Source organism: Catenuloplanes niger (genome assembly GCF_031458255.1).
Classification (GTDB): domain Bacteria; phylum Actinomycetota; class Actinomycetes; order Mycobacteriales; family Micromonosporaceae; genus Catenuloplanes; species Catenuloplanes niger.
Genome location: NZ_JAVDYC010000001.1, coordinates 9,238,894 through 9,349,871, shown reverse-complemented (window position 1 = coordinate 9,349,871; position 110,978 = coordinate 9,238,894). Strand labels below are relative to the sequence as shown.

Annotated in this window: 110 protein-coding genes, 3 pseudogenes and 1 riboswitch (2 of these 114 only partly in view); of the genes and pseudogenes, 57 read left to right on the top strand and 56 right to left on the bottom strand. The window is 73.9% G+C overall.

Features of this window, described 5'->3' with window-relative positions; translation table 11 throughout:
- Positions 1 to 877: the 3' portion of a hypothetical protein gene (locus J2S44_RS41100; RefSeq protein WP_310428785.1), read on the top strand. The gene continues 146 nt to the left of window position 1, outside the view; the window shows 877 of its 1,023 coding nt (coding positions 147–1,023); the start codon falls outside the window, past its left edge; its stop codon occupies positions 875 to 877.
- Here J2S44_RS41100 and J2S44_RS41095 read toward each other — a convergent pair.
- From J2S44_RS41095 to J2S44_RS41070, 6 genes are all read right to left on the bottom strand, one after another.
- Complete coding sequence (locus J2S44_RS41095; protein WP_310428783.1) at positions 849 to 1,643, bottom strand: GNAT family N-acetyltransferase; 795 nt, start codon at positions 1,641 to 1,643, stop codon at positions 849 to 851. The two genes, J2S44_RS41100 and J2S44_RS41095, sit on opposite strands and share 29 nt — an antisense overlap.
- 9 nt (positions 1,644 to 1,652) lie before the next feature.
- On the bottom strand, positions 1,653 to 2,267 hold the full coding sequence (locus tag J2S44_RS41090) for a nucleotidyl transferase AbiEii/AbiGii toxin family protein (RefSeq protein WP_310428781.1): 615 nt from the start codon (positions 2,265 to 2,267) through the stop codon (positions 1,653 to 1,655).
- Positions 2,159 to 3,166, bottom strand: coding sequence for a hypothetical protein (locus tag J2S44_RS41085; protein ID WP_310428778.1), 1,008 nt, complete (start codon positions 3,164 to 3,166; stop codon positions 2,159 to 2,161). Before J2S44_RS41085 ends, J2S44_RS41090 begins: the two co-directional genes overlap by 109 nt.
- Positions 3,167 to 3,236: 70 nt before the next feature.
- Complete coding sequence (locus J2S44_RS41080) at positions 3,237 to 4,094, bottom strand: bifunctional 5,10-methylenetetrahydrofolate dehydrogenase/5,10-methenyltetrahydrofolate cyclohydrolase (RefSeq protein ID WP_310428776.1); 858 nt, start codon at positions 4,092 to 4,094, stop codon at positions 3,237 to 3,239.
- 15 nt (positions 4,095 to 4,109) lie between these two features.
- A riboswitch (ZMP/ZTP riboswitch) is annotated at positions 4,110 to 4,192 on the bottom strand.
- A gap of 64 nt (positions 4,193 to 4,256) precedes the next feature.
- Positions 4,257 to 5,027 (bottom strand): maleylpyruvate isomerase family mycothiol-dependent enzyme, encoded by a 771-nt coding sequence (locus J2S44_RS41075; protein WP_310428774.1) that lies wholly within the window; start codon positions 5,025 to 5,027, stop codon positions 4,257 to 4,259.
- A gap of 39 nt (positions 5,028 to 5,066) precedes the next feature.
- A complete protein-coding gene (locus tag J2S44_RS41070; RefSeq protein ID WP_310428772.1) occupies positions 5,067 to 5,984 on the bottom strand; it encodes a LysR substrate-binding domain-containing protein in 918 nt (305 codons plus the stop codon).
- A 69-nt stretch (positions 5,985 to 6,053) separates the two neighbouring features.
- Here J2S44_RS41070 and J2S44_RS41065 point away from each other — a divergent pair, with 69 nt between their 5' ends.
- Positions 6,054 to 7,067 carry a DMT family transporter gene (locus tag J2S44_RS41065; RefSeq protein WP_310428770.1) on the top strand — a complete coding sequence of 338 codons (1,014 nt, stop codon included), beginning with the start codon at positions 6,054 to 6,056 and terminating at the stop codon, positions 7,065 to 7,067.
- Here the strand turns inward: J2S44_RS41065 and J2S44_RS41060 are convergent.
- Positions 6,968 to 7,864, bottom strand: coding sequence for a helix-turn-helix domain-containing protein (locus J2S44_RS41060; protein ID WP_310428768.1), 897 nt, complete (start codon positions 7,862 to 7,864; stop codon positions 6,968 to 6,970). The two genes, J2S44_RS41065 and J2S44_RS41060, sit on opposite strands and share 100 nt — an antisense overlap.
- Before the next feature lie 88 nt (positions 7,865 to 7,952).
- Positions 7,953 to 8,990 carry a hypothetical protein gene (locus tag J2S44_RS41055; protein WP_310428766.1) on the bottom strand — a complete coding sequence of 346 codons (1,038 nt, stop codon included), beginning with the start codon at positions 8,988 to 8,990 and terminating at the stop codon, positions 7,953 to 7,955.
- A gap of 48 nt (positions 8,991 to 9,038) precedes the next feature.
- Between J2S44_RS41055 and J2S44_RS41050 the strand changes: the two genes are divergently transcribed.
- Both J2S44_RS41050 and J2S44_RS41045 read left to right on the top strand, forming a co-directional pair.
- On the top strand, positions 9,039 to 9,653 hold the full coding sequence (locus J2S44_RS41050) for a TetR/AcrR family transcriptional regulator (protein ID WP_310428764.1): 615 nt from the start codon (positions 9,039 to 9,041) through the stop codon (positions 9,651 to 9,653).
- 5 nt (positions 9,654 to 9,658) lie between these two features.
- Complete coding sequence (locus tag J2S44_RS41045; RefSeq protein WP_310428762.1) at positions 9,659 to 10,396, top strand: PP2C family protein-serine/threonine phosphatase; 738 nt, start codon at positions 9,659 to 9,661, stop codon at positions 10,394 to 10,396.
- A 92-nt stretch (positions 10,397 to 10,488) separates the two neighbouring features.
- Here the strand turns inward: J2S44_RS41045 and J2S44_RS41040 are convergent, their stop codons facing one another.
- Positions 10,489 to 10,989, bottom strand: a complete 501-nt coding sequence (locus J2S44_RS41040) for a DUF6624 domain-containing protein (protein WP_310428760.1) — start codon at positions 10,987 to 10,989, stop codon at positions 10,489 to 10,491.
- A 148-nt stretch (positions 10,990 to 11,137) separates the two neighbouring features.
- On the opposite strand from J2S44_RS41040, the gene J2S44_RS41035 reads away from it, so the two are divergent.
- Positions 11,138 to 12,103 carry a tyrosine-type recombinase/integrase gene (locus J2S44_RS41035; RefSeq protein ID WP_374727951.1) on the top strand — a complete coding sequence of 322 codons (966 nt, stop codon included), beginning with the start codon at positions 11,138 to 11,140 and terminating at the stop codon, positions 12,101 to 12,103.
- Between the two features lie 27 nt (positions 12,104 to 12,130).
- Here the strand turns inward: J2S44_RS41035 and J2S44_RS41030 are convergent, their stop codons facing one another.
- From J2S44_RS41030 to J2S44_RS41010, 5 genes are all read right to left on the bottom strand, one after another.
- The gene (locus J2S44_RS41030) at positions 12,131 to 12,799 is read right to left on the bottom strand and encodes a hypothetical protein (protein ID WP_310428758.1); all 669 of its coding nucleotides are present in this window, start codon (positions 12,797 to 12,799) and stop codon (positions 12,131 to 12,133) included.
- Between the two features lie 232 nt (positions 12,800 to 13,031).
- On the bottom strand, positions 13,032 to 13,916 hold the full coding sequence (locus J2S44_RS41025) for an endonuclease domain-containing protein (protein WP_310428756.1): 885 nt from the start codon (positions 13,914 to 13,916) through the stop codon (positions 13,032 to 13,034).
- 507 nt (positions 13,917 to 14,423) lie between these two features.
- Complete coding sequence (locus J2S44_RS41020; protein ID WP_310428754.1) at positions 14,424 to 14,912, bottom strand: hypothetical protein; 489 nt, start codon at positions 14,910 to 14,912, stop codon at positions 14,424 to 14,426.
- Positions 14,913 to 14,958: 46 nt separating this feature from the next.
- Positions 14,959 to 15,987 (bottom strand): tyrosine-type recombinase/integrase, encoded by a 1,029-nt coding sequence (locus J2S44_RS41015; protein WP_310428752.1) that lies wholly within the window; start codon positions 15,985 to 15,987, stop codon positions 14,959 to 14,961.
- A 564-nt stretch (positions 15,988 to 16,551) separates the two neighbouring features.
- Positions 16,552 to 17,466, bottom strand: coding sequence for an alpha/beta fold hydrolase (locus J2S44_RS41010; protein ID WP_310428750.1), 915 nt, complete (start codon positions 17,464 to 17,466; stop codon positions 16,552 to 16,554).
- Positions 17,467 to 17,545: 79 nt separating this feature from the next.
- Here J2S44_RS41010 and J2S44_RS41005 point away from each other — a divergent pair, with 79 nt between their 5' ends.
- From J2S44_RS41005 to J2S44_RS40980, 6 genes are all read left to right on the top strand, one after another.
- Entirely contained in the window at positions 17,546 to 18,103 is a 558-nt protein-coding gene (locus J2S44_RS41005; RefSeq protein ID WP_310428747.1) for a TetR/AcrR family transcriptional regulator, read from the top strand.
- A gap of 47 nt (positions 18,104 to 18,150) precedes the next feature.
- Complete coding sequence (locus J2S44_RS41000; protein ID WP_310428745.1) at positions 18,151 to 18,519, top strand: hypothetical protein; 369 nt, start codon at positions 18,151 to 18,153, stop codon at positions 18,517 to 18,519.
- Between the two features lie 7 nt (positions 18,520 to 18,526).
- Positions 18,527 to 19,168, top strand: a complete 642-nt coding sequence (locus J2S44_RS40995; RefSeq protein ID WP_310428743.1) for a nucleotidyl transferase AbiEii/AbiGii toxin family protein — start codon at positions 18,527 to 18,529, stop codon at positions 19,166 to 19,168.
- A 97-nt stretch (positions 19,169 to 19,265) separates the two neighbouring features.
- A complete protein-coding gene (hemC, locus tag J2S44_RS40990) occupies positions 19,266 to 20,186 on the top strand; it encodes a hydroxymethylbilane synthase (RefSeq protein WP_310428741.1) in 921 nt (306 codons plus the stop codon).
- Positions 20,187 to 20,313: 127 nt separating this feature from the next.
- On the top strand, positions 20,314 to 20,748 hold the full coding sequence (locus J2S44_RS40985) for a hypothetical protein (RefSeq protein ID WP_310428739.1): 435 nt from the start codon (positions 20,314 to 20,316) through the stop codon (positions 20,746 to 20,748).
- Positions 20,749 to 20,922: 174 nt separating this feature from the next.
- Positions 20,923 to 21,639, top strand: a complete 717-nt coding sequence (locus J2S44_RS40980; RefSeq protein WP_310428737.1) for a hypothetical protein — start codon at positions 20,923 to 20,925, stop codon at positions 21,637 to 21,639.
- Between the two features lie 11 nt (positions 21,640 to 21,650).
- Here J2S44_RS40980 and J2S44_RS40975 read toward each other — a convergent pair whose 3' ends face one another.
- The 3 genes and pseudogenes from J2S44_RS40975 to J2S44_RS43145 all read right to left on the bottom strand — a co-directional run.
- A complete protein-coding gene (locus J2S44_RS40975; protein ID WP_310428735.1) occupies positions 21,651 to 22,457 on the bottom strand; it encodes an SDR family NAD(P)-dependent oxidoreductase in 807 nt (268 codons plus the stop codon).
- Positions 22,454 to 23,077, bottom strand: a complete 624-nt coding sequence (locus J2S44_RS43150; protein WP_445343979.1) for an ATP-binding cassette domain-containing protein — start codon at positions 23,075 to 23,077, stop codon at positions 22,454 to 22,456. The genes J2S44_RS40975 and J2S44_RS43150 overlap by 4 nt, the downstream gene beginning before the upstream one ends.
- Before the next feature lie 405 nt (positions 23,078 to 23,482).
- A pseudogene (locus J2S44_RS43145) lies at positions 23,483 to 23,971 on the bottom strand (ATP-binding cassette domain-containing protein); the annotation flags it as partial.
- A gap of 254 nt (positions 23,972 to 24,225) precedes the next feature.
- On the opposite strand from J2S44_RS43145, the gene J2S44_RS40965 reads away from it, so the two are divergent.
- Positions 24,226 to 24,603, top strand: a complete 378-nt coding sequence (locus J2S44_RS40965; protein WP_310428731.1) for a VOC family protein — start codon at positions 24,226 to 24,228, stop codon at positions 24,601 to 24,603.
- 9 nt (positions 24,604 to 24,612) lie between these two features.
- Here J2S44_RS40965 and J2S44_RS40960 read toward each other — a convergent pair whose 3' ends face one another.
- Both J2S44_RS40960 and J2S44_RS40955 read right to left on the bottom strand, forming a co-directional pair.
- Positions 24,613 to 26,370: an SMI1/KNR4 family protein gene (locus tag J2S44_RS40960; protein ID WP_310428729.1), complete on the bottom strand. Its 1,758-nt coding sequence runs from the start codon at positions 26,368 to 26,370 to the stop codon at positions 24,613 to 24,615.
- Positions 26,371 to 26,424: 54 nt separating this feature from the next.
- Entirely contained in the window at positions 26,425 to 26,997 is a 573-nt protein-coding gene (locus tag J2S44_RS40955; protein ID WP_310428727.1) for a GNAT family N-acetyltransferase, read from the bottom strand.
- A gap of 105 nt (positions 26,998 to 27,102) precedes the next feature.
- Here J2S44_RS40955 and J2S44_RS40950 point away from each other — a divergent pair, with 105 nt between their 5' ends.
- Entirely contained in the window at positions 27,103 to 27,711 is a 609-nt protein-coding gene (locus tag J2S44_RS40950; RefSeq protein ID WP_310428725.1) for a pentapeptide repeat-containing protein, read from the top strand.
- A gap of 1 nt (position 27,712) precedes the next feature.
- Here the strand turns inward: J2S44_RS40950 and cydB are convergent, their stop codons facing one another.
- Positions 27,713 to 28,756, bottom strand: coding sequence for a cytochrome d ubiquinol oxidase subunit II (gene cydB, locus J2S44_RS40945; RefSeq protein ID WP_310428723.1), 1,044 nt, complete (start codon positions 28,754 to 28,756; stop codon positions 27,713 to 27,715).
- Positions 28,757 to 28,776: 20 nt separating this feature from the next.
- Complete coding sequence (locus tag J2S44_RS40940) at positions 28,777 to 30,189, bottom strand: cytochrome ubiquinol oxidase subunit I (protein WP_310428721.1); 1,413 nt, start codon at positions 30,187 to 30,189, stop codon at positions 28,777 to 28,779.
- A 221-nt stretch (positions 30,190 to 30,410) separates the two neighbouring features.
- Here J2S44_RS40940 and J2S44_RS40935 point away from each other — a divergent pair, with 221 nt between their 5' ends.
- The 5 genes from J2S44_RS40935 to J2S44_RS40915 all read left to right on the top strand — a co-directional run bounded on the left by J2S44_RS40935 (position 30,411) and on the right by J2S44_RS40915 (position 35,100).
- Positions 30,411 to 31,181 carry a lysophospholipid acyltransferase family protein gene (locus tag J2S44_RS40935; protein WP_310428719.1) on the top strand — a complete coding sequence of 257 codons (771 nt, stop codon included), beginning with the start codon at positions 30,411 to 30,413 and terminating at the stop codon, positions 31,179 to 31,181.
- Positions 31,182 to 31,226: 45 nt separating this feature from the next.
- The gene (locus J2S44_RS40930) at positions 31,227 to 32,186 is read left to right on the top strand and encodes a helix-turn-helix transcriptional regulator (protein WP_310428718.1); all 960 of its coding nucleotides are present in this window, start codon (positions 31,227 to 31,229) and stop codon (positions 32,184 to 32,186) included.
- Positions 32,187 to 32,253: 67 nt separating this feature from the next.
- Positions 32,254 to 32,922, top strand: coding sequence for a Type 1 glutamine amidotransferase-like domain-containing protein (locus J2S44_RS40925; protein ID WP_310428716.1), 669 nt, complete (start codon positions 32,254 to 32,256; stop codon positions 32,920 to 32,922).
- A gap of 59 nt (positions 32,923 to 32,981) precedes the next feature.
- A complete protein-coding gene (locus tag J2S44_RS40920) occupies positions 32,982 to 33,896 on the top strand; it encodes an RNA polymerase sigma factor (RefSeq protein ID WP_310428714.1) in 915 nt (304 codons plus the stop codon).
- A gap of 97 nt (positions 33,897 to 33,993) precedes the next feature.
- Positions 33,994 to 35,100, top strand: coding sequence for an acyl-CoA dehydrogenase family protein (locus J2S44_RS40915; RefSeq protein WP_310428712.1), 1,107 nt, complete (start codon positions 33,994 to 33,996; stop codon positions 35,098 to 35,100).
- A gap of 45 nt (positions 35,101 to 35,145) precedes the next feature.
- Here J2S44_RS40915 and J2S44_RS40910 read toward each other — a convergent pair whose 3' ends face one another.
- Positions 35,146 to 35,637, bottom strand: coding sequence for a YcxB family protein (locus J2S44_RS40910; protein WP_310428710.1), 492 nt, complete (start codon positions 35,635 to 35,637; stop codon positions 35,146 to 35,148).
- A gap of 69 nt (positions 35,638 to 35,706) precedes the next feature.
- Here J2S44_RS40910 and J2S44_RS40905 point away from each other — a divergent pair, with 69 nt between their 5' ends.
- The gene (locus J2S44_RS40905; RefSeq protein ID WP_310428708.1) at positions 35,707 to 36,498 is read left to right on the top strand and encodes an SAM-dependent methyltransferase; all 792 of its coding nucleotides are present in this window, start codon (positions 35,707 to 35,709) and stop codon (positions 36,496 to 36,498) included.
- A 15-nt stretch (positions 36,499 to 36,513) separates the two neighbouring features.
- Here J2S44_RS40905 and J2S44_RS40900 read toward each other — a convergent pair whose 3' ends face one another.
- Positions 36,514 to 37,176: a response regulator gene (locus tag J2S44_RS40900; RefSeq protein WP_310430134.1), complete on the bottom strand. Its 663-nt coding sequence runs from the start codon at positions 37,174 to 37,176 to the stop codon at positions 36,514 to 36,516.
- Complete coding sequence (locus J2S44_RS40895; protein WP_310428706.1) at positions 37,161 to 39,695, bottom strand: sensor histidine kinase; 2,535 nt, start codon at positions 39,693 to 39,695, stop codon at positions 37,161 to 37,163. The genes J2S44_RS40900 and J2S44_RS40895 overlap by 16 nt, the downstream gene beginning before the upstream one ends.
- A 97-nt stretch (positions 39,696 to 39,792) precedes the next feature.
- On the opposite strand from J2S44_RS40895, the gene J2S44_RS40890 reads away from it, so the two are divergent.
- Positions 39,793 to 40,710, top strand: a complete 918-nt coding sequence (locus tag J2S44_RS40890; RefSeq protein WP_310428704.1) for a CPBP family intramembrane glutamic endopeptidase — start codon at positions 39,793 to 39,795, stop codon at positions 40,708 to 40,710.
- A gap of 1 nt (position 40,711) precedes the next feature.
- Here the strand turns inward: J2S44_RS40890 and J2S44_RS40885 are convergent, their stop codons facing one another.
- Both J2S44_RS40885 and J2S44_RS40880 read right to left on the bottom strand, forming a co-directional pair.
- The gene (locus J2S44_RS40885) at positions 40,712 to 41,242 is read right to left on the bottom strand and encodes a LuxR family transcriptional regulator (RefSeq protein ID WP_310428702.1); all 531 of its coding nucleotides are present in this window, start codon (positions 41,240 to 41,242) and stop codon (positions 40,712 to 40,714) included.
- Entirely contained in the window at positions 41,239 to 43,983 is a 2,745-nt protein-coding gene (locus J2S44_RS40880; RefSeq protein WP_310428700.1) for a LuxR C-terminal-related transcriptional regulator, read from the bottom strand. Before J2S44_RS40880 ends, J2S44_RS40885 begins: the two co-directional genes overlap by 4 nt.
- 228 nt (positions 43,984 to 44,211) lie before the next feature.
- Here J2S44_RS40880 and J2S44_RS40875 point away from each other — a divergent pair, with 228 nt between their 5' ends.
- The 3 genes from J2S44_RS40875 to J2S44_RS40865 are packed head-to-tail and all read left to right on the top strand — an operon-like array spanning position 44,212 to position 49,831.
- Positions 44,212 to 45,897: a dynamin family protein gene (locus J2S44_RS40875; RefSeq protein ID WP_310428698.1), complete on the top strand. Its 1,686-nt coding sequence runs from the start codon at positions 44,212 to 44,214 to the stop codon at positions 45,895 to 45,897.
- On the top strand, positions 45,894 to 47,825 hold the full coding sequence (locus J2S44_RS40870; RefSeq protein WP_310428696.1) for a dynamin family protein: 1,932 nt from the start codon (positions 45,894 to 45,896) through the stop codon (positions 47,823 to 47,825). The genes J2S44_RS40875 and J2S44_RS40870 overlap by 4 nt, the downstream gene beginning before the upstream one ends.
- Entirely contained in the window at positions 47,822 to 49,831 is a 2,010-nt protein-coding gene (locus J2S44_RS40865; protein ID WP_310428694.1) for a hypothetical protein, read from the top strand. Before J2S44_RS40870 ends, J2S44_RS40865 begins: the two co-directional genes overlap by 4 nt.
- A 120-nt stretch (positions 49,832 to 49,951) precedes the next feature.
- Here the strand turns inward: J2S44_RS40865 and J2S44_RS40860 are convergent, their stop codons facing one another.
- Complete coding sequence (locus J2S44_RS40860) at positions 49,952 to 50,416, bottom strand: TetR/AcrR family transcriptional regulator C-terminal domain-containing protein (protein ID WP_374728056.1); 465 nt, start codon at positions 50,414 to 50,416, stop codon at positions 49,952 to 49,954.
- 221 nt (positions 50,417 to 50,637) lie between these two features.
- Between J2S44_RS40860 and J2S44_RS40855 the strand changes: the two genes are divergently transcribed.
- The 4 genes from J2S44_RS40855 to J2S44_RS40840 all read left to right on the top strand — a co-directional run bounded on the left by J2S44_RS40855 (position 50,638) and on the right by J2S44_RS40840 (position 54,722).
- Entirely contained in the window at positions 50,638 to 51,495 is an 858-nt protein-coding gene (locus J2S44_RS40855) for an FAD-dependent oxidoreductase (protein ID WP_310428692.1), read from the top strand.
- A 95-nt stretch (positions 51,496 to 51,590) separates the two neighbouring features.
- Positions 51,591 to 52,034 carry a GNAT family N-acetyltransferase gene (locus tag J2S44_RS40850; protein ID WP_310428690.1) on the top strand — a complete coding sequence of 148 codons (444 nt, stop codon included), beginning with the start codon at positions 51,591 to 51,593 and terminating at the stop codon, positions 52,032 to 52,034.
- Positions 52,035 to 52,087: 53 nt separating this feature from the next.
- Positions 52,088 to 52,711, top strand: a complete 624-nt coding sequence (locus tag J2S44_RS40845; protein WP_310428688.1) for a TetR/AcrR family transcriptional regulator — start codon at positions 52,088 to 52,090, stop codon at positions 52,709 to 52,711.
- Between the two features lie 499 nt (positions 52,712 to 53,210).
- Positions 53,211 to 54,722: an FAD-dependent oxidoreductase gene (locus J2S44_RS40840; RefSeq protein WP_310428686.1), complete on the top strand. Its 1,512-nt coding sequence runs from the start codon at positions 53,211 to 53,213 to the stop codon at positions 54,720 to 54,722.
- Here J2S44_RS40840 and J2S44_RS40835 read toward each other — a convergent pair.
- Genes J2S44_RS40835 through J2S44_RS40815 form a run of 5 tightly spaced genes read right to left on the bottom strand, consistent with a single transcriptional unit; the run spans position 54,671 to position 59,203 of the window.
- Positions 54,671 to 55,390 carry a DUF8817 family protein gene (locus tag J2S44_RS40835; protein WP_310428684.1) on the bottom strand — a complete coding sequence of 240 codons (720 nt, stop codon included), beginning with the start codon at positions 55,388 to 55,390 and terminating at the stop codon, positions 54,671 to 54,673. The two genes, J2S44_RS40840 and J2S44_RS40835, sit on opposite strands and share 52 nt — an antisense overlap.
- A 35-nt stretch (positions 55,391 to 55,425) precedes the next feature.
- Positions 55,426 to 55,815, bottom strand: coding sequence for a GntR family transcriptional regulator (locus J2S44_RS40830; protein ID WP_310428682.1), 390 nt, complete (start codon positions 55,813 to 55,815; stop codon positions 55,426 to 55,428).
- Positions 55,816 to 55,865: 50 nt separating this feature from the next.
- Complete coding sequence (locus tag J2S44_RS40825) at positions 55,866 to 56,687, bottom strand: NAD-dependent epimerase/dehydratase family protein (RefSeq protein WP_310428681.1); 822 nt, start codon at positions 56,685 to 56,687, stop codon at positions 55,866 to 55,868.
- 37 nt (positions 56,688 to 56,724) lie between these two features.
- Positions 56,725 to 57,750 (bottom strand): LD-carboxypeptidase, encoded by a 1,026-nt coding sequence (locus J2S44_RS40820; RefSeq protein WP_310428679.1) that lies wholly within the window; start codon positions 57,748 to 57,750, stop codon positions 56,725 to 56,727.
- A 4-nt stretch (positions 57,751 to 57,754) separates the two neighbouring features.
- Positions 57,755 to 59,203, bottom strand: a complete 1,449-nt coding sequence (locus J2S44_RS40815; protein ID WP_310428676.1) for an Hsp70 family protein — start codon at positions 59,201 to 59,203, stop codon at positions 57,755 to 57,757.
- Between the two features lie 132 nt (positions 59,204 to 59,335).
- Between J2S44_RS40815 and J2S44_RS40810 the strand changes: the two genes are divergently transcribed.
- From J2S44_RS40810 to J2S44_RS40790, 5 genes are read left to right on the top strand one after another with little or no spacing between them, the layout of a single operon-like run.
- Positions 59,336 to 60,094 carry a glycerophosphodiester phosphodiesterase family protein gene (locus tag J2S44_RS40810; protein ID WP_310428675.1) on the top strand — a complete coding sequence of 253 codons (759 nt, stop codon included), beginning with the start codon at positions 59,336 to 59,338 and terminating at the stop codon, positions 60,092 to 60,094.
- A gap of 16 nt (positions 60,095 to 60,110) precedes the next feature.
- Entirely contained in the window at positions 60,111 to 61,478 is a 1,368-nt protein-coding gene (locus J2S44_RS40805; protein ID WP_310428673.1) for an MFS transporter, read from the top strand.
- A 41-nt stretch (positions 61,479 to 61,519) separates the two neighbouring features.
- Positions 61,520 to 61,861 carry an ArsR/SmtB family transcription factor gene (locus tag J2S44_RS40800; RefSeq protein ID WP_310428671.1) on the top strand — a complete coding sequence of 114 codons (342 nt, stop codon included), beginning with the start codon at positions 61,520 to 61,522 and terminating at the stop codon, positions 61,859 to 61,861.
- 3 nt (positions 61,862 to 61,864) lie between these two features.
- Complete coding sequence (locus J2S44_RS40795) at positions 61,865 to 62,317, top strand: SRPBCC family protein (protein ID WP_310428670.1); 453 nt, start codon at positions 61,865 to 61,867, stop codon at positions 62,315 to 62,317.
- Positions 62,314 to 62,937 (top strand): dihydrofolate reductase family protein, encoded by a 624-nt coding sequence (locus tag J2S44_RS40790; protein WP_374728055.1) that lies wholly within the window; start codon positions 62,314 to 62,316, stop codon positions 62,935 to 62,937. Before J2S44_RS40795 ends, J2S44_RS40790 begins: the two co-directional genes overlap by 4 nt.
- A 13-nt stretch (positions 62,938 to 62,950) precedes the next feature.
- On the opposite strand, the gene J2S44_RS40785 is transcribed toward J2S44_RS40790, so the two are convergent.
- Positions 62,951 to 63,247: a YdeI/OmpD-associated family protein gene (locus J2S44_RS40785; protein ID WP_310428666.1), complete on the bottom strand. Its 297-nt coding sequence runs from the start codon at positions 63,245 to 63,247 to the stop codon at positions 62,951 to 62,953.
- Positions 63,248 to 63,315: 68 nt separating this feature from the next.
- Here J2S44_RS40785 and J2S44_RS40780 point away from each other — a divergent pair.
- Both J2S44_RS40780 and J2S44_RS40775 read left to right on the top strand, forming a co-directional pair.
- Positions 63,316 to 63,762, top strand: a pseudogene (locus tag J2S44_RS40780) (Tn3 family transposase); the annotation flags it as partial.
- A gap of 151 nt (positions 63,763 to 63,913) precedes the next feature.
- Positions 63,914 to 66,709, top strand: coding sequence for an MXAN_6230/SCO0854 family RING domain-containing protein (locus J2S44_RS40775; protein WP_310428664.1), 2,796 nt, complete (start codon positions 63,914 to 63,916; stop codon positions 66,707 to 66,709).
- Between the two features lie 127 nt (positions 66,710 to 66,836).
- Here the strand turns inward: J2S44_RS40775 and J2S44_RS40770 are convergent, their stop codons facing one another.
- The 6 genes from J2S44_RS40770 to J2S44_RS40745 are packed head-to-tail and all read right to left on the bottom strand — an operon-like array spanning position 66,837 to position 71,070.
- Positions 66,837 to 67,493: a GAP family protein gene (locus J2S44_RS40770; protein ID WP_310428662.1), complete on the bottom strand. Its 657-nt coding sequence runs from the start codon at positions 67,491 to 67,493 to the stop codon at positions 66,837 to 66,839.
- Positions 67,490 to 68,020: a TetR/AcrR family transcriptional regulator gene (locus J2S44_RS40765; RefSeq protein WP_310428661.1), complete on the bottom strand. Its 531-nt coding sequence runs from the start codon at positions 68,018 to 68,020 to the stop codon at positions 67,490 to 67,492. The genes J2S44_RS40770 and J2S44_RS40765 overlap by 4 nt, the downstream gene beginning before the upstream one ends.
- 58 nt (positions 68,021 to 68,078) lie before the next feature.
- Positions 68,079 to 68,513: a hypothetical protein gene (locus tag J2S44_RS40760; RefSeq protein ID WP_310428659.1), complete on the bottom strand. Its 435-nt coding sequence runs from the start codon at positions 68,511 to 68,513 to the stop codon at positions 68,079 to 68,081.
- Positions 68,514 to 68,540: 27 nt separating this feature from the next.
- Positions 68,541 to 69,380 carry an SDR family NAD(P)-dependent oxidoreductase gene (locus tag J2S44_RS40755; RefSeq protein ID WP_310428657.1) on the bottom strand — a complete coding sequence of 280 codons (840 nt, stop codon included), beginning with the start codon at positions 69,378 to 69,380 and terminating at the stop codon, positions 68,541 to 68,543.
- A gap of 14 nt (positions 69,381 to 69,394) precedes the next feature.
- A complete protein-coding gene (locus tag J2S44_RS40750) occupies positions 69,395 to 70,327 on the bottom strand; it encodes a nucleoside hydrolase (protein ID WP_310428655.1) in 933 nt (310 codons plus the stop codon).
- On the bottom strand, positions 70,315 to 71,070 hold the full coding sequence (locus J2S44_RS40745) for a sulfite exporter TauE/SafE family protein (protein WP_310428653.1): 756 nt from the start codon (positions 71,068 to 71,070) through the stop codon (positions 70,315 to 70,317). The genes J2S44_RS40750 and J2S44_RS40745 overlap by 13 nt, the downstream gene beginning before the upstream one ends.
- A 179-nt stretch (positions 71,071 to 71,249) precedes the next feature.
- Here J2S44_RS40745 and J2S44_RS40740 point away from each other — a divergent pair, with 179 nt between their 5' ends.
- Positions 71,250 to 72,032, top strand: a complete 783-nt coding sequence (locus tag J2S44_RS40740; protein WP_310428651.1) for an endonuclease/exonuclease/phosphatase family protein — start codon at positions 71,250 to 71,252, stop codon at positions 72,030 to 72,032.
- Here J2S44_RS40740 and J2S44_RS40735 read toward each other — a convergent pair.
- On the bottom strand, positions 71,943 to 72,899 hold the full coding sequence (locus J2S44_RS40735; protein WP_310428649.1) for a LysR family transcriptional regulator: 957 nt from the start codon (positions 72,897 to 72,899) through the stop codon (positions 71,943 to 71,945). The two genes, J2S44_RS40740 and J2S44_RS40735, sit on opposite strands and share 90 nt — an antisense overlap.
- Before the next feature lie 76 nt (positions 72,900 to 72,975).
- Between J2S44_RS40735 and J2S44_RS40730 the strand changes: the two genes are divergently transcribed.
- Positions 72,976 to 73,884: an EamA family transporter gene (locus J2S44_RS40730; protein ID WP_310428648.1), complete on the top strand. Its 909-nt coding sequence runs from the start codon at positions 72,976 to 72,978 to the stop codon at positions 73,882 to 73,884.
- 150 nt (positions 73,885 to 74,034) lie between these two features.
- Here J2S44_RS40730 and J2S44_RS40725 read toward each other — a convergent pair whose 3' ends face one another.
- Positions 74,035 to 74,532 carry a hypothetical protein gene (locus tag J2S44_RS40725; RefSeq protein ID WP_310428646.1) on the bottom strand — a complete coding sequence of 166 codons (498 nt, stop codon included), beginning with the start codon at positions 74,530 to 74,532 and terminating at the stop codon, positions 74,035 to 74,037.
- A gap of 230 nt (positions 74,533 to 74,762) precedes the next feature.
- Between J2S44_RS40725 and J2S44_RS40720 the strand changes: the two genes are divergently transcribed.
- The 3 genes from J2S44_RS40720 (at position 74,763) to J2S44_RS40710 (ending at position 79,290) form a co-directional block, all read left to right on the top strand.
- Complete coding sequence (locus J2S44_RS40720) at positions 74,763 to 76,403, top strand: IucA/IucC family protein (RefSeq protein ID WP_310428643.1); 1,641 nt, start codon at positions 74,763 to 74,765, stop codon at positions 76,401 to 76,403.
- On the top strand, positions 76,400 to 78,049 hold the full coding sequence (locus J2S44_RS40715) for an IucA/IucC family protein (protein WP_310428641.1): 1,650 nt from the start codon (positions 76,400 to 76,402) through the stop codon (positions 78,047 to 78,049). Before J2S44_RS40720 ends, J2S44_RS40715 begins: the two co-directional genes overlap by 4 nt.
- A gap of 92 nt (positions 78,050 to 78,141) precedes the next feature.
- On the top strand, positions 78,142 to 79,290 hold the full coding sequence (locus J2S44_RS40710) for a type III PLP-dependent enzyme domain-containing protein (RefSeq protein WP_310428639.1): 1,149 nt from the start codon (positions 78,142 to 78,144) through the stop codon (positions 79,288 to 79,290).
- Between the two features lie 194 nt (positions 79,291 to 79,484).
- Here the strand turns inward: J2S44_RS40710 and J2S44_RS40705 are convergent, their stop codons facing one another.
- A complete protein-coding gene (locus J2S44_RS40705) occupies positions 79,485 to 80,153 on the bottom strand; it encodes a DNA alkylation repair protein (RefSeq protein ID WP_310428637.1) in 669 nt (222 codons plus the stop codon).
- 102 nt (positions 80,154 to 80,255) lie between these two features.
- Between J2S44_RS40705 and J2S44_RS40700 the strand changes: the two genes are divergently transcribed.
- Positions 80,256 to 80,705: a hypothetical protein gene (locus J2S44_RS40700; RefSeq protein ID WP_310428635.1), complete on the top strand. Its 450-nt coding sequence runs from the start codon at positions 80,256 to 80,258 to the stop codon at positions 80,703 to 80,705.
- Here J2S44_RS40700 and J2S44_RS40695 read toward each other — a convergent pair.
- On the bottom strand, positions 80,677 to 81,447 hold the full coding sequence (locus J2S44_RS40695; protein WP_310428633.1) for an alpha/beta fold hydrolase: 771 nt from the start codon (positions 81,445 to 81,447) through the stop codon (positions 80,677 to 80,679). The genes J2S44_RS40700 and J2S44_RS40695 overlap by 29 nt on opposite strands.
- Positions 81,448 to 81,505: 58 nt before the next feature.
- Here J2S44_RS40695 and J2S44_RS40690 point away from each other — a divergent pair.
- From J2S44_RS40690 to J2S44_RS40680, 3 genes and pseudogenes are all read left to right on the top strand, one after another.
- Positions 81,506 to 81,742, top strand: a pseudogene (locus tag J2S44_RS40690) (LLM class flavin-dependent oxidoreductase); the annotation flags it as partial.
- Between the two features lie 61 nt (positions 81,743 to 81,803).
- Positions 81,804 to 82,328: a SigE family RNA polymerase sigma factor gene (locus J2S44_RS40685; RefSeq protein ID WP_310428631.1), complete on the top strand. Its 525-nt coding sequence runs from the start codon at positions 81,804 to 81,806 to the stop codon at positions 82,326 to 82,328.
- 22 nt (positions 82,329 to 82,350) lie between these two features.
- On the top strand, positions 82,351 to 83,046 hold the full coding sequence (locus J2S44_RS40680; RefSeq protein ID WP_310428629.1) for a hypothetical protein: 696 nt from the start codon (positions 82,351 to 82,353) through the stop codon (positions 83,044 to 83,046).
- Here J2S44_RS40680 and J2S44_RS40675 read toward each other — a convergent pair.
- From J2S44_RS40675 to J2S44_RS40655, 5 genes are all read right to left on the bottom strand, one after another.
- Positions 83,015 to 84,955, bottom strand: coding sequence for a sigma-70 family RNA polymerase sigma factor (locus J2S44_RS40675; protein WP_310428628.1), 1,941 nt, complete (start codon positions 84,953 to 84,955; stop codon positions 83,015 to 83,017). The two genes, J2S44_RS40680 and J2S44_RS40675, sit on opposite strands and share 32 nt — an antisense overlap.
- Before the next feature lie 2 nt (positions 84,956 to 84,957).
- Entirely contained in the window at positions 84,958 to 85,284 is a 327-nt protein-coding gene (locus J2S44_RS40670) for a YciI family protein (protein WP_310428626.1), read from the bottom strand.
- A gap of 191 nt (positions 85,285 to 85,475) precedes the next feature.
- Positions 85,476 to 85,964 (bottom strand): SAM-dependent methyltransferase, encoded by a 489-nt coding sequence (locus tag J2S44_RS40665; protein ID WP_310428624.1) that lies wholly within the window; start codon positions 85,962 to 85,964, stop codon positions 85,476 to 85,478.
- A 62-nt stretch (positions 85,965 to 86,026) separates the two neighbouring features.
- Positions 86,027 to 86,419 carry a hypothetical protein gene (locus J2S44_RS40660; RefSeq protein ID WP_310428622.1) on the bottom strand — a complete coding sequence of 131 codons (393 nt, stop codon included), beginning with the start codon at positions 86,417 to 86,419 and terminating at the stop codon, positions 86,027 to 86,029.
- Positions 86,420 to 86,521: 102 nt separating this feature from the next.
- Positions 86,522 to 86,668, bottom strand: a complete 147-nt coding sequence (locus J2S44_RS40655; protein WP_310428620.1) for a hypothetical protein — start codon at positions 86,666 to 86,668, stop codon at positions 86,522 to 86,524.
- 103 nt (positions 86,669 to 86,771) lie between these two features.
- On the opposite strand from J2S44_RS40655, the gene J2S44_RS40650 reads away from it, so the two are divergent.
- Together J2S44_RS40650 and J2S44_RS40645 are read left to right on the top strand one after the other, a co-directional pair.
- Positions 86,772 to 87,974 carry a cytochrome P450 gene (locus J2S44_RS40650; RefSeq protein WP_310428618.1) on the top strand — a complete coding sequence of 401 codons (1,203 nt, stop codon included), beginning with the start codon at positions 86,772 to 86,774 and terminating at the stop codon, positions 87,972 to 87,974.
- 509 nt (positions 87,975 to 88,483) lie between these two features.
- Positions 88,484 to 89,440 (top strand): lysylphosphatidylglycerol synthase transmembrane domain-containing protein, encoded by a 957-nt coding sequence (locus tag J2S44_RS40645; protein ID WP_310428616.1) that lies wholly within the window; start codon positions 88,484 to 88,486, stop codon positions 89,438 to 89,440.
- Positions 89,441 to 89,649: 209 nt separating this feature from the next.
- Here the strand turns inward: J2S44_RS40645 and J2S44_RS40640 are convergent, their stop codons facing one another.
- Positions 89,650 to 91,920 carry an immune inhibitor A domain-containing protein gene (locus J2S44_RS40640; RefSeq protein ID WP_310428615.1) on the bottom strand — a complete coding sequence of 757 codons (2,271 nt, stop codon included), beginning with the start codon at positions 91,918 to 91,920 and terminating at the stop codon, positions 89,650 to 89,652.
- A gap of 141 nt (positions 91,921 to 92,061) precedes the next feature.
- Here J2S44_RS40640 and J2S44_RS40635 point away from each other — a divergent pair, with 141 nt between their 5' ends.
- Positions 92,062 to 92,340 carry an Rdx family protein gene (locus J2S44_RS40635; RefSeq protein ID WP_307234597.1) on the top strand — a complete coding sequence of 93 codons (279 nt, stop codon included), beginning with the start codon at positions 92,062 to 92,064 and terminating at the stop codon, positions 92,338 to 92,340.
- Here J2S44_RS40635 and J2S44_RS40630 read toward each other — a convergent pair.
- Positions 92,275 to 93,120: a nucleotidyltransferase domain-containing protein gene (locus J2S44_RS40630; protein WP_310428613.1), complete on the bottom strand. Its 846-nt coding sequence runs from the start codon at positions 93,118 to 93,120 to the stop codon at positions 92,275 to 92,277. The genes J2S44_RS40635 and J2S44_RS40630 overlap by 66 nt on opposite strands.
- 121 nt (positions 93,121 to 93,241) lie before the next feature.
- Between J2S44_RS40630 and J2S44_RS40625 the strand changes: the two genes are divergently transcribed.
- A complete protein-coding gene (locus J2S44_RS40625) occupies positions 93,242 to 94,213 on the top strand; it encodes a pectate lyase family protein (protein WP_310428611.1) in 972 nt (323 codons plus the stop codon).
- Between the two features lie 92 nt (positions 94,214 to 94,305).
- Here J2S44_RS40625 and J2S44_RS40620 read toward each other — a convergent pair whose 3' ends face one another.
- The gene (locus tag J2S44_RS40620) at positions 94,306 to 95,286 is read right to left on the bottom strand and encodes an Acg family FMN-binding oxidoreductase (protein WP_310428609.1); all 981 of its coding nucleotides are present in this window, start codon (positions 95,284 to 95,286) and stop codon (positions 94,306 to 94,308) included.
- A 480-nt stretch (positions 95,287 to 95,766) separates the two neighbouring features.
- Positions 95,767 to 96,693 carry a LysR family transcriptional regulator gene (locus tag J2S44_RS40615; protein ID WP_310428608.1) on the bottom strand — a complete coding sequence of 309 codons (927 nt, stop codon included), beginning with the start codon at positions 96,691 to 96,693 and terminating at the stop codon, positions 95,767 to 95,769.
- Positions 96,694 to 96,841: 148 nt separating this feature from the next.
- Here J2S44_RS40615 and J2S44_RS40610 point away from each other — a divergent pair, with 148 nt between their 5' ends.
- Complete coding sequence (locus J2S44_RS40610; protein ID WP_310428606.1) at positions 96,842 to 96,970, top strand: hypothetical protein; 129 nt, start codon at positions 96,842 to 96,844, stop codon at positions 96,968 to 96,970.
- A gap of 8 nt (positions 96,971 to 96,978) precedes the next feature.
- Here J2S44_RS40610 and J2S44_RS40605 read toward each other — a convergent pair whose 3' ends face one another.
- Positions 96,979 to 97,269 (bottom strand): hypothetical protein, encoded by a 291-nt coding sequence (locus J2S44_RS40605; protein WP_310428604.1) that lies wholly within the window; start codon positions 97,267 to 97,269, stop codon positions 96,979 to 96,981.
- 23 nt (positions 97,270 to 97,292) lie between these two features.
- On the opposite strand from J2S44_RS40605, the gene J2S44_RS40600 reads away from it, so the two are divergent.
- Positions 97,293 to 98,177: a phosphotransferase enzyme family protein gene (locus tag J2S44_RS40600; RefSeq protein ID WP_310428602.1), complete on the top strand. Its 885-nt coding sequence runs from the start codon at positions 97,293 to 97,295 to the stop codon at positions 98,175 to 98,177.
- Between the two features lie 111 nt (positions 98,178 to 98,288).
- On the top strand, positions 98,289 to 99,785 hold the full coding sequence (locus J2S44_RS40595; RefSeq protein WP_310428600.1) for an MFS transporter: 1,497 nt from the start codon (positions 98,289 to 98,291) through the stop codon (positions 99,783 to 99,785).
- Between the two features lie 41 nt (positions 99,786 to 99,826).
- Here J2S44_RS40595 and J2S44_RS40590 read toward each other — a convergent pair whose 3' ends face one another.
- Positions 99,827 to 100,345 (bottom strand): TrmH family RNA methyltransferase, encoded by a 519-nt coding sequence (locus J2S44_RS40590; protein WP_310428598.1) that lies wholly within the window; start codon positions 100,343 to 100,345, stop codon positions 99,827 to 99,829.
- 160 nt (positions 100,346 to 100,505) lie between these two features.
- Here J2S44_RS40590 and J2S44_RS40585 point away from each other — a divergent pair, with 160 nt between their 5' ends.
- Complete coding sequence (locus J2S44_RS40585) at positions 100,506 to 100,832, top strand: TraR/DksA family transcriptional regulator (RefSeq protein ID WP_310428596.1); 327 nt, start codon at positions 100,506 to 100,508, stop codon at positions 100,830 to 100,832.
- 3 nt (positions 100,833 to 100,835) lie between these two features.
- Here the strand turns inward: J2S44_RS40585 and J2S44_RS40580 are convergent, their stop codons facing one another.
- The gene (locus J2S44_RS40580; RefSeq protein WP_310428594.1) at positions 100,836 to 101,945 is read right to left on the bottom strand and encodes a hypothetical protein; all 1,110 of its coding nucleotides are present in this window, start codon (positions 101,943 to 101,945) and stop codon (positions 100,836 to 100,838) included.
- 75 nt (positions 101,946 to 102,020) lie between these two features.
- Between J2S44_RS40580 and J2S44_RS40575 the strand changes: the two genes are divergently transcribed.
- Positions 102,021 to 102,596: a mycothiol transferase gene (locus tag J2S44_RS40575; protein ID WP_310428592.1), complete on the top strand. Its 576-nt coding sequence runs from the start codon at positions 102,021 to 102,023 to the stop codon at positions 102,594 to 102,596.
- A gap of 386 nt (positions 102,597 to 102,982) precedes the next feature.
- On the opposite strand, the gene J2S44_RS40570 is transcribed toward J2S44_RS40575, so the two are convergent.
- Complete coding sequence (locus tag J2S44_RS40570) at positions 102,983 to 103,996, bottom strand: GNAT family N-acetyltransferase (RefSeq protein ID WP_310428590.1); 1,014 nt, start codon at positions 103,994 to 103,996, stop codon at positions 102,983 to 102,985.
- Positions 103,997 to 104,456: 460 nt separating this feature from the next.
- Here J2S44_RS40570 and J2S44_RS40565 point away from each other — a divergent pair, with 460 nt between their 5' ends.
- From J2S44_RS40565 to J2S44_RS40545, 5 genes are all read left to right on the top strand, one after another.
- Positions 104,457 to 107,264 (top strand): M36 family metallopeptidase, encoded by a 2,808-nt coding sequence (locus J2S44_RS40565; RefSeq protein ID WP_310428588.1) that lies wholly within the window; start codon positions 104,457 to 104,459, stop codon positions 107,262 to 107,264.
- Between the two features lie 34 nt (positions 107,265 to 107,298).
- Positions 107,299 to 107,928 carry a nicotinamide riboside transporter PnuC gene (gene pnuC / locus J2S44_RS40560; protein ID WP_310428586.1) on the top strand — a complete coding sequence of 210 codons (630 nt, stop codon included), beginning with the start codon at positions 107,299 to 107,301 and terminating at the stop codon, positions 107,926 to 107,928.
- On the top strand, positions 107,925 to 108,989 hold the full coding sequence (locus J2S44_RS40555; protein WP_310428583.1) for an AAA family ATPase: 1,065 nt from the start codon (positions 107,925 to 107,927) through the stop codon (positions 108,987 to 108,989). Before pnuC ends, J2S44_RS40555 begins: the two co-directional genes overlap by 4 nt.
- A complete protein-coding gene (locus J2S44_RS40550) occupies positions 108,986 to 109,411 on the top strand; it encodes an integrase (RefSeq protein ID WP_310428582.1) in 426 nt (141 codons plus the stop codon). Before J2S44_RS40555 ends, J2S44_RS40550 begins: the two co-directional genes overlap by 4 nt.
- A gap of 114 nt (positions 109,412 to 109,525) precedes the next feature.
- Positions 109,526 to 110,978 carry the 5' portion of a serine/threonine protein kinase gene (locus tag J2S44_RS40545; protein ID WP_310428580.1) on the top strand. 839 nt of this gene lie beyond the right edge of the window, so the window shows 1,453 of its 2,292 coding nt (coding positions 1–1,453); the start codon lies at positions 109,526 to 109,528; its stop codon lies off the right edge, out of view.

Below are 110,978 nucleotides of genomic sequence, written 5' to 3'. Positions count from 1 at the left end.
GCCGCCGAGCGAGCAGAACGGACCGGTCGCGCTGACTCCGCGCCCGCAGCCGCTCCTCATCTCCGCACCGCCCCAGCCCGCGCTCACCACGACGCCGGCGAGCGTGCCGGCGCCGAACGTGCCGGCGGTGAGCGCTGAATGTGAGCGTGCCCTCGGCCGCCAGCAGCAGGAGGCATCGACGATCCCGGCGCCGGCAAGCGCGCCACCGGCGAGCGTGGCGTCGCCCGTCCCGGCGCCGGCGAGCACAACGGCAGCCAGCCCGGTCGCGGGCGGCCCGGTCGCGGGCGGCCCGGTTGAGGCGGGCCTGGACGGGGTCGGCCCGCGGCGTGCCCGGCCGCGCGCCGGAATCGTCGCCGTCGTGGTGGTCGCCGCGCTGGTCGTTGTCGCGGTCACCGGCCTCCTCGCCGTGCTCCGGATGCCGGCGCCCGCCGAGCCGGTCGGCGCCCCACCGGCGCCGGGCGCGTCCACGCCGGACACCACCGCGTCCGTGCCGGGCGGTGCCGTAGCCGCGCCGGACGGCGCAGCATCCGCGCCGGACGTCGCCGCGTGGAACCGGCGGGTGCTGGCCGCGCTGGACGCGCGCCTGTCCCGGTGTGCGACGCGGACCGACCCGTACATGACCGACTGCCCGTTCGATCTGCGTGCCGCGCCGGTGCCGCTCGCGAACGCGGCGGCCTGGACGCTGCTGCGCGCGCCGCGCGTGGAGGTGCGCGGCACCGAGCTGGTCACCACGTCGCCGGGCACGGTCGGGTTCCGCGCGACGCTGCTGGACGGCACCCGGCGGGACGGCACGCTGGAGTTCCGGGTGACCGGTTCCGCCGCGGTCGCCGCGGACGGCGTGATCCGGCTCAGTCTGGCGGAGTCAGTGGCTTCGTGAGCGCGAGCTGCGTGGTGCGCACGGTGTAGCCGCGCCGGCCGTAGAACCCGTGCGCCTCCGTGCGGTGCGCACCGGACCGGACGTACATGCTGGTCGCGCCGTGCCGTACCGCCCACCGTTCCGCGGTGGCCAGCAATGCGCTCCCGGCCCCGGCCCGCGTCTGCGCGACCGCGAGCCCGCCGAGTTCCGCGCGGGTGCCGACGATCAGGCTGTGCGAGATGAGTACGTGCACCCATCCGGTGATCCGGTCGGTGACGGCCACGTAGACGGCGTGCCCGCTGTCCGGCAACGTCCGCAGCCGCCCGGCCACGTCGGCCGCGCCCACCTCGTACCCCATGGTGGCGATCAGGGTGGTGAGGTCCTCGGCGTCGTCGGCGGTCGCCCACCGGATGGCGGCCACCGGCTCCGGCCGCCACGCGTGCGCCGGGAACTCCGGGTACGCCGCCTGAGCCGCCCGCACGGCCGGCAACCCGGCCGCCGCCGCGGCGCCCGGTGTCGCCCCGGAGGCCAGCAGCGCCGCGTAGTCGTCGAGGTCGGCCGCGAGCACCGCCGCCTCCCCGTCCGCGCCGAGGTAGACGACCGGCGGGTTCGCGTCGACCAGCCACAGTGCCACGCACCCGCCGGTGGTGTCGCGGGCCAGCACCCGGAACTCCGCGCCGGACACCCGCGTCGACGCGGTCCACGCCCGCCACCAGTCCCGTGTCCGGTCCGGACCCCACACCACCGGCTCGCAGCCGGCGGCCTCGTGCAGCTCGATCAGGCTCACGCGTCGACGCTAGTCCATCCCGTACGACCGGCGCAGTGCGGTGATCAGGCGTTGTTTCCAGGCGCTGTCGTCGCCGGTGATGTGCGGATATTCCAGGCGGAAGTTGTCCCAGTCGACGGACCATCGTTCCACCGAGTCCGGCCCGAACCGGTCGGCCTCGTGCATGATCTCCGGGCGGAGCAGGTCCCGGACCATCGCCGGGTCGACCGTGGTGTGCTCGGCGAGCAGTACCGCGTCGTAGAGGTCCTTGCCCTGCGGGTAGGAGTCCGACTCCAGCCAGCGCAGCTTCCAGCCGAGCGCGAGCGCCGGCGGGGCCGCGAGCACGACCGTGTCCGGCGCCAGGGCCAGCGGTTCCGGGGCCATCGGCAGCGCCTCGCCGAAGACGACGTCGATCTGCACGGACGTGTCCGGTGCCCCGTCGACCGGGACCGGGCAGACCAGCCGCCAGCCGGGCGCGTCGTCGTACGCCCAGATGATCTCCCAACGGACGCGTTCCGGCACGGGCGCCGCCGCGGTCAGGAACTCGCGCAGGTCCGGGTGGTCCGCCACGGTCTCCGGGATGACGACCAGGTCGACGTCGCCGGGTTCGCGGGCGGCGTCGCCGAGCTGGGCCCGGAGCGCCACGCTGCCGCGCAGCACGACCTGCGTCGCCCACTCGGACCCGGCGATCGCGTGCAGCATACGGTGCATGGCGGCGCGGCGGGCGCCGAGCCAGCGGGCGGCCCGCTGCGGGTCGTCGAAGACCGGCTCACCCGGTTTGATCGCCTCCTGGATGTGGACGGCCATCCGCGGTTCGAAGACGGCGTGCTGCCGGACGCCGGGCGTGCCGGGCTCGATCGGCAGGTAGGTGGCGGGGTGCCGGCCCGGCCCGGCCGGGGCGGCGGTGCGGAGCGGGCCGGCGGTGCCGGTGCATCGAGCCAGCCGTCGTCGAGGTGCAGCGCGGTGTCGTGGACGACGTACTCCTCCTCGACCTCGACGATCTCGTAGCCGGCCAGCGCGTCGCGCAGCGCGGCCAGCCGGGACCGGGCGGTGATCCGGCCCACCCGGTGGCAGCGCTGGGTGACGAACCGGTGCTCGCCGTCGGCGTCGCGGCGCCGGGCGTTGCGGGACAGCCGGGCCTGGTGCGGGGTGACGAGCGCGGTGATCGCGGCGAGCCGATCCGGTGCGGCGTCCGGCAGTCGCAGCTTGAGGTGGTGCTCGAAGTACCGGTGGTCGGGATCGGCGGCCGCGTCCGCGTCCGTCCGGGGCACGGCCGGGTTGTTCGGATCCGCCTCGATCTTCTCCCGGACGGCGTACACCCCGTGCTGGGCGAGCCGGTGCCGGCGGTCCTGCACCTGGGCGCGCACCTCGTCCCAGGAACCCTTGAGCGTGAAGGTGAGCATCGGCTGTGCCGGGGTGCGCCCGCGGTCGAGGACGATGTCGGTCAACTTCATGCCCTCGGGTGCGGCGACCTCGGCCATCCGGTGGTGGTCGTCCGCGCGCCCGGTCAGATGGACCTCGAAGTTCCCCGTCATGCCTCGCATGCGGGAAACCCTCTCACGGCCCGCAACCGAAACAGCCCGGGAGCACGGTGTGCTCCCGGGCGTGAACGGGTCAGGCGGTGGCGCGTTCCGCGGCCGCGACCGCGTTGCGGAACAGCATCGCGACCGTGGTCGGGCCGACGCCGCCGACCCGCGGGGTGATCGCGCCGGCGACCTCGGCGCAGCTCTCGTCGACGTCCGGCAGGATCCGGCGGCCCTCGTAGCGGACGCCGCCGCCGACCACGACCGCGCCCGGCTTGACGTGCTCCGGCTGGATGATGCCGGGCACGCCGGCGGCGGCGATCAGCACGTCGGCGCGCTGCGTGTACCGCGGCCAGTCGGCGACGCCGGTGTGCACGACGGTGACGGCCGCGTTCGCGGTCGGCCGCTTCTGCGCCAGCAGCATCGCGAGGGGACGGCCGAGCGTGGCGCCGCGGCCGAGGATGACGACCTCGCGGCCGGCGACCGGGATGTCGTAGTGGGCGAGCAGCGCCTCGATGCCGGCCGGTGTGCACGGCAGCGGGCCGGGCAGGCCGAGCGCGAGCCGCCCCATGTTCAGCGGGTGGAGGCCGTCGACGTCCATGTCCGGGTCCATCACCTGCAGCGCCCGGTCGTAGTCGAGGTGGCCCGGGATCGGGTACTGCACGAGCAGGCCGTGCACGTCCTTGTCGTCGTTGAAGCCGCGGATGACCCGCTCCAGCTCCTCCTGGGTGACGTCGCCGGGCAGGTGCGCGTGCGGCGACACGAAGCCCAGCTCGCCGGCCTGCTTCTGCTTGATGCGGATGTATCCGGCGCTCGCGTCGTCGTCGCCGACCAGGATCGTCGCGAGCGCGGGCGTCACGCCCTTGGCCTTCAGTGCGGCGACGCGCGCGGTGACGTCCTCCAGGACGGCGTCGGCGACGGGCTTGCCAGGGAGAAGTCGGGCAGACATGAGAACTCCTGCACCCGTGGGCGCCCAGGCGGTCGACGTCCCACGACGAGCTCCCCGATGGTCACTGCCATCCCCGTGCCGCCAGTCGCTGTCGCGTCCCAATATGCACCATGAGCACGCGCGGGCGCCAATCACACCAGCTGTTCTCCCGCTTCCGGGCCCCTACAGGGTGGTTGCCCGTGACCACTGGGCGACCAGGTCCGGGGAGCCCATCACGGTCGGGGCCGGGACGCGGTGCCACAGGTAGAGGTAGAGCTCGGCGATGCCGCCGAGGACGACCGCGTCGCCGTCGGCGGTGCTGGTGACGCGGCGCCAGCGGGAGCCGGCCGGGCCGAGGTCGACCCGCCAGATCTCGCCGGTGTCCGCCGCGGCCAGGATCAGCGTGCCGGTCAGCGGTGTGCCGTCGGCCGGCTGCAGGCGGCGCTGGATGGTGGGGTGGTGCAGCATCGTGCCGAGGAACTCCTCGATGCCGTCCCGCGCTATCGCGGCGTCGACCTGGGTCGGCTGCCGCAGCGCCTCGGCCGCGTCGAGGCCGTGCACGACCGCCTCGTGCAGCATGCGCCGGGGCCAGCCGGCCGCGCGCCGGTCGTGACCGAACGTCCAGACCGGCCGGTCCGGGTCGGTCGACTCGAGCGTGGCGAGCAGGCGCTGCGCGCCGACGAGCAGCCAGACGGTCAGCTCGCCGGCCTCGTGCGGGACCTCGGCGGCGAACGCGTCGAACGGCAGCCGGCGCGGCATGCCGGAGGCGACCATGGCCTCGGCCCAGCGGTGGGTGGCGCCGATGTGGCCGGAGAGCGTGCCGAGGTCCCAGCCGGGGCAGGCGGGCACGGCGGTGGCCGGGTCGGCGTCCGCGACGAGATCGACGAGGCGGCCGACGGCGCCGCGCAGGGCGGACAGGTGCCCGGCGTAGTCCAGACCCAACTCGGTACTCATTCGCAAAAACCTACCGGCGTACGGACGGTCGTTGCCACATCAGCTTCGGACCTGCGCGTCCAGGTCCCGCATGCGGGTGGTGACCAGCTCCGCGACCGCGCGGACCGCGGGGGAGAGCACGGCGTCGGGCCGGTGCGCGATCGCGAACGTCTCGTATCGGCGGGGCCGCAGCGACGTCCAGCCGAGCCCGTCCGGCAGCCGGTGGGCGCGCAGCACCCCGCGCCAGGTGACGGTGTCGGCGAGGCCGCGGGCCGCGATCTCCAGCGCGGTCTCCGGGTCCTCGACCTCCACCCGCGTGGTCAGCTGGTGGCCGTGTGCCTGCAGGTCGCGGGCGAGCCGGCGCCGGGTGGTGTCGTCGTCGCGGAAGCTGACGTCCGGCAGCACCAGCGGCGCGGCCGCGAGCCGGGCGGGCGTGACGGCCTGGGTGAGGCGCTCCGGGTCGGCGCTGACGTAGACGAGTTCGTCGCGCATCACCGGCGTGACCGCGAGCCCCTGGGTGGACGACCCGGACAGCGCGATCACGGCCGCTTCCAGCGTGCCGCGGCGCAGCTGGGCGGCGATCTGCGCGGAGTTCAGGCCGGCGAGTTCGAGCCGGATGCCGGGATGCCGGCGCAGCACGTCCTCGACCAGGCCGGCGCCGAGATAGAGGCGCGCGGTGCCGAAGACACCGAACCGGACCGTGCCGGTGAGGACCTCGCGGACGCCGGCGACCGCGCGGGTGCCGGCGTCGACCGCGGCCAGCGCGGCGGTGGCGTGCGGGATCAGCGCGTGCGCGGCCTCGGTCGGGGTCAGGCCGCGCCCGGCCCGCCGGAACAGGCGTGCGTCGATGCCCTGCTCCAGCAGTCTGACCTGCTCGGACAGCGACGGCTGGGCGTAGCCGAGCGCGGCCGCGGCGGCGGTGAACGAGCCGTGTTCGACGGTGGCCAGGAAGCACCGGAGCTGATGCAAAGTGACCAAGGTTTTTCCTTCGGCTGGTCAAGGAAACCAAGGCTACCTCTCTAGATCGTCGCTGCTTACCGTCATCCGGTGGGATTCGTGTTGTGCCTGGTCGCGGCGTCCGGCTTCGGGCTGGCGCCGCTGTTCGCGAAGCAGGCGTACGCCGGTGGACTGTCCGTGACGACGATGCTGACGGTCCGGTTCGCGCTGGCCGCGCTGCTGCTGTGGGCGATCGTCGCGATCCGGCGCCGCCCGGTCCGCCTGCCGGGCCGCACGCTCGCGGTCTGCGTCGGGCTGGGCGCGATCGGCTACGCGTTGCAGGGCGCGGCGTACTTCGGCGCGGTCTCGATGATCGACGCGTCGCTGGCCGCGCTGCTGCTCTACACGTACCCGGCGCTGACCCTGATCCTGGGTGTGTCGCTGCGCCGGGCGCGCGCGGACCGGCGGCGGGTGCTCGCGCTGGCCGTGTCCGGCGGCGGGCTGGTCATGCTGCTCGGTGCCGGCTTCGACGGCGGGCTGGGTGTGCTGCTCGCGTTGACCGCGGCCGGTACGTACGCGGTCTACCTGACCGTGTCCGAGACGCTGCCCGCGGACCTGGACGTGTTCCTGCTGACCGCGATCGTGTGCTCGTCGGCCGCGGTCAGCCTCGCGCTGGGCGGCGCGGCGACCGGGGGACTGCACGCCCCCGGCGCCGCGTCGGCCTGGCTGTGGGTGCCGGTGATCGCGGTGATCGGCACGGTGCTGCCGATCGCCGCGATGTTCGCCGGCGTGCGTCTCGTCGGCGCGTCCACGGCCGCGATCCTGTGCGGCCTGGAACCGGCGATCACGGTCCTGTCGACCGCGCTGGTGTTCGGTGAGCGGCTGACCGCGGCGCAGCTGGCCGGCGGCGCCGCGATCCTGGCCGCGGTGGTGATCCTGCAGCTGCCGGCCCGGAAGCCGGCGCCGGCCGCCGTGGCACCGGCCGCCCTGGCACCGGAACCCGTCGCCGCGCCGGTGCCGGCCGGTCAGGCCCCGGCGCGCAGCGCGTCGATCAGCCAGAGGAACGCGGGCACCTTCGGGGTGAACGGCTCCCAGCCGTTGATCGTGCCGAGCAGCGTCCAGTAGCGCTCCACCCGCAGGTCCGTGAAGATCGCCATTTCGTCCGCGAGCCGCCGGCGCTCCTCCGTCCCGAGATCGCCCACCAGCTCCCGGGCGATCTCCTGGCCGCGCGCGGAGTCCGGCGCGACCCCGCCGGCGAGCGCGCCGCCGGCCTTCTCCTGGACCGCGTTGAAGTCGTAGGCCGCCGTCAGCCGCGCCTGCGACGTCTCGCCGGCCACCGCCATCTGCCGGGTCCGGGCCCGGAAGTCCGCGTCGGTGACCAGCTCGGCCAGCTCCACCCACGCGTCGACCTGCGCGGGCGTCGGATCGTCCGGCAGGGACAACTGCCGCATGCCGGCCGCGATCCCGTAGCCCGGGCTCTGCGGGTCGACGCCGCCGAACGTGGCGTCCACGTACTCGTCGATCAGTTCCTGCCGCTCCCGCGCGGACAGCTGGGCCAGCTTGTGCATGAGTCTCATCTCCTCCGTCGTGCTGTTCCGGGCCGCGACCGACGCCAGCACCGCCCGCCGCACCCGCAGCAACTGGATCTCGGCGTCCAGCGCCCGCACGTGCGCGGCCGCCACGTCCGCGACGGTCCGCTGCCGGGCCAGCACCTGCTGCACCACGTCCAGGCCGAGGCCCAGCTCGCGCAGCGTCCGCACCAGCTCCAGCCGGGCCACCGCGGCCGCGTCGTAGAGCCGGTAGCCGCCCGCGGACCGCGTGGTCGGCGGCAGCAGGTCGCTGTCCGACCAGAACCGGATGGTCCGCACCGGCAGTCCGGTGCGCCGGGCCAGCTGCCCGATCGTGTAGAGCTCGTCGGTCACGGCGATCAGCCTGCGGCTTCCAGTGGGTGGAGAGTCAAAGCCCATTCTTGACGACGTGCCTGACCTGCGGGTACGCCGGGGCGGCCGCTCAGGAGGCAGCCGCGGCACGGGCGCGGCCGTACTCGGCCAGCGCGTGGAAGGCGGCCTTCGGCTCCCACGGCATCCCCGGGTACGCGGTCCCGGTGCGGCCCGGCGGGAGCACCCGCACGATCCCGAAGCTGCCCAGGTCGAAGTCGCGGTCCGGGTCGTCGGAGGTGGGCAGGTGCCGGCAGGCGAACGTGTACACGAAGGCGGTGTCCACGCCACCGGCGTCGTAGACGTCGAGCAGCTCACGAACGTAGCGGGCCTGCTCGGGTTCGTCACGCGTGACGGTCTCGGTCAGCCGGGCGGGCCGGGCGGTGCGTGCGTCGTAGCCGATGATGTCCGAGCGGCTGCCCCGGTCCGCGGCGCCGGTGAAGGCCGCGCAGCCGAACTCCGTGATCGCGACCGGTTTGCCGTGCGCGGCCAGGGCGGCGAGGTTCGCGGGCAGGGCCGCGGCGGTGCCCGCGTCGCGGTAGCCGGCGTCGGTGGCGACGATGTCGAACGGCGTCCAGTCCACCGCCTCCACAGGGAGCGACGCGTACCCTATGAGACCGCCGAACCGCTCGCGCGCACCCGCGGCGGCGCGGGCCAGCAGCGCGTTGGTCGCCCGCTGCACGCCCGGCAGGACGGCGCGGATCCGCGCCGGGTCGGTGACGGCCGCCGCCCGCTCGGTGAGGGTGTCGCCGGGCATCAGCCCGATCGTCATGATGCTGATCTCCGAGCCGGTGAGGAAGCGGACGGTCGCTCCGTCGCGCCGGATCCGCTCGGCGCGCTCCGCCGCGTCCAGGACGAATGCCAGCAGCTCCTCCGTGGTCAGGTCATTCGTGAAGGGGCAGTACCAGACCTCCAGGCCGGCGGCGGCCGCGGCCCGCGCGGCGACCTCCAGCCGGTCCGCGACGCCGCCGGTGATCCGGACCGCGTCGGCGTGCAGGTCCTCGCGGATGATCCGCATGTCCCGGGCGACGACGACCGGGTCGAACGGCTCGTGCGTGGTGGTGCCGAGATGGGTGAAGCCGGTGTCGTAGGTGACGCCCCAGGCGCGCATGCCAAACCTCCAATAGGGTACGGGGCGTACCGTAGTAGACTTCGTGCCATGGCGGAAGGGCAGCGGCGGCGGGGCACCGAACTGGAGACGGCGATCCTCCGCGCCGCCGCCGAGGAACTCAGCACGTCCGGATACGCGGGCATGACCATGGACCGGGTCGCCCGCCGCGCCGGCACCAACAAGAACGCGATCTACCGCCGCTGGCCGCACCGCGCCGCCCTCGGCATCGCCGCCTACAAACACCTCGCCGTCGCCCGCACCCCCGCCCCGGACACCGGCAGCCTGCGCGCCGACGCGCTGGAACTGCTCCGCCGCGCCAACGCCACCTGGTCGTCCCCGCACGGCACCGTCCTGCGCGACCTGCTGGCCGCGGCCGCCGACGAACCCGCGCTGCTGGACCTGCTCCGCGACCAGGCCGGCGCCGGCCCGATGAACGCCGCCTGGCTCACCCTGCTCAGCCGCGCCGTCGCACGCGGCGAGGCCGCCCCCACCGCCGTCCACCCCCGCGTCGCCGCGCTCCCGATGACGCTGCTGCGTGGCGAGTACGCGCTGCGCGGCATCCCGTCCGTCCCGGACGACGTCCTCGTCGAGATCATCGACGAGATCTTCCTGCCGCTGGTCCACGGCCGTGGCGCGCCGGCCCACGACCGCCCGGCAGGATGAGCGGCATGCGCACGACCATCCACGACGAGCGCCGCCTGCCGCACCCGGCCCTGCGGCTGACCGTCGCAGGCGCGACCTGTGCGGGCAACCGGTACCCGGCCAACTTCGACGTGCTGCACATCGGCGACTTCGCCGCGGTCGCGGACGGGATGGGCGCGGGCCGGGGAAGCGCGGCGGCCGGCCGGACCGCGATCACGACGTTCGTCGCGGCGGTCCCGGCCCGGCCGAGCGCGGAGACGCTGCGAGACGCCGTCGCGGCCGTGCAACGCGAGGTACGGGCGGCCGGGCGCGCGCTCGGCGGTGAACTCACCGGATGCACGCTGACCGCGCTCGTCCCCGGCCACGGCGACCTCGCCTGGATCGTCCAGCTCGGCGACTCCCGCGTCTACCGCCGCCGGGGGACACTGCTCGAACTGCTCACCACCGACCACACCGCCGCCTGGCTGGGCGCGGTCAACGGCTGGTACCCGCACGACTCGCCGCAGGCCCACGCGGCCCGCTACCAGCTGCACCGATACGCCGGGCACCCCGACGAACCCGAGGCGGACCTGATCGCGGTCACGCTGCGACCCGGCGACACCTATCTCGTCTGCACCGACGGAGTCGCCGAACAGGTCGACCATCACCGCATCGACGAGCACCTGCGCAAGCCGCTCGGCGACGCGGCCCGCGGCCTGATCGACGACTCCCTCACGGCCGGCGGCCACGACAACGCCACAGCCGCCCTGCTGCGCGTCGGTTAGACCGGCACGCCGGTCAGGCCGCGTCCCGGTCTGACCGCGCTGGGGCCCGGCCCGCGTCGGGTTTGCTGTGCGCCGGCCGGGCCGCGCGTGGGTCAGGCGGCCGGCACGCCGGTCTGCGCCGCGAACGACTCGATGCCCGCGGCGGCGCGCAACTCCTCCATCCGCTCCGGCTCCTCCAGCGGCCACGGCACCGGCCGGCCGTCACGAACCCCGGCGATCTGCGTGCCGTAGACCTGCCGCCGGCCCTCGTTGACCCGCACCCGGTCGGTCAGGAACGCCAGGTCACGCGCGGCGGCGCGGCCCTCCGCCACCGCCTCGGCCAGCATGGTCAACGCCAGCCGCTGCACGTCGAGGCGGTGATCGGCGTGCTGCGCCACCTTCCACGCGGCCTGCGACGCCTCCCGGCCGACCAGGTCGTCACCGGGCCAGCCGTGCACCTCCAGAATCTCGGCGAGCCGCTCCGCGTGCGCGGCCGTCACCCGCCGCCACGCCAACTGCGCCTCATGATCCTCCTGGTCGAGGGCCGCCCTCGTGACCTCCAGGTCGACGCGGCCCATCTCGATCAGCTCCGACTGCAATGCGGTGTCCGTCACCAGGCCACCCTAGGCACGGCCGGACGGCAAAAAATCGGACCAGGGTACGAGGGAAACCGGTCCCGGCCACCGATAGAGTTGAGGAACAGCGGGGGACACGAGGCCCCCGGGCGGGCGCTCCCGGGCGTACCGTGGCATGGTTTTGCTCGTGGAGATCGGCACCGTCATCCCCGCCGCCCGCCGTGAGCTCGACACCGGCGGCGCGGCCGACTTCACCGACGCGTGGCTGGCCAACCGGCGGCTGTCCGCGCACACCCGCGCCGCCTACAAACGCGACATCACCGGCTGGCTCGCCTGGTGCGACACCCACGGCCTGTCCCCGCTCGCGGCCACGTTCCTGCACGTCAACGCATATGCACGGCAGCTGGAGACCACGCTCGCCGCGACCACCGTCGCCCGCAAGCTCTCCGCCATGTCCAGCTGGTACGAGTTCCTGCACCGCCTCGACGCCGTCCCCGGCAACCCGGTCTCCGGCGCCGACCGGCCGCACGTCGACCGTGACCACTCCGGCACCGTCGGCCTCGCCCCGGCCGAGGTCGACGCGCTCCTCGCCGCCGCCGACGCCGCCACCGGCCCGACCGCGGACCGTACCCGCGCGGTCATCGCCCTCCTCGCCGACCTCGGCCTGCGCGTCGGCGAACTCTGCGGCCTCGACGTCACCGACCTCGGCTACGAACGCGGCCACCGCGCGGTCCGCTTCACCGGCAAGGGCGGAAAGGCCAGACGACGCGCCCTCACCCCGGGTACGTCCGCGGCCGTCGACGCCTACCTGCACGCCCGCGCGGCCGCCGCCGGCGTCGCGGTCGGCGACCTCGACGGGCCACTGTTCGTCACCGCCCGCGGCGGCCGCCTCGACCGGCACGCCGTCTTCCGCCTGGTCCGCCAGCTCGCCCGGGACGCCGGCATCCCCGCATGGGAACAGCTGTCCCCGCACTCGCTGCGGCACGCGTTCGCGACCACGGCCCGCGCCGAGGGCGTACCGCTGGAGGACGTCCAGGACGCGATGGGCCACGCCGACCCACGCACCACCCGCCGCTACGACCGCGACCGCCACAACCTCGACCGCGACCCGGCCTACACCATCTGGGCCGCCCGCGCCCGACGCCGCAGCTGACCACACCCACCCACGACCGGTGACCGGTCAGGGAGTGGCTATTGCCGGGATGATGACCCCGCCGGGCCGGATGGACACCGTGACGCCGATCGCCCGGGATACGGCCTCCGCGAGCGCCGCGTCCGCCTCGGTGCGGCCTCCGGCGGGCGGGTTGATGTAGTCGCCGTAGACGATGATGCCGTCGAAGTCGGCCGTGACGCCCGAGGTGGAGTTGACCGTGAAGTTGGCGAACAGCCCGCGGCCGCTGAGGCCGTGCAGAGCTCGCTGCCCGCGATTGATGTCGGCCAGGCTGTGCTTTCGCTGCTGGACGGTCACGGTGATGCCGAGCCCGACCGCCTTCTCCGTGATGGCCCGCTGCGTCCGGTTCGCCGCACCGTGCCAGAGCAGGACCGTGGAACCCGCCTGCGCGTCGTTCACCGACGCGACGTAACCGTTCGCGTGCACGTCGGGCTGCGTGATGATCCAGGTGTTGAGCTCGGAGAGCCGGTTCTGCATCACGGTGCTGTCCGGCAGCGTGGACGGGACGGCGGGCTCGGGTGGGGCGGCCACGGGCTCGGCGGCCGCGCCGGCCATCACTCCCACCCCGGTGAGCGTGCCCGCGGTCATCACGGCGGCCGCGACGAAGACCGTACGGCGACGCCACCGCTTCGCTGCCGTGGAAACCGACGGGTCATCGGCCGTCTCGTTGAAGGTCACGTTCTTCGCCAATCGACGTATGGATCGAGCCCGTCCAGGCGCTTCTCGATCACGGGGGGCCATAAGACTCCCCGATCACGGCGAGGAGCACGTCGGCCGAGAGGCGTTCATCGCCCGGCTACGAGACCGACCCGCCGTCACCCGTCACGGCAATACTTCGAGCGATCGGAGGTAACCGCTGAAGGCGCAGATCCCACCGGCACCTTGGGCAACTCCGCTCACGACAGCGCCGTCACCGGCACCCCATCGCGCGCCGCACGTCGTCGACGATCTTCTGCGGCCGCTGGAACACGTCGTCCGCCGTGAACCGGAGCGCGGTCCACCCCGCCGCCTGCATGCGGTTGAACCGCACGACGTCCTTCCGGAAGGTCGCCCTGCCGCGGTGGTGGTCACCCTCGTACTCGATCGCGAGCTCCAGCTCCGGGTAGGCGAGGTCGACCCGGCCGATCAAGCGTCCCTCCCGGTCCCGGACGTGCCACTGCGCCACCGGCCGCGGCAACCCGGCGTCCACGATGATCAGCCGCAGCCGGGTCTCCATCGGCGATTCGGCGTTCGGCTCCGCCTCGGCGACGACTCCGCGAAAGCGCATGACGCCACGCCAGCCCGGGTGCGCGTCGGCCACCCGACCCAGGTCCGCCACGGTGACCAGCCCGCGGTGCAGCATGGCGTCCACCGCGATCACGGCCTGCACCCGATCGGCGGCGCGCCCCAGGTCGAAGGCCGTCCGCAACGGCGTGGTCACCCGCAGCCCGATGAACGACTCCGCGTCCCCGCGCGACAGCTCACCCCGGATCACGCGCAGCATCGGCTGGGCGCGCAGGCTCGTGCGGTGGGGGACGACCACGGTCACCGGCGCGCCGCGCTCCAGGAGATCGACGTTCCGGAGGTGCGCCGCGCTCCGGCCGCCGATCGCCGCGCCGGGTGGCAGCAGCAGCTGGGCGGCCTCGCACCACATCCGGTGGTTGCCGGGCTCGAAGGCGGAACGCTCGATGTACACCCCGTGGTAGAGACGGTGCCACTGCGGCCCCCGGAGCTCCGCCGCGGTCAGCAGGCCCGCGCCGACCGCGTCCCTGCGCCGGAACGGGGTCAGCCGACACTGCCAGGGCACCGCACGCATCCCGCCATCGTGCCGAATCCCGCACGTGTTGCGCCGCCCCTGTGGACAACCCACCTGCGTGGATCATTGACCGATGCGAAAACGAGGTCCACAGCCCCGATTCGGCGCGTTTTCGCATCGGTCAATGATCCAGCGGGGTTTCGGGTGCGCGTCGGTACGGGCGATCACCCTGCTTTAAGGCGATATTTCGGACACGGAGGCGAGGCACGCTCTGGACCTCGGATAACCGGACCCTGGCCCGGCCGAGCGTGGCTCAGCCACGGTCCGTTCGGCCGAGCGCGGCCAGGCCGCGGCAGGTCAGCCAGCCTCGGCTCAGCCAGCCTCGGCTCTCGGCCAGGCCCGCCTCAACCAGCCAGGCCGGGCCGGGCCGGGCCGAGCACGGCCGGGCCGAGCGTGGCGGAGCATGGGTCGGTGAATCGCGTGGTTGCGGGCGGTGGCGCGGTGACTACCCGGGTCCGTCCCGGCGTGAGCGCGGTCGCGAGGGGAGGTGGCCGCGAAGGGGGAGCTTCAGTAGGCGTTGTGCTGGTCGACCGCGCGAGCTGCCAGCACCGGGGCCATGACCATGTAGAAGAGCCAGGTCAGCGGCCCCGTGACCAGCCCGATCAGCACGAACGCGAGCGCCACGTTCACCCAGAACAGCAGCCAGTAACTCACCATCAGCGTCACGCCCAGCCCGGCCCGCCCGGCATACAGCGCACCGACGCCGAACAGCCCGAACAGGCCCAGGAACAGCTCCAGCATCACCGCCGCCCCGGTCGACTTCACCGGCCGCGCCGGCGGACCGTACGCCGCCGGCGGCGGATAGAACGGCTGCACCTGCTGAAACACCGGTGGCGACGGCACCGGCGGCACCGGAGCCGGAATCGGAGCCGCGGGCGGCGCGCTGTAGGGCGCCAGGTCGTGCTTCGTCGGATCGGGCTCGCGCCACGGAGACGAACCGGGGGAGAGGCGCGCCGTGTCCCCGAACGGATCCTGCGGCTGCGGGTCATAACTCACACCCACCAGTGTGCACCCCGGCGCTACCCCGGGCACGGGACCGGTGCTACTCGGCGGCGAGGCGGGCGAGCGCGCGGTTCGTACGGTTGGCCTTGATGGCGGCGCGCTGCTGGCCGGCGGTCACGTCGATGTAGTTCTGGCTCGTCGTCAACGTGGCGTGGCCCAGCAGCCGCATGATCTCGGAGGCGCTGGCGCCGTCCTCGGCCAGCCGGGTCGCGAACGTGTGCCGCAGCGCGTGCAGCTGGGCGCCGGCCGGGACCCGGTCGACGATGCCGGCCCGCCGGTAGCAGGACTCCACCAGGTACTGCAGGCCGCCACGGCGCAACGGCGCGGAGAACCGGTCCACCAGCAGCGGCGACTCGCGCGTCACCGTGCGCGTGCCGAACCGCCGGCGCCGCGACTCCAGGTAGCGTTCGACCAGCGCGTCCAGCTCCGGCTCGATCGGCACCGACCGCGGCCGGCCGCCCTTGCCCAGCACCTCCACCCGGCGCTCACCGGCACGCCCGACGACCGAGCCGACCCGCAGGTCGAGCAGCTCGGCCAGGCGCAGGCCGGCACACAGCGCCAGGGCCAGCACGACCAGGTCCCGCTCCGGCCACGGGTGCCGCTGCCGGCCGTCCGGGGCCTCGGCCACCGCCTCCAGCAACTTCTCCGGCGTCTCCTCGCCACGCAACGGTTTCGGCGTGGGCGTCGGCACGCGCGGCTTGTCGACCGCGGACATCGGGTTGCCCGGCACCCGCCCGTCCGCGACCAGGAACGCGAAGAAGCTGTTCCACGTCGACCAGGCGCGGTAGACCGACGCGGCGGCACGCGGCGCGGCGAAGTGCGCGAACGCGGAGCGCAACGACCGCGCGGTCACGGCCGAGATGGGCAGCGTGGCCAGGGGGAGGGGAGCGGTGCCGTCGGGGACGAGATCACCGTCGGCGAGCAGCCGGGCGATCGCGGTCAGGTCACGCCGGTAGGCGGCGAGCGTGTGCGCCGACGGCTTCCGGATCGCCCGCGCCGCCAGGAACTCGTCGATCAGCACGATGAGCTTCTCGTCACGTTCGCCCGTTACGTCCGGTATGTGCTGCATAAGGAATATTATGCAGCAAAAACCCGTAAAAGCCAGAAAATCCTTCGCCGGTACGGTCGGCCACACGTCCGACCCGTACCCGCACTCCCACGACACCGCGGCCGACGCGCACGGCCACCCGGACCGGCCACGACACGCGCGCGACGATCACGCACCGCCCGTTCCGGGGCCCATTCGAGCGGGGCAGGGGCGCGAGGCCCTCGTGCCACGAAGCCACCTCCGGGCACCCGCGGAATCGGCCGGCGCGCTCGCATGTCCAGCGCATGCGTGCCGCTGGACCGTGCTCGCGCGTCGTCGGTGTCGTCGTGCACCTCCCGCCGTGAGTGCGGATCGCCGTCGCGCGCGTCTCGTGGCCGGCCGGTGCGTCACCGGCGGCCCGGCCGCGACGCCGTGGGAGTGCGGGCGCCGCCGGGGACGCGTGGCCGGCCGTACCTTCGAATGATCTTCCGGGTTTGGGTCCTCGGGGTTTCCGGGTGCTTTCGGGGAGCGCCTCTCTCGCCCGCCGAGGTGTCAAGTTGACATAATGTACATTATCGAACTTCGCCGGAAGCGCGCCGGACCGGGTCAGGCAGCCGGCCGGGTCTCCGGAACGCTCCGGCGGTCAGCGAGCGCGCGGATGTCCGCCGCCAGCGTGCCCCACAGATGTTTCGGCAGGTCGTGCCCCATGTCGGGATAGAACCTGATCGGGGCCCGCAGGCGGCGGGCCAGGTCTAGGCCGCCGGTGGCGCGGATCATCGGATCGTCGAGGCCGTTGATGATCTGGATGGGTACGTCGGGCAGAGCATCGAACGGCCACGGTTCGCCGGTGCGGCCGGCCGCGATCTGGCGGCGGTCGGCGGCCGGGTCGTGCGGGTGGCGGGCGTGGCTGCGGCGGCCGATGTCGCGGGCGAGGTCGTCGTCGAAGCGGTCGAGTGCGTGCGGTGAGGCGAGCATGCGCATGACGGCGACGGTCATCTCGGCCTCCCCCTCGGGGCCGGGTGGGAATCGGCGTCCGGCGATGCTGAGCAGTGTGGCGAAGCGGGTGTAGCGCAGGATGCGGTGTTGGTGCATGTAGCCGCCGGTGAGCAGGTTCATGCTGTGGACGCGGTCGGGTGCGCGGGCGGCGAGGAGCAGCGCGATGCCGATGCCCATGGAGCCGCCGACGAGGTGGGCGGCGGGCCAGTCGTTGGCGTCGAGGACCGCGGCGGCGTCGTCGGCGAACGCGGTGACCGGGTACGGCGGGCGGCGGGTGCGGCGCAGGACGGCGCTGACGTATCCGGCCGCGGTGTGCGAGTCGAAGTGGGTGGAGAGGCCGCTGTCGCGGTTGTCGAAGCGGACGACGGTGAAGCCGGCGTCGACGAGCGCGTGGCAGAAGCCGTCCGGGATCCAGGTGGAGGGTCGTCCGTGGCCGCCGATGAGCAGCAGTGGGTCGCCGGTCTCGCCGAACCGTTCGTAGGCGATGCGGACGTCACCGTAGTGGGCGTACTGGACGGTGGTCATGGTGCTTCTCCCCTCGTTCGATACAGGTGTATCGTATAGGCGTTGTCAATACGCTTGTATCGGTTAGGAGGTGATCCGCGTGCCACGAGCCGTGGATCTGGACGCCCGCCGCGCCGAGATCGCCGACGCGCTGCTGCGGCTGGTCGAGGAACGCGGCCTGGCCGCCGCGACCATGCGCGAGACCGCGGCCGCGGCGGGCGTGTCGCTCGGCGCGGTGCAGCGCTGCTTCGCGACCCGGGAGGAGATGGTGCTGTTCGCGCTGACCCGGATCAACGAGCGGTTCCGGGCCCGCGTGCTGGCCGCGGTCTCCCCCACCGCCGGCCCGCGCGAGTCGGCCCGCACGCTGGTCACCCAGATGCTGCCGTTCGCCGAGCCGGGCCGGGCCGACGCCCGGGTCGCGCTGGCGTTCCTGGGCGTGGCCGCCGGTGATCCGCAGGTGGCCGCGGCGCTGCGCGTCGGTGATCGCGGCGCCCGCGAGTTCTTCACCCGGCACCTGGCCGGTTTCGGTCATCCGCCGGTCGCGGCGACCCGGTTGCTCGCCCTGATCGACGGTCTCCGCGCTCCCCTGCTGCTCGGTCACCTGGCGCCCGACGACGCGCTCGCCGCGATCGACGCCCACCTGGACGAGCTGTTCTGAGACGTCACGGCTTCTTCCCTGGTCGGGGCGGGGGTTACCATGACCGCATGGCGACCACCACCGCACTGCGCTCCCCCGGCCGCGCCCGGCCGGGCCGGGCCGCGCTCGTGGTGGACGCGCTGGACGAGCTGGCCGGTCCGGAGGCGGGCCTGGTCGAGCTGCCGCACCGGATGGTGTGGCAGGCCGTCGACCAGCGGCGGTTCGACCTGGACGACCCGTGGTCGCGCGGCCGGGCGTACGAGATCGTGCTGCGTGAGGCGGTCCGGCACGAGGAGCTGCGGTCGCTGCTGAGCGCGCGCCTGCTGCGTGCGGCCTGGTCCGACCTGCACCTGCCGCGGGGTGTGCGCACCGCCTGGCAGGAGCGTTTCCCGCAGCTGGCCGCGGTGCGCGACCTGGCCTGGCCCGCCGCGGCCTGACCCACGGATGCGGCTGCACCCCGCGCATGCGCGCATCGCCCGGATCGCGCTCGCCGTGGCGAACCGGCACGGTTTCGCGCTCGGCGGCGGTCTCGCGCTGATCGCGCACGGCGTGGTGCACCGGCCGACCGAGGACGTGGACCTGTTCAGTGACGTGGCCGGCTCGGTTCCGGCCGCGACGCGGCTGGTGGCCGAGGCGCTGCGGGCCGACGGGTTCCTGGTCGCGGAGATCGAGGACGAGACCGGCTACCTCGGGTATCACCTGGCCGAACTGGAGATCACCGATCCGGGGCGGTCCGGGATCGTGATCCGGGTCAGTCTCGGTGAGCTGCACCGGGCGCGTTCACCCGTGGTGCTGGACCTGATCGGGCCGGTGATGGACCTGGCGGACCTGCGGGCGTGGAAGGTGTCGGCGCTGGTGTCCCGGGCGGAGCCGCGCGACTACATCGACGTGGCCGCGTTCCTGGCGGACACGGACGCGGCCACGCTGATCGGGCTGGCCCGCGCGGTCGACCCGGAGATCGAGGCGGAGGACATCGCCCGGATCCGGCCGCGGCTGGACCGGATGCCGGACCGGGAGTTCCACGCGTACGGGCTGAGCGACGATCAGATCGCCGAGGTGCGGAAACGGTTCACGGCCTGGCCGTGACACCCTCCCACGAGGCGTTCCGGTGGCGTACGCGGGATCGTGCTCTTTCCGGCGGGCTGGCTGCCGGGGGCCGGGGGTGAAGGACTAATCTGCGGGCATGTCTGTTTCGCGTGTGGTGCGCGTCGGGACGCGGAACTCGCCGATGGCGCTCGCCCAGGTGGAGCGGGTCAAGGCGCGGCTGGCGGAGGCCCATCCGGACGTCGCCGTCGAGGTCGTGTCGATGACGACCAGCGGTGACCGGTGGCAGGGCAGCCTGGCCGCGCTCGGTGGGAAGGGCGCGTTCACCAAGGAGGTCGACGCCGCGCTGCTGGACGGCCGGGTCGATCTCGCGGTGCACTGTGTGAAGGACGTGCCTGGTGACCGGCCGGCGCCGGCCGGGACGGTGATGGCCGCGTTCATGGCGCGCGACGACGTCCGGGACTGTCTGGTGCATCCGGGTGGGCTGTCCATCGACGCGCTGCCGGCCGGGACCCGGGTGGGTACGTCGGCGGTGCGGCGGGTGGCGCAGATGGCGCTGCACTGGCCGCATCTGACGCCGGTGCCGATCCGCGGTAACGCGAACTCGCGGCTGGCGAAGCTGGACGCCGGTGAGTACGACGCGTTGCTGCTGGCGGTGTCCGGGCTGGAGCGCATCGGGCGGCCGGAGCGGATCACGCATCCGATCGGGACGGACACGATCGTGCCCGCGGTCGGCGCCGGCACGCTGGTGATCCAGGTCCGGCAGGACGACTCCGAGCTGCGGGATCTGGTGGCGTGCCTGGACGATCCGCGGGCGGTGCGGGAGACCACGGCCGAGCGGACGATGCTGCACATCCTGCAGGGCAACTGTCACAGTCCGATCGGGGCGCTGGCCCGCACCGAGCCGGACGGCCGCCTGAGCCTGCGCGCCCGGGTGATCAGTCTGGACGGCAAGACCGTGCTGGACGTGCACGAGTGGGCGTCCGACCCGATCACGCTGGGCACGTCCGTCGCGGCCGCGCTGCTGCGTCAGGGCGCCCGGGACGTGCTCGGTCTGTAGCCAGCTCCCGCGCGGACGCCGCTGTACCCGCAACAGGTGTCGTGAGGTGCGTGCCGCTTCTCCGTAACGTCGCTGCCGGTAAGGCATCGATGTCGGCGACGATGTCGCCGGGACGTGAGGAGAGCGCATGCGTGTGTTACGACGGCTCGGGACTCTGGCCGCCTCGGCGGCGGTCGCGGCCACGCTCATCGTCGGATTCCCGCAGGCCGCGCAGGCGGCCGCGTGGACCTGCCCGGCGGGCCCCGACGCGGGGGTCTGGGACCCGGCCCTGAACCGGACGCCGGTGCCGGCGGTCTACGTCTGGAACCGGAAGATCGAGCTGCGGTACCACACCTCGACACGCTGCGCCTGGGGCCGCATCTCCAACGGGGTGTGGGGAGACCAGATCTGGGTGGACTGGGCGCCTACCCGCGGTGCCGGGCACACGCAGCTGGGTGTGGACAGCATCCCGTACGGCGGCACCCAGGACTACACGACCGCGTACAACGACGCCGGCCATGTGATGCGGGCGTGCGGTAAGGCCCACGACCGGGTCGAGATCGCGTGCACGGGCTGGTACTGAGGTCTTTCGCGACCCGCTGATCGACGTGTGAACGTGCCGGCCGGTGCCCCGTGCGACGGGTGCCGGCCGGCACGTGCGCGTTCGGAAGTCCTTGTGGCGCAGGGCAATGGTGGAAGTGTCGGTGGGGCCTGGTAAGAATGCGGCCATTGGACGTGTGTACGGAAGAGGAGTCTGATGGCTGCCGCAGGAGCCGCGATACGCGGACTGACGCCGGACGAGTTGCACCAGATCAAGCAGACCCTGGCGGGCGGCCGGAAGCCGAAGGTGATGTTCACCGAGTCCGCCGGTCAGATCGCGGGTCAGATCGGTCAGGTGATCGAGCTGCAGGACCCGGAGACGTCGGAGGAGTTCGTCGTGGTCCGGTTCGGCCGTGACGAGCTGCCGTTCTCCCCCGCCGACCTGACCATCCCGCCGAAGGGCGCGACCGGCCGCAAGGCCGCCGAGCCCGAGCCCGCGCCGGAGGTGGAGCCGCCGGCACCGGAGCCGGAGTTCATGGTGGTGCGGGAGCGGCCGGTGCCGGAGAAGAAGACGACCATCGAGGAGCAGAGCACAGTGACGGAGACGCCGGAGGCGCCGAAACCGCCGGTGAAGAAGGCGGCGGCGAAGGCGGTCAAGCCCAAGGGCCCGGCGGGCCTGACCGTGACGCTGGCCTACGACAACGGCGAGTGGACGGTCGCGGCGCAGCAGGGCACCAAGGCCCTCGCCAAGCCGTACGTGGTGAAGCCCGCCGAGGCCCTCAAGATCGTGGCCTTGGTGGACGTGCCGGGCGTGCACGAGGCGGTCGAGGCGATCCTGTCGTCGGAGCGGGCCGAGGCGGAGCAGCAGGCGGAGAAGCTGCGCGCCGAGCTCGCCGAGGTCGAGGCGCGCCTGGCCGAGTTACGGGACGTGTAGGCGAGCGCCGGTCACCGCATCTCGATGCGGTGACCGGTGACCCGGCGGGCCGCGTCCGAGGTCAGCCATGCGATGACCTCGGCCACCTCGGCGGGCCGGGCGAGCCCGAGCCAGTGCGGGTCGGCCTCGACGGCGGCGGCGACGGCCGGGGTCACCCAGCCGGTGTCGGTGACCGGTGGGTGGACCATGTTCGCGGTGATGCCGAGCTGCGCCAGTTCGGTCGCGGCCGTCATCGTGTAGTTCTCGTGCGCGGCCTTCGCCGCGCCGTAGGACGCCTCCCCGGGGAAGCCCTTCGGTGAGCCGGAGGTCAGGCCCACGATCCGTCCCCAGCGTGCGCCGCGGGCCGCGTGCCGGCGGGCGAACTCGGCGATCAGCAGTGCGGGTGCGCGGGTGTCCACGGCGAACTGGTGGTCGAACCCGGCCGCGGTCACCGGCACCAGCGGCCGGCCGAACTTGTCGGTGCCGTCGGCGCTGAACGTGTCGGCCTGCCAGCCGCTGGCGTTGTTGACCAGGATGTCGACCGGCCCGAACGCGTCCTCGGCCGCGTCGAACAGCCGCCCGGCCACGTCCGGGTCGGTCAGGTCCGCCTCGACCGCGGCCGCGGTGCCGCCGGCCGCGCGGATGCGTTCCAGGACCGGTTCGCAGGTCCGGGCCCGGTCCGCGGCGTAGGACGGTGGCATGGTCGGGTCCGGCCGGTGCGCGGACGGCGGCATCGGCAGCGCGGTCAGCAGCACCGCGTCGCCGCGGGTCGCGAGCGCCTCCGCGACGGCCGCGCCGATGCCCTGGTTGGCGCCGGTCACAAGGGCGACATGGGTCATAGGGAAACCTCCCGGTCCAGCCCGATCGCGCGGGCGAAGTACGCGTCGTGGGTGACCACGATCAACGTGCCGTGGTAGGCGCGGAGCGCCTCCTCGACCACGTCGAGCGCGTCGAAGTCCAGATAGTTCGTCGGCTCGTCCAGCAGCAGCACCCGCGACGTCGAGTTGACCATGATGGCCAGCAGCAGCCGGCGCAGCTCCCCCGCGGACAGTGTGGCCAGCGGCGCGTCCCAGGTCTCCGGGCCGAACAGGTGCGCGTCCAGCAGCGCTTCCGCCTCGTCCGCGTAGACCGGCACGTGCGCCCGGAAGTGCTCCAGCACGGTCACGCGGGTGCGCAGCGTGTCGTGTGTCTGCGGCAGCAGCGACACCGGCCCGCCGGTCACCTCGCCCGCGTCCGGGGTCAGCTGCCCGGCGAGGACCCGCAGCAGCGTGGTCTTCCCGGACCCGTTCGGCCCGGTGATCCGCACCCGCTCGGCACCGCGCACGTCCAGATCCACATCGTGCAGCAGGGTACGTACGGAGATCCCGCGCGCGGACAGCGCCGTGGCCTCCACCTGCGGGAACGCGAGCGTCAGCGGCGGGCGGGTCTGCGGCTGCGCGATCCACCGTGCCGACTCCATCTGCCGGCGCAGCCGCCGTTCGCGTGCCTTGGCCTTCTTGGCGACCTTCTTCGCGTACCGCCGGAGCTGGTCCGTGCCCAGGCCCTTGCGCACGGTGGTCTCGACGCCGAGCGCGTGCTGCCGGGTGCGCGCGATGTCGTCCTCCCAGCGGCGCAGGTCCTTCTGCTGTGCCTCGTAGTCGAGCAGCAGTGCCTGCCAGCGGCGCGTCCTCTCCGCGCGGTACGCGGTGTAGCCCCCTTCGTACCGTTGCGGCTCGGTGTGGATGCCGTCGAGCTCGACGACGCGGGTCACGGTCCGGTCCAGGAACGCCCGGTCGTGGCTGACGACCAGCAGCCCGCCGGGGAAACCGGCCAGCCACCGGCCCAGCCAGTCGATGCCGTCCGCGTCCAGGTGGTTCGTCGGCTCGTCCAGGATCAGGATCTGCTCGCCGGTCTCCGGCGTGGACAGCAGCACCCGGGCGAGCGTGAGCCGGGCCTGTTCGCCGCCGGAGACCCGCCACAGCGGGGTGTCGTCGGTCAGGTGCGCGACGTCGAGGCGCTGCCGGACCTCGGCGAGCCGGTTGGTGGCCTCCCAGCCGCGCAGGTCGGTCCAGCGTTCCTGGACCCGGCCGTATTCGTCGAGCAGCCGTGGCCCCGCCGTGGCCAGCTGCCGCTCGAGGTCGTGCATGCGGGCGGCGACGCGGTGCACCTCGCCGAGCCCGCCCGCGAGGTAGTCGCCGACGGTCTGCTCCGGGTCCGGGACCTGCTGCGCGAAGTAGCCGACCGTGGTGCCGGGCGACAGCGTGACGTGCCCGGTGTCCGGGGTCAGGTGCCCGGTCAGCACGCGCAGCAGCGTGGACTTGCCGGCCCCGTTCGGCCCGACCAGCCCGACCCGGTCACCGGGGCCGAGCGTGAGGTCGACGCCGGCGAACAGCGGCTCGGCGGCGAACGAGACGGACAGTGAGACGGCTTTCAACATGAGACACCCCAGCGGTACGCGTGGCGATCACGCCGCGGCAGCCCTACTGCTGCTGGCGGCACGGCACGAACCCGTCGGGAATCACATGTTCCGCGCTCACCCTCCCCCGGTCGGTTACGGCCCAAGACTGCCCCGGGGGCCCGGCCCGGCGCAACCGGTTTTTGTCGGTGCCGGTTGCTAGCGTGACCGGCATGTTCGATCACGTGGGCGTCCAGGTCACGGACGTGGAGAAGTCGCTGGCCTTCTACCTCGGGGTGTTCGGCCCGATCGGCATGCGGGAGGTGAAACGCTTCCCCGTGCCCCCGTCGATCGTGGTCGGTCTCGGTCTCGGCGACGAGCCCGGCTTCTGGCTCAGCCCGTCCGGCGGCCCGGAGACGCGCGAGCTGCACATCGCGTTCCCGGCACCCGGCCGGGCCGCGGTCGACGCGGTCCACCGGGCCGCGGTCGCGGCCGGCGCCCAGGTGCTGCACCCACCACGGATCTGGCCGGAGTACCACCCGGGTTACTACGCGGTGTTCCTGCGCGACCCGGACGGCCACAACGTCGAGGCGGTCCACCACACGTTCTGAGCCGCCCGCTCAGCGGATGATCCACTCCAGGCGGTCGCCGGCCAGGGCCGGGCGGTAACGGCCGGCGAACGGCTCGCCGGTCTCCAGCGCGGTGGCGACCTGTTCGAGGAGGTCCGCGACGGAGGACGGCCAGCCGCTGAAACGCACGCCGTCCTCGTCGTAGAACTCGACGACGCGGCCGGTGACGGCCGGTTTCCGCTGGTCGACCAGGAGATATCCGCCGTCGCCGGCGCGGGCGAACGGGACGTACTCGTTGTCCCACCACGACGCGTCGCCGGGGGTGTGGTAGGTGGCGGCGGTCTCGCAGAGCGACTGCCAGGCGTCGACCGTCTCGGCCACGGTCATCGGCGGGTGCATGAACGGCAGCGGGAAACCCGCGACGCCGTTGCCGGTGCCGTTGTGCCGCAGCAGCGACGCGACCAGATCCGGTGGGAACGGCACCGACATCCGCCGCTGGGCCGCGTCGATATCGGCGACGCCGGCGCCCGGCCGCAGCGACGCGTGGCTCTCCGGCGCCTTGGCGGCCAGCCACTTCTCGATCCGTTCCCAGGCCGCGTCGACGCGGTCGGTCACCCGCGGGCTCGGCCGGGTCGGCGGGCCCGGCAACGCGTCCACCGGGCAGAACCGTGTCACCGGCACGCCGGTGAACGACGGTGTCGGTGCCGGCGGTGGCGTGTCCCGCCACCGCGGCGCGACGGAGGTCTCGGCGGTCACCTGCGGCCGCTCGTCCGGCCGGTCACAGAAGGCCAGCCCGACCGCGGCCAGCGACATGGTCACGAACAGCGCGATCAGGGCGAGCGCCACCCGCGTCCCACCGGTCACCGGCACCGGCGGGCCCGCCGGTGCGGCTGCGGGCGCGGGTGCGGGTGCGGCGGCTCGGCCGGTGGAGGCGTGCAGGATCGGGTCGAGGAATCCGCGCGCCGCCTCCCGGCCCGGGACACCGACGCCGGCGGGAATCCGCCCGGCCGGCGTCACCGGCAGCCGTTCCGCCAGCTCCGGGGAATCCGCCGGCTCCGGGGAACCGGCCCGTGCCCGCGGACCGTCCGTGTCCGCGGGCGGGTGCGACGTGACCGGCAGATCCTCGGCCATGGCCGGTCCTCCTGCCGGCGCTTCCGGCACGGCCGGAGGCGTCGCGGCCGGAGGCGTCGCGGCTACGGCTTGCCCAGAGCCGGCCGACTCCGCCGGGTTGGACCGCGCCGGGTCAGGCACGACGGGAGGCGTCACGGACGCGGCTCGCCCAGAGCCGGCCGACTCCGCCGGGGCAGGCACGGCCGGTGGGGAACCGAACTCGGGTCGCGCGTCACCCGGTGGTGGGCCGCCGACCGTGACGACCGTGCCGGCCAGGCCGCGGGTGGTCAGTGCGTCGAGTGCGAGCGTGGTGTGGTTCGCCGCGTCCGGCCCGTCGCCGGTGACCACCACGACCGGGGCGCCCAGCCGCGCGGCCAGGTCCGTCATCGTCCAGCCGGCCCGGCCCACCGGGACGAGCAGGCCGGGCACGCCCGCGACCAGCACCAGCCCGTGCGTCCGGGCGAGCACCGCGACGAGGTCGCACGTCTCGGCCAGCGTGAGCGGGTCCGGGTCGGTGTCGCGCAGTTCCGTCCACGTGGCCACGCTCGCGCGCACCGGTCCGCCGGAGCCGCCGATCGCGACGGCCGCGACCCGTACCGACGCCGCGGCCGTCAGCGCCGCGACCGCGGCCTCCCAGTCGACCTCGGCGGACGTGGGCACCACGACCCACGGCCCGCCGTCCGGCCATTGCTCACCCATCCGGTGCCCCCGTCAGCGTGTCCGTTCCGGAACACGCCGATGGTAATGGACCACTTAGGACGGCAGGCCCGGATGCCGCAGGATCCAGGCGTCGACGCCGTTCGCGTCGAGCTCGCTCTCGACGGTCCAGCCGCTGCGCCGGTACATGGCGACGTTCGCGGCCGTCGCGGTCTCCAGGTAGGCGGGGACGCCGTCCGCGGCCGCGCGCCGCAGGCCCGCCTCCATCACGGTGCGGCCGAGCCGCCGGCCGGCGTGCGCCGGGTCGCGGGCGAGCACGCCCAGGTACCAGTGCGGCCCGGACGGCAGGTGCGGGTGGATCACCGCGTCGTAGGCGTCGACCCGGGCCGCCGCGTCCGCGGGCAGGTAGGACGCGGCCGGCGGGGCCGCGGTGGCGGGGCCGGGCGGGTCCCACATCGCGACCGCGGCGCCGCCGTCGGCGAGCCAGACCGTGCCGGACGCGACCCGCCGGTCGAACAGGTGCGCGGCGAACGCGGGCGCGAGCTCCGGGTAGGAGTCGCCGGGGAACAGGTGCCGCAGCACCGGGTCGGCCTCGAACGCCGCGACGAACGTGGCGACGACCCGCTCCCGGTCGTCCGGTACCGCCTGGGTGATCACCGGTGAAGTCACCCGGCGACGATACGCCGGGTCCGGCCGGGTATCCCGTCGCCGGTGTGTCCGCGTGGCGGCCTGTCCGGGTCCTCCCGCCGCGGTGGTGCCGATACGCTGCCGGGCATGGCGATCGACCCGACCCGGCTTCCCCGCACCGAATCCGCGATCCACGACGCCGACTGGGCGCTGGACGACCTGTCCGGTCAGGTGCACGAGCGGGTCGCGTTCACCGGGGTGGACCTGACCGAGGCGGCGAGCACGGGGGCGAGCTTCACCGAGTGCGTGTTCACGCAGTGCCGGTTCAACGCGGGCGCGCACGTCCGTACCGCCATGGTGAACTGTGTGTTCGTGGGGTGTTCGTTCTTCGAGGTCCGGCTGGAGGACTGCAAGCTGGTCGGCAGCGTCTTCGAGGACTGCACGTTCGGCCTGTTCACCGCCGTCGGCGGGGACTGGTCGTTCGTGTCGCTGGCCGGGGCCGACCTGCGGAAGTCGTCGATCACGGGGGTGCGGATGCGGGAGGCGGACCTGTCCGGCGTCAAGGCCGCGCACGCCACGCTGGCCGGGGTCGACCTGGCCGGCGCGTCGTTCCGGGGCGCCGATCTCAGCGGGGCCGACCTGCGCGGCAGTGAGCTGAGCGCGCTCGACCCGCTGACCGTGACGCTGAAGGGCGCCGTGATCGACACCGCGGGTGCGGTGCAGATCGCCGGCGCCCTCGGGCTCAGCGTGCGGTGAGCTACGCCCCGCCGATCGCGGACCCCGCCGGGGAGGAGACGGCGCCGTCGTCCGGGATGTGGTGCACGCCGATCCGCTTGCGGAACACCCAGTAGGTCCAGCCCTGGTAGAGCAGCACGACCGGGGTGACCAGCAGCGCCACCCACGTCATGATCTTCAGCGTGTACGGGGTGGAGGACGCGTTCGCGATCGTCAGCGTGTTCGCCGGGTCGGTCGAGGACGGCATCACGTTCGGGAACAGCACGGTGAACAGCGTGACCACGGCCAGCCCGATGGTGATCGCGGTGCCGACGAAGGCCCAGCCCTCGCGGCCGGCCCGGTTCGCCAGCAGCGCGCCGACCAGCGCGAGCGCGGCCACCACCGCGGTCGCCACGGACGCCGCGTTGCCGCCGAACGAGGTCACGGTCCAGGCGAGGAACGCGACCGCGAGGACCGCGGTGACCAGCCCGGCCCGGCCGGCGATCCGGTTGGCCCGGACGCGGATGTCGCCCTCGGTCTTCAGCGCCAGGAACACCGCGCCGTGGGTGAGGCAGAGCGCGACCATGGTGACGCCGCCGAGCAGCGCGTACGGGTTGAGCAGGTTGAAGAATCCGCCGGTGTAGTCGAAGTTGCCGTCGATCGGCACGCCGCGGACGATGTTCGCGAACGCGACACCCCAGAGCAGCGCCGGCGCGTACGACCCGAAGATGATCGCGATGTCCCAGTTGCGCTTCCACGCGGCGTCGGTGCGCTTGCCGCGGTAGTCGAAGCCGACCGCGCGGACGATCAGCGCGACCAGGATCAGCAGCAGCGGCAGGTAGAAGCCGGAGAACAGCGTGGCGTACCACTCGGGGAACGCGGCGAACATGGCGCCGCCGGCGGTGATCAGCCAGACCTCGTTGCCGTCCCAGACCGGGCCGATGGTGTTGATGACGACGCGGCGTTCCCGGTCGTCGCGGCCGAGCACGGGCAGCAGCATGCCGACGCCGAAGTCGAAGCCCTCCAGCACGAAGTAGCCGACGAACAGCACGCCGATGAGGATGAACCAGAAGGTTGCGAGATCCACGATCGTGTCTCCTAGCGCGATCAGTACGCGAACGCGAGCGGACGATCGGCGTCGTCCTTCTCGTCGTCGTCGGGTTCGGGGTGGATCTCCGGCAGGCCGCCCTTGGCGTACTTGAGCAGCAGTTTCACCTCGACGACCGCGAGCGCGGCGTAGAGCAGCGTGAACGTGGTGAACGAGGTGATCACTTCGGCCATCGAGACGCTGCGGGACACGCCGTCGCGGGTGAGCATCTCGCCGAAGACCAGCCACGGCTGGCGGCCCATCTCGGTGAAGATCCAGCCGAAGGAGTTCGCGACCAGCGGCAGGATCGGCAGCGTGAGCACGGCGGTCAGCAGCAGCTTGCTGGTCGGGGTGCGGCCCTTGCGGGTCATCCAGAGGGTGAGCAGCGCGAGCGCGCCGGCGGCCAGGCCGAAGAAGATCATCATGCGGAACGACCAGTACGTGACCGGGATGATCGGCGCGTAGTTGACGCCGGCGCCGTACTGCGCGCTGTACTGCTCCTGGAGGTTGTTGATGCCCTCGATCTCCGCGTGGATGTCGCCCTTGCCGAGCCAGGACAGCAGGTCCGGGATGGTGATCGCGAAGACCTCCCGGCTGCCGTCCAGGCTGCCGATGGTCAGCAGCGAGAACGGTGCGGAGCTGGTCGTCTCGTAGAGTCCCTCGGCCGCGGCCATCTTCATCGGCTGTACCTCGGTCATGATCTTGCCCTGGAAGTCGCCGGAGACGAGCGTGCCCGCGGTGGCCAGGACGGTGACCCAGCCGCCGAACGTCAGGGCCGTGCGGAACGCCGGCTTCTGCTCGTCCTTGCCGCGGTAGAGGTGCCAGAGCGCGACCGCCACGATCAGGCCGCCGGCGACCATCAGCGCGCCGAAGAACGTGTGCGGGAACGTCGCGAGGGTGACCTTGTTGGTCAGCAGCGCGCCGATCGAGTTCAGCTCCGCGCGGCCGGTGTCCGGGTTGATGTGGAAGCCGACCGGGTTCTGCATCCAGGAGTTCGCCGCGAGGATGAAGTACATGCTCAGGATCGTGCCGATCGACGCGGCCCAGATCGTGGCCAGGTGGATCGGCTTCGGCAGCCGGTCCCAGCCGAAGATCCACAGGCCGAGGAACGTCGATTCGAGGAAGAACGCGACGAGCGCCTCGATGGCCAGCAGCGAACCGAAGACGTCACCGACGAAGCGGGAGTAGTCCGACCAGTTCATGCCGAACTGGAACTCCTGCACGATGCCGGTCACGATGCCCATCGCGAAGTTGATCAGGAAGAGCTTCCCGAAGAACTTGGTCAGGCGCAGCCACTTCTCGTCGCGCGTCCGGTACCAGATCGTCTGCATGATCGCGACGAGCAGCGACATGCCGATCGTGATCGGGACGAAGAGGAAGTGGTAGACGGTGGTGACACCGAACTGCCACCGCGCGACATCCAACGCGTCCAAAGCTCCCCCACCCTACGGTTTCTACTACACACAATCATACTACGAGCCGTAGTAGATGATACGTGGCCCCGGCCGGCGTGATCAGGGCCGTTGGTCCCGGGCCGGCGGGCCCTGCTCCCCCACCAACGGCGGCCACCAGCGGCGACTCAAGGCCGACAACCGAAAAACACCACGCGGGTACGGTGGGCGCCCGGCCGTACCGCTGCTGGCAGGATCTTGACGTGACCGACACCACCCCGTGGACCGCGCCCGGCGTCTGGCGCGGCCTGCTGCTGGCCGCGCGTGGCGTGGTCGGCGCGACCGCCCGGCTGCGCGTCACCGGTGACGTCCCGCCGGCGCTGCGCCGCGGCCCGCTGATCCTGGCCGCGAACCACATCAGCCCGGTCGACCCGGTCGTCATGATGGCCGCCTGCCGGACCGCCGGGATCGCCCCGCGGATCATGGCGACCGGCGGCGTGTTCCGCACCCCGGTGCTCGGCTCCCTGATGCGGGCGTCCGGGCAGATCCGGGTGGACCGGCGCAGCACCACCGCGGCCCGCGCGCTCGACGACGCCGCGGCCGCGCTGCGCGAGGGCTCGGTGGTGCTGATCTACCCGGAGGGCCGGATCGGGCTGGACCCGGGCCTGTGGCCGGAACGCGGCAAGACCGGCGCGGCCCGGCTCGCGCTGATCACCGGCGCGCCGGTGATCCCGGTCGCGCAGTGGGGCGGGCACGAGCTGATCCCGTACGACGGGCGGGCCGCCACCAACGCCCGCGCCGTCCTCCACGACCTGCGCCGGCGCCCGGTCGTGCGGGTCGGGTTCGGCACGCCGGTCGACCTCACCGGCCTGGCCGCGGACGTCCCCGGCGACGCCCAGCGCGCCACCGACCGGATCATCGACGCGATCGCGGCCACGCTCGCGCCGCTGCGGGCGGACGAACCGGACCGGCCCCGCCACCACGACCCGACCCGCCCGGCGGACGTCTCGCGCGCGCACCGGCGTACCGGATAACTGCCCCGCCGGACGTCACGGTCACCCGGGTCGATCGTTGATAGCATGGCCACTCCGTGGGAGGCGCGCATGCCGCACCGGTTCGTGCTCGAGTCCGCCGACCCCGACGTCGCGTACGAAGCGATCAGAGCGGCCTACCGGACCGCCCGGATCGCGGCGTCCGGCCCGCATCGGCGGATCCGGGTCGCCCAGCAGGTCCTCGGCGCGACCGAACTGCACCGGGTGTCCTTCCCGCTGTACTTCCACGCCACCGCACCGCCGCTCGGCATGCTCGTGGTCGGCCGCGTCCGGGCCGGCACGATGACCTACCGTGACCACCGCCGCAGCGACCGCTACGTCACCGGCGACCTCTACCTGCTCGGCGACCCCGGCTGTGAGTACGACACGGCCGTGTACGCCGTCGACGCGGCGTTCGCCCGGATCGACTACCGCCTGATCAACCAGATCGCCGAGGCGGAGTCCGGCACGCCCGTCCGGTTCACCGGGTCCCGGCCGATCAGCGCCGCCCTGGGCCGCCGCTGGTCGCACACGTTCGACTTCGCCCGGCGCAACGCCGGGACCGCCGCCGGCGCACCGCTGCTGGCCGACTCGGTCAGCCGGGTGCTCGCCGCCGCCGCGCTGTCCGCGTTCCCCAGCAACGTGCTGGTCGACCCGACCATCGAGGACCGGCACGACGCCCACCCGGCCGCGCTCCGGCGCGCGATCGCCTACATCGAGTCCGGCGCCCACCTGACGATCAGCCTCGCCGACATCGCCGACGCCGCACACGTCTCCATGCGCGCGCTGCGGCTGGCGTTCCGCCGCCACCTGGACACCACACCGGTCGCCTACCTGCGCCGCGTCCGCCTCGCCCACGCACACCGCGACCTGTTCCACGCCGCGCCCGGCACGGTCGGCGTCGCCGAGATCGCGGCCCGCTGGGGCTTCGCCGGCCTCGGCCGCTTCACCGACCGCTACCACGCCGCGTACGGCTGCACCCCCGGGCACACCCTGCACCGTCGTTGACCGCACCCTCGCACGCCCCGGTCCTACACTGCCGTCTGACGGATTCGTACGCGTGACCGGAGGCGCCGTGAAGTTGCTGCTCACGTCCGGTGGGGTGACGAACGCCAGCATCCGCGCGGCGCTCGTCCGGCTCCTCGGCAAGCCGATCGAGCGGAGCCGGGCGCTGTGCATCCCGACCGCGCAGTGGGGGCACCCGATGTGCGGCCCCGAATCGGTACGCGGGCTACTGGCCGCCGACCCGGCCGCGGACTGGCGGTACCTGTCCGGCCTCGGCTGGGCATCGCTCGGCGTCCTGGAACTGACCGCGCTGCCGACCGTCGGCCGGGACCGGTGGGAGCCGTGGGTACGGCGGGCCGACGTGCTCCTGGCCGACGGCGGCGACGCGACCTACCTGTGCCACTGGATGCGGCAATCCGGGCTGGCCGGGCTGCTGCCGTCGCTGCCCGGCACGGTCTGGGTGGGCGTGAGCGCCGGCAGCATGGTGATGACCCCGCGGATCGGCGACTACTTCGTCGAGTGGCCGGCGGCACCGGACGACCGGGCCCTCGGCCTGGTCGACTTCTCGATCTTCCCGCACCTGGACGCGTTCCCGGGAAACACCATGGCCGACGCGGAACGATGGGCCGCCACCATCGACAACCCGGCCTACGCCATCGACGAACAGACCGCCGTCGCGGTCGTCGACGGCACGGTCGAGGTGATCTCCGAGGGGACCTGGACCCGGCTGCGATCCTGAGCGGCCCGCGGGTTCCGTCACGGCCGGGGGTGGCCGGGCCGTGGATTACAGTGGCGCGGATGGAGACGGACGGAGACCTGGCGCGAGCCGCGCAGGCCGGCGACGTGGCCGCGTTCGCCGCGCTGGCCGAGCGGCACCGGATGTCGATGCGCATCACCGCGATCGGGGTGCTCGGCTACACCGACGAGGCCGACGACGCCGTCCAGGACGCGATGATCACCGCGTTCCGGCAGATCGCGAGCCTGCGAGTGCCGGACGCGGCCGGTGCGTGGCTGCGCGCGATCACCCGCAACGCCTGCCGGATGCGGCTGCGGACCCGGGTCCCGGCGCCGGTCGCGGACCCGGAACCGTGGATGCCGGCGGCGGCCGGGCCGGACGAGCTGCTGGACCGCGCCGGCACCCGCGACTGGGTGTGGCACGCGATCGCGCGCCTGTCCGGCCCGATCCGTGAGGTGATGCTGCTGCGGTACTTCACCGGCATGTCGACCTACACGCAGATCTCCCACCTGTGCGGCATCAGCGAGGACACGGTCGGCAGCCGGTTGCGCGACGGCCGCCGGATCTTGGCCCGGTCGCTGCGCGAGACCGCCGGTGACGCGTTCCGGGACGCGGACGCGGACGCCGCGGCGATGCGCCAGGAGGCCGAGCAGCACTTCGCGGTGATCCACGCCGGCGGCTACCACCGGATCATCGAGGACTGGTTCCGGCCGGACCTGGCCGTGGTCTTCCGGGGCTGGCTGCGCGGCGACCGGGCCGCGGCACGCGCCATGATCGACCGGACGATGGGCGCCGGCGTGACCGCGACGCTGCACGACGCGACCGGCAGCCGCGACGTGATGCTCTGGGAGGGCGACTTCATCAACCCGTCGTCCGATCCGGATCACTGCCCGCCCCGGTTCGCCTGGCTGCTGAGCCTGCGCGAGGGGCGGGTCGCCCGGCTGGGCCTCGCCTACGGCGCGGCGGCGCGCGCCTGAGACCTGGATCACGCGCGCCGGAGCGCAGTTCCCGGTCGCGAGCCGCATCTCGTCCGTGGAGGGCCCGAACCTGGGGCCCGTACGGAAGGAAGAGATCGTGTCCATCAGCGAACTGCCCGAGCTGCTGCGCCCGGCGATCGAGAAGTACCGCGACCCCGCCGAGGCCGACGGCCGCATCGCGCCGGAACTGGTCGCGGAGCTGCGCGACCGAGGCGCGTTCCGGCTGTTCACCCCGGCCGCGATGGGCGGGTACGAGGCGACCGTCGCGGACGCGCTCGACGTCTACGCCCGGATCGCGCGCATCGACGGGCCGACCGCCTGGGTGCTGTGGAACCTCAACGTCGGCTTCGGCACCGGCTGGCTGCCCGAGGAGGGCGTCGCCCGGATCTGGGGCGGCGGCCGGGACCCGCTGATCGCCCACTCCGGGCAGCCCGGCACGCTGACCCCGGCCGACGGCGGCTACCGGATCACCGGCCGGTGGAAGATCGTCAGCGGCGCGCACCTGGCCGAATGGTTCCTGCTGGCCGGCGCGGACCCCGAGGTCGGCCTGCGTTTCTGCGTGCTGCCCGCGGCCGACGTGACCGTGCTCGACACCTGGGACGCGGTCGGCATGCGCGCCTCGGACAGCAACGCGGTGCTCGCCGAGGACGTGTTCGTCCCGGCGCACATGACGCAGGCGCTGTTCGCGGCGCCGTGGGTGGACCGCCCGGCGTACCGGCTGCCCGCCGTGAACCTGCTGATGCCCGGCTGCGCGGCCGTGCTGATCGGCATGGCGCAGGCCGCGATCGACGAGGTGATCGCGATCGCGCGCGTCAAGCGCGGCATGGACGGCGTCCTGCTGGCCGAGAAGGACCACCTGACGTCCGCGGTCGGCCGCGCGCTGTCCCAGGTCGCCGCCGCGCGCGGCCTGCTGCTGACGGCCCAGCGCGACCTGGACCGCACGGTCATCGCCGGACAGCCGACCGGCGACGAGCAACGCGCGGCGGTACGCGGCGCGATGTGCCTGGTCACCGAGACGTCCCGGGCCGTGCTGGTGTCCATGTACGAGCTGGGCGGCTCCGACCCGCTCTACCGGGACAACCGGCTCGGCCGCGTCTTCCGCGACGGCATGGCCGCCGCTCAGGCCGCGAACCTGTCCACCACCCAGTGGACGCTCCCCGGCCGCCTCGCGGTCGGTCAGCCCGCCGGCTGGCCGTTCGTCTGACCGTCCACCCGGTGCGCCGGCTCCCGGATCCGGCGCACCGGCTCGTCAGGCGGCCGGGACGGGCGGTGCGGCCCACAGGCGGGCGACGAACGCGGCGAACTCCGCCCGCTGGCCGTCGGTCATCTCCGCCTTGGGGATCGCGATCGCCTGGAACCTGCCGAACATCGCGTACCAGACCTCGGGGGTCTCGATCACCGTGTCCAGGCCGGCCCACCGGAACCGGGACTCGGCGAGCGGGTAGGTCACCGTCACCCACTCGTCGTCCAGCGTCAGCTGCTGGCCGTCACGGATCGTCCGGGACTGCGCGCGCACCGACCGGGCCACCGTGATCGGACCCGCGGCGAAGAGCAGGAACAAACCGATGATCACCGAGACGTACGCGAGGGGCAGCGTGGGATCCAGCACGATCAGCAGCACACCGAGCGGGACCGGCACCGCGCCGATGATCCGGACCGCCCTCAGCTGCGACCGGGCGAGGAACGTGATCGTGCGACGCAGCCGTCGCTCGTCGTAGGGCACCCACAGGGAAATCTGCATCGGCGCATCGTAAGCGGAGCGGCTACGGTGTACGGCGAGATTCCCCTGTGGACTGTGAGGTGTTTTCCGGTGAGCGATGACCTGCCCGCGTCGAAGATCGACGAGAACGTGCCGCACTCGGCGCGGATCTGGAACTACTGGATGGGCGGCAAGGACAACTACGCGGTCGACCGGGAGGCCGGCGACGCGTACGTGCAGGCGTTCCCGGGCATCGTCGACCTGGCCAAGGCGTCCCGGAAGTTCCTGATGCGCGCGGTCCAGCACGTCGCGGGCGAGGGCGGCATCCGCCAGTTCCTGGACATCGGCACCGGCCTGCCGACCATGGAGAACACGCACGAGGTCGCGCAGCGGGTCGCACCGGACGCGCGGATCGTCTACGTCGACAACGACCCGCTGGTGCTGGCGCACGCCCGCGCGCTGCTGACCAACACCACGCCGGAGGGCGTCACCGCGTACATCGACGCGGACTTCCACGACCCGGAGCTGATCCTGTCGGACGCGGCGAACGTGCTGAACCTCCAGCGGCCGGTCGCGGTCATGTTCATGGGCGTGCTCGGCCACGTCGCCGACGACGACGAGGTCGTCTCGATCGTCTCCCGGGTGATGGCCGGCGTCCCGTCCGGCAGCTACCTGATCCTGTGGGACAGCACGAACACCAGCGCCGGCTTCGACGAGGCCCAGCAGGGCTACGACGACACCGGCGCGGTGCCGTACGTGCTGCGCAGCCCGGAGCAGGTCGCCCGCTGCTTCGACGGGCTGGAGATGCTGGAACCCGGCCTGGTGTCGATCTCCCGGTGGCGCCCGGAGTCCCCGGACGCGCCCGTGGTCGACGGCTACGGTGCGGTGGCCCGCAAACCGTAGCCGGCCGGTCACCGGTCAGGAACGGGGCCGGACCAGGCCCACGTCGTACGCGAGGATCGTCGCCTGCACCCGGTCCCGAACGCCGATCTTGGTGAGGAGCGCGTTCACGTGCGTCTTCACGGTGCCGACGCCGACGCCGAGCCGGGCGGCGATCTCCGCGTTGGACAGGCCCTCGGCGATCAGCGTCAGCACCTCCCGTTCGCGCGGCGTGAGCACGGCCAGTTCCGGGCGCTCCGGGGCCGGTGACGGGGTCACGCCGGTGGCGAAGGCCTCGATCAGCCGGCCGGTGACGGCCGGGTCGAGCAGCGCCTCGCCGCCGGCGATGACCCGGATCGCGGCCAGCAACTCGTCCGGGTCGGCGTCCTTGAGCAGGAAGCCGGACGCGCCGGCGCGCAGCGCCTCGAACACGTACGCGTCCAGGTCGAACGTGGTCAGCACCAGCACCCGCGGCGGATCGTCGGCCGCGGTGACCAGCCGGGTCGCGGCCAGGCCGTCCATCCCGGGCATGCGGATGTCCATGACGACCACGTCCGGGCGGACCGCGGCGGCCAGCTCGACCGCGGCGGCACCGTCGGCCGCGGTACCGACGACCTCCAGGTCGTCCTCGGCGTCGATGATGGCGACGAATCCGGCCAGCAGCATCGGCTGGTCGTCGACCACGATCACTCGGACGGCGATGGCCGCACCTCCTCGCTCGTGACCACCACCGGCGGACGCCCGCCGGTCGACGTGACCGGCGGCGGGGCGGCCAGCGGCAGCAGGATGTCGGTCTCGCCGGCCGGGTGCACCGTCATCGTGCCACCGACCGCGTCGACGCGGCCGCGCAGGCCGGCGGCGGCACGCGGGTCGGCCAGCACCGGAATCCGGTTCAGGAAGATCCGCAGCCCGCCGGTCACCCCGATGACGACCTCCAGCGGTCCGGGCCCGGGCAGCGCCAGCGCCGCCTCCACCAGCCGGTACGCGGACACGTCCACACCCGGCGGCAGCGGGGGGACCGGCGTGGCATACCGCAGCATCACCGCGCGGCCGTTCGCCCGCTGCGCCTCGCAGAGCGCGCCGATCTGCGCGGCGGTCGGCTGCGGCGCGGTCTCCGCCGCCGGCGCCGCCTCACCGGCCCGCGCACCGCCGCGCAGGCTGCCGAGCAGCTCCCGCATCGCGGCCAGCGTCGTCCGCGCCGCGGTCAGCACCGCGTCCAGCCGCGCCGCGGTGTCGTCCGGCCCGCCGGCCCGGTCCCCGGCACCCACCGAGCCGGCCTCACCGGCGGGCCCGGCGACCGGTGCCGGGCCGGCGGGCAGCGTCGCGGTGGCGGCGGTGAGGACGTCGGTGGCGCGGGCGAGGACCGTGGTGCGGAGTTCGGCCGCGATCCGCCAGCGTTCCGCGAGTGCCTCGCCGGCCGCGGAGACGGTCGCGGCGAGCACGACGTCGCGTTCGCGGTCCCGCAGGCGGGTGCGGCGGCGCCGCCAGCTCGCGCCGGCGACCCAGGCCGCCAGCAGCGGCACCGTCAGCAGCCCGCCGAAGAACGCGGCCATCGCGACCGTGATGACGGCGCGTTCGGCGGTGCCGTCGTAGTCGGTGGGGTCGGTCGCGGCGACCTCCGTGATCGCGCCGGCCGCGATCGCGAGACCGGCGACGGCACCGGTGACGGGCGCGACGAGCCACGTCCACGCGGCCCGGCCTCGGCCGTGCGCGGCGACCACGTAGATCGCGTAGGCCTCGACGAACCCGGCGAGCATCAGCGCGCTCAGCGAGCCGGCCGGCAGCACGCCGGCCGCGGCCAGCCCGGCCCAGCCGATCAGCACGGCGAGGATCGCGCCGAGCGTCCGCCACGGCGCGCGGTGCGCCCAGGTCAGCAGCCCGGCGTGCAGGATCAGGACCGCGCCGGCCGCGAGCGCGGTGCCGTGGTCACCGCGGGTGGTCAGGGCCGGGTCGATCAGCAGGACCGCGACGCTGCCCATCGCGAGCATGACCGCGACCAGCGCGTCGGTGAGATACCCGCGCACCGACGCGGCCCGCCCCTGCCAGGCCCGCCGCCACCGGGGCGGTGCGGTCTCCGCGGTCAGCGGCAGCCGGGCCGTGACCCGCCAGCCGTCGCGGTCCGGGCCGGCGGTGAGCGTGCCACCGAGCTGCGCGGCGCGGGCGCGGGCGCCGGCCAGGCCGCTGCCGGAGCCGACGCCGTCCGCGTCGGACGCGCGGGTCGCCGCCGCGTTCGCCACGGTCACCTCGACCGTGTCGGCGGGTGCCGCGACCCGGATCAGGACCGCGCCGCCGGGGGCGTACCGCAGCGTGTTGGTCAGGGCCTCGCGCACGATCGCGAAGGTCGCGTCGGCGACGTCGGCCGGGACCGCGCCGGGCGTGCCGGGGTCGAGCGTGACCGGCTGGCCGAGCCGCTGGAACTCGGCCGCGAGCGCGGCCAGCCGGGCCGGGAGGTCACCGGCCGCGTCCGCGGACCGCATCACCGCGACGAGGTCGACGAGCGTGTCCAGGGTGCGGCGGGCCGCCTGCGCCGCGAACGTCAGCGCCTCCGCGCCGAGCTCCGGCCGTTTCTCCGCGAGCCGGCGGGCCGCGGTCACGGTGACCACGATCGCGGTCAGGTGGTGGGCGCTGACGTCGTGCAGTTCCCGGGCGAGCCGGTGCCGTTCCGCGCGCGCGGCCTCGGCGCGGGCGGTCTCGGCCTCGGCGAGACGCCGCCGGGCGGTCTCCCGGCCGCGCCGCCACACCCGCCGCCGGTGCCCGAACAGCGCGACGAGCGCCGCGACCAGCGCGTCCGCGAGGACGAGCAGGACCAGCCCGGCACCGCTCTCCCCGGCGTAGTAGGCGGGCGTGGCCGCGTTCGCGGCCATCGTCGCGGCGGTGAGCGTCACGGTGACGGTCAGGGTGGTCCGCGTGCCGGTCCAGGCCGCGACGGAGAACAGCGCGATCAGCGGCGCCACGGTGAGCACGTCGGCGAGCGAGGCGCCGTCCGCGCCGAGCGGGTCCGCGCCCACCTGCACGACCGCGACCGCGGCGTGGGTGACGACCGCGGTGCCGACCGGCCGGACGCGCCGGAAACCGAGCGCGGCGACGACGACCGCGGTCGTGGCGAGCACCAGCGCGATCACCGCGGGCGGCCGGCCGAACAGCGCGGGGCCGGGCCACACGCCGAGCTGCACCGCGCCGAGGGCCAGCGGCAGCAGCCAGTCGGTGCGCGTCGGGCTCATCGCCGCACATCGTATGGGCTTCTCTACCCGAGGATAGAGACAGGGTTCGTGTCCACGGCCGATGAGACCGGGCCGGCGCGCCGGAATGCTGGACGGCATGACGACGACGCTTGACGCGCCGGAGACGGCCGCCGCACAGGTTCCCTACCACCGGCTCGCGCGCACCGCACGGCACCGCTGGTGGCGGCCGCTGGCCGGCACGCTGCTGGTGGCCGTCGGGGCGCTGGTGGCCGCGCTCGGGCCGTACGTCGTGGCCGGGTTCGTCGGGCTGGGCCTGGGTGCGCCGCGGGACGAGTTCGGCTGGCCGACGCTCGGCGACGAGGCCGAGCTCGCCGTGGGCCTGGCCGGGCTGGGCCTGGTGATCCCGGTGGTGCTGCTGGCGGCGCGCTGGGTGCAGCGTCGGCCGGCCGGCACGGTGTCGTCGGTGGCGGGCCGGCTGCGGTGGCGCTGGCTGGGCCGGTGCGTGCTGCTGGCCGTACCCGCGGTGGGGTTGATGTACGGGGTGTTGTTGCTGCTGCCCGCGTCCGGGGCGGAGGCGTTCACCTGGGTGGGCTGGCCGCGGTTCGCGCTCGGCGCCGTGGTCGTCGTGCTGCTGACGCCGTTCCAGGCGGCCGGCGAGGAGTACCTGTTCCGTGGCTGGCTGCTCCAGGCGTTCGGCTCGTGGACGCGGTCGCCGTGGCCCGGGATCGCGGTGTCGTCGGTCGCGTTCGGGCTGCTGCACGGCTACGGCACGCCGTGGGGCATGGCCGACCTGGTCTTCTTCGGGGTGGTGACCTCGGTGCTGACGATCCGCACCGGTGGGCTGGAGGCCGCGATCGTGCTGCACGCGGTGGGCAACGTGGCGGCGCTGCTGGTCGCGGCCGCGGCCGGTGCGCTGGCCGTCGACGAGACGGCCACGGACGCGGGTGCGCTGCTCGCGGCGGTGGACATGGTGATGGTGACGGTCTACGCCGCCGCGGTGCTGTGGCAGGCCCGCCGGGCCCGGCTCCGGCCGCCGGCCGGGGCCGGGGTGTAGGTCAGTCCCGGCTCTCCAGGTAGGCCATCACGGCCTCGCGGGTGCTGCGGACGCCGAGGAGCTTGCGGGCCTCGGCGATCCGCCGGTTCGCGGTGCGCAGCGACATGAACTCGGCCGCGGCGGCCGCCGCGATGGTCTCGCCGTTGGCCAGCCGGTCGAGCAGCGCGCGCTGCTCCGGGGCGAGCTGCTCGACCGTGCCGGTCTCCGGTGCGGCGGCCGGCGCGTCGGTGTCGCGGCGGACCGGGCCGAGGCGGGTCAGGTCGCCGATCAGCGCGCGGCCGACGTCGCCGCCGGCGTCCGCGATCGCGATGACGCCGGCGCCCCGGGCGGCCGCGAGCACCACGAGCTGGACGGTGTCCAGGTCGGGGACGCGGCCGAACAGCACGAGGTTGTCTGCGGTGACGTCCCAGCCGGCCTCGGGCAGCGCGAAGCCCTCCCGGGTGGTCCAGCCGTCGCGGGCCAGCCGGCGCAGCACCACCGTGGCGTCGGTGGCGCTCGGCAGCACGTACCGGGGCGTCTCCGGAGACGTCACGACATCAGCGCCTCTCGGACGCGTACCGCCGCTTCGGTTCTGGTCCGGGCGCCGAGTTTGCGCATCGCGGAACGGATGTGCGTCTCGACCGTCTCCGCGGACACGCCGAGCTGCCCGGCGATCCGGCGGGTCGGGTCACCGGCCGCGACCAGCCGCATCACCTGCTGCTCCCGGGCGGTGAGGTCGTCGCCGGCGCGCGGGCCGCGGATGTCGCGGCGCACCGAGTGCTGGCGCAGTGCCCGCTGGGCGCGGCCGCGCAGCACCACCAGCCCGGCGCGTTCGGCGAGGTCCTCGGCGTTGAGCAGCGCGCGGACGGCCAGGTCCGACTCGTCCTCGTGCAGGCCCTGCGCGAGCAGGCAGCGGACCTGTTCGCGGAGTACGACGCTGGACCAGGCGGCGGCGGACGCGGCGAACGCGGACGGTGCCGCGGACGGCGACGCGGCGAACGCGGACAGCGTCTGGTGGATCGCGGTCGGCCCGCCGGCGGCGGACTCGAGGCCGGCCACGTCGATCGGTGCGCCGTCCCGGGCGGCCCAGCGCGCGGTGATCCGGTGCAGGCCGGACAGCAGCGGGATCCGGTCGGTGTCCGGGTCCCAGGACGCGGCCCGGTCCGGCTGCCCGTCGAGCCAGGCGACCTCGGCGGCGACCCAGCCGGCGACCGGCGTGCGCGGTGCCGCGTCCAGCCGGGCCCGGGCCGCGCCGAGCAGCCCGGCGTCCGCCTCGACCAGTCCGGCCGCGGCGGCGGCGTAGCCGCGGGCGAGCGCGGGCAGCGACCGGTCCATCAGGTCCCCGGCCCGGTGCACGACCAGGTCGGCGAGGACCGGTTCGACGACGGCCGGCACGGACGCGGTCGCCTGGACGGTCGCGACGCCACGCGGCGGCACGCCGGGCGACGGCAGGCCGGCGCCGAACGCCGGGATGGCCGGCTCGACCCGGGACTGCGGCTGCGCCGGGACCGCGGTGACCGCGTGCCCGCGCAGCGCGGACGCCCACAGGCCGGCCGCGACGAACCGGGTCTGCCAGCTGTACGCGAGGTCGGCCTGGCAGGCCTGCGCCGCGACCTGGGCGAGGTGCGCGGCCTCCGGCAGCCGGCCGTCCGCCGCGAGCGTCTCGACCAGCACCCACGCGGACCAGCGGGCGGTGAGCGCGTCCCCGGCGTCGCCGGCCGCCGCGGTCGCGGTGGCGAGCGCGTTCTCCCAGCCGTACGCGCGGCGGGCCGCGGCGACCGCGGCGAGCGCGGCCCGCAGGCCGGTGTGCGCCGGGGTCTCGCCGTGCCGGGCGATCACGGACGCGGCCGTGCCGACCGCGAGCGCGGGATCGTCGGCGAGGTCGGTCAGCAGCAGCACCCGGTCGCGGGCGGCGAGCAGTTCCGGGGCGAGCCCGGCCGGGACCGCGGCCGCGCTGTGCCGGGCACCGTCGAGGTCACCGGCCTGCAGCAGCGCCTCGGCGCGCAGCACCATGGCCTCGACCACGGTGGCGTCGGACGCGACCGTGTGTTCCAGCGGGGCGAGGACGGACGCGGCCGCGGCGGGCTGGCCGGCGGCGAGCGCGGCGCGGGCCGCGGCGACGCGCACGCCCGGCTCCGGCAGCGTGCCGGGCAGCCGGCAGGCGAGCAGCAGCAGCTCGGCGCGTTCCCCGGCCCGGCTCGTGGTCCGGGACGCGGAGACCGCCAGCCGGTACGCCTCGCCGGTGTCACCGGCCGCGGCCAGGTGCCGGACGGCTTCGCGCGGCGGGACCAGCCGGGCGAGGCGCCGGTGCAGGCCGGTGCGGGCGTCCGCGTCGAGCATGCCGGCGGCGACCTCGGCCACGTACGGCGAGACGGCCGCGACCATGCCGAGGTCGGCCCGGGTCGGCGCTGTTGTCGCGGATACGACAGAAAGAGTTCCGGTGATCGACTCGACCGGGTCACCGGCCGGGATGCTCGACGGCAGCGACACGATCAGGCCGTTGTCGGCGAGTTCGGCCGCGCCGGAGCCGAGCAGCCGGGCCGGTGCGGGCCGGCCGAGCAGGCCGAGCGCGGCCATCGCGGTCCGGGCCGGGCGGGTCAGGTCGGCGAGCGCACCCGCGATCGCGTACCGCAGGTCGACGGTGTCGTCGACCGTGCCGGTCTGCTGCGCGTGCCGGGCGAGCGCCTGGCAGGCCAGCGGTGAGCCGCCGGCCTGGCGGACCACGGCCGCGACCGCGTCCGGGGCGAGCCCGGGCGCCACCTGGCCGACCAGCGCCGCCGCCTCCGCGCCGGTCAGCGGCGGAAGGGGCAGCCAGGCCGCGGCCGCGTCGCGGAGCGCGGCGAGCGTCGCACCGGGCAACCGGTGCGGGGTGCGCAGCGCGACCACGACCCGGGTGTGCGCCGCGATCAGTGGCAGCGCGGCCAGCGTGAGCGGGTCGGCCCACTGCAGGTCGTCGAGGACGAGCAGACCGCCACGGACCCGGGCCCGCACGGCCTCGGCCAGCAGCGGCGCGTCCTGGCCGGGCAGCCGCACCCGCACGGCCCTGGTCAGCGCGAACGCGGGCACGTCGCGCAGCGTGGCGAGACCGCCACCGGTGAACACCGGCCCGGAGAACGCGTCGCCGAGCTGGGTGAGCAGCCGGGTCCGTCCCGCGCCGGGGCCGCCGGTGAGCACCACGAGGCCCGGTTCGGCCAGCGCGCGCTGTGCGCCGGACAGCACCTCGGACGTCCCCGTGGCCGTGTCCCGGCCCTCCGGTGGCAGCATCACGTGCGTGCCTGACTCTGTTTCGTGCAAGGGTCCTCCCCCACCAGCTCGCTGCCACCGCCCATGCTGCCGGTTGCACGGTGGCACGAACATGGGATCCTGCGCCGGCAGGATATTCGTACCGTAGGGCCTAATAGTCTTGGGCCACGCAACTAGAGGGTGTCACAGACGCTCTTCGCCGCTCTGCCGGGAGGGATCGACCAAGCGATGCGCCGCAACAGTGCCATTGTGGCTGAGAAGACGGGCGGCTGACCAATCGTGGTGCAAGGTCCCCTGACCAACCGGGTCGCCGCGCTGTGTGACGAGGTCGGCCCGCGTCTGTCGCCGGTCAGCGCGCAGCAGGTGCTCGCCGTCCGGCGCCGCCTCGACGAGGCGCTGCGGGTCGCGGTCGCCGGCCGGCTGAAGGCCGGAAAGTCGACACTCGTGAACGCGCTCGTCGGCCGCCGGGTCGCGCCGACCGCGGTCGGCGAGTGCACGCGCGTGGTCACCCAGTTCCGCTACGGCACCGCCGACCGGCTGGACGTGGTCCGCCGGGACGGTTCGCGCGTGTCGCGCCCGCTGGAGGAGTCGGGCATGATCCCGATGCAGCTCGGCGTGCCGCGCGAGGACATCGCGTTCGTGGACGTGACGCTGACCAGCGACCGGCTGCGTGACCTGACCGTGGTCGACACGCCCGGTCTGTCGTCGACGAACCAGTCGATCTCGGCTGCGTCGGCCAACTACCTGACACCCGATCAGGCGACACCGGACGCGCCGCTCGACGACGACCTGGACGACGACTCGGTCGCCGCGGTCTCCGGCGCCGAGGCGGTCCTCTACGTGTTCACCCAGGCGGTCCGCGCGGACGACATCGCGGCGCTGTCGACGTTCCAGTCCGTCTCCGCGCGGCTGTCCGGCAACCCGATCAACTCGATCGGCCTGTTCAACAAGGTCGACAAGCTGGTCGCGGGCGGCGCGGACCCGTGGCCGGTCGCCGGGCCGCTCGCCTCCGACCAGGCCGGGGTGCTGCGCCGGGTCGTCTCCGAGGTGGTGCCGATCGCCGGCCTGCTCGCGGAGACGACCGAGGCGGGCCGGCTGACCGCGGCCGACTGCGAGGCGCTGCGCACCCTCGCCGGGTTGTCGCAGACCGAGCGCATGGTGCTGATGGCCTCGGTCGACCTGTTCGTCAACCGGGACTGCCCGGTGTCGAAGGCGCAGCGCGAGCGGCTGCTGAGCCTGCTCGACCTGTACGGCATCGGCTTCGCGCTCGCGCAGTTCGCGAACAAGCCCGAGCTCGGCTCCGGCGAGCTGGTCCGGCTGCTGCTGCAGGCGTCCGGTTTCGCCCGGCTGCGCAACACCCTCGACCAGGCGTTCCGCTGGCGTACCGACGCGATCAAGGCGGCCTGGGCGCTGTCCAGCCTGGAGCGGCTGGCCGGGCACGCCGCCGCCCAGCAGGACCGGGAGCTGCTCCGCGACGCGATCGAGCGGGTGCTGCAGCAGCCGGAGTACCACCGGCTGCGGCTGCTGGAGGCGGCCCAGTCCGTCACCTCCGGCGCGGTCGTGCTGCCCGAGCAGATGGAACGGGAACTGACCCGGCTGGCGCTGACCACGGACGCGGCCTGGATCCTGGAGATGCCGCAGGCGGGCGTGGAGCAGCTGGCCCAGGCCGCGCTGGCCGCCGCGAACCGGTGGCGGGTCTTCGCGGTCGCCGGCGCCAGCCCCGCGCAGGCCCGCGTCGCCCAGGTCGCGCACCGCGGCTTCTTCCTGCTCGCCCAGCAGGTCCGCGGCCAGAACTCGGCCCACCCGGTCTCCGGTGCCGCGCCCACGGCCGCGCCGTGGCAACACCAGCCGCCACCGCCGCCGGGGTACGGGCGAGCGCCCGGCCCCTACACTCCCGGCTACCCCGGTGCGCCTCAGCCAGGCCCGCCCCACCAGTTCCGCCCAGGCCACGGAGGTTACCGATGACCGCACCCGCCGCAGCGAAACCCGGCGCCGAGGCGGTGCAGGCGCTCGCCCGGCAGCTCGCCGCGACCTCCGACGGTGCGCTGGCCTACCTGCGGTCGGTCGAGCCGGACGCGGCCGCGGACCTCGACGAGCTGTCCCGCCGCGAGCAGGACAAGCCCGCGATCGTCATCGTCGGTGAGACCAAGCGCGGCAAGTCCTCGCTGGTCAACGCGCTGATCGGCGCGCCCGGCCTGTCCCCGGTCGACGTCGCGGTCTCCACCTCGGCGTACCTGGAGATGACCGAGGCGCCGACGCCGCAGGCCCGCGCGTGGCAGCCCGGCCAGGAACACCCGATCGAGATCGGCATCGACGGGCTGATCAACTGGGGTACGGCCGGGGGTGTGCTGCCCGAGGGCACCCGCCCGCCGCGCCGGATCCAGATCGGCTACCCGTCGCCGTTGCTGCAGCACCTCACGCTGATCGACACGCCCGGCACCGGCGGCCTCGACCCGGCACACGCGGAGGTCGCGCTCGCGGCCGCGGAGAAGGCGACCGCGCTGCTGTTCGTCGTCGACGCGTCCTCGCCGCTGTCCCAGCCCGAACTCGACTTCCTCATCCAGGCGTCGAAGCGCGTCAACCTCGTCATGTTCGCGCTGACCAAGACGGACGCGTACCCGGGCTGGCGGACCATCCTCGCCGACGACAAGGCACACCTGAAGACGCACGCGCCCCGGTTCGGCAACGCCCCCTGGTTCCCGGTGTCGGCCCGGCTGGCGGAGACGGCCGCGCAGATGCCGCCGGAGGTCGCGGCCGAGCTGGCCAAGGAGGCCCGCATCGACGAGCTGGCCAAGGCGCTGCGCCAGGTCGCCGGCCGCCGCGGCCTGCTCGACCGGGCGAACCTGCTGCGCGCGCTGCGCTCCGAGATGGTCCGCCGTGACCTGGCGCTCGGCGAGCAGATGACCGCGACCGACCCGGACCCGGCCGACGCGGCGCGCGCCAAGGAACAGCGGCAGCAGCTGGCGGCGCGTAAACGCACCGACTCCCGGCAGTGGTCGCTGGCGCTGAACACGCACGTGCAGCGGGCCCGGGTCGAGTCCACCGGCGGGCTGCGCACCGCGCTGTCCGAACTGCAGGAGGACTACCTCGGCAAGCTCGACAAGTTCAAGCGCAACGAGCTGGAGGCGCTGCCGCAGAACGTCGACGCGGCGCTGCACGCGGTGTCGCTGAAACTCTCCGCGGACCTGGAACGCCGGTTCCGGCAGGTCGGCGAGGAGGTGCTGTCGCACGCGTTCCCGCCCGCCGAACTGCAGCACGTCCTCGGCCGGCTCAACGCCCAGCTCGGCCACGCCCTGAACACCAAACCCCAGCGCGACGCCGGTACGGACAACGTGATGGTCGCGCTCTCCGCCGGTGGCATCGCGATGATGGCCGGCCGGGGCGCGATGGCCGGCGCGTCCGCGCTCGGCGCGACCGCGATCGTCGGCGGTGGCCTGCTGTTGCCGGTCGTCGGCGTCGGTATCGGCCTGGCCGCGGGCGCGTTCATCCTCTACAAGCGGCGCGTCGCCGGTGACCGGCAGCAGGCCAAGGTGTGGCTGCGCGAGGTGATCGGCGAGTCCCGGGCCGCGCTCACCGACGAGGTCGCGCACCGCTTCACCGACCTGCAGTACGCGTTGACGCTCGCGCTGGACGACGCGATCGAGCGCCGCCTGAAGGAACTCGACGACCACATCGGCAAGATCGACCAGGCGCTCGCCACGGACAAGGCGACCCGCGCGAAGAAGAAGGCCGCGCTGACCGCCGAACGGGACGCGCTCCGCGCCCGCGTCAAGCAGGTCGACGAGGTGCTCGTGAAGACCCGCGGCCTGGCGCCCGCGTCCGCCAGCGCCGCCGTGAAGACCGCCGCAAAGCCCCCCGCCGCCCCCGCTTCGACCGCTGGAGGAGCCCCGTGACCGACCACCAGGACTGGCCCGGCGGCGAACCACCGGACGACGACACCACCGGCGACGTCACCGGCCCCGGCGCCCCGCTCTACTCGCACTCCCCGTTCGGCGACGACCTGCCGACCTTCGACGAGCCGTCGTCGTCCTACGACACCCCCGGCCTCCCGGACGACGCGGAGGTCCCCGCGGACCCGGCCACGGCACCGGACGAGGTGCCGGCGACCGAGGGTTTCGGGGCGGCGTACAGCGAGGACGACCCGTTCGCGGCGTCCGCCGCGGGCGCGGGCGGCGGCGAGTCGTACGAGTACACCGAGGGCTTCGGCGCCGCCGACGAGCCGGACGCCGCCGAGGGCGCGGACGTCACCGCGGACGGCTCGCCGTCGGCCGGTGATCCCGTGGCGGATTCCGGCGGCGACCCGGATTCCACTGATCCCGCGGCCGGTTCCGGCGACGGTGGCGCCGACTCCGCGGCCGGACCCGGCGCCGATGCCACTGATGCAGCCGACTCCGCAGCCGGTGCCGCTGATTCCGGCGACGTCGCCGACCCCGCGGCCGGCGCCGGTGACCCCGCGTCGGCGGACGCACCGATCGGTGCGGAGCCGCCGGCGACCGAGGGCTTCGGCGACGCGGCGGCACCGGCCGATTCGGCCGGTGCGTCGGATCCGGACGACGGTTCGGACCCGGCCGAGGGTCCGGTCTCGGGTGCGGGCCCGGTCTCGGGTGACCCGGCCGCCACGTCCGGCGAGGCCGGGGAGCCCGGTTCGACGACGGCGAGCCCGTCGCTCGGTGACGCCGTCGGCCCCTCCGCCGGTGTTCCGGGCCCCGCGCTGCCGCCGGATGCCTCGGCCGGCGTCGGCGACCCGATTGCCGGCTCGTCCCCCGGCGCGGCGGAGTCCTCCGCCGGCGCGGACGTCCCCCCGGGCCCGTCGCTTCCGCCGGGCTCCGACGCAGAATCCGGCGCGGAGCCGGCGGCCGGGTCCACGACGCCGGCCGACGGCACGACGCCGGCCGACGGCACGGAGCCGGCCGGCGCGCGGACGCCGGCGGCGGGCGAGGCCGTCCCCGGCTCGGCGGAGCGCGAGGCTGTCGACTCGTCCGGCTCCGGCGGTGGCGAGCAGTTCGTCCCGCCCGCGGAGGAGGGTTTCGGCGACGCCTACACCGGCGGCGACACGGCGAACCCGGCCGCGGAATCGTCCGGTTCAGCGGACGCGAACACGGTGGACGACGTCTCCGGTTCCGGCGGCGGCGCACCGGCCGCACCGGAGGGCTTCGGCGACGCCGACGACACCGGGGCGGACGCCGGCATCCCTGTTCCGGTCGACGCGCCCGACTTCGCCGGCACCCCGGTTCCCGACGACATCTCCCAGCCGTCCGCCGATCTCCCCGAGCCGGCCGGCGACTCCTACTCGGTCAGCGACGCTGACTCGGCTGGGGACCCTTACTCGGCCGGAGACGCTGAGCGGGCCGACGACGACGTGGCCTCCGCCGGCGTCCCCGCCACGGCGGACGATGCCGCCGAGCCGGGTGTGGTGCCGCCGTTCGCGGCGTTCCCGCCGGACCTCGGCGACGAGGGCGACGCGGCAGGCGCGGACGGGGCCGACGTACCCGCTGAGGATTTTGATCCCGCGGACGCGCCGTTGTCCGAGGAGGACTACGGTGCCACGCCGCCGGTCGGCGTCGACCCGGACCTCGCCGATCACGGCGAGGGCGCGACCTGGGACACGTTCCCGCCGGAGCTGTCCGTGGAGACGCCCGACCCGATCGACGGCCCGCCGTGGATCGACCCGGACCTGCTCGGCTCCCTGTCCCCCGCGGACCTGGCCGCCGGTCTCTCCCCGGCCGACCTGGCCGCCTGGACCGACCCGCTCGCCGCCGCTCCCACGGTGCCCCCGGCCGACCTGCTCGACTACGCCGGCACCGGCGACCCGGCCGGTGACCCGTGGACCGCGCTGCAGTCCTCCGACGACCCGGCCACCGCGGCGTTGGCCCGCTGGTGGGCACCGCCGCCCGCCTGACCGGACACATTCCCCGAGGCCGGCTGCGTGCCGGCCTCGGCCCGTCCCGCCCGGAAGGGCCGCGCGAAGGTCCAGGCGCCGCCGGGCTCAGGTCCCGCGAAGCCCGCACACCGGTCGTCGTTACTGAACCCGCGTCCCGGCCCTCGGCTGGGGCGTGGTGCCGGCCGTGGAGTGCCCGAGGTACTCCACGCCGCCGAGGATGAGGTCGATCCCGGCGAGGAATTCGGTGCGGTCGTCGTGGTCGCGAAGCTGCGCGGCCATCGTCCGGGTGAACGCGTACTCCGCGGCGTCGAGCTGTCCCCACTCGGCGGCGACGCGGTCGAGGTTGTCCTGCCGGCCGGCGTGGGTCTCCGGGGAGTGGGAGTTGATCGCCTCCTGGCGGCCGGCACCGACGATGTGCAGCAGCAGCAGCGCCGAGGCCGCGGTGAACTGGGCGGGTGCCGCGATGCCGAGCGCGGCGACCGGCCGGCCCAGGCGTTCGAGGATCTGCAGCGTCGCCGAGCGCCACGGCGGGCGGGTCAACTGGTCGGCGACCCACGGGTGCTTCTCGATCGCCTCGTAGACGGCGAGCGTCACGGCATGGATCGCGTCGCGCGCAGAGGCACCGGCATCCGTCTCGGGCAGAGCGCGTACGACGGCGACGTCGTATTTCCGCGACCATCTACGAGGCGGACGAGTCGGCGGACGCCCGCACCCAGGGTGGCCAGCCGGACCTGCACGAATACAACGGTCAGCTCGCTCTGGCGGAGGCCGGTCTCACCGACGAGTTCCGCGCGATCATCCACGAGGGCGGCGAGGCCACGCACGTGCTCGACGAGCCCGACGACGGCACCGGCGTGCGACCCGAGGTCCTGCGCGGCGACCTGCGCCGGATCCTGCTCGAATCGCTGCCGGCCGGCACGATCCGGTGGGACCACAAGGTCACCGGGGTCAGGGCGCTCGGCGGCGGCCGGCATGAGCTGACCTTCGCGCACGGGCCGACGGTGACCACCGATCTGCTCGTCGGCGCGGACGGTGCCTGGTCCCGGATCCGCCCGCTGCTGTCGAACGCCCAACCGCGATACACCGGCATCACCTTCGTCGAGAACTACCTGCGCGACGCCGACGAACGGCACCCGGCCGCCGCGAAAGCGGTCGGCGACGGCGCCCTGTTTGCCGTCGCGCCGGGCAAGGGTGTGCTCGCGCACCGGGAGGCCGGCGGGGTCCTGCACTCCTACATCGCGCTGGCCACGCCGCAGGAGTGGATGTCCGGCGCTGTCACCGCCGAGCGGGTCGCCGCCGAGTTCGACGGCTGGGCGCCGGAGCTGACCGCGCTGATCACCGACGGCGACACCGCGCCCGTTCTGCGCCCGATCAACGCGTTGCCGATCGGCCACCGCTGGGACCGGGTTCCCGGCGTCACCCTCCTCGGCGACGCCGCCCACCTCATGTCCCCGTTCGCCGGCGAGGGCGCGAACCTCGCCATGTTCGACGGTTCCGAGCTCGGCAGGGCCATAGCCGCGCACCCCGGCGACGTCGAAGCCGCCCTGACCGCCTACGAGCAGGCGCTCTTTCCCCGCAGTGAGCGGTTCGCCGTCGAATCCGCCGCCAACCTCGACCTGATGTTCGGCGCCGACGCCCCCGCCGGCCTGCTCACCCTCCTCACCGGCGGCGAGCGGAACTGACGCGGAAGCCCCGGGACGGAACGTGACGGGCGAGCCCCACGAGGCCCGCGGCGGCCGGCCACGCGGCGCCGGGCGGGCCGGATAGCCTGATGATCATGGTGGAGTGGTCGGTGCGGGCCGCGTCGGATGCGGATCTGGACGCGCTGGTGGAGTTGCGGGCCGTGGTGATGCGGCCGGATCTGGAGCGGCTCGGGCGCTTCGACGAGCGGCGGGTACGGCAGCGGCTGCGGGACGGGTTCGTGGCCGCGCACACGCGGGTGATCGAGGTGGGTGGCGTGCCGGCCGGGTGCGTGGCGCTGCGGCCGGCGCCGGACGGGTACTGGCTGGAGCACTTCTACCTGGATCCGCGGGTGCAGGGCGCCGGCGTGGGCACGGCGGTGCTGCGCGCGCTGCTGGACCGGGCGGACCGCGACGGGCTGCCGGTGCGGCTGACGGTGCTGCGGGGCAGTGCGGCCCGGCGCCTGTACGAGCGGCACGGGTTCGTGTTCGAGAAGGATGACCCGCCGATCGACGAGATCATGGTCCGGCCCCCGCAGTAATTTTGCGTGCCACGCATCTTTGCGGGACGCGCATTTTTGTGTAGCGTGGTGGCATGGGGTTGCGGGAGCAGAAGAAGCAGGCGACCCGGGCCGCGCTGAGCTGGGCCGCGGTCCGGCTGATCGTGGAGCGTGGCGCGGAGAACGTGCTGGTGGAGGACATCGCGGCCGCGGCCGGGGTGTCACCGCGCACGTTCAACAACTACTTCTCCAGCAAGGGTGAGGCGGTCGCGGCGCGGCACCTCGACCGTCATCTCCAGTTCGCGGCGGACCTGCGGGCCCGCCCGGCCGGCGAGCCGCTGTGGACGGCGATCACGGCCGCGGCCCTGGCGCAGACCGCGCCGGGCCCGGAGGTGATCGCGCAACCGCAGCACCCCGATCCGGCGGAGTGGGCGGCCGGCATCCGGGCGATGATGGCGTCACCCGGTCTGCGGGCCGAGATGCTGCGCGCCGGCGTCCGGGCGGAGGCGGAGATCGCGGCCGCGGTCGCCGCGCGCACCGGCACGGACCCGTCCCGTGACCTCTATCCGAACCTGGTCGCGGGCGCGGTCACCGCGGCACACAACGCGGCACAGCAGCAGTTCGTCGCCCGTGACGCGGCGCAGTCCATGACGGACCTGCTGCGCGAGGCCCTGTCCCTGCTCGCGGCCGGTCTCCCGGAGCCGGCCCGGAAACCCTAGGAGCACATCGGCGGGTACGGTCACCGGCCGCACCGCACCGCACCGCACTCACCGCACCGTCCAGCACGCCACCCCGACACACCAGGGACCGCATCGGCGCGCGGGCCGCCCCGGCATGCACCGGACCCGGCACATGCCGGACCCGGTCGGGGCGTCGAGGGCCGGGACCGCGACGAACGCGTCAGCGCGTCCTTGCGGCACACCGCGCCGGGACCGTACCGCACCCGCCCGGCCGCACCGGGACCGCAGCGGGGACACGCCGCCGGAGGGCCACACCACCGGCTGCCCGATCGATCCGGCATCACCGCAGCCCTCGCGCGGGCACCGACCGCCCGGCACGGCCGGGCGGAACACGGACGGACAGCGTCGGCCCGGCCGGCACGGGCGCCGATCCGCCGCGTGCACCGCGGCGGCACCACACCACTACGAACACACACAACACGAACCTGCGCGCGACCGCGCGCCGGGCGCTCACCCGTACCCTCGGAGGGGTTTTGTCATGGAATTTCACGATGTGATCGTCGTCGGGGCGGGGCCCAACGGCCTGATGGCCGCCGCGGAGCTCGCTCTCGCCGGCGTCCGCCCGCTGGTCCTGGAGCGCGACCACGCCCCGCGGGAGGAGATGCGCGCGAACGGCATGGTCGGCCAGATCGTGCGGCTGCTCGACCGGCGTGGCCTGCTGTCCCGGCTGACCGGTGACGCCGCTCCCCCGCGCCCGGCCGATCACTTCATGTTCGCGGCCTTCCCGATGCCGTTCCACCGGCTGCCGGACAACCCGGTCCACACCGTCCTGGTGCCGCAGCGCCGGGTCGAGCAGGTGCTCGCGGAGCGCGCCGCCGAGCTGGGGGTGCGGGTCGTGCGCGGTCGTGCCGTGACGGCCCTGTCCCAGGACGCGGACGGTGTCACGGTCACCACGGCCGACGGTACGGTCCACGCCTGCTCGTGGCTGATCGGCGCGGACGGTGGCCGCAGCACGGTGCGGAAGCTGGCCGGGATCGGGTTTCCCGGGATCACCCACGACCGCACGGTCAGCCGTTCCGTCCATGTCCGCCTGGCCCCGGACGCGCTCGACCCGGACACGCGCGCGCTGCGGGTCCCCGGGTTCGGTGAGATCCCGCCGTTCCTGCACACCCGGCTGGACCGCGGCATGGTGTCGTTCGCCCCGTTCCCCGACGGCCGGGTGATGGTCAACGTCTCCGAGGTCGGCGCCGACGCCGGCCCGTCACCGGACGGCGGGCCGCCGATGACGGCGGAGGAGTTCCGGGCCGCGTTCACGCGCGTCGTCGGCGTGCCCGGCCCGTTCCCGGAGGTCACGCCGGTGCGGCGGCTGACCGGCGGGAACACCCGGCTGGCCGACCGCTACCGGGCGGGCCGGGTGTTCCTGGTCGGTGACGCCGCGCACGTGCACTCCGCGATCGGCGGCAACGGCCTGAACCTGGGTCTGCAGGACGCGGTCAACCTGTCCTGGAAGGTCGCCGCCGCGGTGCACGGCTGGGCGCCGCCCGCGCTGCTCGACACGTACGAGTCGGAGCGCCGCCCGGCCGGTGCCCGGGTCACCATGCAGACCACGGCCCAGGGCGTCCTGGTCGGTCCCGGCCCGGAGATCACCGCGTTGCGGACGCTGGTCGGTGAGCTGCTGCAGGATCCGCCCGCGCTCGCCCGGATCGCGGCGCTGATCTCCGGTGCCGACGTCGCCTACCCGCACACCACCCGCTGGGCCCCGGACCTGACCGTCGACGGCCGCCCGCTGTCGGAGTTCACCGGCACCGGCCGCCCGCTGCTGATCGACACGACGCCGGACCGGCGGCATGCCCGCGTCGCGGCCGGGTGGGCCGGGCGGGTCACGGTCGTCGCCGGCGCCGGTGACGCCAGCATGCTGATCCGCCCGGACGGCTACGTGGCCTGGGAGGACGGCGACGGTCTCGGGGCGGCGCTGACCCGCTGGTTCGGCGAGCCGGTTCACAGCCACGGGTCGAGCAGCGCCGGGTCGGCGACGGTGTCACGGACCTGACGTCTCTCGTCGCCGGTCAGGGTGATCCCGGCGAGCCGTTCGCCCCACTCGCCGGCCTTGCCGGGTTCGCCGAGCGCGGTCGACAGCTCGACCAGGGCGGCCAGCGCCGTCGCGCGTTCCAGCGTGGTGGCGCTGTCGCCGTGCCGGCGCAGCCCGGAGTTCAGCGCCCGGAACGCGGCCAGGTCGTCGTTCTTGAAGTCGCGCAGGATCCGGGCGTTGTCCAGCACCCGGGCGAGCCCGGTGAGGTGTGTGGCCCCGCCGTACTCGACCGACACCGGTTCGTCGCGCTGGATGAACACGATCGAGTTCCCGGACGGGTCGGTGATCGTGAACCGGGACGCGCCGGGCCGGAACCGGCTGATCCGCGGCTGCCCGGCCGCGAGGACCTTCCCGTAGCGGTCGCGCATCGCCGCGGTGAACGCGGCGTGGTAGGCGGCGACGGTATCGACCATGACGAGGCAGCCGCCGCCCGCCTCGGTTCCCGCGGCGGCGCGCCCGTAGTGCAGCGCGAACCCGCTCCACTCGAACGCCAGGTACAGGTACGGTTTCGTCTGCCGGTAGGTGACGGTGAAACCCATCGCCGGCCAGAACTCCAGCGTCGCGTCGATGTCGGTGCACGCCAGCAGCGGCACCACGGTCTCGTTGGCCTCGATCCGCTCGTCGCTCATGCCGTCGCAGTCTGCCCGATTTTCCGCCGTCGCGCCTATGGCCGCCCGCGCGTGGGCGTGGTGTCCGCCCGCAGGCCCAACGCGGCCCTGACCAGATCAAGAGCTTGTTCCGGTGGTACGCCGAGCGCCCGCGTCGCCGTCGCGTACTGCCCGGCGAGCCGCAGCGCCTCGGTGGACGCCCCGGCGGCCCGGGCGGTGATCACGGTCCCGTGCCGTCCGCGGGTCTCGACCAGCCCGGCCTGTTCCAGCTCCCGGTAGGCGCGGGCGACCGTGTTCACCGCCAGCCCGAGCTGCTCGGCGAGCGCCCGCACGGCCGGCAGCCGTGTCCCGGCCGCCAGGTCACCGTCCCGGGCCAGGCCCGCGACCTGGTCCCTGATCTGCGCGTACGGCGGCACGTCCCCGCCATCCTCGATCACAATCCGCACGCACCACTGTAAGACGCGCGGGTGGTGGGGCGGGTGGCGCGGTGACCGGGTCAGCTGAGGAAGTCGAGGGCGGTGAAGCGGGGCCGGTAGCCGAGCGCGCGGGCGGCGGCCCGGGAGTCGTAGACGCGGTCGATGCTGGCCGGCAGCCGCCAGCCGCGTTCGCGGAACGCGGCCGCGACCCGGGGCACCCGCTGCGTGATCAGCGTGGGTGCGTCGCGGAACAGGTCGCGGCAGTCGCCGGGGGTGAACGGGTACGGGCCGGCGATGTTGTAGGCGCCGGTGACCGCGGTCTGGCCGGCGGCGAGGACGATCGCGTCGGCGACGTCACCGACGCCGACCGCGCGGTGCAGCAGGTGACCGGCGAGCACGTGCGGGCGTTCCGGGAAGCAGCGGGCGATCCGCAGCGCGATCGCCGGGATCGGGCCGGACGCGATGAGGCGTTCCGCGGCGAGTGTGGTGTCGTCGTACACGTCGCGGGGTTTCGGGGTGAGTTCCTCGTCGACCCAGACGGCGGTGCCCTGCGCGACGAGCGCGTGCCCGTACACGCTGGTGGAGCTGATGTAGACGAGGCGGCGCACGCCGGCGCGGGCGGCGTCGCCGAGCAGCGCGGCGGTCGCGTCGACGTTGACGGCCCAGAACTCGGCGTCGGTGACGGTGCCGACGTGGGGTGCGTGCAGCGCGGCGACGTGCACGAGCGCGTCGGTGTCACGGACCGCGTCCGCGCGGACCTGCGGGTCGCGCAGGTCACCGACGACGTCGACCCACCGGCCGGGGGTGCGGTCGGTGCCGCGCACCGCCCAGCCGGCCTTGTCCAGTGCTTCCGCCGCCGCCGTGCCGACCAGGCCCGCCGCCCCCGTGACCACCACCCGCATGTGTTCCATCATCTCAGTTCCGGTGCCGGGGACACGGTCAGAAGTGCGCGATCAGCCGCCGACCGGGGCCGTCGACCGTGACCGGGCCGCCGTACGGGAGCACGTACTGCGGGTCGGTGTGCCCGACCGGCACGTCGAAGACCACGCAGGCGTCCGGCGCGTACGTGCCGACCGCCTGCAGGACCGCCTCGCGCTGCTCCCGGCGGTAGGTGTCGCGCACGGCGGGTGGCCGGGGGTGGCTGAGGCTGGTCGCCTTGGCCAGCCCGACGATGATCGCCGGGAAGCGGGCCAGCAGGCCGCGTTCGCCCATGTTGCGCAGGGTCCGGAAGACCTCGGTCGCGGACGGTGTCTCCTGCGAGGTCTCCACCAGCAGCACACATCCGTCGTACGCGGACGCGGGCTTGACGAACCGGGACACGGCCAGCGTCCAGGCGAGGATCTCCAGGTTGCCGCCCCACAGCCGGCCGGTGACGACCCGGTCCGGGCGGTGCCAGGTCCACTCCGGTGCGGGGAGGGTGGGTGCGGGGCCGTCCGCGGGTGCCGGGCCGGCCCAGTCGAGTTCGTCCTCGGCGAACGTGTCCACCGGTGCGATCTCCAGGTCGCCGCCGTGGAACAGCGCGTGCGTCAGCGAGCCGAGCGAGACCGGGTGCGGGCCGCCGGGCCGGGCGAGGTGGACCTGCGTCGACCCGCCGTGCAGCGCCGGGATGTCGTGGTACCACAGCCAGTTGAGCAGGTTGGTGTTGTCGCTGAAGCCGGCGAACGGTGTCGGCGGCACCGACGTGAACACCGCCGGGTCCAGGTGCGGCAGCACGGTGATCTGGTCGTTCCCGCCGATCGTCGCCATGATCGCGGCGATCGACGGGTCGGTCCACGCGGCGGTCAGGTCCGCGGCGCGGGCCGCGGCGGAGGCACCGGTCCGCCGGGTCGTCGGGTACTCCACCGGGATCAGGCCGAGCCGGTCGCGCAGCACGCGCATGGCGCGCTCGTGGACGTGCGGGAACACGCCGGGCGCGGCGAACGACGGGGACAGCACCGCCACGCGCGCGCCCGGCCGGATCCGCATCGGGTCAGTATGTGGTGTACGGCGTCGGGGTGGAGCCGGGGCCCCCGTCGGTCTCGGACTCCGGGAGCACGTACACGCACACGCAGCACAGGATCCAGATGATGTTGATCAGCGCGATCGCCCAGATCCAGCGCGGGTCCTTGTACCAGACGCGTTTCGGGCCGGTCATCACCGGCGGCCGCGGCGGCGCGATCGGGCCCTTGGCCATCATCGGCGGGTGCATCACCGGCTGCTGGTGCATCGGCGGCGGCGGGGCCTGGTGCATGACCGGCGGGGGCGGCTGCATCTGCGGCGGCCCGGACGTCGGGTAGGCCGGCCCACCGGACGTGGCGACCGGCCGGTACGGCGGCACGGACACCGGCGCGGGCCGCTGCGCGGGTGTGGGCGCGGGCCCGCCGTGGTAGGCGGCGCCCTCGGCGACGACGGTCTCCGGCTGTTCCAGCGTGGTCGGTGCGACCCCGAGCCGGTTGTGCAGCAGGCTGGCGACCAGCGGGATCCGCGACGAGCCGCCGACCAGGAACACCCCGGCCAGGTGGGTGGGGGCGAGCCGGGCGGCCGCGACGGTCTCCAGCAGCGTGTCGACGGTGCGGCCCAGGTGCGGGCGCAGCAGCCCGTCGAACTCCTCGCGGGTGACGTGCGCGGAGATGTCCATCGACGGCACGTGCACGTCCGCGCTGTTGGCCCGCGACAGCGACTCCTTCGCGCCGCGCACGTCGTCGTAGAGCAGCGTGCGCTGCCGGCGCTGGGCCGCGTCGCGGGGCGCGATCAGGCCCTGCCAGAGCGGGTTCGCGCCGGCGCCGTACGCGCGGCCGAGGTGGTCGACGAGCAGCTGGTCGAAGTCGAGACCGCCGAGGTCGTGCAGGCCGCGCTGGGCGAGGACCTCGAACCCGGCCGGGCCGGCGTGCCGGACCACGGCCGCGTCGAACGTGCCACCGCCGAGGTCGTAGATGGCCAGCGCGCGGCCGGGTGCCAGGTGCGCGCCGAGGACCGCGGTGTAGTAGGAGGCGGCCGCGACCGGTTCGGCGATCAGCCGCGGCTGCGGCAGCCCGGCCAGGCGGGCGGCCTCGAACAGCGCGGCCCGGCGCCGTTCGCCCCACTGCGCGGGGTGCGTCATGCGCAGCTCGTCGGGTGCGCCGCCGAGGTGCCGGGCGGCTTCCTCACCGACGCGGCGCAGCACGGCGGCGATCAGCTGGGCGACCGGGACCTCACCGCCGCCGAGCAGGACCGCGCCGTCGTCGATGCGGCGTTTCGGGTTCGGTTCGAACCGGGACGGGTCGTGCAGCGCGGACCGTTCCGCGTCCCGGCCGGTCCGGATCTGGCCGTTGCCGTCCAGGTAGACGCACGACGGCAGCAGCGGCGAGGAGTCGAAGACCAGTGCGCGTGCCGGGCCGTTGTTCGCCCGCACCACGGCCACGGTGTTGGAGGTGCCGAAATCGATCGCCAGGACGCGCATCGGGACACCCTAAAGCACCGGCGATCATGAGGGCACGTGGGGACAGCGCGCCGTGACCGTCGGCTTCCCGACGCAAAATCTGTTCACCGTCCGGATGCCCGCGCGACGGTGGCCACCCGGCATACTGCGCGGGTGGATCACCCGTACCTGGACACGCCGCGGCCGATCGCGTTCGCTCATCGCGGCGGTGCCGCGGACGGCCCGGAGAACACGGCCGAGTCGTTCGCCCGTGCGGTCGCGCTCGGCTACCGGTACGTGGAGACCGACGTGCACACCACCGCGGACGGCATCCCGGTGATCTTCCACGACCCGGACCTGCGGCGGCTCACCGGCCGACCGGAACGGGTGACGGAGCTGACCTGGGCGGACCTGTCGACGGTCCGGGTCGCGGGCGCGGCCGCCGTACCCCGGCTGGACGAGGTCCTGGACGCGTGGCCGCACGTGCGGTTCAACATCGACGTCAAGGCCGACGGCGCCGAGGAACCCACCGTCCGGGTGATCGAGTCCGTGGTCGCGCAGGACCGGGTGCTGCTGGCCGGCTTCTCCGACGCGCGGCTGACCCGCATCCGCGCGCTCGCGCCGCGGATCGCCACGTCGATGGGCATGCGGACGGTCGCGAAGCTGCGGGTCGCGTCCCTGACCGGCCGGCGGCTGCGGCTGCCCGCGTCGGTCGTGGCCGCGCAGGTCCCGGTCCGGTACGGGCGGCTGCCGGTCGTCGACACCCGGTTCGTGCGGGCCGCGCACGCGCAGGGCTTGCAGGTCCACGTGTGGACCATCGATGATCCCGCGCAGATGCACGCGCTGCTCGACCTCGGCGTGGACGGCATCATGACCGACCGTCTCGACGTGCTCCGGGACGTCTACACCCAGCGCGGCGTCTGGCCCGCCTGACATATCTGGACACCTGATGACTGCTGCTGTGGTGACCACCCGCCGGGAACGCACCGGCTGGTACTTCTACGACTGGGCGATGTCCGCGTTCTCCACCACGGTGATCACCGTGTTCCTCGGCCCGTTCCTGACCAGCGTCACCGAGGTCGCGGCCGGCTGCGAGCTGGGCGCGGACACCTGCGACGCGACCGTCTCCCCGCTGGGTTTCCCGATCGCGCCCGGCTCGTTCTACCCGTACCTGGTGTCGCTGTCGGTGCTGTTGACCGTGTTCGTGCTGCCGGTCACCGGCGCGATCGCGGACCGCTCCCGGCACAAGAAGACGATGCTGGCCGGGACCGCGTTCCTCGGCGCCGGCGCGACGATCGCGATGGCGTTCGTGACCGGCGACCGATACCTGCTCGGCGGCGCCCTGTTCGTGATCGGCAACGTCGCGCTCGGCGCGTCCGTCGTCGTCTACAACTCGTTCCTGCCGCAGCTCGGCGGCCCGGACGAACGCGACCGGATCTCCAGCCGCGGCTGGGCGCTGGGCTACCTCGGCGGCGGCCTGCTGCTCGCGCTGAACCTGGTCGCGCTGACCGTGTTCGAGAACCCGGACGACCCGCGGTCGACGCTGGACATCGCGCGCTGGTGCATCGTGTCCGCCGGTGTCTGGTGGGCGCTGTTCACGCTCGTACCGCTGATCTGGCTCACCGAGCGCCCGTCCGCGGAGGCGGCCGCCGACCGGGGTGGGCGCGGCGTGCTGACCGACGGGTTCGTGCAGCTCGGCCACACGATCAGGCAGATGCGCGCGTACCCGCTGACGTTGTTCTTCCTGGCCGCGTTCCTCGTCTACAACGACGGCATCCAGACCGTGATCAGTCTCGCCAGCCAGTACGGCACCGAGGAGCTGCGCCTCGGCCAGTCCACGCTGATCATCACGATCCTGATCGTGCAGTTCCTCGCGTTCGGCGGCGCGCTGCTGCTCGGCCGGGTCGCGGCCGTGATCGGCGCGTGGAAGACCGTGCTGGCCAGCCTGGCGCTGTGGACGTTCGTCATCCTCGGCGCGTTCTGGCTGCCGGCCGAGGCCCCGGTGCCGTTCATGGTGCTCGGCGCGTGCATCGGCCTGGTGATGGGCGGCAGCCAGGCGCTGTCGCGGTCGCTGTTCTCGCAGCTGATCCCGGCCGGCAAGGAGGGCGAGTACTACGGCTTCTACGAGATCAGTGACAAGGGCACGTCGTGGCTCGGGCCGCTGCTGTTCGGCCTGGTCTTCCAGCTGACCAGCAGCTACCGGATCGGCCTGATCAGCCTGCTGGTCTTCTTCGTCGCCGGCTTCGCGCTGCTGCTGTTCGTCCCGGTCCGGCGCGCCATCGTCGCCGCGGGCAACACCCCGCCGAAGCTGATCTGAGACCCTTGACGTTTTCCCATATGGGAAAATAAAGTGTGGTCATGGCACGAGCAGCGACGACCTCGGACGCGTTCAACGCGATAGCCGAACCGCAGCGCCGGGACATCCTGGCGCTGCTGCGCGCCGGCGAACGCCCCGCCACCGACCTCGCCCGCGCACTCGGCATGAGCGCGCCACAGGCGTCCAAACACCTGCGGGTGCTCCGCGAGGTCGGGCTGGTCCAGGTCCGGGAGGCGGGCCGGGAACGCGTCTACGGCCTCGACGCCCGCGGCCTGCAACCGATCCACGAATGGGTCGGCGGGTTCGAGCGGTTCTGGAACGACAGCTTCGACCGGCTCGACACCTACGTCCAGGACCTGAAGCAGACACGGCAGGAGAACTGACCGATGACCGACCGCGAAATCCTCGTCTCCCGCACCATCGACGCACCACGCGACCTGGTCTTCGAAGCGTTCACCGAGGTCCGGCACCTGTCCCGGTGGTGGGGCCCGGACGGGTTCACCACCACCACCCACGCCTTCCGGTTCACCGTCGGCGGCGAATGGACGTTCGTCATGCACGGCCCCGACGGCACCGACTACCCCGAGTGGATCACCTGGACCGAGATCGTCGCACCCGAACGGATCACGCTGCTGCACGGCGAGACCCCCGGCGACCCGAACGCGTTCGAAACCGTCCTGACCTTCACCGCCGACGGCACGGCCACCCACGTCGAGATGCGCACCGTCTTCCCGACCAAGGCCCAGCGCGACGAGGCCGCCGAGAAGTACCACGCGATCGAGGGCGGCCGGCAGACCCTCGGCAACCTCGCCGCCTACGTCACCGCCACGGCCCGCTGATGGCCGGCACCGTCTTCTTCAGCGTGTCCATGTCACTGGACGGCTTCATCGCCCCCGAATCACCCGACGAACTGATGGGACGGCAGTGGGTCAAGCTGCAGTCCTGGGTGTTCCCGCAACGGTTCTTCCGGGAAAACCTCCACCTCGGCACCGGCGGCGAACAGGGCCGCGACAACGACATCCTCCGCGAGACGTTCGACCGCACCGGCGCGACCGTCATGGGCCGACGCATGTTCGACGCCGGCGAGCCGGCCTGGCCGGACGAGGCACCGTTCCACACCCCCGTCTTCGTCGTCACCCACGGCAGACGAGACCCGTGGGAACGGCCCGGCGGCACCACCTTCCACTTCGTCACCGACGGCATCGACGCGGCACTCGACGCCGCCCGCACCGCCGCCGGCAACCGCGACGTCCGCATCGCCGGCGGCGCCCGGACGATCCTGCAGTACCTCAACGCCGGCCTGATCGACGAATTCTCCATCGCGCTGTCCCCCGTCCTGTTCGGCACCGGCATCCGCCTGTTCGACGGCATCGACGACTCGACCGTCGAACTCCACCAACTCGGCGCCGAAACCTCACCACGCGTCACCCACCTGCGGTACGCGGTCCGCCGCCGGTAACCACCGACCCCGGTCAACCGGGATCCTCGCAGCCGGCGTCCGCCGGCAGGGCGCGGACCAGCGCCTCGATGCGGCGTCGACGCGTCAAGGCGTGAACGGCGTCCTCGATCGGCTGCAGCAGCCGCCGGCGCTCGGCCGGACGGCAACGCGCGAAGCCGGCGTCCCGGCCACCGGCGGCGAGAGCGGCCCGCACGTCCGCCGGCCACCGGCACGTGGTCCGGATCGGCCGGTCGCAGCCGGCACGCCACGACGTCCCCGTCCCCGTACCCGGCCGGCGCGCCGGGCCGTACGTGGTCGTCCATCCGTTCACCAGTTCCTGCGGGTCTCGGCGCGGCGCTGCCGACCCGGTGCGCTCGACCGCGGGTGCGCGCCGCCGGGCTCGACGAGACGCTGCTGCTGTTCGACCAGGCGATATCCGGCCGGGAAGCGGCCGCGAAGCAGAAGGTCGCCGAGGCGCTCGCAGAGCGGGCGAAGGGCGGGGAGAACCGGCAGCAGCTGCTGGAGGAGATCCTGACCATCGTGCTCGACACCGGGATCGGCAACGAGCAGATCGGCGGTTTGCTGCGCACCGGCATCGGCCCGGACCGGATGCGGGCGTGGGCCGAGCGCCGTGAGCGGCTGCCGCGTGACCACGGGCAGTTGAGCATGCTGGACGCGTCGATGTCGTACCTGTGTCAGTTCGCTCCGGCCGTTTTCACGGCGGTCGGGTTCGCCGGCAGGCCCGGCACCGAGCAGCTGCTTCAGGCGGTGCGCATGCTGACCGCCCTGTATACGACCGGGGCGCACGAGGTCCCGGCCGATGCGCCGGTGGGGTCCGTATCGGCGCCGCCCGAACAAATTCGGTCGCGGATGGTCTGAAGATCGTTCTAGGATCGGCGGCGCGGTGGGCGGCTCCCTACGGTGCTTCCTTCTCTCCCAACCTTCGGATAATTAGCGTCGTTTCCTCCCGCCCACCGCCTCATGGGGAGGATTACTTTTGGACCAGCTGGCCACCGTCGTGCTGCGGCGCACCGGGCGGGTCACCGTCGTCGGCGCTGGGCAGGCACCCACCGACGGGGCTGAGTGGTCGGCCGCGCTCGAAGCCGATCTCGCCGGACGCGGTTGGCTGATGCGCGATGAGTTGCGCAAGGCCACCACGCGGCTGGCGGTGACGGTGCGGGTTCAATGGGCCGACTGGCTACTCGCCGTGCTCGACGAGGACACCGGGGCGGATCGCCCGTTGATGCCGCTCTATCGATCGTTTCCGAACACGCCCCGCGATCCGGCGGCTGTCTTCGTGCGGCGGCTGCTCACCCATCTGTTCGCGGTGCCGGGAGCGCCGTGCGCGCTGTGCGGGCGTGACGAGATCGGGTCGCCCCTGGATCCGTGCGGACATCCGGTCTGCCCAGCCTGCTTCCCTCCGGAGCAGGTCAGTGGATGTCCGGTCTGCGGACGGCGGCTGAACTCGGGGGACCCCTACCTAACGCCGGTAGCGCCGCCACCGACCTCGCGGCCGGGGAATCCGCTGGCCGAGGACCTGCCGCCGGTCCGGATCGCTGGTCTGGAGACCGATCCGTACGCTGCCGCCGTGGAACTCCGGGATGAGTTGATCGCCCGGCCGGGCGCGTTGAGCGACAGTGATCGTGCCGATCTGAAAGCCCTGATATCGGTCACCGCGCCGGGGCGGCTCGGCTGGCTGCCCGAGGTCGTTCCCAGCCGGGAGACGCATGCGCTGGTCATCGCCTGGGCACTACGGGAGTCACCGCAGGTCGTCGACGAAGCCAGGGCGCGCTGGGACACGGTCACCGATGCGGCCCGGACCCTATGGGCCTACTCCGACGGTGATCCCGGGCTGGTAGAACTGTCGTCGAGGGTGCGAGCCCTGCCCCGGGCGCTGCGGCGGGCCGTGCTCACTCACCTGGACTCACGCGGGGCGGTCAACGGGACCGAGGACATGCTGCGCCATGCGACGGTGTGGAAGCGGCTCGGGGAGCGGCTCCACCCGTACGAGAAGGTGCGAAGGTATCCGTCGGCCGCTGTAGCGTTCGCGGCGTTGCGCGGCACCCGCGCTGAGCGATCCGGCGCACTCGGCCAGGCCATCGTGGAGCGGGCCTGCGATCAGCTCGACGTCTCCACCCATCCGGACGGCACCGTATCGGTTCGGCTGCGTAGTCACGCGTCGCTGGTCGAGCAGGCTCTCGCCGGTGGTGACGTGACTGGCGCCGTCCGGCTGCTCACCCGTCGGCCGGGTGATCTGTGGCGCCGTCTCGACCATCTGCTGCGTGCTGCCGGGGACTCGCCTTCCTCGCTGGCAGCGGTCACCTCGGCGCTGCAGGAGACCGCGCCGCGGGTATCGCCCGGCGTTCTCTCCGCAGCGGCGGCCCAACTGTCCCACCGCGATGCAACTGTCCGGGCATCGCCGGCTGACGTGGCGGTTCTCCAGCGGTCCCGGGCCGGTGCGCTGGCCGCCCGCCGGGCCCGCGAACAGACTACAGTCCCCATGGCGACCAGCCTCGACGGCGTTCTGCGTGACGCCGCCCGCCGCCACGGCTGGTCCTCCGCCGTTACGGAGTCCTTTCAGTCCTCGGTCGCTCCCGCGCAGGCGGTCGGTCAGCCGCAGGCGCCGAGCCTTGTCGGTGGGCGGCCCGGGCCGGGCATGCCGCGGCGGGTCTTCTTCCCGCGCGGCAGCGTCGTCACCACCTGGACCGAGCCGGAAAACCGCACGGCCCTGCTGCCTTCGACGATCGCGACGGTTCGGGCGATCGTCGATGACGAATTGACCGGACGGGCCTCGGTGCTGCCACGGTTCGACCTGGCGGTGCTCGACGGGGCGCTCGCCGACGTGCCGGCACCGGTGCGGGAGCGGGCCGGATCCGCACAGCTCGCGGGATGGCCGCGAGGCAGTGTGCGAACCCTGCCACCGGCCGGAATTCTACGGCTCTTCCTGCACTGGGAGGAGCCCGAGAAGACCCGGGTCGACCTGGACCTGTCGTGTGCCTTCTTCGATGCGAACTGGCAGCGGGCCGGGTACTGCGACTACACCCGGCTGCGGTTCGCTGGGGACGCCGCGATCCACTCCGGTGACCTGACCTCGGCCCCGGCACCGCTGGGCGCCACCGAATACCTCGACCTCGACATGGATCTGCTGGCCGCGGCGGGTGCGAGGTACGCCGTACCGATGATCTTCAGCTTCAACGCCGTCCCATTCGAGGCGATGACCGCCGCGATCGCCGGCCTGATGCTGCCGTTGCGTGGCGGCGAACAGTTCGACGCCGCCCGCGTCGCACAGAGGTTCGACCTGCGGGGCGATGCCCGGATGATGATGCCGTTCGTTGTTGACCTGGACCGGCGTCGCCTGCTCTGGACCGACCTGACACTGCCCGCTTCCGCTGACTACTACGACGTTGGCCGCTTCGGCGACCAGCTCGCCCGAGCGGCCGCCGACCAGCAGGAACACTTCCTCGGCGGCCACCGCACCACGGTGCTTGATGTTCTGGCCTGGCACGCCGCCGCCCGGGCCGATCGCATCCTGGTCACCCACCCCGACGGCACCCACACCGAGGTCCTACCGTCCCCTGCCGCGATCCGCGCCGCGGCCGCCCAACCCACCGGTGATCTTCCGGCCGTCGTCGAGACCGGATTGACGATGTTGGCTGGCGCTGTCGATGTCGCGTCCCTGGACGGCCTGGCACCGGGACCGAGTTCGGTGGCTCTGACGGTGGCTGGCCGTCCAGGCTCGCCGTGGACCGCGCTGGGCACGATCGACCTGCTGGGCGAGCTGCCGTCGGCCTGACGGAGTCGGCGACTGAGAAAGTCGCGGCGGTGCACGAGCTGATCCGTCACGTGCGGTGACGAGGAAGGCTCGTGGAGGCCCGAACTCGCGACAGTTGAATAAGCGATCTCACCAGTCGGGTGGGCCTTCAGGCCAGGACGGCGACGCTGAGCACGCCGGCGGCCGCGACGAGGTAGCCAGCCGCGACGGGCACGCTGCGCGGCTGCTTCTTCTCCGTGCCGAGCCGTTCGTAGAGGCCGCCGAGGCGACGGCGGACCCGGTCACCGCGGACCGCACCGGCGATCAGCAGCAGCAGGCAGTAGACCAGCGCGTACCCGGCGATGACCAGCAGCGAGCGGGTGGTGCCGGCGTCCGCGTTCACGATGCGTTCGATGGCGATGAAGTACGGGAACGCGTTGGGCAGGTCCGCGCCGGTCATGACCGTGCCGAGCACCGCGGCGCTGGCCGGGTTGACCCAGCCCGGCACGGTGACCGCCGGGCGGACCCGGTCCCGCAACCGGCGCAGCCCACCCGCGGCCAACGCCACCGCGGCCACCGTGAACGCGACCCGGCGCACCCAGACCAGACCGTTCCCGGCCGCGTCCGCGGCGACGTCAGCACCCAGGTACACCACGGCGCCGAGCGCCAGGACCGTCAGGTAGGCGCCGGCGACGAACCCGGCCGCCGCCCGGGCGGGATGCGCCATCGGGGCGAGCAGCAACAGGGCCACCCCGGCGATCGTCGCGGGGTTCAGCGCGTCCAGCAGAGCCAGGCCGGCGATCCCGGCCAGCAGCACGGCGGTCACGACCGCACCCCTCCGGCCGAGGTGGGCAGGCCGAGGTGGTGCAGCAACTGTTCCACCTCGTCCGACGTCGGCGGCGGGCCGGTGAGCGCGGCCAGGAACAGGCCGTCACCGACGAGCCGCACCAGCCGCGCCCGGACCGGGTCGCCCACCTCGGCGGTCAGCATCCGCTGCCAGCGCCGCTCCGCGTCGCCGACCTCGTCCGGCAGGTCGAACTCCCCGGTCGTGGTCAACCGCAGCATCGACATCATCGCCCGGTACACCGTGCGCTCGTCCGGCGCGGGCACCGACAACCGCAACCAGGCGGCGGCCATCGTGCCCCGCGCCGCCGCCTCGGTCAGCCGCGCGTCGAAGCGGTGCACCGCCCGGGTCACCAGCGCCCGCAACAGCGACTGCTTGTCGAAGTGATAGAGCAGGCCGCCCTTGCTCACCCCCGCCGCGGCCGCCACCGCCTCCAACGCCGGTGGCACCTGACCGGCCGTGATCAGCTCCTCGGCTGCGTCCACAATGCGTTCCCGTGCCGTTGCCATACCGCCACTGTACCGTCCGGACGGTACAGTTCGCGGGCGTCGGCGCACCCGACCGGAACTACCGGGCCTCTTCCACCTGCTCCTCGGTCCACCCGATGAACTCCGCCAGCGCCGCCGAACTCGTACCCGTCCCCGACACCCACTGCTGCAACACGATCCCCAGATCACCCGGCAGACCGTCCGCCGGGATCGGCCGGTACGGCTCCGGATCGAACGAGATCTCGTCCACGTGCAACCACAGATCATCCGGGTCCAACCGCTCCCGGACCTCGTCGAACTCGTCGATGCCCTGCTGACCCGACGCGATCGTCTCCCCGGTCCGCCAGTCGTGCAGACTCCACTGCGCGCCGTGCGTCCGGCCACCCGTGATGATCCGGTGCCCGGCGGCCTCCTCGGCCGCGATCCGGTCCAGCCGGCGCTGTTTGAGATCCCTGTTGTGCAGCAGCACGCGGCGCAGATGCCCGCGGACCGCGTCGGTCGCGTCGTCAGTCACAACAACGATCTTGCCGGAAGGTGAAAATCACACGGCGAACGGGACCCCGGTCAACTCCTCCGACACCGCCCACAACCGCTCACCCAACCCCGGATCCGCCGACCCCACCACCGGCGCCACCACCACCGGCCCACCCCACAACTGCAGAAACGACGGACCCACGAACGCACCGGACACCGCATCCGCGGACGTCGCCGCGAACAACGCCGGCAACGCACCCACCGCGGCCGGCTGACCGAACACCGGATTCATCACCCGGCCCACCGCCGCCCGCACCCCCGACGGGCCACTGGTCTGCAACCGCGACCGCGCATAACCCGGATGCGCCAACAGACTCGTACCGCCACGACGATGCAACTCCAGACCGAACACCACGTTCGCGTACTTCGACTGCGCGTACGCACCCTCCGGCGAATACCGCCGCCGCACATAGTTCGGATCGTCCAGATCCAGCCGACCCGTCCGATGCAGGATCGACGACATCGTCACCACCCGCGCACCCGCCCGCCGCCGCGGCCACAACAACGCCGTCAACGCGAAATGCCCGAGATGATTCACCCCGAACTGCCACTCGAAACCCTGCCGGGTACGCCGCAACGGCGGCCACATCACCCCGGCATTGTTGACCAGCACGTCAAAACCGTCCACCGACGCCGCGAACCCGGCCACCACGTCCAGATCCGCCAGATCCAGCCGCCGCGCGTCCACCCCCGGCACCACCGCCGGATCACGCACCCCATGGATCACGTGCGCACCGTGCCGGGCCAACTCCCCCGCGATCACCGCACCCAGCCCGCTGGACGTACCCGTGACCACCGCGACCTTCCCGCTGAGATCCGGAATGTCCGCAGCCCGCCACATCGCCATCCGGCGAGCATATGTCAGACGATCCGGTCCAGAACGAACCGCACCACCGCCGCGAAATCCGCCCCCACCGCCACCGACACCCCGGACGAACCACCCGGCCCCACCGGATCGACCCGCGTCCGCCCCCGCTCCGCGCCCAACCCGTGATCCACCACCACCCGGGCCGGCCGACACTCCAGAATCCCCGGCCGGACCGCCTCCGCCACCGCCACCGCGTCATGCATCGGCACCCCACCACCGGCCGGCGCACCGTGCACGTACTCCGCGATCGCATCCGCCACCAGCGAACCCGCACCACCCGCCGCACGCAACCGGGCCGCGTCCACCGGACCGATCAACGTCCGCAACGTCACGTCCAGACCCACCACCGTCGTCGGCACCACCCGCGCCAGACCCGGCGCCGTCAACACCCGGTACGCCGCCTCCGGATCCGCCCACACGTTGAACTCCGCCACCGGCGTGATGTTGCCGCCACCCGCCGCGCCACCCATCACCACCAGCCGCCCCAACCGGGCAGCCACCGCCGGATACACCGCGAACAGCAACGCCACGTTCGTCAACGGCCCGGTCGCCACCAACGTCACCGGACGATCCGCCGACTCGATCGCCGCCGCCAGGAACGACACCGCATGCACACCCACCGGCTCCGCCGGCGACACCGGCAACCGCGCCCCACCCAGACCGGAATCGCCGTGCGCACCCCGATGCCCCCGCAACCCCGCCACCACCAACGGCCGGTCCGCGCCCACCGCCACCGGCACATCCGGCCGGCCCGCCAACGCCAACACGTCCAGGGCATTACGGGCGGTCAACGCACCACCCACATTCCCCGCGACCGTGCTCACGCCCAGCAGCTCCACCTCCGGGCTCGCACACGCCAGCAGCAACGCCACCATGTCGTCGATACCGGGATCACAATCGATCAGCAGCGGTGTCAGGCCATCCACTGGTCCCACGATAGTTTCACCAGCAACGCCAGCACCACCACCAGCAACACCACCCGCACGAAACCCGAACCACGCCGCAACGCCATCCGCGCCCCGAACGCCGCCCCCACCACGTTGCACACCGCCATCGCCAGACCCAACGTCCAGAAGATGTGCCCACCCCACCCGAACACGACCAGCGCACCCAGGTTCGTACCCGCGTTCACCATCTTCGCCATCGCCGACGCATGCACGAAATCCGCGCCGATCACCGTCGTGAACGCCAACACCAAAAACGTGCCCGTCCCCGGCCCGATCATCCCGTCATAGAACGCGATCAACCCACCCGCGACCGCCACCACCACCGCCGCCCGCGACCGCGTCCGCTTCGCCGGATCCGACGTCACACCCATCTGCGGCCGGAACGTCACGAACAACGCCACACCCGCCAGCACACCCAACACCACCGGCCGGTACGCCGACGCCGGCACACTCCCCGCCAACACCGCACCCACCCCGGACAACACCACCGCGGCCCCCGCCGCCGGACCCGCCACCCACCAGTCGATCTTCGTCCGGCGCGCGTACGTCACCGCCGCCGTCGCCGTACCCGCGATCGCCGCCAGCTTGTTCGTCCCCAACGCCGTCGCCAACGGCACCCCCGGCGCCGCGATCATCAACGCCGGCAGCAACAACAACCCGCCACCACCGACCACCGCGTCGACCCAACCCGCAGCCGCGGCCGCCACCAGCAGAACCGCCACCTGACCCGCGTCCACCTACAGACCACGCCTCATCCGCAGCCACCAACCGGCGACCGCACCGGCGACAAACACCAACGCGAGGCAGAACAAGGCTTTAACCAGCACGGACGCCACCGTACCCGCGCGCCGTACCCCCACTCGGCAGGCCCCGGCACCACATACCCCTTACCGTGACAGAGGTGCGCCTCGCCACCTTCAACATCCTCCACGGCCGCTCCCTGCGCGACGGCACCGTCGACGCCGACCGGCTCACCGACGCCATCAAAACCCTCGACGCCGACATCCTCGGCCTCCAGGAAGTCGACCGCGCCCAAGCCCGCAGCCACCACCTCGACCTCACCGCCCTCGCCGCCGACGCACTCGGCGCCACCCACCACCGCTTCGCCGCCGCCGTCGTCGGCACCCCCGGCGAAGGCTTCCGCCCCCTCACCCACGACGACGACGGCGCCGACGAACCCAACTACGGCATCGCCCTCATCTCCCGCTGGCCGGTCCGCCAATGGCGCATCGTCCGACTCCCCGCCGCACCCGTCCGCTCCCCCGTCTTCACCCCCAAACCCATCCTCATCCGCGACGAACCCCGCGTCCTGCTCGCCGCCGTCATCACCCCACCCTGGGGCGGCACCATCACCGTCGCCACCACCCACCTGTCGTTCGTCCCCGGCTGGAACCTCATCCAGCTCCGCACCGCCGCCCGCGCCCTCCGCGGCATGCCCGGCCCACGACTGCTCACCGGCGACCTCAACCTCCCCACCGGCGTCGCCACCCGCATGACCCGCTGGCGCACCCTCGCCCGCACCCCCACCTTCCCCAGCCCCTCACCCACCCTCCAGCTCGACCACGTCCTCCTCGACCCACGCGACACCGGCGGACTAGGACAGGTCATCAGCGTCGACACCCCCGACGTACCCGTCTCCGACCACCGCCCGCTCGTCGTCCGGCTCACCACACCCGGCCAGTAGACCCAGCACCACCGCCAGCGGCGCCCACACCTCCCGCCCCGCCCGGGTCACCGCACACGCGCGCATCACCACCTCCGGACCCGCCAGCGGCACCACCCGCACACCCGGCCGCACCCGCACGTCCACCGGCAACAGACTCACCCCCAGACCCGCGGCGATCAGGTCCTGCATCAACTCCAGACTGTCCGCACGATGCGTCACCCGCGGCCGGAAACCCGCCATCGACGCGACCGTCCGCACCACCCGCTCATCGATCCCGTTCCGCGAATTCACGATCCACTCATCACCCGCGAACACCCGGAACACCTCCACCGCGCCCGCACCCGCACCCACCACCGACGACGCGGGCACCCCCAGACCCCACCGCCGGCTCCAGACCGGCACCACCCGCAGCGACGAACCGAACGACGCCGGCGCCAGATCGAAGTCGTACGCCAGCACCAGATCACAACCGTCCACCGCCAGCAGACCCAGCGCCTCGTCCGGCTCCAACTCCAGCACCGTCAACCGCACCCCCGGATGATCCACCGCCAGCACCCCCGCCACCGGCAGCACCGAACGCCGGATCGCGGTCTCGAAACCCGCCACCCGCACCGTCCCCACCGGCACCGCACCCGGATCCAGATCCAGCCGCGCCGCCTCCACCGCCGCCAGAATCCCGTCCGCATGCCCCGCCAACCGCCGGCCCGCCGCCGTCAACCGCACATTGCGCCCGTCCGGCTCCACCAACGGCGCCCCCACCTCCCGGGCCAACGCCGCCACCTGCTGCGACACCGTGCTCGTCGACGTACCCAACACATCCGCGACCGCACGCATCGAACCCAGCCGCGCCAACTCCACCAGAAACCGCAACCGCCGCGTCTCCACCGTGCAGATCCTACGAACGATCCGTTCAAGATCCTCACGTGGACGCGAACAGTCCACCACGACTTCACTACCGCACATGCGCTACGCGGTCACCGCCATGATCTGCATCCAGATCGGGCTCGCCCTGTCCGTCCACCTCATCGACACCCTCGGCACCACCGGCGTCGTCTGGCTCCGCCTCGCCTGGTCCGCGCTCATCCTCCTCGCGATCGCCCGACCCCGACGCCACCACCTCACCCCCACCACCGTCGCGCTCGGCATCGTCACCGGCACGCTCCTGCTCACCTTCATGGCCGCCGCCGCACGCCTCCCCCTCGGCACCGCCAGCGCCATCGAATTCCTCGGCCCGCTCACCGTCGCCGTCCTCCAGGGCCACGGCCGCAGCCGCTGGCTCTGGCCACCCGTCGCCGCACTCGGCGTCCTGCTGCTCACCCGCCCCTGGCACGGCACCGACCTCACCGGCGTCGCCTTCGCCCTCACCGCCGCCGTCGCCTGGGCCGGCTACATCCTGCTCACCCAACGCGCCGGCGACCAGGCCACCGGCCTCACCCCACTCGCCGTCTCCCTCCCCGTGGCCCTGCTGCTCACCACCCTGCTCACCCCACCCGCCACCTACCGCGCCCTCACCCCCGAACTGGCACTGACCGGCGCACTCCTCGCCGTCATCGTCACCGTCATCCCGTTCACCCTCGAACTCCTCGCGCTCCGCCGCCTCACCACCACCGCGTTCGGCATCCTGATGTCCCTCGAACCGGCCATCGCCCTCCTCGCCGGCGCGCTCCTGCTCGCCCAGACCCCGGGCCTGCTGCCCCTGGCCGGCATGGCACTGGTGGTCACCGCCGGCATCGGCGCGGCCCGAGCCGGACGACGACCCCAGAACCACACCCCACCGGCGGTACGTCCGGCCACCCTCACCCCACCGGCACCGAGCCCGTCGTCACCCGCGTCCCACCTCGATCCCCGGACCCGAACCCGAAGCCCTTGATGTCGTCGGCGCTCTGCGCCGTCCTCTTCGTTCTTGACGTGAGCGAATGGCGGCGGGCACACCGTGTAGAGCGTCCTAGGAAGATAGGTAATCGGCGTGACCGGCGGAAGCGCCGGCCGGGACTCGGCAGAGGTCGCCGCGCCGCATCCCTCAGCGGGGGGTGCCACGGCCCCCGGGCAGGACGCCGCAGAGCCGGCACGCCCGCTGCGGGCGTCGGGCGTCGTCGCCACAGGCCAGGCACCGGCCGGCCGGCTCGACTCCCGCGGCGCACGCGTCGAGCACCCGGCCCACCACGACCGGGAGAGGCTCCACCGGGTGCTTCCGCGGGTCGGGACAGTAGGCGATGGCGTGACAGCCCCAGGAGTCCCAGGGATGCAGCGTCGCCGGGACGCGCCGGCCCACCCGCTTCTGCAACCGTCGCCGGGCGGCGAACGCGGCCGCCCTCGGCAGCACCAGGGCTCGCACCGGCGACGCGGGATCGGCCTCGATCCGCTCCGGGACGCGGTGGGCGGTTGTCAGATGGTCCCACGTCGCGTGGAAGCCGAACGGCGCGAAGTGGTAGAGGCAGTTCCGCAGGCGCACCCGCCGCACGCGCGGGTCGAAGCTCTCGTCACGAACCAGGCGAGCGGTCGCGGGGAAACTGGTCAACGGAAACCGTCTTCTCTGGATGCTGTCGGCGCGGAGCGCCGTCCGTGATGGTGCCCCGCTCCGAAGTACGTCCGACGGTCCGCGCGGCGACGTGGCCAGGCGCACACCGCCTATCGCGTCCTAGGACGCTAGGTTTGGAGGGAACGGGGGACATCGGCGGGGCCGCGCGGGTGGGACGTCCCGGACGGGTCGAAAATGGCCAGCGGAACGGCTGGAGGGGGTACACGGCGATGACCACGGCAGCGAACACGCCGGACGCGGAACGGACGCGCGACGATCTCGGGCGGCTGCGGCCGGACCTGGTCGCCGACTACGAGGCGGCCCTTCCGGGCGCGCGGGCGGCGGTGCTGGGCCGGCTGTGGGGCGCGATCGGCCGGGAACCCCTGCCGGGGCTCGGCAACCGGAGCACCCGCGGCGGCCGGCTCACCGTGACCCTGGCCGGCGGCGGCACGCTCACCGGCCCGGCCGCGGCCACCGCACCCTTCGCCGAGACAGCACCGGGACCGGCAGCGGGCCGGTCGGCGGGACCGGACGCGGGTGGGGACGCGGGACCGGGACCGCTGCTGGACAGCCCGGACGGCCCGGTCGGCGACCCGGTGCGGGTGGCCCGGATCGCCGGCTGGCCGGACCGGTTCCGCGCCGAACTCGCCAACTCCGTCGCCAACCTCGCGCTGGCCCGGGCGAACGCGTTCCCCACGCCCACGCTCAAGCAGCTCGCCGCCGACCCGGAAGGGCTCGCCACGGCGGAGCAGTCCGTGGTGGACGGGCACCCGATCCACCCCGGCTGCCGGACCCGCACCGGGATGTCGACCGAGGAGGTGCTGGCCTACGCGCCGGAGCACCGCACGATCGTCGAGCTCGCCGAGGTCCGGGTGCCCGAGGACCGCTGGTACGGCGAGGGCCCGCCGATCCTGATGGTCCACCCGTGGCAGCGCGACCACGTCCTCGACCGGCATCCGGAGCTGCGGCCCACCGGGCGCACCCGGCCGGCCCGCCCACTGATGTCGCTGCGCACGCTCGCCCCGGTCGGCCGCCGCAGCCAGCACGTGAAGACCGCGGTCGACGTGCAGATGACGTCCGCGGTGCGCACCGTCTCCCCGGCCGCGGTCCGCAACGGGCCGGTGGTGTCCGTGCTGCTGCACACGCTCGCCACCGACCTGCCCGGCCTGACCGTCCTGCGCGAGACGTTCGCCGGTGCGGTGCTCGTCGACGGCGAGCCCAGCCGCAGCCTCGCCTACCTGGCCCGTGAGGCACCCCGGCAGGCGCCCGGCGAGGTCGTCCTGCCGCTGGCCGCGCTCGCCCAGCCGGCGTTGCAGCGGGACGCGGTCGGCACCGGCTTCGGCGGTGACCCCGTGGCCTTCCTGACGGCGCTCGCGCGGACCGTGCTGCCGCCGCTGCTGGTCATGCTGCACCGCGGCGTCGCCCTCGAGGCGCACGGGCAGAACACGCTGGTCGCGTTGGTCGACGGGGTGCCGACCCGGCTGCTCTACCGGGACCTGGGCGGCGTCCGGATCAGCCCGGCCCGGCTGCGCCGGCACGGGTTCACGCTCGGCGTGCCGGAGCTGCACGGCGACCTCGGCACCGACGACCCGGACGCGCTGCGCACGAAGCTTCTCGCCGCCGCGGTCTCCGGCGCGCTCGCCGAGCAGATCGCGGTGCTCACCCGTACCCACGACGTGGCTCCTGACCTGCTCTGGGGGTCGGTCGCGGCGGTCGCCCGGGACACCTACGCGCGGCTCGGCACCGGCGACACCGCCGGGCTGTTCGGCCCGACGCTGCCGCTCAAGGCCACCACCGCGATGCGGCTGGCCGCCGACCCGCTCGACGACGTGTGGACCCACCTCGACAACCCGATGGCAGGACTGCGATGACCACCGCCCAGCGCGGCCACCACCTCTGCGAACTCGCGCCGGTCACGCTCCGGGACGCGGTCGCGCACACCGCGGCCGGGCTCGACCGGGCCGCGCCCGAGCTGCTGCCCGCGTTCCGCGACGCGATACCCGGGGCCGCCCGCACGGTCGGCACCCGGCTGCTCGGCGCGCTGATCCGCGAGGACATCGGCGACGCGCGCGCCCGGTACGCCGGCCGTGGCACCCGGCACGGCTTCGACCGGGTCGAGCCGGACCCGGACGAGGTCCCGGACGACCCGGTCACGCTGCTCGGCGGCGACCCGGCCGCCTGGGGGCTGGCCGCCGAGATCGTCGACGCGACCGCGAACCTGGCACTGGCGTACGCGCGCCCCCGCGTCGACCGGGTCCCGGCCGACGCGGACGAGACCGCGCTGGCGTACGAACGGCTCGCGATCACCGGGCACAACCTGCACCCGTGCGGGCGCACCCGGCTCGGCTGGACCGTGCCGGACGTGCTCGCCCACGACCTGGAGACGCCCGGCACCACGCTGCGGTTCGTGGCGGTCCGCCGGGAGCTGCTCACCGGGCGGCTGGAACACCCGGACTTCCCACCGGCGCCCAGCGGGTACGCGGTGCAGCCGGTGCACGCCTGGCAGTGGGAGGCGGTCGTCCGCCACCGGTACGCGGACCTGCTCGCCGACGACGCGCTCCGGCCGCTCGACGGCGAGCTGCCGGTCTCCCCCACCGCGGCGCTGCGCACCGTGCTGCTGCCGCCCGGCCCGGACCGCGCCCGGCACTACCTGAAGGTGTCGCTGGACATCCAGGTCACCTCGACCCGGCGCAGCATCTCGGTGGCCAGCACGCAGAACGGGCCGGCGCTGTCGAAGCTGCTGCACACGCTCGTCGACGACGACCCGGACGGGCACCGGCTGCTGCTGCTCGCCGAGACCGCGGGCACCGCCGTCCCCGCGGCCGGGCGCGACCTGGCCGCGATCCTGCGCCGCGGCATCGACCACCGGCTGGCCGACGGCGAGACCGTGGTGCCGGGCAGCGCGCTCGCCGCGACCGACCCGGCCACCGGGCGGACCGTGCTGGCCGGGCTCGCCGACGCGTACCCGGGCGACGCGCTCGGTTTCGTCGAGGACTACGCCCGGCTGCTGCTGCCGGCACCGCTGCGGCTCGCGGCCCGGCACGGCATCGCGCTCGAGGCGCACCTGCAGAACTGCCTGCCGACGTTCCGGCACGGGCGCCCGCACCGCCTGGTGCTGCGCGACTTCGCCGGCCTGCGGCTGCACCGGCCGCGGCTGGTCGCATCCGGCGTCGACCTGCCGTTGTGGCCCGGCTCGGTGACCGCCACGGACGACGACGACACGATGCGGGCCAAGATCGGCTACACCGCGTTGCAGGCCCACCTGGGCGAGATCATCGTGCAGCTGACCCGGTCGCACGGCCTGGACGAGGCGGCGGCGTGGCGGCGGGTGCGCGCGGTCGTCGACGAGGTCTACGACGGGCTGCGCGGCGGGCCGCGACCGGTGCCGGCCGCTGCCGACGACCACGCCGCGCTGACCGCGCCGCTGGTGCCGCACAAGGCCCTGGTCCGCATGCGGCTGGCCGGTTCCGGCGACGTCCACCACCCGGTCCGGAACCCGCTGCATGTCTTCCCGTGACACATCGCCGCCGCACCGGCGCCGGTGCGGCGGCCCGGTCCGGTGCGACCCGGGCGGCCGGCCGGCCCCCGGCGATCCGGTGAGGAGCCCGCATGCCGTTCCCTGACGCGCTGCTCGGCGCCGAGCGCCCGGTCAGCGCCTACGTCTACTCCCGGGCCGTGCTGGCCGAGACCGCGGCGCGGGTGCGGGCGGCGCTGCCGGCCGGGGCGACGCTGCTCTACGCGGTCAAGGCCAACGGGCACCCGGACGTGGTCGCCGCGCTCGCCGCCGCCACGGACGGCCTCGAGGTGGCCTCCGGCGGGGAACTCGCGCTCGCGGTCGCGGCCGGCGCGCGGCGGATCGCCTTCGGCGGGCCCGCGAAGACCGACCGGGAACTGCACGACGCGGTACGGGCCGGCGCGCTCGTCCACGTCGAGAGCGTCCTCGAGCTGCGCCGCCTGGACGCGATCGCCGGCCGGCTCGGGACGCGGGCGGCCGCGGCGCTGCGGGTCAACCGGGCCGTGGCCGGCCCGGACGGCAGTCACCGGATGACCGGTACCCCGACGCCGTTCGGGATCGACGAGGCCACGCTGGACGCCGCGTTCGCGGTGCCGCTGCGCGCGGTCGAACTGCGCGGCTTCCACCTGCACGCGGTGTCGAACTCGCTGGACGCCGGCGCCTACGCCAGGTTCGTCGCCGGCGCGGTGGACTGGTCGGTGGCGGCCGCGGCGCGGTACGGGCTGGATCTGCGCTACGTCAACGTCGGCGGTGGACTCGGCGTCTCCTACACCGGTGCCGACACGCTCGACCTGGAAGCGCTCCACGCCGGGCTCGCCACGCTCACCGTACCCGGGAACGTGGATCTGGTTTTTGAACCCGGCCGTTTCCTGGCCGCGGACGCGGGGTGGTACGCGGCCGAGGTCATCGACCTGAAACGGACGCACGGCCGCTGGTTCGCGGTCCTCCGCGGCGGTACCCACCACTTCCGGCTGCCGGCGGCGTGGGGGTACAGCCACCCGTTCACCGTGCTGCCCCGCGACGACGCGTGGGAGTGGGAGTTCACCCGGCCGTCGGTGACGGACGTGCCGGTCGACGCCGTGGGTGAGCTGTGCACGCCGCGCGACGTGCTGGCCCGGAACGTCCACGTGGACCGGCTGCGGGTCGGCGACGTGCTGGTCTTCGCCCGGACCGGCGCCTACGGCTGGGACATCTCGCACCACGACTTCCTGCGCCACCCGCACCCACAGATCATCGTGGTGTGACCCGCGGGCGGCACCCCGTCCGGCGCGTCCCGGGAGGCTGGCCGGTTCCGCCTGTGGGATGCGGCACAGTGGGCGGGGCTCAGCCTCGGCGCGGGCGTGCCGAACGTGGGCTCGCCGTCGAGACCTGATTCCCCGCCCCTCCCGGAGCGACGCCGTCCGGCCCCGTGAAGCCGGTCGCTCCGGGAGGGCTCTCGTCAGCCGGCGTCCTGCCGGCGGACCATCTCGGAGATCCAGGCCGGCGCGTACGGCGACGTGCAGCCCGGCGGCGTCGGATAGTCCTTGAGCACCTCGAGGCGCTCGCCGATCTCCAGCGCGCGGGCCCGCCGCGCCGGGTGCTGGATGCCGATCTGGGCGAGGCAGTGGTTCATCGCCCACTGCAGCCGGTCCGGTGCGCCCTTCATCTCCGCGTCGATGACGTCGAGCAGACCGTCGAGGTCCAGGCCGGCCGGCTTCCGCACGACGCGCTCACCGGTCAGCGCCCAGCCCGCGCTCGCCACCACCGGGTCCGGGTCGGCGGACCAGGTCACGCGCAGGTCCTCGGCGTGCGGGCTCTTCATCACCACGTAGTTGACGAGCCAGTCGTGCACCTTCGGCGTGCGGGCGTCACGCAGCATGCGGTCCAGCGCGTCCCGGTCGAACGCCTTCGGCCGGCAGATCAGCAACGCCACGAGTCGCGCCGCGCTGTCGCCGGTGTCCCATAGCCGTACCGCCAGGTCCTGCCGGGTCTTCAATCTCTTCGCGACCGCGCGCAGCGCGCCCAGCCGCACGCCGTGATCGTCGCCGTGCCTCTCGTTGACCGCGCGCACCCCCGGGTCGTCCAGCGTGGCCAGCTCGGCCTGGACGGCGTCCACCTCAGCATCCATCCGCCGACTATTTCAGACCCGGCTTATTTAAGGCAATGCTGAAGTTGTCAAGATCCTCTACCGTCTCAGGCGTCACGATCTCCACGTCGAAAGGCTGCTCCAATGAACCGCTCGCTCGCCGCCCTGCTGGCGCTCGCCGTCGCGGCGCCGGTGCTCGGCGCCTGCAGTGGTACCGACACCTCCGAGCTCCGGCAGATCAAGCCGGGCTCCGCCGTCTACATCGACGCCTGGGACGAGAACGGCGACCGCGGCGACCAGGCCCAGATCGAGCAGAAGCCGTCCGGGCTGTGGGTGGTGCCGCTGCAGGCGCACTTCCGCCAGACCAAGGGCAAGGGCTTCGACGTACGGGTCGAGCTGACCCGCGACGGCCTCTGGCGCGTCGACCCGGAGGGCACCCAGGTCGGCCGCGACCACGACGACTGCCTCGAGGACGGCGAGGCCTACGCCCAGATGGCCGCCGCCGACGCCGCGCTCCGCTGGGAACCCGACGCCGGCGGTGGCACCGGTGGCGGCGACGACTGCGTCACGCTCCAGCAGGAGACGAAGAAATAACCGCGGCCACCACCAGATCCGGGTCGTCCCGGTGCGGCGAGTGCCCGCACCCGGGGGCGACCCGGTAGGTCGCGTGCCCCGGCAGCGCGGCCGCCTGCGCGTCCGGGAAGCTCGGCTCCTCGACCACCGGGTCCGCACCCAGCACCGTCACCGGCGCGCCGATCCGCCCGATCGACGGCAGCAGATCCCACGGGCCGTTGTCGCGCAGGCAGTGCTCCACCACGTACGGCGAGCACGCGGCCGCGGCCGCCGCCTTCAACCGCACCGTCTCCGGGTGCCAGCGCGGTTGCGCCTCGGCGATCTCCGCCGGGGTGGCGGTCAGCTCGGCCGTGAGCGCGACGACGTACCGCTCGATCTCCGGCCCGGAGACCCGCAACACCGGATCCAGCAACAGGTACGCCCGCGCGTCCAGCACACCGGCGGCCGCGGCCGTCACCACCGCGGCGCCGCCCAGCGAGTGCCCGACCACCACGTCCCAGCCCGCACCCTCGTCGTCGACGGCGCCGAGGTCCGCCGCGTGGTCCGCCAGCCGGTAGCCGACCGCACCCGGCGCACGCCCGTGGCCGCGCAGATCCACCGCCGTCACCCGGCAGCCGGCCCGCGCCAGCCCGTCCGCCACCTGCCACCACACGACCGCCGCCGACGTCAGCCCGTGCACCAGCAGCACCCGCGTCGCGGCATCCCGCGCACCCCACCGCAGCACCGGCAACTCCACCGGCACCGCCCGCTCACCATGATCCATGGCCGGAGGGTAGACCCACCCGGCCGCTCGTTCCAGCCTCCCGCCCGCGCCGACGGCCGCCCACCCGTGCGGGACGCGGCGGGTGCTGCTGGGCCGGACGGTGACGCCGGTGCCGCGGTGGCGGGCGTGGGAACTGGTGGCGCAGGCGGCGGCGGTCGACCGGTTGTCGGGCGGGCGGCTGGTGCTGGGCGTCGGTGACCGGGCGGACCGGGCCTTCGCGGTCGCGGACGTCGCCGGCGGCGCGGTGACCGGTCGCGGCCACCGGGCCGCCACGACGACCGGGTCAGCGCGGTGAACTGTCGTGCAGCTGACACTCGCGGATGCAACCCCGGGCCGTGTGATTCCGTCAGGGGATCATGAAGGTCGGGAGAGGCAACGCGCGCGACCAGGAGTTTCATGACTTCGTGTCGGCGCGGCGCGCGGGGCTGGTGCGGACCGCCACGCTGTTGACCGGCGGGGACGCGCACACGGCGGAGGATCTGGTGCAGACCACGCTGACCCGGCTGTACGTGGCGTGGCCGTCGTTCCGGGCGGCCCGCAACCCGGACGGATATCTGCGGCGCGCACTGGTCAACTGCCTGGTGGACGAGCACCGGCGGCCGTGGCGGCGGGCGGAGCGGAGCACGGCGGTGCCGCCGGAGACGGAGGCGCCGGTGTCGGCCGACGAGCCGGAGGCCGCGGGCGAGGTGCGCCGCGCGCTGCGCGAGTTGCCGCCGCGGATGCGGGCCGCGGTGGTGTTCCGGTACTTCTACGAGCTGGACATCGCGGAGACCGCGGACGCGCTCGGCTGCAGCACGGGCACGGTGAAGAGCCAGACGGCGCGGGGCCTGGACCGGCTGCGCGAGGCACTGGACCGGTCGGTGTCCGGTGCGGTCATCTGAAGAGAGCCTGAGGACGAGGGCGATGAGTGATCTGCGGCAGTACCTGGACCGGATCGCCGGGCCGGAGCACCCGCCGGCTCCGGGCACGGTGGATTCCGACGTGACGCGCGGCCGGGTGGCGCTGCGCCGCAAGCGGCAGGTGCACGGCCTGCTGGGCGGCGCGCTGGCGCTGGTGGCGGTGGGTGCGCTCGGCGTCGCGGTGGTGACCGCGGGCCCACCGGCCGAGCGCGGCGGCGACCGCATCGAGGCCGCGCCGTCCGCCGCGCCGGCGACTCCCGGCGGCACCGCGAGCGCGGTGGACACCGGCGGTGCCTCCGGCGTGCGCCTGGTCGCGTTCGCCGGTGACCAGCCCGAGGGTTTCACGATCGACATGGTGCCGGAGGGCTGGGAGATCCAGAGTTCCGTCGCCACCACGCTGCTGATCGCGCCGATCGGCCTCCCCGACCGGAACCCGGACTCGTTCGCCAACAAGATCACCGTTTCGCTCCAGGACGAGGCGCCGGGCGCCGGGGTGCCCGGCGAGCAGGTCACCGTCGCCGGCCGGCCGGCCGCGTTGTGGACCAGCGAGGACGGGGTCCGCACGCTGTTCGTGCCGCTCGGCGACGGCGCCTATCTGAACGTCCAGCTGTGGAACAACCTGCGCTGGGACACCGCCACGATCGCCGAGTTCGCGGCCGGGATCACGGTCACCGACGACGTGCAGCGCTCCCGGGGCTGAACCGCCGCAGCGTGGCCCCGGTGGCGCGCTTGCACAGGTATTCGGCGCGTTCGTAGGACAGCCGCCGCCGGCCGGTCTCCGGGCACAGGTCCGCCGCCGCGGCCGGTGTCCGGGCCGGACCGGGGCGCCGGTCGGCGAGGAACAGCGGGCCGCGCGCCCGCCCGCCGATCAGGGCCGGCAGCAGCCGTGCGGTCCCGGACCGCCAGGTCACGCCCTTCCCGGGGGCGCTGCGGTCGTCGAGGTCGAGGTCCTGCACGTCGAGCCCGAGCGCCGCGGTGACGGTCGCGCCGGACTCGTGCAGCAGCAGCCACAGCGCGCGTTCCCGCAGCGGGTGCGCGCCGTCCGCGCACAGCGCGGCCACCGTCTCGGTGGGCAGGGGCCCGGCCACGGTACGGGTGTCCGCGCGCCGCTCCAGCCCGGCGGCGAGCCCGGGCACGCCCGCCCAGGCCGCGAACGACCGGATCGTGGCCCGGTGCCGGTTCCAGGTGGCCGGCGCGGCCTCGCCCCACGCGGTGACGCAGGCGCGGGTGATCGCGTCCGCGGTGAGCGTGGTCATCGGGGTGTCGTCGCCGAGCGCCCGGCGGAGCCGGTCGAGCGTCTGCGCGTACGACCGGCGGGTGCTCGCGTCGTGCCGGGTCAGGAACTCGGCGGCGCGTTCCCGTACCGTACCGCCGCTCGGGGTCCGGTCCTGGTCCTCGGCCGGCAGGCCGTCGGCGCGGCCGCGCAGGTACGCGGCCTCGGCCCGGTTCCGGGTGAGCGTGGCGGCGCGGCGCAGTTCGGTCCGGGCCGCCGCGTGCCGCCCGAGCCGGGCCAGCAGGTCGCCGCGCACGGCCGGGAGCAGGTGGTAGTCGCGCAGCCGCGGGTTGTCGAGGAGCGCGTCGGTCAGCGCGAGACCGGCCGCCGGCCCGTCCGCCGCACCGACCGCGACCGCACGGTTGAGCCGCACGACCGGCGTCGGCCGCAGCGTCTCCAGCGTCGCGTAGAGCGAGGCGATCCGCGCCCAGTCGGTCTCCTCGGCGGTGCGGGCCTGCGCGTGACAGGCCGCGATCGCGCCCTGGAGCAGGTACGGGCCGGGCGCTCCGCCGGCGTCCCGGGCGCGCAACATGGCCGCGAAGCCGCGCTGGATGAGCAACCGGTCCCAGCGCCCGCGGTTCTGCTCGTGCAGCGGGATCGGTGTGCCGTCCGGCGCGGTGCGGGCCGCTTCCCGGGACGCCTGGATCTCCATCAGCGCGACCAGCCCGTGCACCTCTGACTCGCCGGGTGCGAGCACGGCCAGCAGCCGCCCGAGCCGCAGCGCCTGCCGGCACAGGTCGGCGCGGACCAGGTCGTCGCCGGCGGTGGCGGTGTACCCCTCGTTGAAGATCAGGTAGATGACCTCGAGGACCGCGTCCAGCCGTTCCGCCAGTTCGGGGCCGTCGGGCAGCGCGAACGCGACGCCGGCCGCCGCGAGCGTGCGCTTGGCGGACGAGATGCGGCGCGCGATCGTCTGCTCGGTGACCAGGTACGCGCGGGCGATCTCGCCGGTGGTGAGCCCGCCGACGAGTTTGAGCGTGAGCGCGACCCGGGCCGTGGCGGGCAGCACCGGGTGGCAGGTGACGAACATCAGCCGCAGGACGTCGTCGCGCTCGTCGCCGTCCGCGGTGTCGTCGCCGGGCCGGGCCGCAGTCTCCGCGTAGGCGCGGTCCCGCGCCTGCGACCGCCGGATGTGGTCGACGGCCCGGCGTTTCGCGACCGTCATCAGCCAGGCGCCCGGGTTGTCCGGCACGCCGTCGGCCGGCCACCGCTCCAGCGCGGTGACCAGCGCGTCCTGGGCCAGTTCCTCGGCCAGGCCCACATCGTGCACCACGCGGGTGAGCGCGGCGACGATGCGGGCCGACTCGAGGCGCCAGACCGCCTCGACGGTCTCCATCCCTAGCCGAACACCTGCTGGATCACGCTCTTGCCGTCGCCGACCATGCGCCGGAACCGCCGGCACAGCTCGATCGCCTCGGCCTCGGACCCGACCTCGATCAGCGCGAAGCCGGCCGCGACCTCCTTCGCCTCGGTGAACGGCCCGTCGACCGTGGTGATCTCGCCGTCCCGGGAGGTCAGCACCGTGCCGGCCGGCGCGAGGCCGCCGGTGGCCAGCAGCTGCCCGGCCGCGGTGAGCTCCTGGACGAACGCGGCCATGTCGGCGAACAGTTTCTCGTCCGGCGCGGGCGTGGTCTCGGTGGAGATGGACGTCATCAGGTAGCGCATCGGTCGTTTCCTCTCGTGGGTGGAGCAGTGCCTCACCCTCACGACGCGCAGTCTATGTGACAGGGAACGCCGCCGTTCCCTGTCACATAGTCACCAGTACGGCGGTGACGGGTCGATCACGGTTTGCGTCCCACGCCCGCGACCACCGGCATCCCGACCGGGTCGGGCGCGCCCGGGTCCGACTCCGGACGTCAGTGCGTCACCCAGGTCAGGCCCGGCTCGACCGGCAGGTAGTCGCCGAACAGCGCGGTGAGTTCCGCGCGCGTGCGGGCGGTCGCGGTCCGCACGCCGGCCGGCCGGTAGACCTCGGCGACCGCGGCGGTCGGATCGTGGTCCGGCGGCGGCGCGACGGGATGCGTCAGCGCGAGACAGCTGCCGGGCGGAAAGGCGTCGCGCAGGGTACGCACCGCGGGCACCACGGCCTCGTCGGGCAGGAACTGCAGCACGGACAGCATCAGCAGCGCGGTCGGCTCGGCCGGGTCGATCAGCCGCTCCCGTTCGGGGTGGGCCAGGATGTCCGCGGGCGCGGTCAGGTCACCCCGGATCGCGGCGGCCCGGTCGTTGCCGCGCAGCAGCTCGGCGCCGAGCGCGACCGCCTCGGGGTCGATGTCGGTCGGCCGCGGTTGGTGCCGGCCGCCCAGGTAGTAGTCGTACATCCGCGCCACGCTCGGCTTGTCCATCGACGCAGCGTAGGCCCGCCGGCACGAAACGGTCCACAGTGGCCGGCGGGCCCGGCGGCGGGTCAGTCCGGCGTGACCAGGCCCTGCAGGCCGACCACGATGGCGATGATCCCGAAGATCGCCAGGATCAGGCCGGCACCGACCGCGCCGTCCGGCGTGCCGTCGGCGCGGGCGACCGGGCGGCGGCCGGTCAGCCGGTCCCACAGCAGCAGGACGCCGACGATGACGCCGACCACCTCGAAGTGGAAGACGCGCGGCCCGGAGATCAGGTGCACGATGAGGAAGTACCCGCCGGTGACGAGCGCGACGATGCCGACGATCCAGCCGAACGCGCCGAGCCGGCCGGCGAACCGGGCCAGATCGTCACCGATCCGGGGCAGGCGGCTCAGCAGGGCTATGGCGAGCAGGAATCCGCCCAGGATGTTGGCGAGATCCAGCAGCAAAGACATGATCATGGGGTGCCGTCCTCCGCACGGCCGACGACGTGGGTTGAGCGACGTCGATCGCAGCCTAGCGGCGGTCCGGAGGTCTCGCACTGGGAGCGGTCCCAGCGCAGGTCAGCCGCGGGACACCAGCCGGTCGAGCATGCCGCCGGCGAAGAGCAGCGCCGGGCAGATCCAGACCGCGACCGGCAGCGAGCCCATCAGGCCGATGAACCCGGCCGTCCAGGATGAGATGGTGTCGACGATGACGGCGGGATCCATGCGGAACCTCCGGCGCGCAGGGGGTGGGGCCCGCACCGATCGGTCAACCGGCCGCTCACCTGACGGAAACCGCGCCCTTGTGCCCACCTGACAGGATGCCCTCATGATCGATAGGGCGGCTCTGCACGAGTGGCGGGTGATCGGCGCGGCCCGGCCCGCGCTCCCGCTGCTGCTGACCGCGGGCCGGCTGGCCACGCCGCTGCGGAAGGTTCCGAAGCTCGGCTGGGTGGTCGCCGATCCCGTGACGGCACGCGCGATCCTGAACGATCCGGCACACTTCAACCTGCTCGGCGAGGGCGGCGTCGGCCACATGTGGTCGCAGCTGCTCGGCGACTGGGTCGACGAGGTCTTCGACGGTCCCGGCCACCACAGCCTGCGCTCGCGGACGCGGGACCTGTTCACCGAGGAGAGCGCGACCCGGCTCGCGGAGCGGGTGGTCGGCCCGCGGCTGGCCGAGGCGGGTGCGGACCTCGCGGCCGGCCGGACCGTGGACGTGGCGGACCTGGCCCGGGTGCTGGTCGGCCGGATCGTGGCGGACCTGCTGCACCTGCGCACGGCGGACACGGACGCGGCGTACCGGGAGATCTTCGCGACCGGCGAGGAACTGGCCACGCTCGCGATGAACGCGTCCACGAGCACCCACCTGGCGCCGGAGACGCTGGCCCGCGGCCGGGCGATCGTCACCCGGCTGACCGTGAACGTGCCCGAGGCGTTCCGCACCGCGCCGCCGACCACCGTGCTGGGCCGGTGCCGCGAGCTGGGCGTGGCGCAACTGCACGCGGAGGGGCTGTCCACGCTGCTGATGGTGGCCGGCACCGAGACCGCCGCGAGCGCGATGGCCCGAATCGTGGCGCTGCTGCACGACTCCGGCGCCCAGCACCGGGTACTGGAAGATCAAGACCTGATTCCCGAGGCGGTACGGGAGGGGCTGCGCGTCACCACCCCGGCGGCCGCGATCGGCCGGTCGGTGACCGCGGACGTGACCGTGGCCGGCCGGACCCTGCGCGCCGGCGAGCGGGTGCTGATCCTCACGCACGCGGCGAACAACCGGGCCGGCGGCTTCTCGCTGGACCGCGGATACCTGCCCGAGCAACGCCAACTGTGGTTCGGCGCCGGCCGGCACCTGTGCCTGGGCGCGCCGCTCGCCCGCGCGGAGATCGGCGGCCTGCTCCGCACGCTCACCGCACCGGGCCGCCCGTGGACCATCCGCGGCCGCCGCTACCGCCGCCGGGTACTGATCCCGTCCTACGAGTCGCTGCCGGTGACGCTGGCCCCGGCCCGGGCACCGGCCCTGTCCGGCAGATGACCGACCCGCGGGCCGACGACCCCCGCACCGACCGACCCGCCACCGGCGGACCCGCCACCGGCGGACCCGGCACCCACGACGCCAGCGGGCACGGCACCGGCGGACCCGGCGCCCACGGACCTGATGCCAGCGCCCATGGGCACGGCGTCAGCGGGCACGGCGTCCACGGACCGGGCGTCGGCGGGCACAGCGTCGGCGGATCCAGCGCCCACGGGCCCGGCGCTCGTGGACCCGGCGTCGCTGAGCAGGGTGTCGGTGGGCACGGCGCCCCCGCGGAGCCGGAGCCGGGGCGCCCCGGGCCCCGCGAGCTCGGGGAGGCCGGCCGGCGTGGTGACGTCGTGGCCGGTAGACGTGATGTTGACGACGGTGGGGTCTCCGGGGGTGCCACCGTTTGCGAGGATCATGCAATGTCGTCGACCGCGCACACTCCGTCGCCTTCGGACAACATTCCGGAGATTCCGGACATATCCGTGATGCCGGAGAAGCGCGGTAAGTGGCGTACCCGGTGGGTGCGTCTGAGTCTGGTGGCCGTCTCGGTCGCGGCCCTGGCCGTCATCGGACTCCGCGGCCGGCTGCCCGACCCGCGGGAGTTCATCGACGCGCTCGGCAGCGCACACTGGGGCTGGATCGCCGGCGCGGTCGCGCTGCAGGTGATCTCGCTGTCCTGCTTCGCGTTCCAGGAGCGGCACCTGCTGACCGCGCTCGGCGCGTCCATCCGGCGCCGCCGCCTCTTCGCGATCATCCTGGCCCGTACCGCGATATCGATCTCGGTCCCGGCCGGCCCGGCCGTCTCCACCGGGTACGCGATCAACGAGTACCACCGGGCCGGCGTCGCCCGGGAGATCGGCGCGGTCTGCGCGATCGTGTCCGGGCTCGCCTCGATCGGCGGCCTCACCGTCCTCTACGCGGGCGGCGGCGCGATCGTGCTCACCCACAGCTCCGCCACCTCGCTCAACTGGCAGCCGCTGGCCGTCGTCGCCGCGATCGCCGCGCTCACCGCGGCCGTGATCGCGATCGGCCGCCGGCTGCCGTCCCGCCCGTTCGACGTCGGTCACATCCCGGAGTCCCGGATCGGCCGGTACGCGCACGGCCTCCTGCTGTCCGCGCGCGCCGCCTGGCACGCCGGCGCCGGCCTGCGCGTCCGCGACTGGTGCGCGGTCGTCGGCTACTCCGCCGTCAACCGCCTCACCGACCTGCTCTGCCTCGTCGCCTGCACCCGCGCGCTGGGCCTGCAGATCAGCCTGATCACGCTGGCCACCATCTACCTCGGCGTCCAGATCGTCCGCCAGGTCCCGCTCACCCCCGGCGGCATCGGCGTCATCGAGACCGCGCTGGTCGCCGGCCTCACCACGGCCGGCTCCACCGCCGTCACGGCCACCGCCGCGGTCCTGATCTACCGCGTCATCTCCTGCTGGCTGCTGATCCCGGCCGGCGGCGTCGCCGGCCTCCTGATCCGCCGCCGCTGACCCCCACGCCGACCAGCCCACCGAGGTCAACGGCCGGTCAACCACGCCGCCTGTACCACCGGACCAACAGAACCACGGCCGGCCCGATGCCCGGCCGCGGATCACCGGCGCAACCCCAGGACCCCCGGGGCGCGCCGCCGGGGGCGGCCCGGGGGGCGTCCGGGCCGTGGGCGGCTTCGATGAGTGGGCCGCCCACGGCACGGGGGTGATCAGGGTTGCTTGGGTGAGGTGACGGTGAGGACGGTGAACGGGAGGACCAGCGACCACTCCGTCAGCACCTGGATCTTCACGCCGAGGCCGGCGACCTGGACCGAGCCCTGCGGGTTCGCCGCCGAGTAGTAGCGGTTCGGGTCGGAGTCGTCGAACGTGGTGACCGGCGGCCGGGCGGGCACCGTGACCGGTGTCCCGTTGCGGTGGAACGTCACCGCGTCCGTGCGCTGCACGCCGAACGTGGCGTCGAACGGCTGTCGGCGGTTGCCGAGGCGCACGCCGTCCGGGAACACGATCGGTTCCGGCCGGGCGTCGACCGGCAGCACCGCGCCACCGCCCGGGTGGTTGATCGTGTCGTTGTCGGTGTAGGCGTCGTTGACGTACCAGACCAGCAGCCCGTCCTGGTACGGGAACTTCTCCACCCAGTCCGGCCGGGTGTTCGTCCAGCCGTAGTTGTACGGCCCGGTCCGCAGCACCTTGTCGTAGCCGGTGTAGGTGCGCCACTCCGCGATGTAGTACCGCGGCGCGATCCGGGTGAGCGTGCCGGTGAACCGGGTGAAGCCGCGCGCGGTCCACGCCGGGGTCGCCGACTCGACGTCGTCCGTCCAGACCGGGGTGCCGTCGACGACGAGCGTGAGGTCGTCGAGGAACGCGCCCGCGAAGTGCACGCCGCCGTCGGTCTGGTAGCGGAACCGGAACTGCACGGTCTGCCCCGCGAACGCGGTCAGGTCGTAGGTCAGGTCGACCCACTCCCCCTCGCTGGACCCGGTCAGCGGCGAGCCGACCCGTGACCACCGGTTGCCGCCGTCCGCGGACACCTCGGCGTAGAGGTAGTCGTAGCCGGCCTCGATGTCGTACCACGCCTTGGTGGTGAGCGAGGCGGTGGTCGCGGCCGTGAGGTCGAGCGTCCGGGTGAGCATGCTGTTCAGGTCGTTGGCGTCGCCGCCCCACCACTCGTACTCACCGGAGTGCGGGGTGTTGTACTCCCGCACGACGGTCTGGTCCGGCAGCGGGACGACCACGGCCTGCGGGAGCGGGCCCTTCGCGTCCGCGGCCTGGCCGAGCACGACGGTCTTCTTCTGCCCGGGTGCGACCGTGGTGTAGTCGAGCCAGCCGAGGAACAGCTTCTCCCAGGCGCCCATGTAGCCGGGCGTGGAGCCGATGTTCTGCGGGTCGTGGGACAGCCAGGAGCCGGCCGACATCAGCGTCCAGAAGCCGGTGCCGTTGTCGCCGCCCTGCGTGTCGTAGAGGTCGGGCAGGCCGAGGTCGTGCCCGTACTCGTGGGCGAAGACGCCGAGGCCGCCGTTCTCCGGCTCGGTGGTGTAGTCACCGATCCACAGGCCGCTGTCGCCGATCGGCACGCCGCCGAGCCGGTTGTGCTCCGGCCCGGTCTGGCCGTAGTCGCCCTGGTAGGTGTAGCCGCGGTGGGACCAGATCGCGTCCGCGCCCTGGGCACCGCCGCCGGCCTCCTCGCCCTCACCGGCGTGGATCGCCTGGAAGTGGTCGACGTAGCCGTCCGGCTCGTTGAAGTCGCCGTCGGTGTCGAAGTCGTAGCGGTCCCACACGTCGTACTTCGCCAGCGACGCGGTGATCTGCGCCGGGGTCTGCCCGGCCGCGACCTGCGCCTGGTACCACGCGGTGGCGGCGTCCTTGACGAAGTCCTGGTAGCCCTCGCCGCCCTCCCAGGTGTTGCTGCCGTACCGCGCCTCGTTGTAGGGCACCTGCACCCAGTCGCCGACCTCGCCGGTGACCGTGTAACGCCCGCCGGACTGCGCGGTGTAGAACGTGGTCATCGACTCCTTCTTCGTGCTGAAGAGGAGCTCCTGGTAGTACTCCGGGCTGAAGTCCGGCACCCACAGCGTGGTGTTGTCGTTCGCCCGGTCCGGCGCAGGGAGCTGGTTGTGCAGCGGGCCGGGCGTGCCGCCGGTCTGCGGCAGCGTCTGCGTGCCGAACTCGACGAGGAACGTCAGGACCGGGTCGGTCTTGGTCTTCTGCCGCACCTCGACCCAGCGGTCGCCGCCGAGCCGGACCACCTCGGACCCGTTGCGCTGCTGCGTGGTGACCTCACCGCTGAGCAGCTTGGTGAGCGCCTCCTCGCGGGCCGCCTCGCGGGACTCGCCGAGTGGATGCTCCAGATTGTCCGCCTTGACCGGCGTGCGGGGCTCGCCGTCGGCGGCCGGCGGCGTCGCGGTGGCGGCGCCGGCCGGTGCGACGAGGACGAACGCGGCCGCGGTGACGCCCGCCAGGACGGCTTTGATGTGACCGTGCAAGAGGGGGACTCCTTCCCCATGTGACGAGATGGAAGCACGCTACCCCTCTTATTCACACATGCAAAGATGTGCACTTGCAGCCGATCGTGACCCGCGTCATTCCGGGCTCCACGGGACGATTCACCCGGCATACTTCGACGCGTGACACGAACGCCGAGGCTGGAGATCGAGTACTGCACGCAGTGCCGCTGGCTGCTGCGCGCCGCCTGGACCGCGCAGGAGCTGCTGACCACGTTCGGTCTGCGGCTGGGCGAGGTGGCGCTGGTGCCGGGCACCGGTGGCGTCTTCGACGTGCGGCTCGACGGCGACCTGATCTGGTCGCGAAAGGAATCGGGCCACCCGGAGATAACCGAACTAAAGCGATTGGTACGGGACCGTATCGCGCCGGACATGAGCCTGGGCCATTCCGAGAAGCGCTGAGCCGGCGTCCAGGTCACGCACGGCGGCGCGGGCGGTCCCGGCGAACCCGGCCGGCGCGCCCGGCAGCGCCGCGGCGGACTCGACCATGCCCTTCTCGTTGATCAGCCACCGGCCCGCGTGCCCGTGCATCGCCTGGCAGACCACGCCGACCAGCCGGAACATGCAGCCGGCGCGGTACACCGGGTCGGGCGTCTTGGCCGCGATCTCCAGCATGAAGCCGGCCTCCCAGAGCCCGGCCACCAGCGCGTCGCCGAGCGCGGGCGGATACGGCTTCGCGCGCAGGTCGAGAAAGGATCGGTCGGTCACGGCCAGCGGGCGGCAGAGCGCGACCTCGCCGGCGTACACATGGGAGTAGAAGCCGAGCGGATGACCGGGCTGGAACCCGATCTCGAACCGGCCGGCCTCGCAGTCGGCCCGGATCCGCTCGGCACGGCCGAGGTCGCGGTAGATCCAGTCGACGCGCGCGCCGTCCACGGTCAGCCAGCCACCGCCGTCCACCCACGGGCCCCAGCCACCGCGCGCGGTGACCTCGGTGTCCGCGCCGGTCACGTCCGCGGCCAGCGTTCTCAGCGCCGCGACGTCGAGGTCGCCGCGGTAGTAGAGACCCAGGTCGTAGTCGGAGTCGGGGCGGTGCGTCCCGCGCGCCCGGCTGCCGCCGAGCACCACGGCCGCCACCCCGCCGACACCGGCCAGCCGGTCCGCGATCTCGATCAGCCGCGCGTCCTTCACCCGCACATCCCACCACGGGGGTACGCCGTACGCGCGCGATTTTTGGGTCATTGACGTCCGTCGCTGCATGCCCTTACCGTCGGCGAGAGGGAAAGCGCTTTCCGGCAGGTTGACGTCCTCACGGCCGCCGGTTCCCGCGCGCCCGTCCACCGACCCGAGAGGATCCGCACCCATGCCCACGTCCCGCCGCACGCTCCTGGCCGGTGTCGCCGCCGCCGCAACCCTCGGCAGCCTCGCCCGTCCGGCCGCCGCGCTCGCCGCGCCCTCGTCCCCGGACGGTTTCGCCGCCGTCCCCGCGCTCGGCCTGCCCGGCACCACCGGCGGCGCGGCCGGCCCGTCCGTGACCGTCACGAACGCGACCGACCTGGCCTACTACGCGGGCCGGAACACGCCGTACACGATCCTGGTCAGCGGCCGGATCACGTTCGACGACATGATCACGGTGGTGGCGGACAAGACCATCCTCGGCACCGGCACGACCGCGGTGATCGACGGCGGCGGCCTGCAGCTCGGCTCGACCACCCGGCCCGGCAACAACGTGATCATCCGGAACCTGACGTTCGTCAACGCGTCCGACGACTCGATCAGCGTCACCAACGGGGCCCACCACGTCTGGATCGACCACAACGACCTGTCCCGCGGCTACGACGGGTTGCTCGACGTCAAGCGCGCGTCCGACTACGTGACGATCTCCTGGAACCACTTCCACGACCACAGCAAGACCACGCTGGTCGGGCACTCGGACACGTACACCGCGGACCGCGGCCACCTGCGCGTCACCTACCACCACAACTTCTTCGAGGGCACCGCCCAGCGCCACCCGCGCGTCCGGTTCGGCGACCCGGTGCACGTCTACAACAACTACTTCCTGAACAACGAGCTGTACGCGGTCGCGTCCACCGAGGACGCCGGCGTGCTGGTCGAGGCGAACTACTTCGAGAACGTCGCCCATCCGGCGTACGTCGGCTACGACAAGAGCGGACCCGGCCGGCTCGTCGAACGCGGCAACGTCTACGTCAACTCCGGCACGCCGCAGACCGCCGGCACCGTCACCGAGCCCCGCACCTACTATGCGTACACCCCGGACCCGGCCGCGTCCGTGCCCTCGCTGGTCCGCGCGGGCGCCGGAGTCGGCCGGATCTGAGCACCGCCGGCGGCGGACGGCGCCGGGACCGGGTCCGGTGGTGCGGATGGCACGCACCGGACCGGGAACCGGCGCCGGCCCGGCCGCGGCGGTCAGCCCGGCTCGCCGTACCGCCGGGCTGGTGTGATCAGGTCCGGCACCGGCCGCCGTGGCGTGCCCGCGGACGCGACCGTCGGGTAGCCGATCCGCAGGATCGCCTGGGTGTACCGGCCGCCGAGCCGCGCGTTCACCCGCGCGCGCAGCTCCGGCACCTCCAGCGCCGCGTGCAGCGGCTGCGCGGACAGGCCGGACACCGCGGCGGTCAGCAGCACCCGCTGCAGCGCCTGACCGGCGTCCACCCAGGCCCGCGGGTCGTCCGTGCGGGTGGTCAGCACGGCCAGCGTCGGCGCGGACTCGAACAGCACGGCCCGGCCGGCACCGGCCCACCGGCCCGGGATCCGCCGGCGCGCGTCCCGCACGCCGAACGCGCTCTCCGGCACGCCGTCGAACCGGCCGCCGGTCGCGGTCCACGCGGCCAGCTCGTCCCGGTACGCCGCGGACATCACCAGCCGGTCCGCGGCCTCCCGGGTGATCGTGAGCAGCCAGTCGCGGGTCAGCGGCGGGCAGACCGACAGCTCCGCGCCCTCGATCGCGGCCGCCGCGAACATCTCGCGCACCGCGAACCGGGACGGCGGCGTGTCCGCGAACGGCGCCCGGCTGGTGCGCCGCACCCCCACCGCGGTCCGCAGCCGCAGCACGCTCGCGCGCGGCCGGCTGTTCGCGGCCGGCACCACCGCGAGCACCACGCCCGGTGACGGCAGCGCCCGGTGCAGCGGGACGCGGCCGTGCGCGCGGACCGCCAGCCGCAGGTTGAACCCGGCCGCGGCCACGCTCATCAGCAGCTGCCGCCCGTCCGGATCGATCACCCGCAGGCGCCGGCTCCGGTCCGCGAGCACCCGGATCTCCGTGCCGTCCAGCGCGAACCGCCACGGCTGCGTGTTGTGCACGGACGGCGCCGCGATCGCGGCCGCCAGCCAGCCCGGCGCCGCCGCCGGCATGTCGAGTGTGGACGCCCGTTCCGCGGTCACCGTCATCGCGTGCCTCCCTCGTCCCCACCAGCCTCCCGGCTCGCCGATCACCGGCCCAGGGGCGAAAGACCCACGACGGTACGCCGAAAGTGTCGGTGGGCGGCCCCGCACTCCCGGCCGTGACGAACTCCCCCACCCCGGTCGAGACCGCCTTCGCCCTTGCTGCGCGAGGGCCGCCTCGGCCCCGGAGGAGCTGACCCGCCTCAACGAGGTCTTCGGCACCGTCCTGGCCGAGTTCCGGGCCCGCCTCACCGAGCCGGGCCACGCGGCGCTGACCGCTCGACCATCGGCCGGCTGTGCACGAGAGGCTCGTGCACAGCCGGCCGATGGTCGAGGCCGGTCCGCGAACGACGAAGGCGGCCCGATCGCATCGCGGCGTCCGGCGGTCCCGCCACCGCCGTGCCGCGTCGCACACCCGCTGTGCATCCTAGGAGGCTGGATTGATTACCCGCGTCCGATCGCCTCGCGTCCGGCGCCGGGCGGGTGTCAGGAGCGGCCGGTGAGAGCGGTGACCGCCTTGTCCAGGAACGTGAGGACGGTGGTGGCCAGCGGCGCCAGCCGGGTGTCCGTGAGCGTCGCGGCGTAGAGCGTGCGGTGCGGCGCGGGCGCCGTGAGGTCACGATGGACGGTGCCGGCCGCGCCGGTCAACGCGAGCCGCGGCGCCAGCGTGACACCGGCATCCGCACCCGCGAACGCCTGCGCGGCCGCGTAGGACGCCGCCTGGAAACGCACGTCCGGCACGAACCCCGCGGCACCGGCCGCACGGTCGAGCTGTTCCCGGTCCACGGTCCCCGCGGGCAGCGCGATCCACGGCTCACCGGCCAGCGCCTCGAGAGCGAGCGGCTGACCGTCGGCCGCGAGCGGGTGCCCCTCCGGCAGCACCACCACGAGCGGGTCGGTGACCAGCGGATACAGCGTGATCTGGGCGGACACCTTCGGCGCGTCGTCCCAGACCGCGAACACGGCCAGGTCCAGCTCACCGTCCTCGACCTGGGCGAGCGCCCGGTCCAGTCCCTGATCGAGGCGCAGGTCGGCGACGTACAGGTCGGCGTCGGGCTGCCGGCGGCGCAACGCGCCCAGCGCGGGCGGCAGAAGGTGCAGCGCCGTGGTCTCGCAGGCGCCGAGCCGCAGCCGCAGCGACACCCGGCCGAGCAGTTCCGCGAGGCCCGCGGTGGCCTGCGCGGTCAGCCGGTCGATGTCGGCACCGTGCCGGGCGAGCAGATGCCCGGCGGCGGTCAGCGAGTCACCGCGCGGCCCGCGCCGCAACAGCGGCACCCCGCAGTCGCGCTCGGCACGGGCCAGCTCCTGCGCGGCCTCGGCCGGCGAAACGCCCAGCTCACCGGCTGCGGCAGCGGTGGAACTGTGTCGGCTGATCATGGCCAGCAGGCGAAGGTGTCCGGGCTCCAGAGGCATCGAAAGATCGTAGTCCGTGTCGCGGCCCGCCTTCACACCCCGTCACCGCCGCCGCGGCCGGCACCGGGCAGCCACCCGGTCCCGCGACGGCCCGGCCCGTCCGAAACGGCGATTGCGCCGGCTGCACACACCTTGATCCAATGCCGATGTGGACAGTGACGGCCCGGCGCGGACGGTTCCGGACAACGGCAGGCGCGAGGCCGCGGCGGTGCTGACCGTGGTGGACGGCTGGTACTGGTTCGAAGGGGACCCGGTCCCCCGGGCGGCCCCTCGCTGACCCGCCGGTCAGCCCGCCGCGTCCAGGGCGCGCAGGCCCCGTTCCCAGCGCTCGCGGCGCTCCTCGATGCTCTGCTCCCACCACGGGGTGCCGCGCTCGCCGAGCGCCACCTTCGCCGACTGGACACGGGCCCGCGCGGGCGCCGGATCCTCGCCGGCGCGCAGGGCCGTGCCGACGTCCCGGCGCGCCGACATCAACGCCGTGCGCAGCGTCGCGGCCACGTCCTCCGGGATCTCCGGGTCGGTGGCGCGCCAGCGGCGGCCCTTGACCACGATGTAGCGGCCGTCGTCCGTGTGCATCCGTCCTGCATACCATGGCTTCCATGGTGGATCCGGAGGTCGGCGCGCGGTGGCGGATCACGCCCGGGCCGCCGCTCGGCGGCCGGCCGCGCGGCACCTGGGCGGCGACGCGCGACGGCGTACCGCTGGTGGTGAAGTTCTTCGACGACGGGGCGTTCCCGGACTGGCGCTACCCGGTGCGGGTCGCGGACGCGCTGCGGGCGCTCGGCTGGCCCACGCCGGAGCTGGCGGACGACCCGATCGACGTGCCCGGCGGCGCGTGGGCGCTGTTCCACCGGCTGCCCGGCCGGCCGCCGGACGCCGGTCCGGCCGAGCAGCGCGCGCGGGGCCGGCTGCTGGCCGAGCTGCACGCGTCCGCGGCCGCGACCGGCATCACCGGCCAGCGCGGCGGGTTCGCCGACCCGGCCGCGGTGGTGGCGGATCGCGCGCTCGACGACTGGCTGCGGGTCCACGAGCGGACCGACCCGGACGGCGCGCGCACGATGTGGCGGTGCCTCGAGGCGACGCGGGCCTGGTTCGCCGCGCACCCGGCGCCGGACGCGCCGCGCAGCGTGATCCACGGCGATTTCGCGCCGTGGAACCTGCTGTACGACGACGGCCGGCTCACCGCCGTGCTCGACTTCGAGGGCACGCACCACACGGTCCAGGTCGCCGACTTCGCGCTGTCCTGGCGCGGATATCAGGACGAGGTGCTGCGCGGCTACGACGAGGTGCGCCCGCTGTCCGAGACGGAGTGGCAGCTGATCCGGCCGGCCTACCGGGCGTGGTTGTTCATCGACGCGCGGGCCGAGCTGGCGGCGCTGCGCAGCGGCCGGGCCGGCGCGCTCACCGACCTGTCCTGGCCCCTGGCCCACCTGCGGAAACGGTCTCCGCTGCTGGATCGGCGGGCCGGCCCCGACGAGCCCTGACCGCCGGCTCAGCCCGTCCACGCCGAGCCGGATCGAGACCGGCACGGAGGATCTTGCAATTTCAGCAACGGTACGTGCTGCCGCCGCAATCCCGGTGGCACGCTTCCCGGCATGACACTCTCCACCGTCCCCGAGGCCCGGCAGCGGCGCGCGATCCTGATCGCGGTGTGCGTCGCGCTGATGGCCGTGATCGCCTCGGTCTCCGGGCTCAACGTCGCCCAGCAGCAGATCGCGCTCGCGTTCGGCGCCTCCCAGGGCACCGTCCTGTGGATCATCAACGTGTACACGATCAGCCTGGCCGCGCTGCTGCTCCCGCTCGGCGCAGCCGGTGACCGCTGGGGCCGCCGGCCGGTGCTGCTGGCCGGCCTGGCGCTGTTCGGCGCCGCGAGCGCGGCCGCCGGCCTGGCCACGTCCGCCGAGCTGATGATCGCAGCCCGGCTCGCGGCCGGCGTCGGCGCCGCGATGATCATGCCGGTCACCCTGGCCGTGATCACGTCGACGTTCCCGGACGCGGAACGCTCCCGGGCGATCGGCGTCTGGACCGGCGTCGCGGGCGGCGGCGGGATCCTCGGCATGTACCTGTCCGCGCTGCTCGTCGACGTGGCCGACTGGCGGTGGCTGTTCCTGCTGCCGGTCGCGCTGGTCGTGGTGGCCGCCGCGCTGACGCTGCGCGCCGTGCCGAACTCCCGGGAGACGACGGGCCACGACTTCGACACGGTCGGCACGCTCGCGTCCGTGGTCGCCGCGATCGGCCTGATCGTCACGCTGCACGAAGGCCCGGAACACGGCTGGACCGCGCCGCTCACCCTCACCGGGCTGCTGGCCGGCGCGCTCGGCACCGCCGGTTTCGTGGCCTGGGAGCTACGCCGGCCCGCACCGCTGCTCGACGTGCGCCTGTTCCGCGACCGTGGCCTGGCCGGCGGATCGGTGGCGCTGCTGGCGGTCTTCGGCGTGCAGGCCGGCATCTTCGTGGTCCTGTTCCCGTACCTCCAGGCGGTCCTGGGCTGGTCCGGCCTGCGGTCCACGCTCGCGCTGATGCCGATGGCGATCCTGATGATGGCCGCGTCCGGTCTCGCCCCGCGGGTGGCCGCGGTGCTCGGCGCCCGCGCCACGATGGCCACCGGCATCGCGCTCGGCGGCGTCGGGCTGGCGCTGATGGCCGTCCTGGTCTCGGTGGACGGCGGCTACCCCTCGGTGCTGCCGGGCATGCTGGCGATGGGTCTCGGCATGGGACTGACGATGACGCCCGCGACCGAGGCGATCACGTCCGCGCTGCCCCGGTCCCGGCAGGGCGTGGCGTCCGCGCTCAACGACGTCACGCGCGAGTTCGGCACCGCGCTCGGCGTCGCCCTGCTCGGCGCCGTCCTCTCCGCCGGCTACCGCACCGCGGTCGACACCCACCCGTCCGCGGCCCCGGCCGCCCGCGACGGCCTGGCCGGCGCGCTGGCGACCGGCGACAGCACGGTGATCAGGGCCGCCCAGGAGGCCTTCGTGGACGGCTGGCAGCGGGCGATGTGGGTGGGTGTCCTGGTGATGGCCGCCCTGTTCGCCTACGTCGTGATCCGTGGACCTCGTCCGGTGCACCGGACGGCCTCGGTGGACGGCTGATCCACCGGCCGGGCCACGGCGCCCGAACCACCACATCCGCGTCACAGCAGGCCGGCGAGGCGGTAGAGCACGAGTGATCCGGCGACGGCGACGTTGAGGCTGGAACCGGTGCCGATCATCGGGATCTCCACGGCGCCGTCCAGGAGGTCGAGCGCCTCCGGCGGGATGCCGGTGGCCTCGTGGCCGAGCACCATGACGGTACGGCGGCGGGCGGTGGGCAGGTCGGCCAGGCGGATCGCCTCGTCGGCCAGTTCCACGCCGAGCACGGCCGCGCCCGCGCGACGTTCCTCGGCCAGCCAGCGCAGCGGGTTGCCGACCCGGTGCACGCAGGTGGGCCGGCGCAGCGTGTTGCCGCGGGCCAGCGCCTCGTCCACCCACCGGAACGGCGGCACCGCCAGGCACGCGCCGACGGCGTCGCAGGTGCGCAGCAGCGTACCGAGGTTGGCGCCGTGCATCGGCCAGAGCGGTGCGGCGATCAGATGTCCCCAGCACCGGTGCGGGCGGGCGCGGCGGGCCGACCGGATCTCCCGGGGCGTCCGCACCCGGATCGCGGCCGTCACCGGACGGGAGCGACGACGCTCCAGCACTCGACGGTGACGGCCCGGCATCCAACGGTCATGTGTTACGCGCTTCGCGGCGCACGCGGGCCATCGACGAACGGAGGTGACTCGCCGCGAAGCGTACCCCATCGGCGCCCGCGGCTGCGGTTACGCTCCGGGGATGGTGCGGGACGAGCTGGGACGGCTGCGCGCCGGGATGGTGGCCGAGGAGGCACGGCTGGCGGCCGATCTGGAGGCGCTGTTCGCCGCGTCGCGGGACTCGAACGCGGACGACGAGCACGACCCCGAGGGCACGACGATCGGTTTCGAACGCGCCCAGCTGACCGCGCTGCTGGCGGCCACCCGGGAGCGGATCGCCGAGGTCGACGACGCACTGCGCCGGGTGGACGCCGGCGACTACGGCGTCTGCGAGCGCTGCCGGCACCCGATCGCGGCGGCGCGCCTGGCCGCGCGGCCGTTCGCCCGGTTCTGCATCTCCTGCGCGTGACGGTCAGAACATCCGGACCGCGTCGTACCAGGACTCGGCGGCCGCGCTGAGGTCGCCGAGCGGGGTGGCGACGGTGAGCAGGCGGACGGCGGCCGCGGTGTCCTCGCGTTCGGTGGTCTCGATCCGGGTGAGCCGGTTGATCGCCCGGACGAAGACGTGGACCGCGGCCTCGACGTCCGCCTCCGTGGCCGCGTCCCGGATCGAGGCCTCGGCGGCGCGGTACGCCCGCACGGCACCGCGGGCCGACCGTACGGGCCAGCCGGCGAACGGCAGACCGTACTCGGTGCGGAACCATTCCGCGGTGCGCGGTTTCGAGACCGAGAAGTAGGCCCATTCGCGGGTGGAACGGCGCAGCTCGGCGCGCAGCCGCCGGACGGCCCGGTCGTCGGCGTTCCAGACGATCAGCCGGGTGAGGCCGGGCCAGCCGTCCAGCGGCGGAAGGTCCGACAGGTCCGGTACGTAGCGCAGCTCCAGGCCGGTCAGGCCGGTGAGCGCGGCGAGCGCGCCGACGTTCGTGAGACTGCCGGACAGCACGAGGTGGCGGACGCCGGGGAACTGCAGCAGGGTCGCGCAGTCGAACGGCTGCCGCAGCGGCGGTACGGCGACGGTGACCGAGGTCGCGGCGGCCAGCGCGGGCAGCGGCGGCAGCGCACACGGCACGGCCGGCGTGGGCGCGGTGTCCGGTGCGAAGTGCAGCGGCGGGCAGTCCGCGCCGGCCGGCAGCAGCGGGGTGAGCAGCGTCAGGTCGCCGGCGGCGGCGAACCGGCCGGGCGGCAGCACCAGACGCAGCGGGGCGTGCCGCAGCGTGACGGCCAGGTCGCCGACGCGCGCGTCCCCGGCGTCCAGGTCGTGAGCGGTGCGCGGAGTCCAGGTGAAACCCTCGATCGGCCGGTTCCGGGACCACGCGACCCAGCCGGTGTCGTCGCCCTCGTAGCCGAACCAGCGCGGCCACGGCGACCCGGCGGGCGTGCTGAACCGGTCGAAGACGGTCCAGTCGATGTGGTCGCCGGGCGCCACCCGGAGCTCTCCGCGCGGCCCGAGCGTGCAGCTCCCCACGCCCGGTGCCATCGTCAGGCGGTGGCTGTCCGGCCCGGTGAGCGAGATGATCTCCACTTCCCGATGATCGCAGGCGCGCGGGCCGCGGCGTTGCGGACACACGGCGGCGGGTTCCGGCCCTACCGTGGCGGCATGACCGACGACACCCCGTGGGAGCCGCCACTCGCCGGAGACGAGCTGGACCACCTCACCGGCATGCTCGACCGGCTGCGCACCACGTTCCGCTGGAAGGCCGACGGCCTCGACGCCGCCCAGCTGGCCACCACGATCGGCGCGTCCACGCTGACGCTCGGCGGCCTGCTCAAACATCTCGCCGCGGTCGAGGCGGTCACGTTCACCTGGAAACTGCACGGCTCCTCCCCCGGCTCGCCGTGGGCCGAGAACCCGCACGACTGGACGTTCACCTCCGCCGCGGCCGACCCGCCCGAGCGGCTCTACGCGTACTGGGACGACGAGGTCCGCCACGCACGCGACCGACTCGCGTCCGCCCTGGCCGGCGGCGACCTCGGCCAGCCCGCCCACGTCGCCACCGACGAGGGCGACCACGCCTCGCTCCGCCGCCTGCTCGGCGACCTGATCGAGGAGTACGGCCGCCACACCGGCCACGCCGACCTCCTCCGCGAGTCCGTCGACGGCCTGACCGGCGAGGACCCGCCACCGGGCTGGCACGCCGTCTCCGGCGACTCGCCGGTCGGCTGCGAACCCTGAAGAGCCGGACATACCCGCTTCCGGCGGCGCGGGTTCCGCATGCTCCCGCGGGCCCCGGTCGGCCGCGGGCGGCCTCCCTTCCGGATCCGTGGCCGCACGACCGCACCGGGCGCCACCACCGAGCATCCGCACCCGGGCCTCGGCGCCCCGGCGGCGTGACGGCGCGGCGGCGCGCCGGGCGCGATCCGCTGCCCGGCGCGACAGACGGCGCCGCAACGCACGGCAGCGCAACCAGGCGTAATCCACTGCCCCGCGCGACAGACGGCGCCGCAACGCACGCCAGCGCAACCAGGCGTGACAGACCGCCCGGCGCGGCCGGCGACGCGGCATGCGCCGGGCGCGGCGGGAGTGGTCTGCCGCGCCCGGCGTGCGCGGAACCGGGCTGATCAGCCGGTGAGCGTCAGGTAGAGGCGTTGGCCGGCCGGGCGGTAGCCGATGCGTTCGTAGACGCGGCTGGAGTCCGCGCCGGAGGCCTCCAGCCAGGGGACGTCGGCGCCGGCGGCGTGCAGGCGCGCGGTGATGCCCGCGGTGATCGCGGCGGCCAGGCCCCGGCGCCAGAAGGCCGGGCGGACCGCGATGCCGGCCACCTCGCTCACGCCGTCGTGCGGCGCCACCGCGAGTCCGCCGCCGGCGCAGGTGCCGTCCGCGGCGACCGCCATCAGGACCACACCGCCCTGCGCCTGCACGCGGGCCAGCCGGGCCGTGTGCGCGGCCGTGGCGACCGGATCACCGCCGAACGCCTCGTTCTGCGCGGCGACCAGCGCCGCCCGGTCCGCGTCGTCGCGCGGCTCCCGCACGTCGAAGCCGCTCGCGCCGACGCCGCCCGCCGCCACGCGGCCGGTCTGCGGCCCGGACCCGGTCGGCGGCACGGAGTTGATCGGCGGCACAGGGTCAGTCGGCGGCACAGGGTCAGCCGGCGGCACAGAACCGAGGGCCGCAACGGAACCGGGGGCCATGCCGGATCCGGCCGCTTCCGTGGACCCGGAGGCCATGGCGGAGCGGGACGACGCCACGGAACCGGCGGTCACCGCGGAACCGGTGAGCACGCGGAGCGGATCGGCCGGGCGGGGTGGCGCAACGAGCGAGCCGGGCGCGCAGATCAGGTAGTCGTGCCGGGCCTCGACCGTGAACCCGGCGTCGGCCAGCAACGATTCCAGGCCGGGTGCGGCGGCGGTCACGTACTCCAGGCGGGGCACCCGGTCGTGTGAGCGGAACGTGGTGATCAGCGCCCGCACGTCGGCGGCGGTGATCGCCACGCCGGGGCGCGGGGTGGCGTAGTTGACGCCGAGGTCGCGACTGCCGGGGTCGAGCCCCAGCACGAACGGTCCGGCCTCCGCTGTGAGCGGGCGGCGGGACAGGTTGACGACGACGGACCGCTGGACGCGAAGATCCAGATGCACGATGAGACCTCTGTCGACGAGGGAACGGAACGACGAAGCACGCCGGGCCGCACTCACCACACGCGCCGGCCGGGCAAGCCCCGGCGGGACGGGTCAGGCGGCCCGCTGGCCGACCTGGATCACAGGCGTCATTCCCTCGTCACGAAGGCCGCACCTCGCATGCGGCCAGGCCAGCCTTCCAGGACGGAAGTCGCACGTCAATCCCGTACCGGCGAAGGAACCGGGGCCATAACAGCTTGGCCATACCGCGGGCCGGGACAACGCCGTGAACTGCGGTGACGCGGCGGTGAAACGCGACCGTCATCGATCGGGCCTTGTGCGGCGGACGGCGATCGCGTATCCACGCATCTAGATCGCGCAATCGGATGGTGGCCCGCGGCGACGCGGGGGTGAGGGGACGATCGTGCGCAGACGCTCAGACCACAGGGCACGGAGGGTGACCGCGAGCGCGGTCGCCCTCATGCTCGGTACCAGCATGTTCGCGGTCCTGGAGCCGGATCCGACACCGGCGCGCGCCGGGACCTCGATGCGCGACTCGGCGCCGCCCGGCGACGACGAGCACACGCACCTCAGCCTGGACCTGGACAACCGGCGTGGTGTGGTGGCGCCGGACGCGGGGCAGCGCGGTGCGGCGCCGGACACGCGGTTCAACGCGCTGGGCACGCCACGCGCGGAAGGCCCGGGCGAGCTCGCCACCGGGCTGCCGGCCGACCCGGTCGCGGCGGCCCGGGCCTACCTGAAGGGCAACGGGTACGGGCTGGACGCCGCCTCGGTCGACGCGATGGACGTGATGCTGCAACGGCCGCTCGGCGACGCGACCGTGGTGACGCTGCGGCAGCGCTACGGTGACCTGCCGGCCGGCTTCGACGGCCTGGCCACGCTGCTGGTCCGGGGCGGCACGGTGCTGCGGGTGACGAGTTCGCTGGCCCGGGACACGTCCGCGCCGGAGCCGGCCACGATCACCGCGGCGCAGGCGATCACCACCGCGCTCGCGGACGTCGGCCTGCCGGCCGGCACGGAGACGAGCGTGCAGACCGTGGCGGTGCCGACGCCGGCGGACGGGCCGCGGACCGCGTTCGCGGTGACCGCGACGTCGACGGCCGGCACGCCGACCGCGGTCACCTCCTACGTGGACGCGCGCACCGGCGGCGTGCTGGTCCGCGAGGACCTGGTCGACGCGGACTCGGACAACCCGACGTGGGCGGTGTTCCCGTCCACGCCGAACCAGCGCAACCAGCGCGCGCTGTGGTGCTTCGAACGGAAGCCGGGCTGTGCGAGGACGGTGGCGACCGCGGACACCGGCGCGCCGTGGGACGTCGACCCGACCACCGGCGCGCCGACGTTCACCACCCGGGGCAACTCCGCGACGAACACGGTGAACTGGGGTGGTGGCGTCGCGCCGTTCCCGGCCACGCCGCGCGAGGACCGCAACTACACGTACCCGTTCACCGACCAGTGGAGCGAGGCGAGGTGTGACCCGGCGGTCTACACGTCGCCGGAGCGCAACGACGCGGACGCGGCGGTGGCGAACCTGTTCGCCATGCACAACCGGATGCACGACTGGTCGTACCACCTGGGCTTCACCGAGTCCGCGTGGAACATGCAGCTGGTCAACACGTCCGGGGCCGGCCTCGGCGGTGACCCGGAGACCGGGCGGGCGCAGTCCGGCGCGCTGGCCGGGTCGCGGAACAACGCGAACCAGTCCACCGGCCGCGACGGGCTGCCGCCGGTGACGAACATGTACCTGTGGCAGCCGATCGCGGGCTCGGCGTACCCGCCGTGCGTGGACGGCGACTACGACATGACCGTGATCGGGCACGAGTACGGGCACGCGATCACGAACCGGATGATCGCCGGCCCGGACACCGGCATCGGCTCGGTGCAGGGCGGCTCGATGGGCGAGTCGTGGAGCGACCTGCTGGCGATGGAGTACCTGTACGAGAACGGGTTGCGCGCGGCCGGCGACACGCCGTTCGTCACCGGCGCGTACGTGACCGGCAACGACACCAACGGCATCCGCAACTACGACGCCAGCCGCAGCCCGCTGAACTTCTCCGACGTCGCCTACGACATGGTCGGCCAGCAGGTGCACGCGGACGGCGAGATCTGGAGCGCGACCCAGCTGCGGCTGCGCAAGGCCTTCCTGAACCGGTACGGCGACGGCACCCCCGACCTGCAGAAGCGCTGCGCGGAGGGAAAGGTCGAGGCGTCCCGCTGCCCGGGCAACCGGCGCTGGATGCAGCTGATGTTCGACTCGTTCCTGCTGCAGGCCGGCAGTCAGTTCAGCATGCTGGACATGCGCGACAACATGCTCGCAGCGGACCTGACCCGGTTCGGCGGCGCGAACCAGAAGCTGATGTGGGACGTGTTCGCGGAGTCCGGCATGGGCCGCGACGCGACCAGCGGCCCGTCGGACGCGCAGCCGGTGCCGAGCTTCGCCTCGCCGCACTCCCGGAACGCGACCGTGACCGTCAAGGCGTCCGCGCCGGTGCAGGTCTTCGTCGGCCAGTACGAGGCGCGGGTCACGCCGATCGCGGACACCGACCCGGCCACGCCGCTCGGCGACACGTTCGAGATCGTGCCCGGTGTGACGTTCGACTTCGTCGCGACCGGCGCGGGCTACGGGCACCAGCGGCTCGCCGCGTCGTTCCGGCCCGGCCGCACCGACACGCTGCGGGTGGACCTGAAGCCGAACCTGGCCTCGGCCGCGTCCGGCGCGACGATCACCGGCCCGGGCGTCAACCTGGACAAGCTGATCGACGACACCGAGGGTACGAACTGGGCGTCGCTGACCGGGGTGGCCGGGCAGGCGCTCACCGTGGACCTGGCGGGCGACCAGCGCCGGGTGATCACGTCGGTGAACGTGAGCGCGCTGCTGCGCCCGGCGATCACCACGGACGCGGACCCGGCGAACCCGCAGAACCGGTTCTCGGCGCTGCGCTCGTTCGCGGTGTGGGCGTGCGACGCGACCCGCGGCGCGGACTGCACCACGGACGCCGGCTTCCGCAAGGTCTGGATCAGCCCGCGGGACGCGTTCCCGGCGCCGAACTTCCGGCCGAACGCGCCGTCGCTCAACCTGCGCACGTTCCGGATCCCGCCGACGCAGGCCACACACCTGCGCCTCGAGGTGCTGCACAGCCAGTGCACCGGCAACCCCCGCTACGCGGGCGAACAGGACAACGACCCCGCCGCGGGTACGGACTGCGCCACCAACAGCGCGTTCCGTGACCAGGTGCGGGTGGCGGAGTTCCAGGCCTACGGACGGTGACGCGTACCCCCTCTCTCGGTTATGATCTTGATCTTTGCCGGGAGAGGGGCTCGCCGTGTTGCTGGACTGGCTGAACGGCACGGCCGTGACCGCGTTCGGCGCGCCCACCAGCCGCGCGGAGGCACTCGGGTTCGTCACCGGAGCTCTCTGCGTGTGGCTGGTGGTCCGCCAGCACATCGCGAACTGGCCGCTCGGCATCGCCAACGTGCTGCTGCTCATGCTGGTGTTCGTCAACGCCGCGCTCTACGCGGACGCGGCGCTGCAGGTCGTCTACGTGCTGCTCAACGCGTACGGCTGGTGGCACTGGGCGCGCGGCGGCCGGGACGACGGGCCGCTGCGGGTCTCCCGGACCGCACCGGCGGAGTGGGCCGGCCTGGCCGCGGCCGGGGTGGCGATCACCGCGCTGCTCACCTGGTGGCTGGCCGCGCACACCGACTCGACCACGGAGCTGCCGGACGCGGCCACCACCGCGCTGTCGCTGCTGGCCACCTACGGCCAGACCCGCAAGCTGCTGGAGAGCTGGTGGCTGTGGATCGCCGCGGACCTGATCTACATCCCGCTGTACGGCTACAAGGGCCTGTGGCTGACCGCGCTGCTCTACCTCGTGTTCCTCGCGCTGTGCGTGGCCGGCCTGCGCACCTGGCGGCGGTCGGTCCCGGCATGACGCGCTTCGCCACCGGGCTGGTGGTCGGCAAGTTCTATCCGCCGCACGCCGGGCACCACCATCTCATCGCGACCGCCGCGCGCGCCTGCGCGGAGCTGACCGTGGTGGCCGCGCCGTCCCGGCAGGAGTCCATCCCGCTGGACCTGCGGGTGGAGTGGCTGCGCGCGCTGCACCCGGGCGTGCGCGTGGTGGGCGTCCACGACGACCACCCGATCGACTACGGCAGCGCGGACGCGTGGGACACGCACGTGGCGGTCTTCCGGGACGCGGCCGGGCGGGACCGCTTCGACGCGGTGTTCAGCTCCGAGGCGTACGGCCCGGAACTGGCCCGGCGCTTCCACGCGGTGCACGTGCCGGTCGACCCGCAGCGCGCCACGGTTCCGGTCTCCGGCACCGCGATCCGCGCCGACCCGGTCGCGCACTGGCGGCACCTGTCCGGCCCGGTCCGCGCCTGGTTCACCCGCCGCGTGATCGCGGTCGGCGCGGAGTCGACCGGCACCACCACGATCGCGTCCGCGCTGGCCGCGCACTACCGCGCCCGCGGCGGCGTCTGGGCGGACACCCGCTGGGTGCCGGAGTTCGGCCGCGAACTGACCGCCCGCAAGATGCGCGCCCGCCCGGACCTGCCGGTCGCGGACCTGACCTGGGACCGGGACGACTTCGTCGAGGTGGTCACGGAGCAGAACCGGGCCGAGGACGAGGCGGCCGCGCTCGGCTCCCCCATCCTGTTCGGCGACACCGACGCGGCCGCCACCGCGATCTGGGAACGCCGCTACCTCGGCAGCACCTCCCCCGCGGTCCTGGCCGCCGCCCGCCCACCCGACCTCTACCTGCTCACCGACCACGAGGGCGTCCCGTTCGAGGACGACGGCATGCGCGACGGCGAGCACCTGCGCGCCTGGATGACCGGCCTGTTCCGCGCGCACCTGGCCACCCTCGGCGTCCCGGTCCTCGAGCTCCGCGGCCCGCACGACACCCGCATGTCCCTCGCCGTCGCGGCCTGCGACGCCCTCCTCGACAAGGGCTGGTCCCTCGCCGAGCCGAAGAAGCCCCGTTCATGACCCGGATCCGCCTCCGGCACCTGCACGCCGACGGCCACGCCTTCACCTGGCGCGCCGCGATCACCCACGTCCGCGGCACGTCGGACTGTCACCGGGCCGTGCTCGTCCGCGTGTGGGGGCCGGCCGGGAAGACCGGCTGCGTGCTGCGGGCGGACCTGATCTCCACCGCCGGCCCGTCGCCGTGGGGATACTGCGCGACGGACGGCTCCTATCCCACGTCCGGTCACGTGCGCGCGCTGATCGACCACGCGCTCGCGCACGGGTGGGATCCGGCGCGGCGCGGTGGCGAGTTCACGCTCTCCGAGCGCGCGCACCCGGCTCTCGTCCTGGACGGCTTCCTGCTCACCGACCGGCTGTGGGACCCGGACGCGGCCGACCCGACCCCGCGGGTGATCGCGGTCCGTGGCGGGCACGGGCGGTAGCCCGGGGAGTGGCGCGCAAGAAGGACGGTCGCCAACGGAACGTCATTCGGTGCCCGCTAGGCTCGCAAGCCCTCCGGCTGTCGCCGGCGGGCGGGCGTGGCGAAGGAGCGGGATGTGATCGAGCGCGGAGCGCCGCTGCGGCCGGGGGACCCGGAGCGCATCGGGCCGTACCGGGTGCTCGCCCGGCTCGGGGCCGGCGGCATGGGCGTCGTCTTCCTGGCGAACGACGCCGGTGGGCGGCCCGTCGCGGTCAAGGTGGTGCACGCGGAGATGGCCACCGACGACGAGTTCCGCAACCGGTTCCGGTCCGAGGTGGCACGCGTCCGGCAGGTGCCCGGGTTCTGCACCGCGGAGGTGCTCGACGCGGACCCGGACGCGACCCGGCCGTACCTCGTCACCGAGTTCGTGGACGGGCCGACGCTCGCGGCCGAGGTCGCCCAGCGCGGGCCGCTGAGCACGTCGAACCTGCACGCGGTCGCGATCGGGGTGGCGACCGCGCTGACCGCGATCCACGAGGCCGGTGTGATCCACCGTGATCTGAAGCCGCACAACGTGCTGCTCGCGCCGGGCACGCCCAAGGTGATCGATTTCGGGATCGCACGGGCCTGGGAATCGACGACGCAGCACACCCGCACCGGGCAGATCGTCGGCACCGCGAACTACATGGCGCCGGAACGGTTCGACGAGACCGGCGGGCCGACCGGGCCGGCCGCGGACGTGTTCGCCTGGGGGTGCGTGGTCACGTTCGCCGGGACCGGGCGGGCACCGTTCCACGCGGACTCGCCGCTGGCCACGTTCGGGCGGATCCTGACCCAGGAGCCGGAACTGGGCACGCTCGACGGGCCGCTGCGGCAGCTGGTCGAGCGGTCGCTGCGCCGCGACCCACGGGACCGGCCGACCGCGCGGGAACTGCTGGACCTGCTGCTGCGCGGCGGCCCGGCCCGGACGCCGCAGCCGGTGGAGGCGCTGGACGACATGCCGGCGCTGCGCACCGCGGCGATCGAGGTGCAGGCCACACCGGGACCGGTGTCGCCGCCGGTCTTCACGCTGCCGACGGAGACGCCGCCGGAGTCCGCGTTCGGCCCGGCCGCTCCCCCGCCGCCCTACGCACCGGTCTCGGCCGCACCGGCCAGCCCGGCGTTCGGCCCGGCGTCGGCACCGCCGTACGGTCCCGCCTCGGCACCGCCGTTCGCCCCGGCGTCCGGCGCACCCTACGGCCCGACGTCCGGCGCGCCGTTCGATCCGGCGTCCGGGGCTCCCTACGGCCCGGCGTCCGGCGCGCCGTACGGTGCGGCGCCGGGTCAGGCCTTCGCGCCCGGCTCACCGCCGCCCTACGGGCCCGGCTCACCGCCCTACGGGCCCGGCTCCGGTGCACCTTTCGCGGCGGGTCAGCCGGCGTTCGAGCCGGGGCCCGGCCGGCCGTCCGATGTGGAGCCGGAGACGCTGCGCCTGCGCGCGGCCCCGGGCGCCGCGGCCGGCCCGCACGCCGGCGCCGCTCCCCCGGCCGGCCCGTGGCCGCCCGCCCCGGGAACGCCGCATCACGGAATGCCGTCGGCGCACCCGACGC

What these genes read in the sequence shown, in the direction of transcription:
- J2S44_RS41085 (WP_310428778.1), bottom strand. Translation starts at nt 3,166, where the DNA reads ATGCGAGGCATGACGGGGAACTTCGAGGTCCATCTGACCGGGCGCGCG.
- J2S44_RS41080 (WP_310428776.1), bottom strand. Translation starts at nt 4,094, where the DNA reads ATGTCTGCCCGACTTCTCCCTGGCAAGCCCGTCGCCGACGCCGTCCTG.
- J2S44_RS41075 (WP_310428774.1), bottom strand. Translation starts at nt 5,027, where the DNA reads ATGAGTACCGAGTTGGGTCTGGACTACGCCGGGCACCTGTCCGCCCTG.
- J2S44_RS41055 (WP_310428766.1), bottom strand. Translation starts at nt 8,990, where the DNA reads ATGCGCGCCTGGGGCGTCACCTACGACACCGGCTTCACCCATCTCGGC.
- J2S44_RS41050 (WP_310428764.1), top strand. Translation starts at nt 9,039, where the DNA reads ATGGCGGAAGGGCAGCGGCGGCGGGGCACCGAACTGGAGACGGCGATC.
- J2S44_RS41045 (WP_310428762.1), top strand. Translation starts at nt 9,659, where the DNA reads ATGCGCACGACCATCCACGACGAGCGCCGCCTGCCGCACCCGGCCCTG.
- J2S44_RS41025 (WP_310428756.1), bottom strand. Translation starts at nt 13,916, where the DNA reads ATGCGTGCGGTGCCCTGGCAGTGTCGGCTGACCCCGTTCCGGCGCAGG.
- J2S44_RS41015 (WP_310428752.1), bottom strand. Translation starts at nt 15,987, where the DNA reads ATGCAGCACATACCGGACGTAACGGGCGAACGTGACGAGAAGCTCATC.
- J2S44_RS41010 (WP_310428750.1), bottom strand. Translation starts at nt 17,466, where the DNA reads ATGACCACCGTCCAGTACGCCCACTACGGTGACGTCCGCATCGCCTAC.
- J2S44_RS41000 (WP_310428745.1), top strand. Translation starts at nt 18,151, where the DNA reads ATGGCGACCACCACCGCACTGCGCTCCCCCGGCCGCGCCCGGCCGGGC.
- J2S44_RS40995 (WP_310428743.1), top strand. Translation starts at nt 18,527, where the DNA reads ATGCGGCTGCACCCCGCGCATGCGCGCATCGCCCGGATCGCGCTCGCC.
- hemC (WP_310428741.1), top strand. Translation starts at nt 19,266, where the DNA reads ATGTCTGTTTCGCGTGTGGTGCGCGTCGGGACGCGGAACTCGCCGATG.
- J2S44_RS40985 (WP_310428739.1), top strand. Translation starts at nt 20,314, where the DNA reads ATGCGTGTGTTACGACGGCTCGGGACTCTGGCCGCCTCGGCGGCGGTC.
- J2S44_RS40980 (WP_310428737.1), top strand. Translation starts at nt 20,923, where the DNA reads ATGGCTGCCGCAGGAGCCGCGATACGCGGACTGACGCCGGACGAGTTG.
- J2S44_RS40975 (WP_310428735.1), bottom strand. Translation starts at nt 22,457, where the DNA reads ATGACCCATGTCGCCCTTGTGACCGGCGCCAACCAGGGCATCGGCGCG.
- J2S44_RS43150 (WP_445343979.1), bottom strand. Translation starts at nt 23,077, where the DNA reads ATGGAGTCGGCACGGTGGATCGCGCAGCCGCAGACCCGCCCGCCGCTG.
- J2S44_RS40965 (WP_310428731.1), top strand. Translation starts at nt 24,226, where the DNA reads ATGTTCGATCACGTGGGCGTCCAGGTCACGGACGTGGAGAAGTCGCTG.
- J2S44_RS40960 (WP_310428729.1), bottom strand. Translation starts at nt 26,370, where the DNA reads ATGGGTGAGCAATGGCCGGACGGCGGGCCGTGGGTCGTGGTGCCCACG.
- J2S44_RS40950 (WP_310428725.1), top strand. Translation starts at nt 27,103, where the DNA reads ATGGCGATCGACCCGACCCGGCTTCCCCGCACCGAATCCGCGATCCAC.
- J2S44_RS40930 (WP_310428718.1), top strand. Translation starts at nt 31,227, where the DNA reads ATGGCCACTCCGTGGGAGGCGCGCATGCCGCACCGGTTCGTGCTCGAG.
- J2S44_RS40920 (WP_310428714.1), top strand. Translation starts at nt 32,982, where the DNA reads ATGGAGACGGACGGAGACCTGGCGCGAGCCGCGCAGGCCGGCGACGTG.
- J2S44_RS40910 (WP_310428710.1), bottom strand. Translation starts at nt 35,637, where the DNA reads ATGCAGATTTCCCTGTGGGTGCCCTACGACGAGCGACGGCTGCGTCGC.
- J2S44_RS40895 (WP_310428706.1), bottom strand. Translation starts at nt 39,695, where the DNA reads ATGAGCCCGACGCGCACCGACTGGCTGCTGCCGCTGGCCCTCGGCGCG.
- J2S44_RS40890 (WP_310428704.1), top strand. Translation starts at nt 39,793, where the DNA reads ATGACGACGACGCTTGACGCGCCGGAGACGGCCGCCGCACAGGTTCCC.
- J2S44_RS40870 (WP_310428696.1), top strand. Translation starts at nt 45,894, where the DNA reads ATGACCGCACCCGCCGCAGCGAAACCCGGCGCCGAGGCGGTGCAGGCG.
- J2S44_RS40850 (WP_310428690.1), top strand. Translation starts at nt 51,591, where the DNA reads ATGGTGGAGTGGTCGGTGCGGGCCGCGTCGGATGCGGATCTGGACGCG.
- J2S44_RS40845 (WP_310428688.1), top strand. Translation starts at nt 52,088, where the DNA reads ATGGGGTTGCGGGAGCAGAAGAAGCAGGCGACCCGGGCCGCGCTGAGC.
- J2S44_RS40840 (WP_310428686.1), top strand. Translation starts at nt 53,211, where the DNA reads ATGGAATTTCACGATGTGATCGTCGTCGGGGCGGGGCCCAACGGCCTG.
- J2S44_RS40835 (WP_310428684.1), bottom strand. Translation starts at nt 55,390, where the DNA reads ATGAGCGACGAGCGGATCGAGGCCAACGAGACCGTGGTGCCGCTGCTG.
- J2S44_RS40825 (WP_310428681.1), bottom strand. Translation starts at nt 56,687, where the DNA reads ATGCGGGTGGTGGTCACGGGGGCGGCGGGCCTGGTCGGCACGGCGGCG.
- J2S44_RS40820 (WP_310428679.1), bottom strand. Translation starts at nt 57,750, where the DNA reads ATGCGGATCCGGCCGGGCGCGCGCGTGGCGGTGCTGTCCCCGTCGTTC.
- J2S44_RS40815 (WP_310428676.1), bottom strand. Translation starts at nt 59,203, where the DNA reads ATGCGCGTCCTGGCGATCGATTTCGGCACCTCCAACACCGTGGCCGTG.
- J2S44_RS40805 (WP_310428673.1), top strand. Translation starts at nt 60,111, where the DNA reads ATGACTGCTGCTGTGGTGACCACCCGCCGGGAACGCACCGGCTGGTAC.
- J2S44_RS40800 (WP_310428671.1), top strand. Translation starts at nt 61,520, where the DNA reads ATGGCACGAGCAGCGACGACCTCGGACGCGTTCAACGCGATAGCCGAA.
- J2S44_RS40795 (WP_310428670.1), top strand. Translation starts at nt 61,865, where the DNA reads ATGACCGACCGCGAAATCCTCGTCTCCCGCACCATCGACGCACCACGC.
- J2S44_RS40765 (WP_310428661.1), bottom strand. Translation starts at nt 68,020, where the DNA reads ATGGCAACGGCACGGGAACGCATTGTGGACGCAGCCGAGGAGCTGATC.
- J2S44_RS40755 (WP_310428657.1), bottom strand. Translation starts at nt 69,380, where the DNA reads ATGGCGATGTGGCGGGCTGCGGACATTCCGGATCTCAGCGGGAAGGTC.
- J2S44_RS40730 (WP_310428648.1), top strand. Translation starts at nt 72,976, where the DNA reads ATGCGCTACGCGGTCACCGCCATGATCTGCATCCAGATCGGGCTCGCC.
- J2S44_RS40720 (WP_310428643.1), top strand. Translation starts at nt 74,763, where the DNA reads ATGACCACGGCAGCGAACACGCCGGACGCGGAACGGACGCGCGACGAT.
- J2S44_RS40715 (WP_310428641.1), top strand. Translation starts at nt 76,400, where the DNA reads ATGACCACCGCCCAGCGCGGCCACCACCTCTGCGAACTCGCGCCGGTC.
- J2S44_RS40710 (WP_310428639.1), top strand. Translation starts at nt 78,142, where the DNA reads ATGCCGTTCCCTGACGCGCTGCTCGGCGCCGAGCGCCCGGTCAGCGCC.
- J2S44_RS40705 (WP_310428637.1), bottom strand. Translation starts at nt 80,153, where the DNA reads ATGGATGCTGAGGTGGACGCCGTCCAGGCCGAGCTGGCCACGCTGGAC.
- J2S44_RS40700 (WP_310428635.1), top strand. Translation starts at nt 80,256, where the DNA reads ATGAACCGCTCGCTCGCCGCCCTGCTGGCGCTCGCCGTCGCGGCGCCG.
- J2S44_RS40695 (WP_310428633.1), bottom strand. Translation starts at nt 81,447, where the DNA reads ATGGATCATGGTGAGCGGGCGGTGCCGGTGGAGTTGCCGGTGCTGCGG.
- J2S44_RS40685 (WP_310428631.1), top strand. Translation starts at nt 81,804, where the DNA reads ATGAAGGTCGGGAGAGGCAACGCGCGCGACCAGGAGTTTCATGACTTC.
- J2S44_RS40680 (WP_310428629.1), top strand. Translation starts at nt 82,351, where the DNA reads ATGAGTGATCTGCGGCAGTACCTGGACCGGATCGCCGGGCCGGAGCAC.
- J2S44_RS40675 (WP_310428628.1), bottom strand. Translation starts at nt 84,955, where the DNA reads ATGGAGACCGTCGAGGCGGTCTGGCGCCTCGAGTCGGCCCGCATCGTC.
- J2S44_RS40670 (WP_310428626.1), bottom strand. Translation starts at nt 85,284, where the DNA reads ATGCGCTACCTGATGACGTCCATCTCCACCGAGACCACGCCCGCGCCG.
- J2S44_RS40665 (WP_310428624.1), bottom strand. Translation starts at nt 85,964, where the DNA reads ATGGACAAGCCGAGCGTGGCGCGGATGTACGACTACTACCTGGGCGGC.
- J2S44_RS40660 (WP_310428622.1), bottom strand. Translation starts at nt 86,419, where the DNA reads ATGATCATGTCTTTGCTGCTGGATCTCGCCAACATCCTGGGCGGATTC.
- J2S44_RS40655 (WP_310428620.1), bottom strand. Translation starts at nt 86,668, where the DNA reads ATGGATCCCGCCGTCATCGTCGACACCATCTCATCCTGGACGGCCGGG.
- J2S44_RS40650 (WP_310428618.1), top strand. Translation starts at nt 86,772, where the DNA reads ATGATCGATAGGGCGGCTCTGCACGAGTGGCGGGTGATCGGCGCGGCC.
- J2S44_RS40630 (WP_310428613.1), bottom strand. Translation starts at nt 93,120, where the DNA reads ATGACCCAAAAATCGCGCGCGTACGGCGTACCCCCGTGGTGGGATGTG.
- J2S44_RS40625 (WP_310428611.1), top strand. Translation starts at nt 93,242, where the DNA reads ATGCCCACGTCCCGCCGCACGCTCCTGGCCGGTGTCGCCGCCGCCGCA.
- J2S44_RS40620 (WP_310428609.1), bottom strand. Translation starts at nt 95,286, where the DNA reads ATGACGGTGACCGCGGAACGGGCGTCCACACTCGACATGCCGGCGGCG.
- J2S44_RS40615 (WP_310428608.1), bottom strand. Translation starts at nt 96,693, where the DNA reads ATGCCTCTGGAGCCCGGACACCTTCGCCTGCTGGCCATGATCAGCCGA.
- J2S44_RS40605 (WP_310428604.1), bottom strand. Translation starts at nt 97,269, where the DNA reads ATGCACACGGACGACGGCCGCTACATCGTGGTCAAGGGCCGCCGCTGG.
- J2S44_RS40600 (WP_310428602.1), top strand. Translation starts at nt 97,293, where the DNA reads ATGGTGGATCCGGAGGTCGGCGCGCGGTGGCGGATCACGCCCGGGCCG.
- J2S44_RS40595 (WP_310428600.1), top strand. Translation starts at nt 98,289, where the DNA reads ATGACACTCTCCACCGTCCCCGAGGCCCGGCAGCGGCGCGCGATCCTG.
- J2S44_RS40585 (WP_310428596.1), top strand. Translation starts at nt 100,506, where the DNA reads ATGGTGCGGGACGAGCTGGGACGGCTGCGCGCCGGGATGGTGGCCGAG.
- J2S44_RS40575 (WP_310428592.1), top strand. Translation starts at nt 102,021, where the DNA reads ATGACCGACGACACCCCGTGGGAGCCGCCACTCGCCGGAGACGAGCTG.
- J2S44_RS40565 (WP_310428588.1), top strand. Translation starts at nt 104,457, where the DNA reads ATGCTCGGTACCAGCATGTTCGCGGTCCTGGAGCCGGATCCGACACCG.
- J2S44_RS40555 (WP_310428583.1), top strand. Translation starts at nt 107,925, where the DNA reads ATGACGCGCTTCGCCACCGGGCTGGTGGTCGGCAAGTTCTATCCGCCG.
- J2S44_RS40550 (WP_310428582.1), top strand. Translation starts at nt 108,986, where the DNA reads ATGACCCGGATCCGCCTCCGGCACCTGCACGCCGACGGCCACGCCTTC.